The following is a 115,343-nucleotide window of genomic DNA, read 5'->3' as shown; positions in this document are numbered from 1 at the left end:
AGCGTTTATAGCCCTTGTTGCTCATCAATTATAAGGAATAGTATGCAACGTTCTGGATTACACATCTTAGTAGTAGAAGATCAGGATGCTATTGCCAGCAATATTGGTGAGTACTTTGAACCTAAAGGTCATGTATTAGATTATGCAACCAATGGCGAACAAGCCATTTCTTTGGTGGCACTTAATTATTACGATGTGATCATTTTAGACATCATGTTACCGAAACTGGATGGTTTAGCGGTTTGTGAGCGAATTCGACAGCGTCATCCCCGCCATATTCCTATTATTATGTTAACTGCGCGAGACTCGCTAGAAGACAAAGTCGTTGGCTTTGAAAAAGGTGCCGACGACTATTTAACTAAGCCGTTTGCATTAGCAGAGTTAGAAATGCGCTGTTTGGCATTATCTCGTCGTCATCAATTACAAACTGACACTTGTATCGTAATAGGTGAGCTGAATATTGATAGAAAAAAGCAAACTGTTACTAGAAAGCAGCAAATATTGAATTTGAGTAGTATGAATTACCATATTTTACTGGTGTTGGCAGAAGCTTTTCCGCGAGTAGTCTCTCGTACAGAACTGTGTGCGCGGTTATGGGGAAATGATCAAACAGAGTCTGACTCGCTTCGATCTCATATTTATCAGTTACGCAAAATATTAGATAAACCGTTCGAATTTCCAATGTTGAAAACCGTGCATGGTGCAGGTTTTTCTTTAGTTGAAAGTAAAGATTAGATTGAGTGTTGTATGCTTAAAAAGTTAACTGATTTATCTCAGCATAACCAAGCTGAAAAAGACAAGCGTGAAAGCCATCAGCTTTCTTTAGTAAAGAAAAAATATACCAGTTTAAGCCGTAAAATTATTTTACGTTTTTGTTTGTTTGCCTTGATGATCGCTGTGCTTTTTTCAGCTATCAACATGCTCTCATTGTATACCCTTGAAGATTCATTTATTTGGCGTGATGTTAGTAAAGAAGCAGAGTATTTGCAGCAGCAATATGAAGATACTGGTTATTGGCCAACGCCGCGGCCTCAAAATATGTCACTACACCATTCTATTGAAACATTACCCTATGATATTAAGACGATTTTGATTGAAGAGCCGAATCGCGGTGAGTTTTTTGGTGAAAATGGTAAGCATTACCACATGTATCGTCTTTTACCAGCGCAAGATATCTTCTTATTAGCAGAAGTTAGTGAACAATTAATCGTTCGTGGTATGAGCAGCGGAATGTATGTAATGCTAACCTGTATTGCGGTGTTAATGATGCTGTTCGCTTGCGTGGTAGCATACCGAATAGCTAAGGCGACGATATCGCCGTTAACTGAATTAGCAGAACTAGTTGATGGCGTTGACCCTAAGCATTTGCCCAAACAATTTGCAGCACAATTTCCTAATAACGAAATTGGCATATTAGCGGCTAATATTGAGCAATCCATGCAGCGTATAAATCAATTTATTGAGCGTGAAAAACAATTTACTCGCGATTGCAGTCATGAACTTCGTACGCCTATCACCATCATTAAAAACGCCACAGAAATTTTACAACAACAGCCGTGTTTACCTGATGACGTAGCCGCCCCAATAGCGCGCATAGACAATGCATGTAACGAGATGCAGCAAACTGTAACAACATTGCTTACCTTAGCACGTGAAGAAGCGCAACTAGCCGATAAAAGCATGGTTAAATTATTGCCTTTAGTGGAAGATGTGGTCATTGAGTGTGCTGCAATAATAGAGCATAAAGACATTTTGGTTGATATTAATATTAATGATCAGGCCAGCGTGTTATCACATGCAACGGTGTTAAAAATCATACTGACTAACCTTGTTTCTAACGCGTTTCGTTACACTGAACAAGGTAATGTTAGTCTTACTTGGGATGAAAAAACAACACAGTTAACGGTAAGTGACACAGGACAAGGCATTGAACAGAAATTGGCGCCACATATTTGTGAAAGCATGGTAAAAGGTGAGCAAAGCCAAGGGTTTGGAATTGGTTTGTCAATTGTAAAGCGGTTGTGCGAGCGCTTTGATTATCAGTTAAATATAACCAGCAATAGTCATGGTACGGCGATAACAATTACGTTTTAAATGATGAACTTAGGCAGTAGGTGTCAGATATTGCTGTCGGATGCGCTAAGTGTCATCCGACAGATTAAGAACATAATAAGCAACATCACGCAGTTAGATTCAACTACGCGAGCTTTTCACTTAAAGGTTTTTCACTTGTAGAAAGTTGAGCTGGTTGAGACGTTTTTAGCATGATTATACCCAACCAAGCAAACCAAATAAGTTGGCTAATACCAAAGGTTGCGGTCAGGATATCAGACGGGTAAACAGTAAGTATGCCCGCAATGCCAACGAATAGTCCTAAATAATTTAACGGTTTAGAGAGTAGGTTGTGTTTAAGTGCACATAGACTCAGTATTAATGTCCATAATCCACCGACAATTTCATTACCGCCACCGATACCATCTACTACTATGTTGATTGTTTTCCACATTGCCATTGCTTGAGTTGGCTCTGTTTTGGCCAGTTCTAATGCCTGATTCAGTCCAATATTTGTGATCATGCCGCTGGCAATCACTAGCCCAACCCAAAGGTAACCAAATACGGCAGCATATTGTGAAAGGTGAGGTGTCTTAACTTTTAAGCGTTCATGCAAAGCCTGTACTAGCACAGCGAGTACAATGCCAAATAATACATAGCTAATAAAATACGCAGCTGAGATGATGACTTGATTTTCACTTAAATAGGCGAACTTTTCGGTGGTGCCGCTATTGGGAGGAAAGCTTAAGAATGCTCCAAAATAAATAAATGCTGCTAGATAAAGGGTTGCGGCTATTAAAGCAGCCATGCCTCCCAGCTTTTGTAGTTTTTCCATAATATGCTCTCTTCGATTGCGATACTTTATAAATTAGACGACAAGCTGATGCTGTACAGTGTTTGATTGTAACAAAAGTTATTTATAAACAGAGCATACAGGCATGATCATAGGGTGAAATTATGTATCGTTATCATCTTCGTCAACGTGCGTTGAAGGCGCATTTTCATGGGTTGCATGACCAGCTAAATCGGTTGCATTAATATCTTGTGCCGTTGCGTGTGGCTCTGCCAAGTAATAACCTTGCGCAATAGTGACGCCGTATTTTTCTAGTGCCTCTAGCGATTGCTTATCTTCAACATATTCTGCAATGAGCATAATGCCTAATTTATCCGCAAATTCGGCAATATGGCGAATGTATAACTGAACATTTTTATCGGTTCTGATGTTTTTACACAGTGAACCGTCTAACTTAATGCCGTCTACGCGTAACTTAAGTACGTTTGAAATGTTCGAGTAACCCACACCAAAGTCGTCAATGACCACACGTGCATCAAAGGCTTTTACCATTTTGATAAAGTTGGCGACTTCGGCAAAGTTATCAATTGCTTCTGTTTCTAATAACTCAAAGGTAATGCGGTCGGATTGTGGGTAAACAGATAAGTACTCTTGAAAAAAGCCGTTAAGGTGTGGATCGAGCATATCTTGCGCAGTAACATTAATACTCCAGGCTTTAGACGTATTTTTAAAATATTCAGCGGCTTTAGTAAACATCACACGCGTTAATTCACCATCCATTCGCGAGCGATTAACGACATGAATAAATTCTTGCGCATTAAGCACGGTGCCGTCTTCTCTGACTATTCTGGCTAAGCATTCATAATGCAAAATTTGACCACTGGATAAGTCGATAACTGGCTGAAAATAGGGTTGAATAAGGTCGTTTTGAAACGCTTCTCTCACTTCTCGGGCAAGGCTGATGTTATTTTGATATTGCGTTTTCACTTCTTGTAATGCATCAGAGAAAGTAACAATAGATTCACGGCGGTGTTTAGCTTGTGCGGCTGCTATATTCGCATTTTCAAGGACTAAGTTTTTGTTTGCTTCGGCTATGCCAATTGCCGTTGTAACGTATATAAGCGGATCAGTTAATAATGGAGTGTTGTTTGGTAGGCGCTTAAGCCGTTGCGGCAAAATGTCAGGTTCAATCGGGCTAGTGCGTAAGATAGCAATTCGATTAAATGAAAGACGATATTGCGTATATTCGTTATTTAATAATGTTTCTACTTGCTCCATAAAGGTAAGAATGGCTTGATCGGCAATTGAAGCACCATAGAAGCTACTAATCTCTTCTAAATCATTCAGTACGATCACGGCGATTTGATGATAAATTAACGTAGAGCGACGTAAATCTTCCTCCAAGGCAATGTGATTTTTAAAACCCGTATTCGCGTCTGTAGTAAGGTTCCGCCTCATGGCATAGGTATATAAACTGGAAACGAGCACAGCAATAAAAAAGAAAAATGAACCAATTGCGATGGCTTCGCTAACGCTATATTGCAGCTGTTCATTTAGATTGGTGATTGTAATGTCTGCACCTGTCAAATAAATCGTACCATCTGACGCGGTATGTGGAATAAATATGCTGCGAAAGTGCCCCCATTTATCCTGAGACTCTTCAAACACCGGAGAAGCAGAGTTGAAGGCTACTTTATTGGCTTCGGTGGCTTCTGGGTACACATCGTAAAAATAAGATAACTTGCGGTTTTTGATATCGTTATCAGTGTAACTAGAAGCCGTAAACCGCACCGATGTACCATCTTTAATCATGGCATATACGTATTCAACACCCATTTGCTCGGCAAAGTAGCTTAATTTTTTTGCTTGCGCTAAGTACTTTTGAGACGAGATATGCTCAGGCCCTGTGATCCCTACATGGTAGTCTTCGTCTAATATACTGACTACACCATGTGCTGCTTGCCTGAGTGTATTATCAACTTGGCTGATGATGTTGTTATAGGTTTTGAAATACACATGAATAATATAGGCGGCTAGACAGATTAAAAACACCAACATGCCAATAATCAGTGGTTTGTGTTGTCGAAAGCGAATCATCTTAATGCCTTATTATATTTTTTATTCAAACATTAGCGCATTGAGCATGCCAGAGAACTCGCCATTCGACAACCTAGAAAGCCGCTGCACGTTATTCATAAATCATTGGTCAAAAAGACAAAAATAGTGGTTAAAAATACTAACTTCCAGTTTCTCTGCGTCATAATACTAATACTAAATATAAAAATTTCAATATAAACAATGATATAGGTTTTGGCATTGTATGTGCTTTATTGTCACCAGTCTGAATGCGTCAGGCCAAAAATAAGATTATGAATAGGTGAAAGGAACCATCATGAAATCAATTAGCCAAGTTAAAGTGTTTGTTGTCTCTACCGGTTTGTCGGTTGTCGCTATTTTACAGGCGATATTAATGTATGTAGCCTCAACCATGTAATGCTAATGAACGATCAATATTCGTTATATGCATGCCGTCTATGCTGGCATAAATTTGCAGGCAACCACTTCTTCAAGTAAAGTGTGCTACCTTTGTATTTTAGTCACTTTTTGGCTGATTTTTAATCGAAATCAGTATTATTTGTAACCAGTATGTCTGATCATAAACGTTTAGCGGTTGCTTCTGATGAAGCACTATTAAGAATTTTTACTATTCCTGAAGCGCCTGATTCAACTTTGGGCCGCATAGAGCAGGAAATCTCGCAAAACCTTGATGGGTTTTTGCGAGAAAATATCGTAGCTGTTGAAAAGCCGCTTAGCGAAATTGAAAAAGACTTTAGTGACTCGCAAATTCCTCAATCTCCAGCCTTTGTTTCGGATCATGCTCATGATCTGATGAAAAAGCTGGTGGCTCACTCGGTTCATACTTCCTCACCTAGTTTTATTGGGCACATGACATCGGCCTTGCCTTATTTCTTATTACCGCTTTCTAAAATGATGGTGGGACTCAATCAAAACTTGGTAAAAATAGAAACCTCTAAAGCATTCACACCGCTAGAGCGCCAAGTGGTAGGTATGATGCATCGGTTAGTGTTTAACAACGATGATAGCTTTTACACCCAATGGATGCACAGTGCTAATCATACTCTTGGTGCCTTTTGTTCTGGTGGAACTGTAGCCAACATTACTGCGTTATGGATTGCACGAAACCGCTTATTAAAAGCACAAGGTGCGTTTAAAGGTGTGGCAAAAGAAGGGATTTTCAGAGCCATGAAGCATTATGGTTATGAAGGCTTAGCAATACTGGTATCAGAACGCGGTCACTACTCCCTAGGCAAAGCGGCAGATCTGCTAGGAATAGGACGAGATTCGGTGATTGCGATACCTACCGATGAAAACAATAAAGTTCGTGTTGACTTAATGGCACAACAAATTGAGTACCTTGAGTCACAAAATATTAAAGTGCTTTCTATTATTGGTGTGGCGGGCACAACTGAAACAGGTAATATTGATCCACTGCATGAATTAGCTGATTTGGCGGAGCAACATCAATGTCATTTTCATGTTGACGCTGCATGGGGCGGTGCCACGCTATTTTCAGAAAAATACCGTTCGTTATTAGCGGGTATTGAGCGTGCCGACTCCATTACGATAGATGCGCATAAGCAAATGTATGTACCAATGGGCGCAGGCATTGTGGTATTTAAAAGTCCAGGGTCGGCTGATGCGATAGAGCATCATGCGGAATATATTCTTCGTAAAGGCTCAAAAGATTTAGGTAGTCATACATTGGAAGGTAGTCGTCCAGGTATGGCTATGTTGGTTAATTCTTGCCTTCAAATTATTGGCCGTGATGGCTATGACATGCTAATCAATATTAGTATTGAAAAGGCGCATTATTTTGCCAAGTTAATTACTCATCACTCACATTTTGAATTAATCACGAAGCCTGAACTTTGTTTGTTAACGTATCGATACGTGCCACAAGACGTGCAAGCGTATCTTGCGCAATGTGGTGATAAAGATAGACATCAAATCAATGAGTGGCTCAACGGGTTAACTAAGTTTATTCAAAAGAAGCAGCGTGAAAGTGGTAAGTCGTTTGTATCTCGTACTCGTTTAACGCCAGAAACATACGACCGCCAGAAATTAATCGTGTTTCGCGTTGTATTGGCCAACCCGTTAACAAGCGAAGCGATTTTACAAAGCGTACTTGCTGAGCAAGTAGAGTTGGCGCAACAGGACACGCGTTTCCTACCTAAAATTTTAAAGCGCATTAAAGTGTCACAAACGTCTGCTAACCATTAAGTTTTAATGATAAATGCACGTCACGTTGCATGAATCTGCCAACTAGAGGTGAGTTTGAGCTGGCTACTGCATTAGCGTTATTGCTCCTCAACCTTATATCAAGGTTGAGGGTTTTTTATCTATCTTCAAATATATCACTATACTTACCTATATAAGTTGTGCCTAAGTAGGCAATAATTTCATTATTAAATTATGAGCTAATCCAATGAAATACTTAACCTTCCTCGGTGTTTTGATGATTGCGATACTCTCACTTTCTGTACAAGGCGAAAGCAAGAGGGTGATTTTGGCATACGGTAATTATGCTCCGTACTACGGTAAAGAAATGGAAGATAAAGGGCCATTGAGTGAAATCGTTGTAAAAGCGTTTGCCGAGTCTGGTTATCAAACGAAGCTAGTTAATATACCCGTATGGAAGCGGCAGTTAACAGAGGTTGAAAAGGGCAATTATGATGGCTTATTTAGCCTGTGGTACAGAAAAGAAAGAGAGCAATGGTTTTTATTTTCTGACACTCTGCCCATTCCCCCAAGTACACTAGGCTTTTATAAACACAAAGATTCTGACTATTCATTTGAATCGTACGGCGACTTAATTGGGTTAAGAATTGGTGTTGTACGAGGTTATTCTTATCCACATGAGTTTAATGAAAAACATTTCATTTTAGATGAAGCGGTAAGAGTTGAGCACAATATTGCCAAGTTGTTAAAGAAGAGAATTGATCTTGCACTTATTGACAAAAATGTAGGTATGGAAATACTGACAAAGGAGCATCCAGATCACGTTAACGAACTTGAATGGATAGAGCCACCAGTGGGCTTTATTAATCAACATTTGGCGATTTCAAAGAAAACAAAACACGCACAACAAAAAGTAGATGCATTTAATGCAGGGCTAAAATCACTGTATGAGAAGGGCGAAGTAAGTAAAATTTTAAAGAAGTTTGGCTTATCTGACAACTAAGGCTCAGTCACGCTGATATCCGCCATTATTCTTCTTGCTTCATTACGGATACGCTCAGAAGGGTCATTTAAAAAAGGCGTCAGTTGAGCTTTTAATGTACTTATATCATCAACCGCAGAATCTAACACTATTAAGGCATTATATCGCACCGCTTCGTCATCACTGGTTTTTAGCGTAGCGATACCATTTACGGTAGCATCGAGCATTTGCTGATTGCCTGTTTCAACATTTTGTGTGGAGTAGCCGCTCAACACTCGCAGTAGCTTTGCTTGATTCTCAGGTGATTTCATTTCCGCTTCAAACAGTAAATCTGCAACAAAATCTGCAGTCACGTGTTCGCCTAATTTATCGAAGTATTCAATGATTAATGATAAACGCGCTTCATCAGTTGCGTTCAAATAGCGAAGGTTATCTTCAATTTGCAGTGCTAATTGCCCGCTTTCTAACTGTTCAGATAAATCGTTCTTATCTAGCTCAATATTCAGCGCTGCCACTAATGACAAAATATCGGACATGCGTTCGTTAGCTTCCAGTGCTATTTCGGCATGTTCACTTACTTGGTCGTTATTGATGGTTAAATTGCTAGAAAGTGGTTGCTGCGCTGTGTTTATGACTTCAGAGGAGGTATAAGGCGTGGGTTGCTTATGCGTATAAGTACGATTGGCATTGGCGTTGTTTTGTGAATGTAATATTGGGGTGACTGACTCAGCGGGAGAGGGCGCGTTTAAATGTATAGCCTTTGATAGAAACCAACCACCTGCAAAAAAGCTGATCGCGATAATTACATTGATCAAAATTGCATTGTTTTTCATCTTCAACAGCGTCCTAAGTTAATATAGCTAATGTCAGTAAATCATGGGCGATGCCTGCAATATATAAATTATTAATAAAATAAGCCAGTAGTGAATGAGTTAATCGCTACTGGCTTAATAGCAAAAACCTACTGTTAGCTTTCGAACTTAATTGTTCTACATTTGTTGTATTTGGTTGTTGTACCAGTACTAAATGCTTGCCACAACATGCCGCTTTGCGCACTATCTACAAATTTCGTACAGGTTTTCTTTTCACCTGAAGCAATTTTGTAAGTTAGCTTGATTTTGTACTCTTCATTTTTTTGGAACAACATGCCGCTCCAGTATAATCCTTTATCGTTGTTCACATTTCCAGTAACACGCTTGTTGTAAATTTTATTCCACCAGCCGTCACCGTTTGCTTTACCGTCTTTTCTCCAAATTTCTAACCTAGTGTGGTCCACTGAGTAAGCACCTGCATTACAGTAAGCAATCACAGCAGGTTGATGAGTAGAGACATTTTGTCGGTTGTCATAGTATTTTTTAGATTGATTTCTGATTTTGGTACAGCTTTCAATTTTATCGTTTAATTGTATTGTACCGTACAACTCTGCTTGAGTAGTTGGCGCGTGTAAAAGGGTAAGGCCAAGTAGGCTACCTGCTACGTATTTCAACATTACTACACCTCAATGTTATTTTTGTAGGATCCGACTTGAGGGAAAGCGCCAATAGTACTACCGGCACTTAAATAAGAAGGATATTTATTATTATTGCTCAGAAACAAGCCGCACAATTTTATTTTTCTTGTGCATACCTGTCAATGTCATCACTCGTTCGACCACCTGTATTCATAAGCTGTACAGACTAATGACGGTGGTCTGAAATGGCTTGTCCATCGGCACGATAAAAACCTGATGCACCTGCTTCAATAAAGCCTAAATTAACCATGTTGGTTAGAAACGGATCGGTATGATCGTCACCGATGTCTGCGTAGTCGGTGGTTTGGTAGTGATCTAACTGATTGAAAAAGGCGCTAATCGTTTTTTTCTCACTTGATACACTAACAAGTTGCCATTCTTCACGATAATGAGGGGTAGACACTTTATAGCCGACTAATAATTTAAGTGCAGGCTGCCAAACCAGTGTAATGGAATGATGAGGTTGAGTGAGTGTATAAGTTTGCTGTAAATCGCAGCCTATTCCCGCCGATTTAACCAGCGTCATTTGTTGTAGTAATGAAGGCGAAACGAGTTGTTGCCGATAGTGCCAGTTTTTTTCTTTTTTGCCATGCAAGGTTTCACCAGGCTGGTATTCAATGGCGCGCTCGTGCTGATCAAAATATCGTACCGGCTTAACCAGTTGCGTGTTTGCAGATGTGTGTTTAAGTAGCTGCCACGATTCAGTGATAGCCGTTTCAGGGTATTGATGTGCGACAACATTATTATGTCGCCACAAAACTAACGTGCGATTAGTGTTGGATTTAGCTGGTTTATGGTGGTGCGTTGATGTTGATTGAATAGTATACGTTGCAGTTAATTGCGCAGGATTAATGGCACAGTTAAGCGCTGTTTCGTTATCCAATGCGGCAAAGCTGTAACTGCTTAGCATGCTCGCACATGCAATGATTAACACTAACACTTGGGTTGGTTTATTTTTTTTAGAGGTTGTAAGCATAGTAATACGCCGCGTATAAGAACGTTAAACTAAAAAATTGCAGCTAAACGAGTCAGTTAGCTGCAACGGGGGATATTTTTGGTGCTACCCATATGCACAGGGCTATAGGCGTTAAATTGCGTTTAATTTAACTGGCTATTTGCCTGCTGCACTAAGTTTGCGGCTTTATCCATCACATGAAAGATAATGCTTTGCTCGTTGGTGCCATTCACTAGGAATGCTCCGGGGCCTTTAGCAAAAATCCCTACATCTTCACCAGAGTGAGTTTCTGAGCTTTTTGGGATCAGTGCCTCTTGGTGAAATCCGGTTGCGGTGGTATCCACGTTGGTTAAATCTTTACGTCCGGTGTTAATATCGTGGTCGTAACTGGCGTCTGCATTTGTTTCATCACCTAAGTCCATAAAGCCACGGCCGTTTGTATACCCTAACGTGGTATATGGCATGCCGTCTTCAGCAAGCGCAGGTTCATCTTTACCAACATTTACAACCTTGCCTAAGATGGGATTACCACGTTTTGGGTAACCAGCAATAGTAAATACATGGCCATGATCAGCTGTTACTACAATTAACGTGTCGTCATCGTCGGTCATGCTATCTGCTTTGGCAACGGCGTTGGCAAATTCTATGGTATCCGTTAAAGCGCCATATGCACTGCCAGCATGATGTGAATGGTCGATACGGCCTGACTCCACCATTAAGAAAAAGCCTTGGTCGTTATTATCCAGTATCTTAATTGCTTTTTCTGTCATCGCGGTAAGTGATGGCTCACCTGCAATATCGTTTTTGCGGTCTGCCGCGTATTGCATGTGCGACTCGTTGAATAAACCGAATAGTTTATTGGTGCTGTCAGGGTTGATGGCGTTGAAACCCGCTTCGTCGTATACGTAATGACCTTGAGGGTAAGCTGTTTGCCATTCGGTAATTAAGTTACGGTTATCGGTTCTGTCTCCTTCGGTCGCGCTATTGGCATCTGGGCTATTAAACGCAGGATCTTTTGGTAAAAAGTGACGACGACCACCCCCCATAACAACGTCAATACCGTCAACATCGATATCGCTATAACGTGACTCTAAGTGCTGTTCAAATTCAATTAATTGAGTAGCAATGTCAGTACAGCCGGCATCAATTGCACTTTGCGGCATGTCGGATACGTCTTCCCAATTGCGATCGGGAGATTTGGCATACGTTGCAGCTGGAGTTGCATGCGTAATGCGGGCCGTTGAAATAATTCCGGTTGATTTACCTGCAATTTCAGCAAGTTCGAGTGCCGTAACTAATTCGTTGCCTGACTGTGTGGCGCAATTGCCACGTTCAATATTTTCATTAATGCCAATTACGCCAACATCTGTTTTTACTCCACTCATCATTGCTGTCATTGTGCCTGCTGAGTCTGGTGTTTGTGCGTCGACATTATAGGTTTTAGCTAAGCCTGCAAAGGGAAATTGTTCGAAGCTGAGCTGATGCTCTTCACCCATTTTACCTTTATTTTGTCCGTCAAGAATGCGCGCTGCTGTTACTGTTGAAATACCCATACCATCACCAACAAATAAGATAATATTTTTGGCTTGTTGTTTCAGTTCAGTAAGTTGTGCCGCTTGCGCATTAGCATCACCACTTAGCGTTACAATACGTGCATTATTATTGCTCATTGCTTTTGCACCAGCAGCGGCACTCACGGCATTTTGCCACGTGCTTTTCGCGTGGGTTATCGTTTGTTGGCCTGCTTTAAACCAATCGTTATTCAAACTGGTTGCAATTTGAGTGTTGGTTACCTCGGTAACGCCAGCTTCACATACATAGTTAGTAGCTTGAATTTCAGTCTCATCCAGTTGGCCATTTGCATTGCTGTCTAATCCAGAGTCCACCTTTACGCCAGAGTTAGGGCAATGTGCGTTACCTTGTTGTAAAACCGTTTGCGTAACAATACTGTTTTTACCGTCGCTGCCATCTACGCCATTGGCACCAGTTTGGCCGTCGTCGCCGTCGCTACCGCACGCGCTTAATCCCATTACAGCTAATGCAATCGCACTTAATCTAATTTTGTTCATCGCTTTTTTCCTTCTTATTCTTTAATCAGCTCAAGTGCTTGGTTAATCATGTGAAACACAACATTTTGCTCTATTACGCCTTGCGCAAGCTGCGCACCAGGGCCTGTGGCATGTAAGCTAATATCTTCGCCAGAGTGAGTTTCAGAACTTTTAGGGATAAGTGCTTCTTGGTGGAAGCCAGAGTCTGTTGTGATAATGGCGGTTAGGTCTTTACGACCTGCATTGACCGGACTATCGTAACCGTCATCAGCATTTGTGGTGCTTAATGACATCATGCCGCGGCCATTCGCATAGCCTAATGTAGTATAAGGTTTACCGTCTGATGCAAGACTGGCTTCGGTGGAACCGACCCCCACCACTTTGCCCAGAATAGGGTTACCGCGCTTTGGGTAGCCTGCAATTGTAAACACATGTCCGTGATCAGCCGTGACAATAATGAGCGTTTCTTCAGGGTTGGTCATGCTATATGCTTTTTCTACGGCTTTTGCGAGTTCAATGGTATCGGTTAATGCGTTATATGCGCTACCAGCATGGTGACCATGGTCAATACGACCTGACTCCACCATAAGAAAGAAGCCTTTATTGTTATTGTCTAATATCTCAATCGCTTTTTCCGTCATCATGGTTAACGAGGGTTCGCCAGCAATGTCATTGGTGCGGTCTGCTTCGTACTGCATGTGTGACTCGTTAAATAAACCAAATACATGCTTAGTAGTGTTGGTATCTATTGCGTTAAAGCTGGTTTGGTCGGTTACATATTTACCACTCGGGTATTGTTGTTGCCACTCGGCGGTTAAGTCGCGACCATCAGTTCTGTCACCTTCAACGCTACTGCTGGCATCAGCACTATTGAAGGTTTCGTCTTTTGGTAAAAAGTGACGACGCCCTCCACCAAGAACCACTTCTATACCGTTTACATCTGTACCTGCGTAACGCTTTTCTAAATTACGTTCAAAATTCACAAGCTGGTCGGCTATATCTTTACAACCTGCATTTACGGCGTCTTCTGGCATGTCAGAGACATCTTCCCAGTTTCTATCTGCTGATTTTGCATAAGTAGCCGCAGGAGTGGCATGAGTAATACGAGCGGTAGAAATAATCCCCGTTGAAAGGCCTTTTATTTCTGCAAGCTCAAGTGCGGTAACTACCTCATTGCCAGCCACAGTAGCGCAATTGCCGCGTTCAATATCTTCGTCAACCCCAATAACGCCAACGTCGGTTTTAATACCAGACATCATGGCGGTCATTGTGCCTGCTGAGTCAGGTGTTTGCGCATCCACGTTATAGGTTTTAACAAGTGCAGTATGGTTAAACTTTTCAAAGCTTAAATATCCTTCTTCACCCGACTGACCGTTTTGTTGTCCTTGCAAAATACGTGAAGAGGTTAACGTTGAAATGCCCATGCCATCGCCCACGAACAAGATCACGTTTTTTGCTTTTAATTGATTATTTAACGTTAACTTTTCGCTGATATTGGCTTGTGCGTCAGTAAACCACTGGCTTTTAGTTTGATGTTCTGGCAATACACTGGCGTGAAGGCTAGCAGAAACGGCGAGTGCCAATATGCTGCTTTTTGCTGCCCACTTATTAGTAGCACGAGATGCTTTCATTATTCTTTCCTCAGTTAACCTTGTACTGGCTGTTTTTTGCTGAATTAAAATCAGGGGCAAAGATAGAGTATTATTGTGAAAGAAATGTTACTGATTGATTAAGGTGTGATGACGGTTTAATGATTTGCTATACCAACAGTTTGATTCATTAAACCATCATTAAACTGTAACCGGGAATTCATGTTCCGATAATAAGCTGCCGCGCCAATGTACTTGTGTTCTGGTTTATGCGGTTAGATATGTGCACAAGCTTAAGGCTATTTTATTTTTTGGAGTTACCACTCATGTCTCATTCCAGCTTAAAGTCGTCTCGTATTCGTCGTTCTTATGGACAGCAAAAAGTCTACATCCCGGCTAATCATCGTGAAAATCAGTATATGAGTATAAGCCTAGAACTTACGCCTGCTATACAACAGCAGCTTAATTGTGTTGATACAACTGCTAAATCGTCAAGCACTGCAATTGAGGCGAATACGCTGATAAATACGACACAAATATTAAATACCATTACCCGGACTTTTAGAGAAGTGTGTGAAGAGTATAGGTTGCGTAATAGTTTACTTATTGCCAAAGACAAGGCGGTCATCGTTCGTTATGGCGAGGAGCCATATATTATTGAAACGGAAACGCAAATATTTGTGTTTTACGACCCTAAAAAACACTGCCAATATAAGACGATTGCTAAAGAGGCTCATTTACCTAAACGCATTACTTTTGTGTTGTTAGCAACCGGTGACACTATAAGGCAGCGAGCAGCCCAGTTTCATCAACAAGTAATAGCATGTATTAGTGCATTAGCAGAGCAGTTATCCATCGCAACAACCCATTTTACTTTCATAGATAGGCAGCATATTACTTACGACTTGTTTGATGCAGAAAAAGGCAATAAAGAAACTATTACTCATAGTTTTAGGCAAATAGCTGAGCGTTACCAACATCAAGGCTTTTTAGTGCCGCATAACAGCCAAAGTGAACGGTATATTGTTGCTACCATACCAATACAGCAGCAAATGATAGCAATGATGCAGCGATATCATCAAAATGAACACGTAAAAAATCATCAAGTAGTGAGTAAAGGAAAAATAGGTGAGATAAAAGATGATGTTACAAAGCTACAGCAGGTGATGGAAAATGTAGTTTACAACGCATTAGAGCAAACAAATTTAGCGCAAGTAGCAATTGTCGGCAACGGCCACATTCCACGCATTTATAAGGCAAATAAAACCACAGAAGCGGTGATTAATAATAATAACGTTACGCGTATCGAACAAGTAAAGGATATTGCGTTGCCTCAACTACAAACTTATTGGCAATACAACCAATTAGAAGACGTTATCTATCTGGTTTTTTACGGTAATGAACAAGATGCCCATAAAAAGCGCTACGCCAAGTTTGTCACTAAAGTTCACACCGCACTGAAGCAAATAGCAGAAGAGCTAAGCTTTGACAAAGCAACACATTTAATGACGGTAAGGTTTTATCAGAATTTGAGTTATCAGTTGAAGTGAGTATTGTATTTTAAGTTGAAAGTGAACTACGACAAAAATTATTCATTGGTTATTATTTGAACATTTCTTTTGAGTGTGTATAATGCGCGTCCCCAAAAGTGACAAGTTATTTTCACATTGCCACTTTAGATATACACAGTAGTAACAAGGAATATTCATGCGTAGTCATATTCTATTAATTAGCTCAATCTTAGCGATAACAGCTTGTGATGATATAGATTTAGGTAAACCTGATTCAGGAGAAACAGTGCCTAATACTCTTACAATTCAGGGTAAAGCTGGTACCACCCCTCTTGCTGGAGCGTCGGTAACACTAACAGTGGGTGACAAAAGTTATAATACGGCGACTGATCAGGCTGGTGTTTATTCCATTGAGATAGAAACGAGTACAAGTAATGCAAATGAGGCAGTAATTGTATCAGTTCAAGGAACTGAAGAAGGTGACGAGCATATTGTATTAAAGTCCCAACTCGGTAGCGTTTCAACGCTAAATGAATACGCTGGTGATGATGAAACGTTAACAAATGACGAGTATGGATTAGTAGATGTAACGCCATTTACGACAGCGGCTTATATTTTGTTGGATAAAATAGATGTAAACCAAAAGCCTATATTACAGGCCAAATGGACTGATATAGTACATTCTTCTGAGTTGGCGGATCTAGCGACAGCTATTGACTTTGCAGTTGAGCGACCTCGACATTTGAATCAACACTCAATTTACTCTGGCATAGACAATACGTTTGAGTTAGCAAGTAATAGCGCGTTAGTGTCAGAGTACTTAAAGGCGATTAGTTACAATAGAAAAGACTTTTACGTACACTATGGCTTAAGCTGGTATGACTCTCTTCCTACAATTTCAGTCAGTGATGTTGTAGGTACTTATTACATATCAAACGTGTTTTCTCAGTCTTCGATTAGCTCAGCAGTCTTAGTTCTAGAAAATGGAAATACAGGGAGTTACGTTGATCAAAATCGAGAGTATGAAATTACTTGGGCAGTAGATAATAATAAAGTTACTATAGTTCCCACACAAGATAACTTTTCTAATACCAGCGAACACTGTTTATCAACTACATTAAGTAACTTTTTGAATTGCGATATTTATTTGTCACAATTTACACTTTCATTTCTCGCACCTTTAGGGCTTGGCACAGATTCTGTTTTAGTCAATCAGGCAAGCCGTTTAGATTTTGCACCCTATGGAGAGTCAATTGAAGAATCACGAACGTACTACTCAATAGGTTCGCTTTACAGAGAAAGTCAGGCTGAGCTACCGCAAAATCATGTTGATCTTGAAAAGACCTACAGTATTTTCGTCCCGCAAATTAACTCAGTGAGTACTGATGAAGAGTGGGTGATTAGAGAAACTAAAGAAGCATTGAAGTTTACGCTGTCAGGTGAGTCTACAGCAAGTGGTACCGTTTCAATCCAATTCCCAATATATAGTCAGGCTGAGCCATTTTCATATAAAAATATGACGGGGACATGGACGGTAGAAAGTGATAATACTTTAGCGATAAATGTCGAGGCAGTTGACGAATTATCCTATTTAAAAATTGCTTTTTTTACTGATAAAAATCAAGAGGTAACGGTAAGTACATTGTTTAAAAATGTTGAAGTAGAGCAGGTGGGTTATGGCTCTATTGTTGAGCAACAGGTTACTACTTTTGATTCAGATTCAATGGCGGGCATATTGTCATATGCACGAAACAGCACTGATCCTTTAGATCATTTCTGGTTTGAATTCGATGCAGATGGCACATACTTATCAATTAGTACGGACGATATGAATAAGGATGGGATACTTACCGCAGATGAAGTATTGGAAACACAAGGCAAATGGCAAGTAAGTAATGATGGTAAGTTACTTCTTCGTCGCTATAAGGAAAGTGATACAGGTGAAATTTGCCTTCCAGATACTTTTGATGTGCTGGATGGCGAGTTATGTCAATTGTACCTCGATCGTGAAGTGGAGCTGTTACAGTCTTCTAGTAGTGATCAAGTCTCTAGCTATACATCATTCATAAGAAACTACATTATTTACCATGACTTTATGGAAAAATACTTTTTTAGCTTTGTAACTACATGGTACGTTCTTGAAGAACGCCCTATAGCATTGCCTGAAGATTAATTTATTTTGTTAACACTCAAGCCGCCTAATCTTAGGCGGCATTTTACTTTTAACCTTCATACATCATATAAGTCAACTGCTTACGAAAAGTGCCCAAGTAATAAAGTGAATAAACTTTAAGCGGTGAGCTGCACCATGTATAATCCGCGGCCTCCATGGAAGGTGGCACTATAAAAGTTGCTGCACTCCTCACTTTAACTAAAATCAAAAAAATGGTCTTACTCAAGGAATATAAATGCGTAGTCATATTCTTTTGTTCAGCCTCATCTTGATGCTTAGCGCTTGTGGCGGTGGCTCGGATAATGCTAATACATCCTCAAACACTTCAAGCTCGTCAAACAACTCAGGCTCAACAGCGACAGTAGCTAATCAGGCACCAACGGACTCCTCTACAGCTTTAGTCGGTGAAGTAGTTAGCTTATTAGTACAAAAGCCAAACAGTGATAGTAGCGCTATAAGTTACACTTGGGAGCAAATATCTGGCCCCGAAGTTTTAGATTTGGTTGAAGATAGTAATACGCTTACTTTCACTACTCCTAAAGTAAGTGAAGATACAGAAGCTCAATTTAAAGTGACGGTGACAGATGGTTCTGGCGGTGTTACAGAAAAATTGTTTATCGTAATAATCGAAAAGCCTTTTTACTCATTTGTTATTAATGGAGTTATTGGAGCAGAACCTTTAGCGAATGCTACGGTAACTCTAAAAGTAAATGGAAAAGCATACACAACAACCTCAGAAGAGGGAGGAGCTTTTGCTTTTAGTTTAACACTAGGTCACTCATCAAAAGATAAAGTTATTACTCTTGAATCTAAAGGACTAGCACCTAATGAGCATATTGCATTAAGTACCGTACTGGGAAGTGTAGAAAATGTCAGTACAGCTTCTGGTGACGATAATATTGTTAGCATGGAAGAACTACCAGTTTTAAAGTTAAATTCCTACAGTACAGCATTGCATGTTTTACTAGAAGGTATTGATAGTGAAAGTAATATTGATAACCAAGTTGAATTAGAGCATGCTTTTAGTAGGGTTTCATCATCAAATATATCGGCCTTGACTAAAGTTATTAGAGCGGCCGTGTTATATGGCGGATCTTCTTCACTACTGGCTTTACCTGCTGGTTTTTCAGATACCATAGCGTTAGCTAGAAACCTGAGGGCTGCGGCAAAATACTTGAATAATATACAAGAAGTAGATCCCGACACATATAAGCAAATAAGTGAGAGTTGGCATCACACTATACCCAAGTGGAATATTGATAGCACTTCATCTTTAGTCGGGAATTATTACGGTATTCGTCAAGGAGATGAGGAGAGAGGCTCTAATCCATCAAGGTTAACATTCCATGATGATGGTACTGGCCATTTGGTAGATAGCTCAGGAGACTTTACGTTTGATTGGTGGTTTGAAGGTAACTCTTTAATCACAACTTTAAAAAATGAGCAGTCTCTAAGTCGTTATAGAACTTGTAGAGATGGAAGTAACATTAGAAGGTGTAGTAAATATTTATCACAATTATCTATTAGCTCTCGTGTTATTTTTCCAGGTGTTAATGCGTTTGTAATAAATAAAACAATTAGAGAATATGTTGTGTTGTACGATGGTACTTCTTACGACAGATTTAAAACTGAGCATCATGTAACACCTTTTTATGAAGAAAAAGATGTACTTGAAGTTAGTGATGCAATTGAGTTTGATAAAAAGTATGTAGTTGCGCTACCTAACCTGCACATCACATCAGATATTGATGGTTTACGTTTATCTGAATCATATAATGTGGCGAAAATGGTATTCAGTAATGAAACGGAGCAGCAAGGAAAAGTTAGTATTGAGCTGCCTTCGTTTACTTTATCTGGTGATAAAAATAGCATAGTATCAGGAACGTGGAATATAGCTGACAACAAAGGCTTGAACATATTGTTTGAAGAAAATGATGCTATAAAATCCATGAATATAGCTTTTTTTCATAATAAAAATAGTAAATTGATCGTTCATATATTATCCGAATATGATTCCATCCCTCGTATTGCATCTGGCCCTGTTCTTGTGGAGGCTGATAAGAACAATATTTCGGCTAATGCTAGCTGGAGTGGTATTTATCAATGGCGTAAACCTCAAATTGAACTTTTATCGCACAGTTGGCTGGAGTTAAATGATGATGGCACAGTAAGCCAATTTTATGTGTATGACAAAAATAAAAATGCTGAAATAGAAGAAGGTGAGGTAGAACAATACTCAGGTTATTGGCGTATTAGTGATAACCATACACTTTTCATTCGCACCTATAAAAGTAGTTTAAATGAAGACGCATGCTTGCCTGCTGAGTTTGATGTGTCAGCCACAAGTGAATGTGAACTTTATAGAGAGTGGGAATGGGAAGTTTTTGATATGACCAGTGTTGCTAATCTGACTGAAATTTCAGCTATACAACGCTCAACGAGTCGTTATAGGTTATCAGCGGATAATAATGATGTTCTTCCCACGCTTATCTCGTTTTGGCAGGTAGGGCTCTTAAAAACATCAGAACGCCCTATAGCACTGCCTGAAGGTTAATTTATTTCGTTAACACTCAAGCCGCCTAACCTTAGGCGGCTTTTTTTGCTTTTCTCCCTCATACATCATATAAGTCAACTGCTTACGAAAAATGCCCAAATATATAGTGAATAAACTTTAAGCGATGAGTTGTACCATGTATAATCCGCGGCCTCCATGGAAGGTGGCACTATAAAAGTCGCTGCACTCCTCACTTTAAATAAAATCAAAAAATGGTCTCACTCAAGGAATATTAATGCGTAGTCATATTCTTTTGTTCAGCCTCATCTTGATGCTTAGCGCTTGTGGCGGTGGCTCGGATAATGCTAACTCATCCTCAAACACTTCAAGCTCGTCAAGCAACTCAGGCTCAACGGCGACAGTAGCTAATCAGGCACCAACTATCTCAACAACGAATCGCACAGTGACAGCGGGTGAAACAGTAACGTTATCAGCGCAAGTGTCAGACAGCGATGGTACCATCAGCGAATACTCATGGCAGCAAAGCTCGGGAACAGCAGTTACGCTTAGTAACGAAAGCGAAACGAGTGTTTCGTTTATAGCGCCTATTGTTACGGATACAGAGCAATTAGCAATCATGTTGACGGTAAAAGATGATGACGGCGCAGAGAGCTCTGCAACGATAATTGTAACAGTGAAAGTAAATACGCCGCCGTTAGTTACTGTTGAAGATATGATTGTTGAAGAACAAAGCAGTGTTGAGGTGGTTGCAGCTGCATCAGACATTGATGGTGGTATCGCAAGCTATGTGTGGGAGCAGATATCAGGCCCTGAAGTTTTAGACTTGGTTCCAAATGGTAATACATTGACTTTTACCACTCCAGATGTGCATGAAGATGTTACGGCAAAATTTAAAGTGATAGTAACGGATGGTTTTGGAGGCGTTACTGAAAAAGTTGTAGATATTATGATAAAGGCTGTTAGCTACACTTTTTCTATTGATGGTAAGGTGGGTGATAGCGTTATAGGGGAGGCCGATCTGATATTTACAGTTAATGATGCTGAATATACAGTCGAAGCAGATGAAAACGGTCGATATCTAATAACGTTTGAATTTGATAAAGCTCACGGTAAAAAAATATTAACAGCGACAGCTACAATCAAATCAGATACTCGTTTAGTGTTAAGTACTATATTTGGTAGTGTTGAGGAGTTGGTGCTTTTATCCGGGGAAGATCGAATTCTTACGGTAGATGAGCTACTCATGGTAAACATTAATTCATTTAGTACAGCATTGCATGCGTTGATCAATAGTTCGAGTTCTACTAATCATACAATTGACACTCAAGATAAGTTAAATGAAAAACTTACCAGCATTGATGATTCAGAGTTGAACCAGTTATCAGCTCTGCTGCATCTTACAGTGTCTCATACTTATACAAATCAAGAGCTTGCACTTGCTCCGTCAATTGAGACTACTCTTAAGTTAGCCAATGACCCTATTAACTTAGTTTCTGTAAAGAAAAAACTGCATGAAGAGCAAAACTTTTCGTTACTTGAGGAACATGAAAACAGTGTGTATCAAGGTTTGCAGCGTAAGATAGTTAATAAGCAGGAGCTCAAAAATACAACGCTTTATTTAAATACATTAAGTAGTGATAATGATGATAAAGCTGGAGCAAGACTGTTATTAGAGGAAGGCAACACAGGTTTTTATATTGACCAAGGTGGACAACATGCAATTACATGGGATGTGGCTGAGGGTGTTTTAGATGTTAAGTTAGTTAACACTGATGGGGTTGTTAAGGATGACTTTTGCCCTCTTAACAATACATATTTAAGTTGTAGCCATGTGCTGTTATCTTTAAAAATAGAATGGTTTGCACCCTTATCAGGCTTGATGGAGCCAATGAGGATTACTCAATACATAAATAAGGTCTTTGAAGAATCTGAAAATGGCACTGATGAAGAAACCAATGATAGCTGGGTTGTAATGAATGAAAGTAAAAATATTCGTTCAGCGACAGAGCTCTTTGCATTAGGGCAGACTTATACTATTCCAATAGCAAAAATTGAGATTGAAGATGACAGCTTCTCAAGTATTCCATCAGTTACTCAGTTGGAAAGATTGCAGGTAACATTACATGGAAATGAAAGTGATGGTGGCACCGCGTCAGTGGAATACCCTATTGCCGAGTACTCAGGTACAGTTAGCTATGAACTAATATCTTCTGATTGGGTATCTAATGAAGACGGTACTATTACCCTTACTGCTGAAAGTGAAGCGTTAATTAAGTCAGTTAATATAGCAATATTCGGAGCCTCTCCACTTTCCTCTAGAGTTAATGTTTTAGTTGAGACTAGCGAAAAAACGAGAGTAGATTCAGGAACATTCATACTCAATCAGAGTACTAATAGCTCAATACAAGTAACTGATGTTATAGGTAGCTATTGCTCTGATACTTATTTGTTATTCCCTTTATTTCAATACTGTTTCATATTGAATGCAGATAGTTCGTATCAGTACTTTTATGTGAATGATGCTAATTATAACGGTTCACTAGAAGACACTGAAATTTATAGTTATCAAGGAGCGTGGTTAATTAACGATGAAGATAAAGTCGTTTTAAGCCGTCATAGATTATTAGATGAAACTGGTTACCCGCTTGGTGATGATTGCTCTCCAGTGAATATTGAGGTGGCTGATGGAGCAGATTGCATACTTTACTCTCGGGATGAGTGGACGCTAACTCATATAGAGCAAAATGAATCTGGTAAAGAACCGGTGCTAATAACAACTGTGTTTCGCTATTTTCAAAGTATTGATTACAATAACACCCCAACTTTTGGCACCCATTATGGCGTTAGTCATGCGTATATTTTTGAACATATCCTGTATATAAACCAACCTTTACTATTTGATTTACCATAATATTTGTTCAGGAAAATTAATGAGCGCGTATTTTTAATACGCAACTGAAATTAACACTCAAGCCGCCTAGTTCTAAGCGGCTTATTCTATTCTCACTATTCTAGATTTCATCATTTACCGTAATTGACTGTAATTCTCCGCATCACCATTGTCATCACCCTGCCGTAACTCTTTCATATATCTGAAATAAAACTATCATGGCAGTGAAATATTAACGCCACGTCACTGTCACATTTCACATGCAGAATCCACCCAGCTTAAAAACTACAACATTATTTAGGTGTAACGATGAAACTGGGTGTACAACTTTCCGCAGTGGCGTTTGCCATTGCCGTTTTTGCAGGGGATGTGTCGGCTGATGCAAATACGCAAGATCTTAAGCCAGCGCTGAAGGTAAGCGAAAAAATTAACGAGTCGGCGATTAACTCTCAGAAAAAGATTGATCAAATCAGTGAAAGCATCAACGCAAAAGTGCAACGCTTTAAGGCGATCAATAAAGAAACTGACGGGCTAAATATTTACAACAAGCAGCTTCAAAAACAGATCGACAACCAGTTGGCCGAGCTATCTCAGCTTGATGTTTCGATAGATCAGGTATCAGTAATCGAGCGCCAAATTACTCCGTTAATGTTGCGTATGGTGGATGGACTTCAGCAGTTTGTCGCTTTGGATGTTCCTTTCTTACTGGCTGAGCGTGAAGATCGCGTTGCTAACTTACAACAGTTACTTGAGCGTGCAGATGTGGAAGTGTCTGAAAAGTTTCGTCGCGTGTTAGAAGCTTACCAAGTAGAGATGGACTATGGGCGCACGATTGAAGCCTATACCGGATTATTAACTGTTGATGGAAAAGAACGAGACGTAGAATTTTTGCGTTTAGGTCGTGTTGCGCTTATTTACCAAACTCGAGATGGTGCTGAATCGGGACGTTGGGATCAGTCCACTAAATCATGGAGCAAACTGTCATCTGAGCATCGCATTCAGATTGCAAAAGGGTTGCGCATGGCTCGCAAACAGTTAGCACCAGACATGTTAATGCTTCCAATTAACGCAGCATTATAGACGTTGTAGACAAGGACAATAAAGATGAAAAGTTTTACCCACTCCCTATTCACAACGCCAGCATTACTATCTGCAATGGCGCTAGTAGCAATTACTTCAGTACCTGTGTTCGGACAAGAAAAAGCAGTAAATTTAGACCAACTATTAAATTTGCTAGAACAAGGAAAAAATCAACAAACAGCACAAAATGTTGAGCGCGAAAATGCTTTCATACAACGTGAAAGTGAGCAAGATAAGCTGCTAAAGCAAGCAGAAGGCAACAGACAAGCAGTACTGAATCATTCTCAAGTATTAGAGGGAAAATTTGAAGCAAATGAAATAAAGCTTGCTGATAAAACTGAAGTATTAACTAAGCGATTAGGTTCGTTAAAAGAATTGTTTGGTGTATTACAGCAAGTGGCGGGTGACACAAAAAGTAAGTTTCAAACATCTGTGGTGTCAGCACAATTTCAAGGTCGCGATATATTTCTTGAGCAAATGGCAAAAGACATGGGGGCCAGCTCTAAACTTGCATCAATAGCAGATATAGAAAAAGTATGGTTCGAAATGCAGCGCGAAATGACCGAGCAAGGCAAGGTGGCCAAGTTTCAAACCGATGTCATCGTAGCGGGTGGTGATAAAGTTAATAAAAACGTCGTCCGTGTGGGAGCTTTTAATCTGGTGTCTGATGGAAAGTATCTCACGTTTAATCCTTCTACAAATACAGTGGCTGAATTACTGCGTCAACCTAATGACCGCTACTTAGACTCTGCTCTTGCAATTCAACATAATCAAAATGACCTTGTTTCTTTTGCGGTTGACCCAACTGGCGGTTCAATTTTAGGTTTATTGGTGCAAGCGCCAACGCTGTCAGAGCGTATTGAGCAAGGTGCAGTGGTGGGTTACATCATTTTAGCGGTAGGTGCTTTGGGATTATTACTGGCACTAGAGCGCATTATTTCTCTTACACTGGTTAATGCAAAAGTGAAGCGTCAGTTGAAGCAGTCAGAAGCAAAAAGCGACAACCCGCTTGGCCGAGTACTACAAGTGAAAGATCAATACCCGCATGCAGATACCGAAACGTTAGAGCTTAAGCTGTCGGAAGCGATTTTGGCAGAAGTGCCAAAACTTGGCCGCAATATGACATTTATTAAAATCATTTCAGTAGTGGCTCCATTAATGGGCTTGTTAGGCACAGTAACAGGCATGATTAATACATTCCAAGCAATCACGCTATTTGGTACTGGTGATCCTAAATTAATGGCTGGTGGTATCTCGCAAGCGTTAGTTACAACAGTACTTGGCTTGGTTGTTGCGATTCCAATGACGCTGCTCTATGCCTACCTAAGTACTCGTCATAAAAACGTTGTGTATATTTTACAAGAACAAGCATCTGGCATTATGGCGGAACGCAGTGAAAAGCAATCTGCTCCGTTAAAACAAGCAGCATAACCACGTGTATTTAAGGGTAAATCAAGATGTTCTTGTTTGAATTTGTCGAAACAATACGCGAATTTTTAGACACTGGTGGACAAGTGTTGGTGGTGATTGGTGCACTAATACTCGTGATGTGGTTACTCATTTTAGAGCGTGTGATGTTTATTTTTGGTCAGCACCGTCTTGCTGTGGCACACACTGTTAGTCGTTGGCACGCCCGTTCTGATCAAGCGTCATGGCATGCTGAGCAAATTCGCCAAGCAATGATCTCGCGTATTTCGCTGTCGCTAGACAGTACCTTACCCATTATTCAGGCATTGGTCGCGTTGTGTCCATTGTTAGGTTTAATGGGCACAGTGACGGGCATGATAGAAGTGTTCGACGTGATGGCCATTTCAGGTAGTGGTAATGCGCGCTCCATGGCATCAGGTGTATCAAAAGCGACCATTCCAACAATGGCTGGCATGGTGGGGGCATTATCAGGTGTTTTCGCAGCTACATGGTTAACGCGAAAATCGAAACGCGAAAAAGCCAAGCTTGAGCAGCAGCTTGAGCTTGCGCATTAAAGGTATAAACGGCACCTGTGCGATAAGTGCTTGTAAATAACAAATTACAGAGAAAATCATGAAACAACATTTTGCAAATTTAGTAGATGAAGAAGAGTCGAATATTGACCTAACCCCAATGCTAGACGTGGTATTCATTATGCTGATCTTCTTTATTGTAACCGCATCGTTTGTAAAAGAAGCAGGTATTGATGTAAATCGGCCAGAGGCTGCTACGGCGGTTAAAAAAGAACGCGCCAATATTTTGGTGGCGATTAATGATAAAGGTGAAATTTGGATTAATAAACGTCGTATTGATGTGCGAGCGGTTCAAGCCAATATTGAGCGTTTGTATGCCGAAAATCCGCAAGGCACTGTGGTTATTCAAGCAGATAAAAAAGCCACCACAGATGTATTGATTAAAGTGATGGATTCAGCGCGAGCAGCAGGCATTTATGATGTGTCAATTGCTGCGGAAGACGCATAAAAAGCGCAAAGTTATTAGGAATTAATATGTTACGCATTTTATTAGCATTAACCGCTGCTGCTGGCATTACATTATTTTTGTTTTATTTAATGCAATCGCTTATTCAAAGTGGAAATGGTGCATTAAGCGATCCGCCGCAAGGAAATGTACTCGACTTTGTTCGGTTAAAAAAAGAAGAAGCAGTAGAAAAAAAGCAACGAAAGCCTAATAAACCACCTAAACCTGACACGCCGCCGCCGTCATTAGTGCCACCTAGTATTAGTAACGACAGTTTATCGGGTGAAGGATCAACTATGAGCTTTGCGGCAGACGTTGCAACAGAGATGGCGATTGGCAGTGGATTGTCTTTAGATTCGGGCGATGGCGAATACCTACCAATTGTAAAAGTTGCGCCGGTGTATCCCCGGCGAGCCTTATCTCGCGGCATAGAAGGGTATGTGATTGTAGAATTTACGGTGAATAAGCAAGGCGCGGTTACAGATCCGCTTGTGGTTAAAGCAAATCCTGAAAGTATTTTTGACCGTGCGGCAATGGATGCAGCATTAAAATTCAAATATAAACCACGTGTTGTTAATGGCGAAGCGGTAGAAGTGCAAGGTGTCCAAAATCGCATTACGTTTGAAATTAAAGGCTAACAAGCTTCGTTTAGAAGCATATTAAACAGCAAAGAATAGAGTAAATATGATGAAACAATCGACCCTTAGTTTTGCATTATATATGGCGTTTTCGGTAGTGACAGTATCTTCAACGTTAGTAACTTCAATATTGCTAACTTCACCAGTGGCTCAAGCAGCGCAAACGAATCAGCAAATTGAAACTATAGAAAAGAAAACCAGAAAAACCCCTGCACTACGAGAGCGTGTATATGCTCAGTTGGCAAGAGCACAGAAACTAGCGGATGAAGGCGATGTTGCGAAAGGGTTGGCGGTATTGGATTCAGTTCGTAACAAAGCCGATACGATGAATAGCTACGAGCGCGCCATGATGTGGAACTTCTATGGTTTTATTTATTATAACCAGCAGGATTATAAAAGCGCGGTGGATTACTTCGATAAGTTAGTGAATGAGAATAATATCCCAGAGTCGTTGGAGGTAAATACGCTATTTAGCTTAGCGCAACTTGAGATGATGCAAGGTCACTTTGCTAAAACGATCGCCTATATAGAGAGGTGGGAAGCGCTACAAACGGACGAAGCAAATTCAAAAGGGCTGATATTAAAAGCGCAAGCTTATTATCAGGCAAAAGATTATCAAGCGGCGCTTCCCAATATCAATAAGGTGATAGCATTGGAGGAACAAAGTGGTAATACAGCAAAAGAAAATTGGTTGGTTCTACAGCGCGCACTCTATTATTCACTGCAACAACCCTTGCAAGTGACAAACGTGCTCGAGAAAATGGTAAAGCTTTATAATAAGCCTGAGTACTGGACGCAATTGGCCGCTATGTACGGTGAAACTGAGCAACCTAAAAAACAGTTGGCGGTTATGGAAGCGGCTTATCAGCAAGGCTTTGTGACAAAGGCTACGGATATAAAAAGTTTGGCTCAGCTTTATTTTTACTCAGGCGCACCAGCAAAGGCAGCAAAGGTGTTAACTTATGCTATTGACAGCTTGGCAGTGCAACCAGACTTAAAAACATTACAGTTTTTAGCACAAGCTTGGTCATCGGCAAAAGAACATGAAAAAGCCTTGCCAGTATTACAACAAGCGGCAATATTGTCTGATGCGGGCAATATTGAACAGCGCATGGGCGAGATATATTTTGAAATGGACGATTACCATCACGCTATCAAAATGATTAATCAGGCGTTAGCAAAAGGCAAGCTAGATAATCCAGGTAATGCATACTTGGTATTGGGGATGGCGCATTTTAACTTAGGTCATTACGACAATGCGATTGCGCAGTTTGAAGATGCAAAAGATGAGCAAGAGGTTGCGTCGTCTGCGGTCCAGTGGCTTCAGTATACATTGAAAGAAAAGGCAAGGACTGCACAGCTTTAATGCTGTGCAGAATAGGAAAGGCTGTGAATTAAAAGAAACCTCTTGAAAGTAACAATTCTATCTTCGGTCGGTAGTGTTTAGTACCAAGTTTAAGTTATTGCTTTTCAATGTTTATCATGTTTTCTATGTCTAGTCGTCTGTCATCTTTCCATTTAGCAAGCTGTTGAACAAAAACTTTCTCGTATATTTTTTCAGCTTCATTCAATGCTACTAATTTTTGTGGGAGTAACTGGTCGTCTTGACTATATTCTACCCTCAACATTTTCTTATTAAGAAAGTTAAATACATAAGCCTCATCTTGAACTCTATTTAAGCAATGCTCCTCCGAGAAGTTTTTTAAATCACAAAACTGAATACCTCGCTTGGATATTGTGGTATTCAGTTTGAGAAGCTCATCATACAAGTAGCCTTTATCATTGGGCACATGGCTTAACAAAATATTATCATCTAAAACTTTAACTGCAGCGTGGATGTTCGTACTAATGGCACTTATAAATAATAACATTATTACTTTTATCTTCATGTTAAATATCCTTTTTAAATAGTGAATATTCACCTTTACGTTAACAGATGTTGTTTTTATTCTAAGGTGTTTATTTTTCTTTGTAGGCCATCAAAATCGCTTTCAGAAATAATGTTGTGAAGATACAGATAATGATTCCGATAATAATGCCAATAAAATTTAACGCACCAATTGCTTCAGCACCTTTATATTGCATATAAAAATAATCAAAAATTAGAATGAGTACAACGGGTGATGTGATCATTATTAATAACCGTAAAAGAGGATTTTTGGTTGTGCACTCCATCAAAAATAGAGTGGCAGCAGAAATGATAAATAGCACAAAGTAAACCATACTTATATTCCTTAAAATCGTCCCTTAAAAGCATCCAAATTAACGCTATTTTTTTCATTATTTTTTCTATTATTAGCTGAAACGATGTTTTTTGTACAATTTTTGACAGATAAACATTCATTGCGGTTAAAGTTTGAGCGGTTTTGGGTTTGGTGATGTATTAAAAGGGCTTCTGAAGTGTTTTATGAATCAATAATTAGAAAGTGATTGCGTATTCATTCACTAGTTATGCAAGTTTACCCGAAAAGCACGCCATTTAAGGTCTGATATTGATTTTATAGAGACTTTTTATGCTTTTTCTGGAATAATAACGCACAATTTTTGGCTCTATATGAGTAATTAGTTGGTCAATAATAAATACTAACTAAGGTGATTTTTCTTACCAGTTGAAACTGAAAGTTTTGTAAGAAAGGTTTGCACATACTCGGACGCATGCGTGCCAGCATGCAACTTATGATGAGGAACAATTATGTCTGAACAAATTAATGCAACACGCGAGTTATTTGATGAAGTAATGGTACCAAACTACGCTCCTTCAAGCGTGGTGCCAGTACGTGGCGTTGGCTCACGTGTGTGGGATCAAGAAAATCGTGAATTCATCGACTTTGCTGGTGGCATTGCAGTTAACTGTTTAGGGCATTGTCATCCTAACCTTGTAGCTGCGTTAAAAGAGCAAGGTGAAAAGTTATGGCACCTTAGTAACGTAATGACTAACGAACCTGCATTACGTTTAGCAAAAAAATTAACCGATGCAACGTTTGCAGAGCGTGTTTACTTTGCAAACTCTGGCGCAGAGTCAAACGAAGCTGCACTTAAATTAGCGCGTCGTTGGGCGATTGATAATCACGGCGAAGAGAAAAACGAAATTATTGCTTTCTCTAAAGGTTTCCACGGCCGTACTTTCTTTACTGTAACGGTAGGCGGTCAGCCAGCTTACTCTGATGGTTTTGGTCCTAAGCCAGGCGCAGTAGATCATGCTGAATACAACGACTTAGCATCGTTAGAAGCGCTAATGTCTGATAAAACTTGTGCGGTAATGCTTGAGCCACTACAAGGTGAAGGCGGTATTATCTCGCCAACTCAAGAATTTATTGAAGGTGTACGTGCATTATGTGACAAGCATAACGCGTTGATGATCTTTGACGAAGTTCAAACTGGCGTAGGTCGTACTGGTGATTTATACGCATACATGGGCCTAGGTGTAACACCAGATATCTTAACATCTGCTAAGGCGTTAGGTGGCGGTTTTCCAATTGGTGCAATGTTAACAACAGCTGAAATTGCGAAGCACTTAAAACCAGGTACTCATGGTAGTACTTACGGCGGTAACCCACTAGCGTGTGCGGTTGCTGAAGCTGCACTTGATACTGTGAACACTCCTGTAGTTTTAGATGGCGTGAAGCAGCGCGAACAAATGTTCCGCGAAGGCTTAAATGCAATTAATGAAAAATACAATGTATTTGCAGAAGTTCGCGGCAAAGGTTTATTAATTGGTGCAGTATTAAACGATACTTACAAAGGTCGTGCTCGTGACTTTTTAGTTGCTTCTGCAAACAATGGCTTAATGGCATTAGTAGCTGGTGCAGACGTAGTAAGATTTACACCTTCTTTAGTTATTCCTGAAGAAGATATTAAAGAAGGGTTAGCGCGCTTTGAAAAAGCGGTAGCCGACGTAGTAAACGGTTAATTTCATTACCCGAATATCATTGAACGATGCACTTCACCCTGTTGAAGTGCATTTTTATATTAGATAGCAGCATATATTGGAGCAAGCGAACATGATGATCATTCGCCCAATCCGTCAAGATGATTACGCAGTACTGTTTAAAATTGCGGAAGAATCTGGTCATGGATTTACATCTTTACCAGTGAACGAAGAGTTAATCCAAAAGAAACTTTCACGTTCAGAAGCGTCATTCAAGAAAGCCGTATCACAACCGGGTGATGAAGGTTACTTATTTGTAATGGAAGATTCTGAAACAGGTGAAGTAGTTGGTACAAGTGGCATTGAAGCGGCAGTTGGCTTAGATGATGCTTTTTACCATTATCATCTAGGCAAAGTGGTACATTCGTCACGTTCGTTGAATGTATACAATACAGTTGAAACACTAACTCTGTGTAACGACTATACAGGTGCAACTGAAATTTGTACGTTGTTTTTACGTGAAGCGTACCGCAAAGATAATAACGGTAAATTGTTATCTAAATTCCGTTTCTTGTTCCTACAAGAGCAGCAACATCGCTTTTCTGATACGGTGATTGCAGAAATGCGCGGCGTGTCTGACGCGAATGGCGACTCTCCATTCTGGCAATGGCTAGAAGAACACTTTTTCTCGATGGATTTTCCAACCGCAGATTACCTAACAGGTATTGGCCAGAAAGTGTTTGTTGCGGAATTAATGCCAAAATATCCTATCTACGTGAATTTACTTAGTAAAGAAGCACAAGATGTGATTGGCCATGTGCATGATAATACGCGTCCTGCCATTCAGTTATTAAAATCTGAAGGCTTTAATTTTGCTGGATACGTTGATATTTTTGATGGTGGCCCAACAGTAGAAGCAAACATCAAAAATATTCGTTCAGCTAGTCAAAGTAAAAACTACACTATAGTGATTGGTGAGAGTGCCTCTGATGATGCGGTGTCACACCTAATTAGCAATACCGAAGTTGAAGACTTCCGCGCTACGCTAACGCCATTAAATGTGGATGTTACGTCAGACAGTGTAACGCTTAGCCAAAAGCTGGCTGATTTATTACTTGTAAAAGCAGGTGACTCAGTAAGACTAGTTGCACTTTAATCAGGAGAAAATAGCATGACAAACGCAGTTCAATATATTAATGGCCACTGGCTTGCTGGTAAGGGTGATTCTTTTAGCTCGGTAAACCCTGCAAAGAACGAAGTGATTTGGCAAGGTAACGCGGCTACATCACAGCAAGTAGATGAAGCTATGGATGCCGCGCGTAACGCGTTTTATTCGTGGGCAGATTTATCTTTTGAAGCACGCTTAAATATCGTTAAAGCATTTGGCGAGCAATTAAATGCTCATAAAGAAGAGTTAGCGGTTGCGATTGCACAGGAAACGGGTAAACCTTTATGGGAAACGCGTACTGAAGCGGGTGCAATGGTTGGTAAAATTGCTATTTCTGAAAAAGCCTACCAAGAGCGTACGGGTGAAACGGAAAATGGCATGCCTGTAGGGCGTGCATTTATTCGTCACAAGCCGCACGGTGTGGTTGCCGTTTTTGGACCATATAACTTCCCAGGTCACCTGCCAAATGGTCACATTGTTCCTGCATTATTGGCGGGTAATACTGTTATTTTCAAGCCGAGTGAATTAACACCTATGGTGGCACAATTGACGGTTGAACTGTGGGAAAAAGCAGGATTGCCTAAAGGTGTGTTGAATTTACTGCAAGGTGAAGTTGAAACGGGTAAAGCGATTGCAGGCCACAAAGAAATTGATGGCTTATTCTTTACGGGCAGTTCTCGCACTGGTCACTTCTTGCATCAGCAGTTTGCAGGCGACCCAGGTAAGATCTTAGCGCTTGAAATGGGTGGCAATAACCCGTTAATCGTTAATCAAGTGTCAAACATTGACGCTGCTGTACACGATATCATTCAATCAGCATTTATCTCTACTGGTCAGCGTTGTACATGTGCACGTAAACTATTTTTGCCAGTTGGCTCTGAAGGTGATGCGATTTTAGAAAAGCTCATTTCTGCGACTAGAGCAATTAAAGTGGGTTTTTATGATGATGAAGATCAGCCGTTTATCGGTAGTATGATTTCAAGTGCGGCTGCAAAAGGCATGGTTAAAGCACAGGCTGAGTTGGTTGAAATGGGTGGTAAATCAATTATCGAATTAGTTCATACTGATTTCGATACAGGCTTCGTTACACCTGGAATCATAGATTGTACTGATATATCGGACTTCCCTGATGAAGAGCATTTCGGTCCATTATTGAAAATCTTCCGTTTTAGTGATTTCGATCAAGCTATTGCAAAGGCAAATGATACAAGCTATGGCTTAAGCGCAGGCTTATTAAGTGATAGCGATGACCTATATCGTCATTTCTTCCGTCGTATTCGTGCTGGTATCGTGAATTGGAACCGTCCAATCACGGGGGCGAGCAGTGCGGCACCGTTTGGTGGTATAGGCGCTTCTGGTAACCACAGAGCAAGTGCTTATTATGCTGCGGATTATTGCGCATACCCAGTGGCATCAGTGGAACTAGAGCGAGTAACACTACCTGGTCAGTTAAGCCCTGGTTTAACGCTGTAATTTTATTTGCACCGAAAAAGAAGCGTCATTGGCGCTTCTTTTTTTGTTAAGCGCGCTTAATTTCTGCTTATATATTAACGTTATGCCGTGTATCTAATGATTTAATGCTCTATTAATACATGTTGCGCATACGAAAATAATATAATTTTTACTTGATTAAAAAATAAACAAATGTACAATGCCCGCGAATCATTCGTGAGCAGTTAAGAGGTAGATCCATATGCACACCAACGTACACCATCTTTTCGATAATTTATGGGCTGATTATATTTCGTTAACCCCATCAGCGAAAAAAGTTCATGAAGTACTTGCTCAAAATAATGAAGATAAAATTCTAAATGACCATGTAGCATTTCGTACTTTTAATATAGCAAAAGTAAACCTTGAAAAACTTGCTGCGCACTTTTTAGCGCTTGGTTATACAGAAGGTGGCGAATATCATTTCGAACAGAAAAAGCTATATGCAAAACACTTTGAACATGAAGACAAGCGTTTACCTAAAGTGTTTATTTCAGAGTTATTAGTTGAAGAATTTAGTGAAGAGCTGCAAGCAATCGTTAAGCAAATGGTTGATGGTATTGATGCAGAATTAGTAACAGCAGAAAACTTTTTATATTCTGGTACGCACTGGAGTGTGACGTTTGAACAGTATAAGCAGTTACTTCAAGAAAGCGAATATGCTGCGTGGATGGCTGCATATGGCTTTAGAGCAAACCACTTTACGGTAAATATTAATGCATTAGATTCATTTGATTGTATTAATGAAGTCAACCATTCACTTAAAGCCGCTGGTTTTCAATTAAATACCAGTGGTGGCGAAGTTAAAGGTTCACCAGAAGTATTGCTTGAGCAATCATCTACCATGGCAGATGTTGCGGAAGTAAAGTTTGCAGACAAAACGGCAAAAATTCCAAGCTGTTTTTACGAGTTTGCAAAGCGTTACAACGATAAAGAAGGCGAATTATATTCGGGCTTTGTTGCAGCGTCGGCAGATAAGATTTTTGAAAGTACAAACGCCAAGTAACGGTTAATATTCGTTTTGTGTGATAGCCGCTGTGAATTTATTTACAGTGGCTAGATTCAATTTCCAATATTTTAATAGGTAATTACACTTTTTTCTTGTCGGTATAGGGTGGCCAGCCTAGTGGTTTACCTGCAAGAAAATGCAAATGAATATGGTATACCGTTTGACCACCATATTCGTTACAGTTCATCACAACCCGGTAACCGTCTTCGGCTAGTCCTTTCTGTTTAGCAATTTTACTCGCGACATAAAGTAAATGGCCGGCAACTTCTCTGTCTTCTTCGGTTATATCGTTAATAGTTGCGATCGGTTTTTTGGGAATTATCAAAAGATGGGTAGGGGCTTGAGGGTTAATATCTTCAAATGCCAGACTAATGTCATCTTCGTAGACGATACTTGCTGGGATTTCTCGGTTAATAATTTTAGTAAAAATGGTACTCATGGGCTGTGTTAATCCTTTTAAGCAGTCAATAACTAATATTATCATATAGATATTTCGATTCAGGTCGATAGTTATATGATAGTTATATTAAGAAAAGCCAACCTAAACAAAAATGGTCGATAAATGTGTTTGCTAATAGTGTGATAAATACGTGTCAATATATTTGTAATATGATTGGCTTATAATTTGCTTGTATCTCAGGCGTTTATCCACAGATTAAGAGATGAAGCGTTATATTTAATAGAAACTGATTTAAAAATAACCGGGATTTAGTTACATTGCATAGTTAAGCTCTAATGTGCTTAATTCATACTTTACATCGTTTTTTATCATTATTGGGAAGATAGCGTAAAGTGATAGCGTTTACTGAGTAAATAACTCTTCGCTTGATGAAGTGGTACTTTTTATTAAGATGTATTTTGAATAGTATTTTTACACTGGAAGTATTCAATACTTGTACTGTTGCAGTTTACTGCAGTAATAAGCGCCTACCTTAAGGTAAGTTGTGGTAATTATTTTGTATTTGATGAATTTATTGGTGTGTAAATCGTAGTGAATGTAGTGAAGTTTTATTGTGTTGTAGCAGTGTGTTGTAGTCTCTTACTTATTTCAGTAGTTACTCCTAACGTTAATGCCACTCCCCATGCTTTTTGGGCGTTGCAAGATGACGAACCTAACTTTAATGTTACGTTAGGGTCAATCTATAACTCCAATATTAATCCTACGTTGCTTCAAGAGCAGTCTGATTTTGGCTTTCAATTTAATGCCGATTTAAATTTAGTGCACCTTAGTGAGGGATATGCGTGGCAAGCACTTTACAAAGGTAATATCGCACGTTATCAAGATCGCGCGGATACACAGTATCAGTCACATCATTTGAAGCTTGGTTCTGCATTTTTTGTTAATGACAAATTTCATTTCATCCTTTCAGGTGAGCTCACTCAACGTGATGAGTTACTTGGACAAGGGATCTCCAAGCAGAAAAAGCAGGTGATTAAACCAGATCAATATGTAATGCCAACACTTACACTCTCGGGTGTTTACGGTTCAATTAATGATAAACAGTACCTCACTGTTAATAGTCTTATACAAAGTAAGCGTTATGAGGAGCATAACCTTTATGCGTCACAGTTTGACCATGACCGTGCTTCTATCGACGTCGAACTAGGTATTGCTGTCAGTGATGCGACTCATATTGTGGGCTTTTCAGAGTTGAGCCATACCAATTATATTGACGACACACGCGATGACTCGGATATGAAGCGAGTATTACTGGGGGCTCGTTGGCAAGCAACAGGTGTTACATCGGTTAAAGCGTTATTGGGTGCCTATCAGCGAGATTTTTCACGGCAAGCAACTCAAAAGGGAACAAGCTGGCTAGCTGCGCTAAATTGGCAGCCTTATGATTACATGAGTATTGAGTTTCACAGTGAACAAACCTCTTTGTTATCAGAACTGGAGCAAGCAGGTAATAACCAAAGCCATGAATTGGGTGTAACAGTCACATATGTACCAAACGATGATTGGACATTAGTAGGGCAGCACGTTAAAAGAACAGAGCAAGTAGAAGGTGAGACTGTACAATTTAATACTGATTATCAGTTAACAAGGTTCTCCATGTTTAAAAAGGTAATGCAACATAGCCAGCTTTCATTACAGTTTTCGGCGGTAGATGAGCAAGATAATCGAGGATTATTTCACTACCAGCAAGATCAAGTTAAGTTAAATTACCATTTAAGTTTTTAGTATGTTCATTAGTAACGGGGTTACGTTGATCCAAATGTTAAAGCAGGTTTGCGGTGTTGTACTGATCAGCTTTTTACTCAGTGTAAGTACATTATCATATGCTGATGCGTCTAATACTGAGCAGTTTAATAGTGTCGAGCAAGAATACACGATTGGCATTGGCGATCGTATTCAGATATCGGTGTATAACGAGCCCGACCTTGCATATAACAACAAGATTGGGAAATCAGGATATATAGACTACCCCCTCATTGGTATGATTCAAGTAACGGGTGAAACACCGAAAAGCTTGAGCGAAAGTTTAGAACATAAGCTCAAAGATGGTTATTTAGTGTCCCCTAATGTCATGGTGGTCATTCAGGAATTTCGTCCATTTTTCATTCACGGTGCAGTAAAGCGCCCTGGTCGTTATGACTTTCAGAGTGAACTAACCATCGAGCAGGCAATTGCCATCGCAGGGGGGTTGAAAGATCGTGCGTCTAAAACAAATTGGTCGATAAAACGAGAAAATAATAAAGAAGCAGCCCTTGCTGAAAAAGGAACTCGCGTACGCCCTGGTGATGTCATAACGATTGAGCAAAGCTTCTTCTAATATGTCTTATTCTACGCTTATACCCAATGCTGCTAACCAGTCTGATGAAATTGCATTAGACGAGTTATTGGTGTTTTTGTGGGAGCGAAAATTTAGAATAATCTTACTTAGTTTATTAATGACTCTATTAGGCGCAGCTGTCATTCTGAAAATGCCGAAGGTTTATCAAGCCTCAGCTACTATCATGTTAGGGTCTTCAGGGGATAATTTATCAGTCGTTGAAAATGTATTATCACTGAAGTCTAATAAATCGGATGAAATGGATACGACTCTTGCTTTTTTACGCTCTCGTTCATTTATTGAGACACTTGTTGTGGGGCAAGAACTTCACTACATAGATGAATATAAAGAATCGATTAAGTCGAACAATGGACTCAAGAAAGTAGTCGATATTCAACATAGTATTGATGTGTTTTTGAAAAACCTTTCTGTTACCCAAGTCGCTGATACCAATTTATTGAAATTAAACTTCAACTCTCATGATCCACAATTGGCTCAACAAGTGGTTAATGCGATTACGCCCGCATTTTTAGCGCACCAAAAGCAGTTCAAGCAAGGTAATGTAGATAAAACATCTGAGTGGCTTAGTAACCAGCTTAACGAATTAAAAACAAATTTAGAGCAGTCGGAAGCAACGTTAGAGTCTTATTTGAAAGAAAAGAAGTTAATAGATGTAGACAGTCAAATTAACTTGTCACAGCGTGAAATAAGTCGACTTTTATCGGAAAAATATAAGAATGAAAAAGAACTGGCTGAAATTGACGCAATTTTGGTTCAGGTTGACCGACGTCGAGATAAATTAGATAAATTGTTAGAGTTACCATGGCTATTAAAAAATAGTTTGATTACCGATATTAGGCGTCAAATATTTTTACAGCAAAAGGTTCTTGATCAAATATCCCAGCGTTACTTACATAAGCATCCAAAGTTTATTGCAGAAAAAACACGACTAGATTCTTTAAATAGTGAATTGCAGCAGACGATTCACCAACTTATAGAGTCATTAAAAAACGATCAGCAAAATATTGCACAGCGTTTAATTGCTATCGATAATCAAATAGATTCCGCTAAAGAAGAGCATAGCAATTTAGGTCGTAATCAGATGGATCTCGCTCGTTATTATCGTGAAATTGAAGCGAATCAAAAAATCTATGAAGCCTTGCTAACGAAAGTCAAAGAAAATGAAATTTTAAAAAATGCCTCACACATTGCTGACATTGCATTAATTGATGCCGCGGTTTTACCAAAGCAGCCGATTAAGCCCAAAGTTAGTTTGTCGATTATTGTTATTTTTATTGTTTCATTGATTGGCAGTGTGATTTTACAAGTAGTTTTGCAACTATTGTTCGACAAGCTAACCAAACTAAAAAATACGGTGCGTGGATTAGACCTCTCAATTTTATCTTACATTCCGAAATTAAATGGCGAGAAAAGAAAAGTACCAGTTCATTCGCCAATTAGTATTCATAAAGAAAAAACAGATGTGCAGTTTGTTGAAAGTATTCGCACCCTAAGAACCACATTACTTACCCAGTCACAATTTAAGCATAAAAAAGTAGTGGCTATAACGTCGGCAATGCCTGATGAAGGGAAATCGAGTGTTGCAGTTAACTTATCGCTCTCGTTTGCCGAGCTCGAAAATGTATTGCTGATTGATGCCGATTTACGCTTACCGTCCATAGGTGAAGTGTTCAACTTGGATGAAGAGCATCCAGGTTTAACGAATTTGATTGCACAACGGGCTAAATTTAGTGAGTGTGTGCATACCGATCAATTGTCGGATTTAAATGTATTAAGTGCAGGTACGCCTGCAAGAAACCCACTGGTATTTCTTTCTAAAAAGCGTTTTGGTCACGTGATCCGTAACCTAGGCAAAGCTTATGACCGAGTCTTCATTGAAACGCCCCCAGTCAATACGGTAAGTGACGCACTCGTTATTGCAAAAGCTGTAGATAGCGTGATTGTGGTTGTAAATAGCGAAGAAGCCGACCATCATTATTTTATTGATGCAATTGAACGCTTGCAGCAAACGGGCGTTGAAATTGAAGGTGTTGTGTTAAACAAGGTTAAAATGAAAGGCTCACCATATGGCTATGGTAAACGTGTTAGAAGAAGAGGTATGATCAACCGAATGTTATTGCGCACATAAGTGCTTAATTTTTGCTGTGCTACAGCATGCATTTAATAAGGCCTCTTCTTGATTAGTTTAAAGCACCTTCATACATTTGCATTAAATCACCATGCACTGGCTGTGCATCAAATTAGCCATACTTCCGATTTATCTCAACTTACGAAAAAGCTCTCAAGTAATGAGCCCTATTGGTTATTGGGGCAGGGAAGTAATTGCCTGTTTATTGATGACTTTATGGGCGCAGTTGTCGCGATGAAAACTCATGCTATTGAGATAGAAGAATATAGTAATCATTATGCGGTTTGCTGTGAAGCAGGTGTTAATTGGCATCAATTAGTGACTGAGTTATTACGTAAGGGAATAAATGGCTTAGAAAATTTAGCATTAATTCCTGGAACGGTTGGTGCTGCGCCTATGCAGAACATCGGCGCGTATGGGGCAGAGCTGAGTGAGTTTGTAGATTGGGTCGAGTATTTTGACTTATCAACTCAATCGTTTATCCGTATTTCGAACCAAGAATGTCAATTTTCATATCGTGACAGTGTTTTCAAGCATGAGTTACGACATGATGTCATTATCTCTCGTGTTATGCTGAAATTAAGCAAACAATGGCAACCGAAAAAGTATTATGGTGAGTTAAAGCTATTACCAGAAAATTGTAGTGCTGAGCAAGTGTACAACAAAGTCATTGAGATAAGGCAAAAAAAAATACCTGATCCGACAGCAATACCCAATGCGGGCAGCTTTTTTAAAAACCCTATTGTGACTAAGCAATATGCACAAGAGTTAGCTAAAAGCTTCCCTACCATGCCATGCTATCCCGTTGATGAAAGTCACACTAAACTTGCCGCAGGCTGGCTAATTGATCAAGCGGGGTTGAAAGGCATGTTCATTGGTGGGGCGATGGTACACCAGAATCAAGCACTGGTATTAATTAATCATCAACATGCAAGTGGGAAGGATGTTATAAACTTAGCTATGTCGATTCGAGAGCAGGTACTTCATAAATTTGGCGTGTTATTGGAGCCTGAGGTGAGATTAGTTGGACAATCTGGCGAGGTTAAATTAGCGGCAGTGTCATCTTCACATAGTCTGACAGCTAATGCTAAATGCGAAGGTGAATAAGAGGCAATGATTATGTTAGACAATCGACATTATATTTTAAAACAGCTTGCTCAAGGGGAATTTTGCTCCGGAGAGCAACTGGGTAAACAATTAAATATATCTCGGGCGGCCGTTGCTAAACACATTAAAGTATTAAATGAAATGGGGTTAGATATATATCGGGTAACGGGAAAAGGCTATAAGTTATCAACACCATTATCATTAATTGATCCAGACACGATAAAAACGTATTTATCAAACAGTGATTCACATTTAAGCCAAGTACCTGAAGTTCAACTGATCCCAATTATCGAATCCACAAATACTTACCTGATTAACCAACTTCGCGATGGTACGACGTTAAGTAATGGTCATACTGTTATAAGTGAATTTCAATCTCAAGGCCGAGGACGCCGAGGGCGCAACTGGCACTCGCCTTTAGGCACGAATTTGTATATGTCGTTGGCGTGGAAGTTTGATAATGGCTTTCAAAGTGTAATGGGGTTAAGTTCGGTTGTTGCACTTGCACTTATTGATACGCTCCAGCAAATGCACATTGCTGATGCTAAAGTGAAATGGCCTAATGATATTCTTATTCATGACCACAAAGTCGCGGGAGTGTTAGTGGAGTTAGAGGGGCAAGTAAACGATAGCTTTACTGCAATAATAGGAGTCGGTGTGAACGTTGCTATGGAACAGCAGAGCATAGCTCACATTGAACAGCCTTGGTGTTCGTTAAATGACTTTTCAGCTCAGCCTATTGATAAAACACAGTTTGCCAGTCTTTTGATTAATAATTTGTGTAATAAAATCCACCAGTTTGCCAATACTGGCTTAGTCAACATGTTACCAGAGTGGCAAAGCGTGGATCGTTACTATAATCAAAAAGTCGCACTCATCATGGGAGACACCAAAAGAATAGGTACTGCAAAAGGTATCGATCAACAAGGTGGGCTACGTTTACAAATGGGACAAGAAGAAAAAGTATTCTATGGGGGCGAAATTAGTCTCAGACCACTAAGTAATAATGCCGATTAGTACACCAACTAATATACCAACTAATTTCCATTATTAAGTTATGTTAAATTCAGCAGCACAGCGTTCATACCCGAGGTGATATGTCGAAACAGCAGTCAGTGCAGTTACTCATAGATATTGGTAACACAGCCAGTAAAAGCTTCTTATATTATGCAGATAAGAAAAATAGTGCAGAGAAATTTATAAGAGTTCCCTGCGAATATGCGCATATTCCATTTAACGATATTCAGCATATTTATATTGCAAGTGTGAGTCACTGTGACAGTGTTTCAGATATTGTTGCAGAAGCAGCAAATAGAGGGGTAGGTACTACTCATATAGTTACTGAAAAAAAAGCGTTTGGGGTTGAATGCGCATATAAAAATTATCAAACGTTAGGTATCGATCGCTGGTTAGCGATTTTAGGGTCGGTAGAAAAGTACCCTGAAACTAATTTAATTATCGTTGATGCGGGTACAGCAACGACCGTTGATATTGTTAGTTATCATCATGCAACAGTTGCGTTACCTGCTCGCACTATTCACTTGGGCGGTTGGATAGCACCGGGTATTGATTTAATGCTAAATTCAATTACCCAAAATACTAAAAAAGTATTTTCCGATAGTGAAACAGAATTTAAGCATGAGTTTGGTAAAAATACACCTCAAGCGCTGAAGAGTGGTGTGCTTGCGAGTCAATGTGGATTAATTCGTCATGCAATTAGCTTAGCAGGTAATGAATATAAGATATTGATTACAGGCGGCAATGCTTCGCTTATCGTTAATGGAATTGACGATATTGAGACTACTATTGAGCCATTACTGGTTTTTGAAGGATTAGCCCGTTTTTCAAACAAACAGTAATTATTACGCCTTATAGCGTTGCTATTCGGTGCTCACTCAGCTGTTGTGTGTATAAAAAGTGGTCATTTAAGCGATAAATATAAAAAAAGTTGTTTTTTACTGTTGCGCTCACAAAATCTATGCTCTAGAATGCGCCTCACTTAATGCAGTGCCGGCTTAGCTCAGTTGGTAGAGCAACTGACTTGTAATCAGTAGGTCGCCAGTTCGACTCCGGCAGCCGGCACCATTAATAAAAAATTCTCGGAGGGGTTCCCGAGTGGCCAAAGGGATCAGACTGTAAATCTGACGGCTCCGCCTTCGCAGGTTCGAATCCTGCCCCCTCCACCATTATTTCATTGTGAAATGAGTTTATACGAAGATAGATGCGGGCATCGTATAATGGCTATTACCTCAGCCTTCCAAGCTGATGATGCGGGTTCGATTCCCGCTGCCCGCTCCAATTCTCTTGGAGAACGCTGATATAGCTCAGTTGGTAGAGCGCACCCTTGGTAAGGGTGAGGTCGGCAGTTCGAATCTGCCTATCAGCACCACGTCTACTTCCTTCTCTCATGTCAATGATATTGCTTAAATGCGAATTTTAAGCTAAACCACTATAAACTTGTTATTTGAACTGAAAAAAGGCTCTCAAAATGGCTAAAGAAAAGTTTGAACGTACGAAACCGCACGTTAACGTTGGCACAATCGGTCACGTTGACCACGGTAAAACTACTTTAACTGCAGCAATCACTAACGTACTTGCAAAAGTATATGGTGGTGAAGCAAAAGACTTCGCATCAATCGATAACGCTCCAGAAGAGCGTGAGCGTGGTATCACAATCGCAACGTCACACGTAGAATATGACACTCCATCACGTCACTACGCGCACGTTGACTGTCCAGGACACGCTGACTACGTTAAAAACATGATCACTGGTGCTGCACAAATGGACGGCGCTATCTTAGTAGTAGCGGCGACAGACGGCCCAATGCCACAAACACGTGAGCACATCCTACTTTCACGTCAGGTTGGTGTACCTTACATCATCGTATTCATGAACAAATGTGACATGGTAGACGACGAAGAGTTACTAGAATTAGTAGAAATGGAAGTACGTGAACTACTTTCAGAATACGAATTCCCAGGTGATGACTTACCAGTAATTCAAGGTTCAGCTCTTAAAGCGCTTGAAGGCGAAAAAGAGTGGGAAGACAAGATTGTTGAGCTAGCTGGTCACTTAGATACTTATATCCCAGAGCCAGAGCGTGACATCGATAAGCCATTCATCATGCCTATCGAAGACGTATTCTCAATCCAAGGCCGTGGTACAGTAGTAACAGGTCGTGTAGAGCGCGGTATCATCAACACAGGTGACGAAGTAGAAATCGTAGGTATTAAAGAAACTACAACAACTACTTGTACTGGTGTAGAAATGTTCCGTAAGTTACTAGACGAAGGTCGTGCGGGTGAGAACATCGGTGCACTACTACGTGGTACTAAGCGTGAAGACGTAGAACGTGGTCAAGTACTAGCGAAGCCAGGTACAATTCAACCACACACAAAATTCACTTCAGAAGTATACGTACTTTCGAAAGATGAAGGTGGTCGTCATACACCATTCTTCAAAGGCTACCGTCCACAGTTCTACTTCCGTACAACTGACGTAACAGGTAACATCGAGTTACCAGAAGGCGTAGAAATGGTAATGCCAGGCGACAACATCAAGATGACAGTAGAGCTAATCTGCCCAATCGCGATGGACGAAGGTTTACGCTTCGCAATCCGTGAAGGTGGTCGTACTGTTGGTGCTGGTGTTGTAGCAACAATCGTAGAATAATTAGTTAGTAATAACTAAATGCAAAAGGCTCCTTCGGGAGCCTTTTTTGTGTCTAAAATTAAGAAGGGCTAACCAAAATCAAACACAAGCAGTTTAGTATTCGTACTTTGATGGTTTTTAAAGTGAATACTACTCTCGTCAATTAGCATAACGCCATCCCCTTGATTTAATTCAGTAGCATTTATTACGGCATTGCCTCTAATGACATGTATATATGCTTGTTTATTGTTGTTAAGGGGGAGACTGGTAGCTTGGCCTTTATTTAAAACTAATTGATATAACTTTATATTTTGTTTTATTTTCAAGCTTTCTTTTTCTCCGGTAGGAGAAGCGACTAAAGTAAAACCTGAATTTTCCCCAAAGTGACGTTGTTGGTAGCTAGGAGCGCCATTAAGGGTGTCAGGTGTTATCCAGATTTGAAGAAAACTGAGTGCGTGTGTTTTACTCTTATTATATTCACTATGACTAATGCCACTACCGGCTGACATTAACTGAAACTCACCTGCGGCAAGCGTGTGCTGATTACCTTCACTGTCTTTATGGATCATTTCGCCGTTAATCACGTAGCTAATGATCTCCATGTTACGGTGTGTATGAACATCGAACCCTGCGTTTGGCGCAACCCAATCATCATTGAGTACCCGCAAAGATGAAAAACCTGTGTAGTTAGGATCGTAATAATTCGCAAATGAAAAGGTATGAGCGCTTTTTAACCAACCAAAGTTGGTTGTGCCTCGCTCGTTAGCTTTTCTTACTTTGATCATGTTGAACCTCTATTTCTAGTTAAGTAATCATATAATTATATTGCTACTGAGTTGGATTAAAATGGCAATTAATCGTAGTTATACTGCTAAAAAATAGAAAGGTTTAGGCGCAGTCGTTCATAGAGGGTTTGAATTGTGTGAATAAGCTTGGTACGTTTACCAACACATTAATTTAGAGATATAAAATAGGTATCGCGTAGTGAGTCAATCAAAAAATGCAACTGCACATGATGAGCTTGAAGTGCGCATTGATAAGTGGTTATGGGCGGCTCGTTTTTTTAAAACGCGCTCGATTGCGCGCGAAATGGTGCAAGGGGGTAAAGTGCACTATAACGGTCAGCGAGTTAAGCCAAGTAAGGTAGTTGATGTTGGCGCAACCATTAAAATAACGACTGGCTTTGAAGAAAAAACCGTGGTGATTGATGTGATTACCGACAAGCGGCGCAATTTTACGTTTGCACAAACCATGTACACTGAAACGGAAGAAAGTATCGAACAACGTGAAAAGCGTGCAATTGCGCGTAAAAATAATACGTTATATTCTCCTCGACCAGAAACTAAACCAGACAAAAAGCAGCGTCGTGAGTTATTAAAAATAAAGCATCATGACTAATCGACATAGGCACATTAAAAAGTGCAGTTGGCTGAATTGTATTTGTGCAAACTGTAAAGTGATTTGGTAAAATGCGCCACGACTCAATATATGTAACATTCTACGCTAGAAATACTAGCGTGCAGCTATAGGTATCTATCATGCAAAACCCTGATTTACTTCATCGTTATATTTTTGACGACTTACACGTTCGTGGTGAGTTGGTTCAATTACATCAAAGTCTTGCAGATATCTTAGCCGGGCATGACTACCCAGACGCGATTAAAGTGCTATTAGCAGAGTTAATGGCGGCTACGTCACTGCTAACGGCCACTTTAAAATTTGAAGGTGATATTGCGGTACAGTTGCAAGGTGATGGGCCAGTAAAATACGCTGTTATAAATGGTAATCATCTGCAGCAAATGCGTGGTGTGGCAAGGTTAAATGAAAACGCTCAACTTCAGGGCGCAACTGCACACATTCCTTCGTTACTTGGTAATGGGCATATGGTCATTACCATCACACCGAAAAATGGCGAACGTTATCAAGGGGTGGTAGAGCTAACGGCGGATACCTTGGCGGAATGTTTAGAAAATTATTTTAAACAGTCTGAACAATTGGAAACCCGTTTATGGTTAGAAAGTGATACTGCGGCGAGTTCACCACGTGCAGGCGGGATGTTACTGCAAGTATTACCAGTAGAAAAACAACAATCTATTGAAGACTTTAGACACCTTGAAGCGCTAACGGAAACGATTACAAAAGACGAGCTACTGACATTAGAGCCTAATCAATTATTGACTCGTTTATATCACCAAGATAATCCGAAAGTATTTGAACCACAAAAAGTAAGCTTTGTGTGTGGCTGTTCACGCGAGAAATCCGAAGCTGCGATTATTAATTTAGGCCCTGCTGAAATTAATCAGTTGATTGAAGAGCAAGGCGCAATAGCCATTACTTGCGAATACTGTAATACCGCTTATCAGTTTAGTGAAGCGCAATTAAAAGCACTGTCTCAGCTACAATAAAAGTGTGGGTATTTGGCGCTATTCACTTTGGTTAATTTGTTCATGCAACCAATGTTTAGCGTCAGCTTTATTTTCAAAAAACGCGTACTGATCTCCTGCACGTTCATAAATATCGGCTAGATGTAGCTTGGCAAAATCAACGTGCTCACAATTTTCTAAAATGATGGCAATACCTTTGCGTCCGTGAAGAATATCATCTTTAACAAACTCAACTAATAATGCAGTGGCCTCAGGGGTATGAATTGGCGTACCGTGAAGAATGGCTAATACACCCCAAGGCTTATCTTTTAATTGCTTCGCTAACGGTGTTACGGCAGTACCTGAGGCTTGCAATGCTTCAGTATTCCATGGCCCAGTACCCTCTACGATTAAAATATTACCTTCAATCTCAAGTTTTAACTCACCATGCTCTTTAAATTCTGTCATATTACTTATGTTGAAAATTAATAAAAATTTGCGTTATATCTGCGTCCTAATCACAGTGTAGTATAGTAAAATTTATGAATTACAATGATTTTTAATTGAGCTTTAAAAAATTTCGTTTAGGCTAAATTTAAGGTGCAGTTGTGAGATTACATTATGGAGATGAGTCTTACGTTTTATGCATGGCGGTAAGTGATAGTGCGCTTAATTTACATGAGGGAATAATAAGATTTAATGAAAAAAGCTCAAATTTTAAGCTGGAAAGCCTTACTTTTGTTTTTGATTGTTGCCTTATCCAGTCATACAGCAGCACATATAGAAGCTAATAATGCAGTCACTAAGGCTACTAAGGTAACAGTATTTACCATAGGTGTGGAAGATGTCCCGTATTTTCCGTTATATGACTTCAACACTAATAAAGATACCTATGCACGCGAGTTATTAGATGCATTCGCGCAAGCTTATAACTATCAATTTAAGTATGTGGCGATGCCAATTAAGCGTTTTGATAAATGGTTATTAGATACCGATATCGATTTTAAATACCCTGACAATATTCGTTGGTTTAGTGACGCATCATTGCGTGATAAATTTACCATGAGCGACTCTACCATTGAGCTTCTAGCGGGCACCTTCACATCAAAAGAAGGGTTAGCGAAGCCTGTAAAGGAAAAGCATGTTTTTGGTACGTTATTTGGTTTTCACCCAACGTTGTGGATTGATGGTATCAAGAGAGGCCAAATTGAGCTGCATGAAGACACGTCTCCGAGAATTTTGGTGCAAAAAACACTGCACGGTCATATCCATGGTATCAATTTAGTGCCCGAGGTGATTAATTATCATTTGAATGCAATAAAGAATGGCGGGGAAATAAAGTTAGATAAGCGGTATCGTTATGAAGTGTATAGCTATCACTTATCAACTATTAAGCATCCTGATGTAATTAGGCAGTTTAATACATTTTTGAAGCAGAACGGCGTATTAATTGAACGGCTAAAAGCAAAGTATAATATTTTAAACCCGCACGAGCTGATAAATTCACATGAAGCACCATGATAATTCCACAGATTGAGCGCACATTTAATAAACAGCTTCCCTAATAGGGTAACTTACTGTATACTCCGCCACGAATTTAGATGGTAGTAGAATTTTTAACTGTACTGAGTATGTTTGGGCCAGCCATTCTAACGCGCACTTTCGTGAATAATTAAATAGAAATATTATTCACTCCACACTGACAAGCTTTGAAATTTATTCAAGTATCAGATTTTAGCGCAAAGACGGGACTCTCTTTTTAGTAGTGAATGCAAAGCTCATTATTCCTCTAGTCAAGTTATACAGCAGCCGAATGCTGACTGTCGCGGTGTAATTTCCATCTATTACACCACCCATTAATCCACAATTTAGAAAGTTGCACTATGCTTACCTTTGCATCCTGACTCTTCAGTATGGCGAAGTTAATTTTGTGCGCTTAAAACATAATCATGTCGAAATGTTTGTGAATACAGAAACACTGTAATGCACCATTCGAGATGTACAGATAAGGTATTATATACATGACTTCAGAACAGCCGACTCTATCCTTCCAAGATCTAGATTTGCCTGATTTTTTATTAAAAGCACTAGAAAAAGTTGGCTATGAAACACCGTCGCCTATTCAAGCTAAAAGTATTCCTGTTTTAATGGAAGGCCGCGATATTCTTGGTCAGGCACAAACAGGTACTGGTAAAACAGCAGCATTTGCTTTGCCATTACTTGCAAAAATTAATGTTAAAGATGCATTTCCACAATTACTGGTATTAGCGCCTACTCGTGAATTAGCGATTCAGGTTGCAGAAGCATTCCAAACATACTCTTCATTTATCAAAGGTTTTCATGTACTACCTATTTATGGTGGTCAGTCTTACGATACCCAAATTCGTGCATTAAAGCGCGGCGTTCACGTTGTAGTGGGTACGCCAGGACGTGTAATGGACCATATTCGTAAAGGTACGCTTAAGTTAGATCGCCTTCAGTCGTTAGTATTAGACGAAGCTGACGAAATGTTACGCATGGGCTTTATTGACGATGTTGACTGGATCCTTGAACACACACCAGCAGAGCGTCAAACGGCACTTTTCTCGGCAACGATGCCACAGCAAATCAAGAAAATTGCAACAAACCACTTGAATAATCCAACTGAAATTAAAATTGCAGCGAAAACGAGTACTGCAACTACAATTCGTCAACGTGTTTGGCAAATCGGTGGCATTCATAAATTAGACGCGCTAACACGTATTTTAGAAACGGAAGACTTTGATGGTGTGATCATTTTCGTTCGTACCAAAACAGCAACCGTTGAATTAAGCGAAAAATTAGAAGCGCGTGGATATGCAAGTGAGCCGTTAAATGGCGATATTGCACAAAAATCACGTGAGCGTACTGTTGAAAAATTAAAAGCGGGCAAACTAGATATTATCGTTGCAACTGACGTTGTTGCTCGTGGTCTTGATGTTGAGCGTATCAGTCACGTTATCAACTATGACATTCCATACGATGTTGAATCGTATGTTCACCGTATTGGTCGTACAGGTCGTGCAGGCCGTAAAGGTGACGCGATATTGTTTGCAGCTCCGCGTGAAAGACGTTTGCTTAAAGCAATTGAGCGTTCAACAAAGCAAACGATTGAAACAATGCAAATGCCTTCAGTAAGTGATATTAACTTACACCGCGTAAGCAAGTTTAAGCAACGTATTGTTGACTCAATTGGTGATGATGATTTAGCAACTTATAAGCAAGTTGTTGAAGAAGTATTGCACGACAACGAAGTAGACCCAGTGCACCTTGCAGCAGCAATTGCAAAATTAGTGCAGGGTAAAGAGCCACTATTTTTAAGTGAAAGTGCACGTGAGAAGAATTTCTCAAGTGAACGTCAAGACGATGATCGTGGCCGTCGTGGTCGTGATAGAGATCGCGGTGACCGTCCAGAGCGTGGCGAGCACAGAAGACAAGGTGTACCTTCAGCAACACCTAAGCCATTAAAAGACAACCCAGACATTCCAATGGAACGTTTCCGCGTAGAAGTGGGTCATAAAGATGGTGTTAAGCCTGGCAACCTTGTAGGTGCAATTGCTAATGAAGGAAACTTAGACAGTAAATTCATTGGTAACATTGAAATTTATGAAGGTTTCACATTAGTTGATTTACCAAAAGGTATGGACAAAGAAACGGCTCAAACGATAAAAGCGGCACGTGTATGTGGTCGTCGTTTGGAGTTACGTCCTTATACCGATAATGCGCCTTCATCGCCACGTCGTGAAGGTGGCAAGCGTAATGATAGCGGTAAACGTAGTGGCCCACGTGACGGAAATCGTCAAGGTGGTAACAAGCGTAAGCCTCGTAGTAATTCATAACTCAATTTAAGTTATAAATTACTGCTACACTCAGTATGACAATATTGCCATACTGAGTGTACTAACCCATAAAAAATGAATATAAATCAACTCTATCAACAGCTAACCCCTAATTCATCTCACCCCCCTGTAGAACAGTGGAACCCATCATTTTGTGGCGACATTGATATGCAAATTAAACACGATGGTACGTGGTACTATATGGGCACACCCATCACACGGCTTAACATGGTGTCGTTATTTGCTTCGGTGTTGATATGTGATGAGACGCACACGCCAGAAAAGTATTACCTCATTACACCTGTGGAAAAAGTGGGCATTCAAGTTGAAGATGTGCCTTTTGTGGTTACTGATTGGCAATTACTCTCTACTAAAAATGGTCAGGTGATTGAATACACAACCAATTTAGGGGATAAGGGAATAATCAATAAGGACAACCCGTTAACTACTGCTTTTTCAAGTTACTTTAACGAGAGCAAAAGTTACGTAACGGTGAGACGAAATCTAAGAGCAGTGCTTCATAGGAATGTGTTTTATCAGATGATAGAGCAAGGCCATGAAAAGCAAATTAATGGTCAGAAACATTGGGTCATTACCAGTGATGATGAAGACTTTTCGCTTGGCTTGATGGATTAATCTTTATAACGTGCCAATAACTACAGTGAAAGCTGAGCGAATAAAAACAACAGACTCCATTTTAAAAGTATCTAATATGCGAAGGTTTGTTACAATTTAAACTAAATAGAAAGAAAAAATAAGAATACATGCCTAACCAGGATCCATATCATAACCGCGAAAAAGAAAAATACGACAATCCCGTGCCAAGTCGCGAGTTTATTATTTCCCTCCTTGAACAACACGATAAGCCATTAGGTTTTGATGACATCGCCGTTGTGCTAAAAGTGTTCGACGACGAACGATTATTTGCCTTGAAGAAACGCCTTCGCGCAATGGAGCGTGACGGACAAGTTGTGTATGCAAAAAACAACCGATACGGTTTGCCCGATAAAATGGACCTAGTAAAAGGTCGGGTTATCGGCCACCGCGATGGCTTTGGTTTTTTAAATGTAGAAGGTGAAAGCAAAGACTGGTTTTTACCAGCTCATCAAATGGAACAAGTTATCCACGGGGATTATGTGCTTGCCAAAGCGGGGAAGCGCCAAGGAAATAAAACAGAAGCCCGCATTGTACGGATTCTTGAGCAGCGTGATGAAGTGATCGTAGGGCGTCTTGTAGTCGAGCATGGTGTTGCATACGTAAGACCAGAAGACAGCAGAATAACCCATGACATTATTATTCGTCCTGGTGGCGAGAAAGAAGCTGCACATGGCCAAGTGGTTTCCGTCGAAATTACTCAGCGGCCAACGCGTAGAATGCATCCTGTTGGCAAAATAGTTGATGTGATTGGGCAACATATGGCACCAGGCCTTGAAATTGAGGTGGCGTTACGCAATCACGATATTCCCCATGAATGGCCAGAGGCAGTTGATAAACAAGTTAATGCGCTTGATGATGAAGTGCCTGAAAGTGCAAAGCAAGCCCGTATCGATTTACGCCATTTGCCCTTAGTCACTATTGATGGTGAAGATGCCAGAGACTTTGATGATGCAGTCTATTGCGAACCGAAAACATCGGGTGGTTGGCGCCTATGGGTAGCGATTGCTGATGTATCCTCGTATGTCACTTATCAATCGGCACTAGATAAAGAAGCAATTTCACGCGGTACTTCGGTCTACTTTCCTGAGAAAGTGATCCCCATGTTGCCTGAAAAACTGTCGAATGGATTATGCTCACTCAATCCTTTGGTAGATCGGTTATGTATGGTGTGTGAAATGACAGTGAGTGCTAATGGTAAGCTATCAGGCTATAAATTCTATGAAGCCACCATGCAATCTAAAGCGCGATTCACTTACACCAAAGTTGGAGCAATCTTGGAAGGTGATGAAGCGTTACGCCAAGAATATGCCGATTTTGTGCCTCATTTAACGCACCTCCATGAAATGTACCAAGCACTTAAATCTACACGTACTGAACGCGGTGCAATCGAATTTGAAACCGTTGAAACACGCTTTGTATTTAATGAACAGCGAAAAATAGCGCGTATTGAGCCAGTACACCGAAATGATGCACATAAGCTGATTGAAGAGTGCATGATCTTAGCAAATGTGTCAGCAGCCAGATTTTTAGAAAAGCATGAAGCGTATGGCTTATTCCGTGTTCACGATAAACCCGACGAAGAAAAATTATCCAATTTCCGTGGGTTCTTAGGCGAGCTTGGTATTGAAACGCGGCTGTCATTGACTCCTGAGCCTAAAGAGCTGACTGAAGAGTTACAACGCGTCTCTGAGCGGGATGAAATCGACTTAATTCAAGTCATGTTATTGCGCTCCATGAAGCAAGCTGTATATCAAAGTGACAACATTGGGCACTTTGGTTTAGCGCTTCCTGCCTATGCTCATTTTACTTCGCCGATTCGTCGTTATCCTGATCTCGTTGTTCATCGAGCCATTAAGGGTATTTTAAAACACCAAGGCCAACAAACAACGGGTGCCCATGCATATAGTGAAGAAGAGGTATTGCAATTAGGTGAGTCATGCTCAATGGCAGAGCGCCGAGCTGATGATGCCACCCGTGAAGTGTCTGATTGGCTAAAGTGCGAGTTCATGCAAGATCATATTGGTGATGAGTTTGATGGGGTTGTTGCGTCAGTCACCAATTTTGGTTTATTCGTTCGAATCAATGATCTGATGATAGATGGCTTAGTGCATGTGACATCATTAAAAAATGATTACTATCATTTTGATGGTGCGAAACAAATGTTGATTGGCGAAGCCTCTCGGGTTGTTTACAAGTTAGGGGATAAAGTATCTATTCGTGTTGCTTCCGTAAATCTAGATGATCGTAAAATAGATTTTGTATTAACCGGTGATTCTGCTCCACAGCGCACTAAGTCTAAAATAAGAAGTAGAAAAAGCTTATCTGATGATGAAAGTAAGTCTACGAGCAATAAAGATAAAAAGCGAAAAGGCAGAAGAAAAGGCAAGGGAAGCGGGCAGGCTCGCACCAGTGCAAACGAGCAAACAAGTAAAAGCACCAAGAAGAAAAGCCCGCGTAAAAAAAGTAGCGTAAAAACAGGTGTAAAAAAGTCATCTGCAGGTAAGGCAAAAAAGCGTCCTGGTAAAAATGCTCGAAAGCGCACAGCTGATTAAATTTAAGTATAAATTTGTAATTGAAAACGTTGTAAACACCAAAAGATAGAGAACCGTATGAGTAACCAAGAATTAATTTATGGATTCCACGCCGTTGAAGCAATTTTAGCTAGAGAGCCAGAGCGCTTTATTGAAATATATGCGTTAAAAGGACGTAGTGATGACAGGCTGAATCCGTTAATCAGTAAACTTAGAAAATTTGGTGTGTCGGTACAGTTTATGACGCGTAAAACAATGGATGATAAATCTAAAGGTGAGCAGCACCAAGGTATTATTGCTCGTGTAAAACAAGGAAAGCAATTTAACGAAAGCGACTTAGATCATATTTTAGAAACGAAAAAGTCTCCTTTCCTTCTGATTTTAGACGGCGTTACCGATCCACATAATTTAGGTGCTTGTTTGCGTAGTGCCGACGCAGCTGGAGTAGACGCTGTGATTGTGCCTAAAGACAAGTCGGCAAAAATAACTGCAACAACGCGTAAAGTGGCGTGCGGAGCTGCAGAAACGATCCCATTAATACAAGTTACCAATTTAGCGCGTTCTATGCGTACGATACAAGAAGCGGGTGTATGGATTACAGGCACGGCGGGTGAAACCGATCAACACTTGTTTGATGTTGATTTAAAAGGACCAACCGCAATTGTCATGGGCGCAGAAGGTGATGGCATGCGTCGTTTAACACGAGAACATTGTGATCAGTTAGTTAAAATTCCAATGCAAGGTACGGTTTCTAGCTTGAATGTGTCGGTTGCAACGGGTATTTGTTTATTTGAAGTATTACGCCAGCGCTTGGGGTAGACAATTATTCGCACCATATTCCAAGGAAGTATATGCATACTTCCTTTTCATTTAGCTTATTGACGTTGTGTGCCTTTAGTTGAAGCCAGTCGTACACCATCAACGACACTAAAAATATCAAATGGGCGTTGTAGAGCTTTACAATTGATAAGTTTTTCCTGATCTTTAGCAGCCAAACTATCGAACATCAACTTTGCTTCAAATGTTTGGGGGGTGGTGATGGGGAGCATCGTTTGCCATACATCAAAAAACTTTAAAGTATGCTCGTCTACACCTTCAATATTTTGCTCTAGTACTTTATATTCATGCCGCATATTTCTTTCTGTTGTCAGCAGTTGTAATACTTCTAGTTGCAACGACTTAGAGCACTTTAACTCATGAAGGTTGTTTATATGCATTAGTCCATCAATTGTGCTTTCAGTTAGTTCGCACTTTGATATTTCATTAGTGGTAATAGTGGCACGCTGATGTTTAGCTTCACATTGCTCTATTGCGGTAGTTAACTCACCAAGTTTAATAATCAGGTTCTGTGCAAGGGCAACGTAAATATCTTTATTCGTTTGTTCGAGTGCAGATGATGAACTAGCGAACATTAGCGTAAATAATACAATCAAGCTTTTGTGCGGAAACATATTGCTAACTTCCTCAAAATTGGCTTTCACTTCCATTAGTGCGTAGTGAGGCGGATGAGGCTATTGGTATAATTTTTTTTCTAGCAACTTTATCAAGTCCTTCTATACTTTTGCTAATATTGCTCCAATCTGTAGAGCCCTTCGCGGCTAAAAAGCGTTTACTTGCAGAACGGCTAAATAAAGATAAGATATTTCCAAAGATTATAGCGCCTTTACCTATCAAAGCGGTTTGAAGAACCTCTTTGATAATGCTTAACTGCTCTTTACTGTAGTCACTTAAATCTACTTGTGATTCTAAGGTGCATCCTGACATTGCTTCCTCATTAACTTTTTAATCGAAATATAGAAACAAATATATAAACATTATTTTAAATTTGTGTAAATGTCATTTTCTACGCTACAAAAAACATATCTGTTTAATCATCTATTAGTATTGCCTCACTTGGCGGAATAACGTACAATGCGCGCCCTTATCAGCCAATTAATTGTTTCCTTGCCTTAGCGATAGTTTGGCTGAGCTATCTAAAGAGGCTACTTAAACCGAAAGGATCCAAAATGCGTCATTACGAAATCGTATTTATGGTTCACCCTGATCAGAGTGAGCAAGTATCTGGTATGATCGAGCGTTATACTGGTACTATCAAAGAAGCTGGTGGTACTATCCATCGTTTAGAAGACTGGGGTCGCCGTCAACTAGCTTATCCTATCCTTAAGCTTCACAAAGCACACTACGTTTGCATGAACGTAGAAGCTAATGCTGAAACTATCGACGAGCTTGAAACTACTTTCCGTTACAACGATGCGGTACTACGTAACATGGTTATGCGTACTAAATCAGCTGTAACTGAAGCGTCTCCTTTTGCTAAAGAAAAAGACGCGCGTGATTCTCGTGATACTCGTGATACTCGCGAAGTGAAAAAAGACGTTGTTGCTGAAACTAAAGAAGAGACAGCAGCAGAATAATTTGTGATGGACAATTGGTATGTGTTAACCGGAACGGTTTGCAAAACACCCATGCGTTCAACAAGCCCGGCGGGTATTCCTCATTGCAAATTTGTATTGGAACACCAGTCGCAACAACTTGAAGCAGGTATGCAACGAAAAGCGTACTTAAGAATGCAAGTGGTTGTTAGTGGCGAAGCATCACAACATTATACTCAAGCATTAGATGTTGGCAGTGTACTAAGAGTGGCTGGATTTTTAAACAGACACGAATCCAAACAAGGTAACCCACTGCTGGTATTACATGCACAACAGATAGAAAGATTAAGTTAGGAGAGTGTTTCATGGCACGTTACTTCCGTCGTCGTAAATTCTGCCGTTTTAAAGCAGAAGGCGTACAAGAAATTGATTATAAAGATCTAGCTACTTTAAGAAACTATGTAACTGAAAGTGGTAAAATCGTACCTAGCCGTATTACAGGTACTTCAGCTAAATACCAACGTCAACTTGCTCGCGCAATCAAACGTGCACGTTATTTAGCACTATTACCATACACTGATTTACATAATCAGTAATAGTTAACCCATATTACTAGAGGTAGCAAGATGGAAATCATTCTACTAGACAAAATCGCTAACTTAGGCGGTTTGGGTGATCAGGTAGCAGTAAAAGCGGGTTACGCACGTAACTTTCTTTTCCCACAAGGTAAAGCTGTACCTGCCACTAAAGCAAATGTTGAAAAATTTGAAGCACGTCGTGCAGAACTAGAAGCTAAGTTAGCTGAAGAGTTAACAGCTGCTGAAGGCCGCGCTGAAAAACTTCAGTCACTAAATGATGTGACTATCGTTTCTAAAGCAGGTGATGAAGGCAAGCTATTCGGTTCTATCGGTACTCGTGACATCGCTGATGCGATCACTGAAGCGGGTGTTGAAGTAACTAAAGCTGAAGTTAAACTTCCTTTAGGTGCTATTCGTGAAACTGGCGAATACGACATTGCTATTCAGCTACACGCTGACGTAACTACTAACGTTAAAGTTGCAGTAATTGCTGAAGCTTAATTAGTTGTTATGTAATGAGCTATATCGCGCAGGTATAGCTCATTAAAAAAGCCGTATTTATTCATTTAAATACGGCTTTTTTGTATTTAGCGTTTGTACTTAGTACATGAAAAGTTACAGCTTCGACTCTACAAAGGCGCACAGGCTACCAAAGCTTTCAAATGTTTCTGCGCTAATTTCATCGTCTTCTACATAAATATCGAATGTTTCTTCAATAGAGGTAATCACGGTGACTACTGCCATTGAATCGAATTCAGGAATAGAACCGAGTAATAAGTCATCCTCATTGAAAGTTGTAGATTCATCTAATTGCAGTGTTTCAATTAGGATTTTTTGAACATGGGTATTTACTGACATCGCGCTTTCCATGAAGTAAGCGGCCAACATTTAGTCGACCAAATTAAGAAACAGGTTAAGATATTAGGGCGTGCCCTAGTTTATTTTTTAAATAAGCTAATGAAAACCATTATGCTTATTTTCTAAACGCGTTATTATACGTAATTGGTAAATTAAGTGAATCATAAATAATTAGCTTAAATACAAGACTTGGTTTTGGCGCTTCAAGCAGCGTCACAATACAATTTTTTGTTGTTTAAGTGATCTCTACAGCACCCTAATTGGTGGCCACAAATATATCGAATGGACGTTAAACGGAATGATTACATTTGTACATGATCTTATTTTAGCTGGCGCGACACAATTTAAAGATAATATTGCATTAAAACATAAAGATACTGATGTGAGTTATCAGGCGTTATCCCAAAACATTCAACGCTTTGCTCAAGGTATTTCAGCACTTGGCTTGCAGCCACAAGAGCGAGTAGCAGTATTTCTTCCTAAACTCCCACAAACGATATACGCATTTTTTGGGACTTCCCTAGCGGGCGGGGTATTTGTGCCAGTGAACCCTGTCTTAAAAGCCGAGCAAGTTAAGCATATTTTAAATGACTGTAATGTTCGAGTGCTGGTCACCAGCAAAGATAGATTGAAAGCCCTTTCTAGCATTTTAAGCGAGTGCCAAGACTTAAAAGAAATTATCTTAATTGATGATGAAGCCAGTGAATTTGCAGGTCATATTCGCGTGTCTCACTTTGATAATTTACCGCTATCGAACGTTTCCCACAGCCCAGTAACTGATAATCAAATGGCGGCTATTTTATATACCTCAGGTAGTACAGGTAAACCAAAAGGTGTGGTGATCTCGCACCGTAATATGGTGGTAGGCGCCCAAAGTGTTTCCACGTATTTAGAAAATACAGCAGAAGATAATATTTTAGCGATTTTGCCACTGAGCTTTGACTATGGGTTGAGTCAGTTAACGTCTGCCTTCAACGTGGGAGCTACGGCAGTATTACTGGATTACTTTTTAGCTAACGACGTTGTTAAGGCGGTAGAAAAATACAGTATTACTGGTATCGCAGCCGTACCGCCTTTATGGATGCAACTCACTAAGTTAAATTGGCCAAAAGAAGTAGCAGGTTCAGTTCGATATTTTACAAATAGCGGTGGCGCTATGCCAGAACCCTTGCTAGCCAGTTTACGAGATATTTTTCATCAAGCCAGCCCTTACCTGATGTACGGTTTAACGGAAGCATTCCGTTCTACATATTTACCACCACAAGATGTAGACAGTAAGCCAGGTTCGATGGGCAAAGCTATTCCTAATGCAAAAGTGATTGTGGTAAATGATGATGGCGACGAGTGTGTAGCGAATGAGCCGGGCGAATTAGTTCATTTAGGTCCACTGGTTAGTTTAGGTTATTGGAACGCCCCCGAAAAAACTGCTGAACGGTTTAAGTTAGCACCAACGAAGTTACCAGAATTATGCTTGCCTGAGTACGCTGTTTGGAGTGGCGATAGGGTGAAAAAAGATGAAGATGGCTATTTATATTTTGTTGGTAGAAAAGACGAAATGATAAAGACATCAGGCTATCGTGTTAGCCCAAATGAAATAGAAGAAGAAATTTACCAATTAGATGCCAATATTCATGAAGTGGCTGCGTTTGGTGTGACTCATCCAACATTAGGGCAAGCCATAGTTGTTACATTAACGGCAGGGGCCGAGGTAACAGAAGGCGTCATTATGAAAGCATGTAAAAAGCAATTACCAAACTTTATGGTGCCTCATAAAATTGTGTTTATGGACAAGCTTCCACGCAACGCCAATGGTAAAATAGACCGCACATTATTGTCTCAACAACATAAGGAAGCTTTCGTTAATGGTTAACTTAGCAGCAGGCAGCCAAACAACTACAAAAAAAGTGGCGCCTATACATCAGCAAATGGATCAGTTTGCAGTACAAGATCAGCAGCTTTTAATCGCTGGATTTAAGTTAGACGAAATTGCCCGCTTGATTAACCAAGACGTATTTTATGCCTACGATCTTAATGTTATAGAAAAACAGATTGAGAACTTTAAACAACACATCCCCCAATCTATTAAGTTGCATTACGCTATTAAAGCAAATCCATACCCTGCGTTAGTCAATGCGATGGTGACCAAGGTGGATGGCTTTGATGTTGCCTCGCACAAAGAAATGTTATTAGCATTACAAAGTGGTATGCCAGCAAGTGAAATTAGCTTTGCAGGGCCTGCCAAGCAAGAAGTAGAGATCACTGCTGCAATTGAGGCTGGTATTACATTGCATGTAGAGTCGTTAACAGAGCTTGAACGTGCGATCAGTTTAAGCAAGTGCACCAATAAACAAGCTAAAATAGCATTTCGGGTCAATCCTGCGTTTGAGCTAAAGGGTGCAGGAATGAAAATGGGTGGTGGCCCTAAACAGTTTGGTATTGATGAAGAGATCCTGCTCGATAAATTACCCAAGATGGATTTTAGCCAGTTTGAATTTGTTGGTTTTCATATTTTTTGGGGTTCGCAGAATTTAAAACCTGACGCCATCATGAATGCGCACAATTGCACGTTCGAATTAGCTGATCGGTTGTGCGCTGTCACACCTGTTAAAGTGAAAACCATTAATATTGGTGGCGGTTTCGGTGTTCCTTACTTTGCCGGAGAGACACGTCTTAATTTAGCGCCAATAGGCGAGAACCTGAGCTCACTACTTACCCAATATTCGCAATTAACAGAGCTTGAGCTTGTAATTGAACTGGGTCGATATTTAGTGGCTGAAGCGGGGATATATGCGTGTAAAGTGACAGACATTAAAACGTCTCGCGGCCATACTTATATTATGACGAACGGTGGTTTACATCATCATTTGTCTAACTCAGGTAACTTTGGCCAAGTTATTCGCAAAAACTACCCAGTAGCAATTGCTAATAAAATGAATGAAGCAGTGATTCAAGAACCTGTATCTGTGGTAGGGCCATTGTGTACCCCGTTAGACACACTTGCGGATAAGTTCAAACTTCCGCAGGCAGAAATAGGCGATTGGTTTGTGGTATATCAATCAGGAGCTTATGGTGCAACAGCCAGTCCGCAAGACTTTTTGGGGCATCCACACGTCACAGAGATCTTATTGTAGTAACTTGCGCAATACTCACTTGTGCGTGATATTGCAACAACGAAATGTCCTCATTAATGAAAACAGCCCCATTGGGGCTGTTTTGCTAATACAAACAAAAAAGTAACGCGAAGCAAATCACGCACAAATTCATTGCTAACCCACTATGATTCAGAAGTTTCAATATCTGGGATCGGTAAACCGCGTTGCGTTAAAATTTCTCTAACACTTTCAGGTACCTGTTCTGGATTGTCTTTCATCAAATCATTATCGTTGGGTAACGGTTGCCCAGTAAATGCGTGAAGAAATGCTTCGCATAGCAACTCACTATTGGTTGCATGACGCAGGTTTTTAACTTGGCGTCGTGTACGTTCATCAGTTAATACTTTTAATACGGTAAGTGGAATTGAAACCGTAATTTTTTTAACTTGCTCTGATTTTTTACCGTGTTCAGCGTACGGGTGAATATACTCACCATTCCATTCTGCCATTACTTAAGCCTTGATTAATAGTCTAATACTGAGAGTGACTTTGGTTAAAATTAATAGCTTTGTGCCAGTGCACCTTTCGCGCCATTCAATTCTAAAAACTGCGTAAATTCTAACTGTTTTACTGTATGAGTCAACACGCCTTACAACGCTTGTTTAATAGGTATTTATTAATACGCTAAAAATTTGGTTGACAGCAATTAAATTTAAATCTAGATTTATAGACGTCTAAACATCCAAATAATAAATTGCATTGAGAAATAACTATGAGCCACTCCACAAATTACTCGAACAAATCGGTCAGTTTGAATACCGTTGCTGTACGTGCTGGTATTGATCAAGACCAGCATCATGGCGCAGTTGTGCCGCCACTCCATTTAAGCAGTAACTTTTCTTTTGCCGATATTGAACAACCACGTCAGTACGACTACACACGTTCTGGCAATCCTACGAGAGACATTTTAGGAGCTACCTTGGCCGAATTAGAAAAAGGGTCAACAGGCATTGTAACCAGCAGCGGAATGTCAGCCATACACTTAGTAACACAGCTCCTACAAGCTGAAGATGTATTAGTTGTACCGCATGATTGTTATGGTGGTAGCTTTCGGTTATTTACGCACCTTGCTAAACGTAATCAATTTCAATTGCAAACCATAGATTTTACGGCACCAGATTTGGAACAAACGTTAGAAGCCATCAAACCCAAATTAATATGGATAGAAACCCCAAGTAACCCATTACTGCGCCTAACTGATGTAAAAGCGGTTTGTTTACAGGCAGCAAAATTAAATGCATTAGTTGCAGTTGATAATACGTTTCTTTCACCCGTACTACAGCAGCCGCTACAGTTGGGGGCAGATATCGCAGTGCACTCCACCACCAAATACATTAATGGCCATAGTGATGTGGTGGGCGGCGCGGTGATCACAAAGTCTCAAGAGCTAGGTGAGCAACTAACCTGGTGGGCAAATTGTATTGGTATTACTGGTGCACCGTTTGATAGCTTTTTAACATTGCGTGGTTTAAGAACATTAACCCCCAGAATACGCCAGCATCAAGCCAATGCAATTGCAATAGCAGACTTTCTAGCCGCGCAACCCGCAGTTAAAAAAGTATATTACCCAGGATTAAATACCCATCCGCAGCATGAACTTGCCAAACAACAGCAATATGGTTTTGGCGCGATGCTCAGTTTTGAGCTTGAGGGTGATAGCCACACTATCAAAGAGGTGGTTAAAACGTTTATTGCCCAACTTAACCAGTTTACTTTGGCCGAATCGCTGGGAGGAGTAGAAAGCTTAATTTGTCATCCTGCCACAATGACACACGCAGCAATGACAGCGGATGCAAGGGCGCACGCTGGAATCGGCGAGTCGTTAATACGTATTAGCGTGGGCATTGAAGATGTTCAAGATTTAATAGCAGATTTACAACAAGGCTTTGATACTATTTCGCGTTTGAAATTGCCCATTAATACTCACTCTCAAGCGGATAACACAAGCAATGAAACATGGGATTTAGAGTACGCTACATGCCGCTTAAGCACACAGTTTGCTGCGCAGTGGTAACGCCTGTTTTTATTCAAATCATTTATTCATAAGAGGATAGAAATAATGGCAAGTCATGCACAACACATTGCAGCGATAAATCGTAATTTAGTAGATGTTGCAGGAAAGGTAGATATTTCATTTGAATTTTTTCCACCTTCAACCCCTAAAATGGAGCAAACATTACGTAGCTCTATTGCGCGTTTAGCACCACTAAATCCAAAATTTGTTTCGGTGACATACGGCGCGTGTTCAGGCACCCGTGAACGCACGCATGATGTTATTAAGCATATACAGCATAATACGCAGTTAGCTGCAGCACCTCACTTAACCTGCATTGATGCAACTGAGGCAGAGTTAATTGATTTAGCGAACACCTATTGGCATTCAGGTGTTCGCCATATCGTTGCCCTTCGTGGCGATAAACCGCTAACAAACAGTTTGAATGGGGCAAGTAATAATAGTGAATTAATGTATGCTTCTGAGCTGGTTAGGTTATTAAAAAAAGTAGCAGACTTTGACATTACCGTTGCAGCATATCCAGAAGTACACCCTGAAGCGAAAAGCGCTCAGTCTGATTTAATTAATTTAAAACGCAAAGTCGATGAAGGGGCGAGCCGAGCTATTACTCAATTCTTTTTTGATATTGAAACCTATTTGCGCTTTCGCGACAGGTGCGCCGCCGCAGCAATAGATGTAGAAATTATCCCGGGTATTCTGCCAGTAACCAATTACCAGCAACTCGTTAAGTTTGCAGGGATCACTAATGTCAGCATTCCAAGCTGGCTACACCAAAGCTATCAAGGGTTAGAAAATGACGCCACAACCCGTAACCTTGTTGGTGCCAATATTGCGATGGAAATGGTAAAAGTACTAAGTAAAGAAGGGGTGAACGACTTTCATTTCTATACACTTAATCGCAGCGAATTAACCTACGCGATTTGCCATATGTTGGGGATTCGGGAACAGGAGAGTGTACTCAATATAAATAGCGCAACCGAAATACCTGCAGATTTAGTTATAAATCAAAAAGCTACATATCAAGGCATTAAGCTTTAAAATTAATGTAAATATTTATTAGAGAAATTGAAGAAAAAAAACAATTAAAATATTAATAATGCTCGTCGATGGAATTGACTTTTAGGTTAATAAGTATACAATGTCGCGCTTTTCGGGAATTAGTGGCTAAAGCCATTTACATATATCTCACGAGATTTGTTAAATCGTATATTTCCAGAAAAATCATTTCAAATAGTATTATGAGGTTACTAGGACAGTAATGAAGTATCATCAATTCAAATTAGCGACACTTACCGTGTTATTATCAAGCTTTCTTACAGCGTGTGGTGGAGGTTCTGATAATAAAGAAGCTCCCGCAGCAAAGAAAAATAATCAATTGCCAACCATTAATGCAATAGAAGATGTTTCAATCAAGGAGCGCGAACCTGTTGCAATAAATGCGAGTGCATCAGACATTGACGGTTCAATTGTTACATATAGTTGGAGTCAGGTTAGCGGAACAGTTGTTGAGTTAGAAGAGGAAAGTACTTCTAAGCTTGCTTTTTTCGCTCCATCTATCGCAGTTGACGAAGTATTAACGTTCTCACTGACAGTAACAGACAATAATGGTGGCAAGGCAACTCAAAGCGTAACAATTAATGTTGAAGCATATGCTGATATTGATGAAACTATTACTAGTGATGCAGGGCTACTAGCATGCGCTCAAAAACAAAATGCAGATATAGGTATTACAACACTAAGTTGTGACGGATATAAAATTGCTGATTTGAGTGGTTTAGATGACGTTGAAGGGTTAACTAAACTTTCGTTAACCAATGCTGAGTTAGACAATTTAACGGGGCTGAATACACTTACCGAATTAGTGTATTTAGACTTGTCTAACAATATGCTTAATAATGATGCAGTAAGTGACTTAAGCGAGTTAACTAAACTTGAAAAGCTGAATTTAAGTTATAACAATATTACAGTGCTTCCATCTATTTTTTCTAATATGGTGAATCTTAAAGAGCTGACACTATATGAGATTTATCACATGGACTATTATTGGGGCGCTGAAATAGATTTGAGTGCTTTCTCTGAAAATACTCAGTTAGAAGCCTTACTAATAAAAAAAGCTGATTCATATAATGCTCAATCGTTATCAAAGAATGTTAAGCTGTCGAACCTTGAGTTAATCCAGGCTGATATTTCTTCAGTATCATTCCTACTTGATTTAATCAACTTAGAAAAATTGAATCTAGCAAGGAACTTTTCATTAAAAGACATTTCTGCAGTTTTAGGTTTAGTTAATTTAAAGTCGCTAGATCTTTCATATACAGATGTAGACTCATTAGCTGCGCTTAAGGCGTTATCAAACTTAGAATCATTACGTTTAGCTGATGACTCATATCAACCTTTAGATCTAAGCACAATTGCACATCTTGTAAATCTAAAAACGTTAGACTTAGCAGGAGGAGAAAATTATACGAACCATTCTGCTCTTAGTGTCTTAGAAAATTTAGAATACTTAAATGTATCTGAATCTAACTTAAGTAACCTTGCGTTTATCAGTGACTATAAACAAATTAAGCAACTTGTTGTTGCTGGTAACTCCCGTATAAGTGACTTGAGTCCGCTTAAAGATCTTACTGACTTAATCTTTTTAGACATATCGAACTCTCAGAATTTAAGTGACTTAACGCCATTAAGTAGTTTAACCAATCTGAAGGAGTTAAAAATCAATAATCTGTATAGAAATTCATCAATTGATATAACGCCTCTGAGCTCACTTGTTAACCTTGAAAAGATGGATCTTAGTTATAATGAATATGATTCTCTTGATTCAATCACTAATTTGACTAACTTATCATCGCTTACTTTAAATAATGTCTACTATGATGAATTTGCCACATTACCTGCTCTTGAAGGCCTAGAAAGGCTCAGTTATTTTGAAGCTAGTTACTTGAAATCAAACGCACTTAGCAATTTAGCAAGTGCGAAAAGCTTAACGCATATCAAAGTAAAGTTTGCGAGTGATGTAACGGATTTAGCTGCTTTAGATACTCTAATAAACTTAAAAAAGATAGAGATCCTTGACGCGCCAGCACTAACTGATATCTCTGCTTTATCTTCTATGCAAGCATTGGAAGAATTGGTGCTGAAAAAAAGTAAGGTTGAGTCTCTTGGCGCATTACTGGAGCTAGGTTCAATCAAAAAAATAATGTTACAGTCTAATAATTATTTAACTTGTTCTACACTTGATGCACTTAGCACGGCACAGCCGACAACTGTTATTACATATTTTGGCGACTGTGTTGAGCTGCCAGTGTCTGAGTTGCAAATTGCTGATGAGAATTTGAAGCAGTGTGTAGCAGATAAACGCGTTCGCGATGCGCTAAAACTAACGAGCTTGTACTGTTATTCGAGCTACGAAATATCAAACTTCTCTGGTATAGAAGGTTTTGAGAATTTAAGCCGATTAGAGGTAACAATTTCAGAGAATACTGATTTATCTCCATTATCAAGTTTAGATAAATTAACGCAACTTGAAATACATCGTAGTAATAATGTTGATTTATCAAGTTTAACTGCAACTAGCTTAACGTCCTTATCTGTAAACTACAGTTCTATTAAGAGTTTAGGTGATGATACTGCAAAATTGGTAAATTTAAAGTCACTAAACCTGTCGAATAATAATTTATCGATACTGCCGTCATTAACTCGCTTTAGTTCAGTAGAAAGTTTAAATCTAAGATGGAATGATTTGACACATTTAACTAATGTAGATGTGTTGCAGGGCTTAACAAATATAGATTTAGACTATAATGACTTAACAAATATTGATGCATTACATTTGTTACCAATAATTAGTCGTGTAGACTTGTATGGTAATGATGACTTGCCGTGCGATGATGTTGAGCGCTTAAAGGATAAAACAAGTATTAATTATGTTTCGGCTTCACAATGTAATTAATTAATTAATTGATTTGAGATATAAAAAATTAATGTAGGTTATATGGCTTGGTGATGAGTTTTCTTCACCAAGCTTTTTTATTTTTTGTACATTATGATCGAAAAGTGTACAAAATATCTGCATAAAATAGCTACTGCATAATAATCAGTGCATTCGCTGAGTATAAGCTTAGCTTGCCTGGCGAATTTACATTACACTTCTAAGCTGAATAGCGACTCTACGGGCACATTAAAGTGACGAGCGAGTTTCAATGCTATTACCACTGAAGGGGTAAACCTGCCAGTTTCTACGGTGCTAATTGTTTTTCTAGAGACGCCAATTGCATCGGCTAATTCTTGTTGAGACAGTTTTTGCTTAGCCCGATATTTCGCAATGTTGTTATCTACTTCACTATTCATCTTCAGCCCTTAATAAGTACAGGACTCTAAGCGAGTAGCTTAAGAAAATAATAGCGAGCAGGGCATGCACCATTAATAGGGTATTTATCTGAAATGTTAATGAGAACCCTAGTATGGCTGTTAGCCATGTAATAAGTAATGCGCTGATTGCAATGTTAAAGGCGTATTTGTACCCCTGAAGGTTGACGAAGTTAAGATACTCGTCGCTAAACTGGCCGTACCAGAAAGCTTGCTTGTGTTCTTTGCTTAGTCCTTTTATTGATTTTAAGCCAAATGTTAATGCGGTAATGATTATTGCAAGTAGCCCTAGGCTCATCAATATATAGATAGCGCCGGGTATTGCTTGTCTGTCAATAAAGGGCCATGCAGCGCTAACTATAAAAAAGATTGAAAGAAAGAACATGTTTAGAGCATTGTTCTTTAAATAATTTGTTTCAATGTCGGGGTGGTTCATCGTTTCGTTCCTTGTTAGTAATCAATTAGAATTATTGATACCTAGGGGTATCAATGAGGCTAGTATATTGATGATACCTTAGGGTGTCAATAGTAACCTTGGGGTATCATTGATTTTTTATTGAGCATACATGCTCATGCTTTGTTCTCTTCTCTTCTCTTCTCTTATCTCTTTTCTCATTGTGGAAGCGCGGGCCGGTAATTTTTACTGTAAGTTCTCGGTGCTACATAATTCATTAAGGTTGTGGTTTAGCTGCGGGTGAATGAAATCGTGCTTTACTTATGCGCATTTATTTAGCACTTGTTAAATAAATGTGATGAATAATTTTACTTTTACAATTCAGCTTCTAGAATTTATGTACTCATTTTAGGAGCATGCACTATGAAACTAATTGCTTGTAGCCCCATCCTGTTAAGTATTGTTTTCTTACTGAATATGTTATTTACAAACACCGCTTACGCAGGGCTTATCTCTGATATTAGCCCTGAAAAAATTTCTGAGCGTTTTACTTCTGGTCGTTATGGCTGGAATAGTAATTATGACATCTCATTTATTAATCAAGATCTTATTGTTGATGTCGATGTTTATTTGGCAGGTGCTAATGCGAGCACGGCGCTACTAAATACTTGGAAGACCGGCATTAAATCAATATGGGGAGACTCATTTGATATTTTTGATGGCACCTATTTTTACGATATTGTGTTTAATATTGATTGGGTTACCCAATACAGTTCGAATGACTTTGATTATGTGCTAAACGTGCATGAAGGCAGTGGTAGGGCGAATATGACAAATTGGTATAACAATTCAAATTGGACTGAGTGGTATCACCGACGCGTTGCTGCCCATGAATTTGGTCATATGGTTGGCATATATGACGAGTATGCTGGTGGAGCCGTTGATCCTCAAACAGGGTTGACGCGCAATGACAGTATAATGGGAGGAGGCACCAAGCCTTATGTTGATCATTATGATCGCTTTGTAAGTTGGTTGGGAGTAAACACGGGTATAGCTACACTTTCCGTTGTGGCAGGTGTGGGCGATAACCATTATTTTATTTCGGCAATACCTGAGCCATCGTCCATCCCCATGTTTGTATTGGGTATTATAATGGTGGTAGTGTATGCTGGCTTTTCAAGGTTGTATGTTACTCGATCTAAACCGCTTATGGGCTTAACACTTAGAATAAGAATTTAGCTAAACCTAATAAGCAACTTTGTTTATTTTCGATGTGGCTTTTTATTTTAGATACTGTATGAACATGAAAAATTACACATTACATGCTGTTACTTGGGTGGCTAATAAACAAGTTTTTGCCAAAACGTCCTTGAAAAGTGAAGGTGTGTTTAACTATCGGTTTGTTAATCAATTTTGTGTTGCTCTGCTTCAAAAAAGGTAAAAGTAGTATAGGGTTATGGAGAAAATTATTGAAGAAGCACCTTGGAGCTATGTCTGCTTTGAAAAAGATAGTGAAATATTTTTAACATATGTTGTGCAACATGGCTTTGTGACAACCGACTATACAGTTAAGTTAAACCGTTCGGAAGCGGCGTTTGTTCGTTCTGGTGCATTAACTGCTAAGCTACTGGTTAGTAAGTTTGCGGGTAACAGCGCAATTCAATCAAGGCTAGTGTTACCAGCCATTTGGCCTAAAAAATAACCTCGAAAGGTCAACACGCCCTAAATACTTCTGCTTATTTTACAAACTTGCCAATCATATCGTCATCCTACCCATCGCATATTAATTTTGCGCTGCTATTTATATCTTTACGGCTGCTGTCTTAGAAAAACGCACTTTCGGTTTTGTATTCACTGTTAACTTTTCTACACTTTGGGTACAAATATAGTTATAGAGTATTGATATGCTCAATTACCATAAAAACTCATGTCGAATTAGCGTGTTTTGTGCGCTGACGGCGCTAGCGTATAACACAGGTGCTGAGGCTAAACAGCCACAAGACGTATTCTCCCTATCGTTAGATGAATTATTGAATGTTGATGTGAATGTGAGCTCTACGACGGAGTCAAGACAGCAATTCTTACCTGCTTCAGTAACTGTCATTCATCGTTCAGAAATACAATACTCAGGTGGTCGCACACTTAATGATGTACTTAATTTATATGTTCCCGGATATTTTAAGGCGGAAGATAAAGACGATACGATTGGAGCCTTTAGAGGCGTCGCGCCAGATAATAACAGTAAGGTTTTACTGTTAATAGATGGAATAAAAGTAAATGCAGATTGGTTTTGGGGGCCTGCTGACAGCGTGTTAAATGGTATTGGCCTTGATTACATTGAGCGAATAGAGGTTGTGCGTGGCCCAGGTAGCGTAATGCAGGGGCAAGGCGCGCAGTTAGGTGTTATTAATATTATTACTCGCAACATTGAGGAACCGTTGATAGCAACTGCTAGTGCTGGTGAGTATGGATGGCACAAAGCAAGTGTGATGGGGGGAGGAACTTGGAACGATTTGAGGTGGCAATGGTACTTGTCACGACAATTGTTTGATGGCATTGAGCTGCCACAAAAGGGGTGGGCAATTGAGATTCAAGAAAGTGACTCGTCGCACCCTAATCCGCCCGCCTTAAGAGGAAATAAGTTAAACCACGCAAGGGCAACCCGATTTTTTTCCAAGCTGACAGGCCAAAGTTGGAAGGTGCAATTACAGCACCATCAGCAAATTCGTGACTTATATAATTGGACAAAAGACAGAGATCAAGTTGAGCAACGATTAACATTTATCGCCGCCGAATATCATCATAATTTTAATGAAGAGTACCACCTTACCTATACGGGCAACTGGCAAGTAGATGATTACGGCCTTTACGATTTGACTACAGGGGAAACGACCGGAGGCGCAAGAGAGCAGCGTGGCTTCTTAAAATTACAGCTTGGATCAAATCAACCAATACCTCGTATCGGGGCTGAAAACGATACCGTTGTGACAAGCGAACGTAATGCAAGAAAAGGCATTAATTGGGTGGTGGCTGCTGAGCTAGAATATATAAAAACAGGAGATAGTAACTGGCAAGGTGATAATTTTATTGTTAATCGTACCGCTCAACTCACTGAACAAGTAAATCAAACCCATACATGGTTATTTGAAGAAACATTTTTGAACAAAGCACTGATAGCCGAGATAACCAGCGATATAACCCCAGAGTGGCATATCAACTTGGGTGCACGATACGATCACCATGAACATTGGGGTAATGAATTCACCCCGCGTTTAAGTGTTAGTTTTGCGCCAGCGGAAAGTGAAACAGTTTATCGGCTTAGCTATCAGAAAGGGTTTAGAGGGCCACCGGGTGTGCATTACACGGGAGGATTTTTACGAGATGGTTTATTGTCTGAAGATAATCTAGATCAACTAGAAGGTTCAGGGATGACGTCTTCAAGTGATGGCAGCCCTGCAATGAACGCCCCATCGCCTAAAACAGAAACACTCAAAAACTATGAGTTTGCGATTAAAGGCAAGTTATCCGATTTTTGGCAATTTGATGCAGTGTTTTTTTATAATGAAATTGAAGATTTTATCTTAACGTTATCAACCCGCAACGGTACACCTGAAGCTGCAATAGGAACCGATACCATTGGGAGTTGGGGAGGCGTTTTTTATTATGCTAATCAGCCCGGTAAAATTAAATTGCGTGGCGTAGAACTCTCCAGTATTTGGCAATCAGCTCGCTGGAAGCATCAAATCTCCTACAGCACTCATGATGTAATCAGTGCCGACGGCTTTGCCCTAGGCATGAAGTCACCAGTTGCAGGAACATCCGATGATATTAACGCGAATGGCATGCCAGAATCGATTTGGCGATATAGTTCACAGTGGAAATTTTATAAAGGCTGGACACTTGCCTATCAGCACATTAGTTTGGCAGATTGGTGGGCGCCATGGACTAATTCGAAAGAGACGGGTATTAATTGGGGGAATGTGAGTATAGCTTGGGATATTAATCGTGCAATGAGCCTACGTTTAGTCGTACATAATGTTTGGGATGAGCGAGGGTTGTATCCGATAAGGGCAAGAGGAAAGCTCAATGAAGACCCCGGTACACCAGCAGTTGAACCTAGAAATGCGGCACTGTCTTTTACTTATACATTTTAATTAGCAGCGATTAAGTACCCTTTAATTGAGCATTAAAAAAGCCCTGATAGTCAGACTATCAGGGCTTTTTGCAAATAAGTAATTAAGCGTTAATTACTTAGCTGCTTTTTTCTCTTTCTCAGCTGCAATTACTTCGTCAGCAACGTTTTGCGGACAAGGCATGTAGTGTGAGAATTCCATTGAGAATTGACCACGACCAGAAGTCATTGTACGTAGACTTCCGATGTAACCGAACATTTCTGAAAGAGGTACGTCACCTTTGATGCGAACACCAGTTGTACCCGCTTCTTGGTCTTTGATCATACCACGACGACGGTTAAGGTCACCGATTACGTCACCAACGTGATCATCTGGCGTGAATACGTCAACTTTCATGATAGGTTCAAGAAGTTGTGCACCTGCTTTTGGAATTGATTGACGGAATGCGCCTTTTGCTGCGATTTCGAACGCGATTGCTGATGAGTCAACTGCGTGGAAGCCACCGTCGTATAGCTCGATATCAACGTCTAGTACTGGGAAGCCAGCTAGAACACCGTTTTCCATCATGCTAGCAAAACCTTTTTCGATAGCAGGGAAGAACTCTTTAGGTACGTTACCACCAACAACAGTTGATTTGAACACGAAACCTGAACCTGGTTCACCTGGCTTGATACGGTAATCGATTTTACCAAATTGACCAGAACCACCAGACTGTTTCTTATGAGTGTAGCTATCTTCAACTTCACGCGTGATAGTTTCACGGTAAGCAACCTGAGGCTGACCCACTTCAAGGTCAACACCGTAAGTACGCTTAAGGATATCAACTTTGATATCTAAGTGAAGTTCACCCATACCTTTAAGGATGGTTTCACCTGAGTCTTCGTCAGTTTCAACAACGAAAGATGGATCTTCAGCAACCATTTTACCAATTGCGATACCCATTTTCTCAGTTGAACCTTTATCTTTAGGTGCTACAGAGATAGAGATTACAGGCTCTGGGAAGATCATTGGTTCAAGGGTACATTCATGCTTAGGATCACAAAGAGTGTGACCAGTTTGAACGTTCTTCATACCAACGATAGCAATAATGTCGCCCGCTTGTGCTGAATCTAGTTCAGTACGGTCGTCTGCGTGCATTTCTACCATGCGACCAACACGTTCAGTTTTACCTGTGAATGAGTTAAGGATTGTGTCACCTTTCTTCACAGTACCTGAGTAGATACGTACGAAAGTAAGTGCACCGAAACGGTCATCCATAATTTTGAACGCTAACGCGCGGAATGGTTCTTCAACGGCTACAGTTGCTACTTCGCCAGTTGCTTCACCAGTGTCTTTGTCTGTAAGAGGCTGAGCGTCAACTTCTGTAGGAGAAGGTAGGTAATCAACAACAGCGTCTAGTACTAACTGAACACCTTTGTTTTTGAACGCTGAACCACAGTAAGTTGGGAAGAACGCTAGCTCGCGAGTACCTTTACGGATACAACGCTTAATGTCTTCTAAAGAAGGTTCTTCACCTTCCATGTAAGCCATCATTAGCTCGTCGTCTTGCTCTACAGCTGTTTCGATAAGCTGTTCACGGTATGCTTGCGCATCGTCTACCATGTCAGCTGGAATGTCTACAACTTCGTAGTTTTCAGGAAGACCTGTGTCGTCCCAAACGTACGCTTTTTGAGAAAGTACGTCTACAACACCAACGAAGTCATCTTCAGTACCAATTGGTAACGTCATTACTAGTGGGTTAGCACCAAGTACGTTTTCTACTTGGTCTACAACGCGGTAGAAGTCTGCACCTAAACGGTCTAATTTGTTTACGAAAATTAAACGTGCAACTTCAGATTCGTTAGCGTAACGCCAGTTAGTTTCTGATTGAGGTTCAACACCACCTGAACCACAGAATACACCTACACCACCGTCAAGTACTTTTAATGAACGGTATACTTCAACAGTGAAGTCAACGTGTCCTGGAGTATCGATGATGTTCATGCGATGGTCTTTCCAGAAACAAGTTGTTGCAGCTGACTGGATTGTAATACCACGCTCAGCTTCTTGTTCCATGAAGTCAGTTGTTGCTGCACCGTCATGTACTTCACCAGTTTTATGGATCTTACCAGTAAGTTTCAAAATACGCTCAGTCGTTGTGGTTTTACCCGCGTCAACGTGTGCGAATATGCCTATATTTCTGTATTTGGACAAATCTGCCATCGTCTTACTCTATTTAAATCTATTGAATTGGTTAAAAAAGCCGCGGGATTTTATCATTTTTATACACAAACAACCAACTTAATTTAGTTCTGCTTGCGCTTTTTTTATTACTTTATCGTATGACGGTTTAAATTTACTGTATTTATAAGTATTTAATTGAGTTTTATCCAAGAATTATCGTGACGTTATAGTGAAGTTAATTATAATTGTTTAGATACTGTAATTGTCGACTTGGAACTACCATGACCAGCAAACGCTTTATCACTTCGCAAGAACTACTAGAAGATTCTTTTCGCTTAGCACATCAAGTATACCAATCAGGTTTCAAGCCTGATTTCATTATTGGTATTTGGCGCGGTGGTGCGCCAATAGGCATCGCAGTACAAGAGTTTTTTGATTTTAAAAATATTAAAACGGACCATATTGCTGTTCGTACTTCTTCTTATTACGGAATTAATCAACAATCGCGCGAAATTAAAGTGCATGGGTTGCATTATTTAATTGAAAATGCGAATGCCAGTGATTCTTTATTAATTGTTGACGATGTATTTGATTCAGGTCGAAGTATTGATGCATTGCTCAAGCAAATTAATAAACTTTCTCGTTTAAATACGCCAAGTGATATTCGCATTGCGTGTCCGTGGTATAAACCGAAGAATAATAAGGTAGATATTGAACCTGATTATTATGTTCAGCAAAGTGAAGAGTGGTTGGTTTTCCCGCATGAGTTGTCTGGGTTAACCCCGGATGAAATTACATCAGGTAAAACTGAATTAAGTAATATTCACGAGCTATTCCTATAATTTATTTTTGCTTTTATCTTTAGCCTTTAACTGGTCATGTGCTGCATTCATACGATGGCAGCACTTTCTGATGGTTGGGCTTTGCTTTTCAGTTAGCCCCTAAAATTATTAATATTTTCTCATTGTTACTTGTATAATTTTTATCGGCGAGTATTGTTAAACATCGTATTCTTACCTTCTAGATAGTAGTAACACGTCATGCTTTCTTTGTTTTCAAATAAACTGCATCCTAATGTATATATTTTGATGTTGGCTCAAGCGCTGATGGGATCTATTGGTCCATTAGTTGTGTTTGTTGGTGGCTTTGTAGGTATTCAACTTGCGCCAAATCAATCGCTTGCCACATTACCTGTTGCGCTTATGGTAGTGGGGATTGCGGTATTTATGTTACCTGTCGTCAGAGTGATCGCGAAAGTTGGCCGCAAGCGTGGATTTCAGTTAGCGATGTTAATAGGTTTACTAAATACCCTGTTTGCATGCATGAGCATTATGTTGAACAGCTTTACGTTATTTTGTATCAGTATTACGTTATTTGGCATCACCATGGCCGCGTCACAGCAATTCAGGTTTGCCGCAATCGAATCGGTTGACACCAAGCAAGCAAGTCAGGCTGTTTCAGTTTTATTACTTGCGGGGTTGCTTGCCGCATTTTTGGGGCCAGAGACTGCGTTGCTAGGTAAAGACTTATTGGATGTTGAATTTGCGGGTTCTTTTTTATTATTAACAGTATTGCTAGGCGCAGCGTTGACCGTGATTTATTTCTTTAACCCAGTCGAGGTTGATGAGCAAACAATTAATGAGGTAGCTAGACCACTAAAAGCAATTATAGTGCACCCACTATTTATCTCTTCTTTATTATCGGCTGCTGTCGCATTTAGTGTGATGAGTTTTATTATGACGGCAACGCCGATTAGTATGCATATTCATAGTGGTTTTGATATCGCTGATACTAAATGGGTGATCCAGAGTCATATTATAGCGATGTACTTACCGTCCTTTTTTACGGGTAAATTAATACAACGATTAGGTCATTCTGCTGTTCTTTATATTGGCATTGCCACTTTATTAGCGTGCATCGTTATTGGCTTGTTTGGTCAGCACTATATGCATTATTGGTGGGCGTTAATTTTATTAGGTATTGGCTGGAATTTTATGTTTGTTACAGCTACGACGCTATTACCGTTAAGCTACAATCATGCTGAAAAATTTAAAGTGCAAGGGTTTAACGATTTGGTGATTTTCTCTTCGCAAGCGACAGCATCACTATTAGCTGGCTGGGTAGTTGCAGGGTTAGGGTGGAATGGGTTATTGATGATTTGTATTCCGCTGCTCGTAGTCACAGCAATTATTATCTGGCTGTGGCGGCATGCTAGGGTAGTTGCTTTATCTCCCGAATAGTAAACATAGTTCAAGCATATCAACCATAAAAATGTAGAAGAGTGTTTTAAAACAACTCTTCTATTGCTGTTTGCTTTAAGTCCTTAATACGCCATCAGTATTGGGTATTTTAAGTGCTGATTATCGTAATACTTTGAGTGCTTATATAGCCACTTCATCTTTTCGTCTGACTCTCCCGAAAATAACTCTGAAAGGGAGCCAGCATTTTTGTTATTTTCTACGGTTGTTTCTGGTTGTGTTTGTTTGCCGAACTTTTCGTAAAAAGCGGCTTTTAATGTTGCATCTTGCTGCAATAACTTGTGTGCTAGCGGCACCATTGCATAACTTTCAATATATTCTGTTTGCTGAAAAATTTGATTGAAAAAGCCCCAGCTAAAAAGAGAATCTGGACCTCTTGGGTCGAGCAACGCAACGGCTAATAGTCCTAGTTTTTGTGATGTTGGGACTCTTACCGTGCCAGCGGGTAGCAGGGTAGTTAATTGATTTGCGTTGAATTCAGCATTCACCGTTAAACGCCCTTCAAAAGGTACTTTGCCAAAGGAGTAATTGCTAGCCGTTAATTGGGTAACTGCTAGGTTTTTCGCTTCTAATAATCGATCGAATTTTATGCCCTGTACTGTCAAACGGTGTATTACATCCTGATATTGAGGCGGAATATAATAAGCGCTTGGTATCGACACAGTTGTTTTTGGAATACGTGACCAGTAGACGGGTAACTTTTCATAACGTTGCGCTTTTCCGGTCCACTCGACATATTTAATCCCCGTCAGCGGGTCAACAGCATTACGATATTCAATGCCTTGAAAGTCAATATATTCGGGGTTTTGCGTATCGGAAGACCAAGCAAGAGTTAGCGTTTTATGCTTTTGTTTAATGTCTTGGCTAATTGCTGCTTTCAATGTATTAGCGTCGCTTGCAAGCTTATTAATTGTGGCTTCGAGAAATACGTATGTACCTAATACACGTTGGTGATAAGGTTTTAATGAGTGATTTTCAACGAGTATCGTTGGTAGATGCCTAATATCACCCCAGCCATTGCTATAACGTGGCGTAGCAGTCCAGCCGAATAATCCTTTGGTAAAATTATATTTATCCATCCCGAATACCAGTGGTCCACCAAGGTGGCCATGCTCTTTTAAGCGCTGATTAATAGCAGGTGACAATGCTGTTGAAAGCCAACGACTAATATTTGGTGAGTAACCATGTTCTCCGTTAAAGCCATAAGTAATATCGTATTGGTAATCTTCGCCATCTGTTACATGAATATCTAAATATAACGTTGGCTGCCATTGGTTGATGGCTTTAAATAAAGCCTGCATTTCAGGTGCGTCGGCTTTGGCATAATCTCTGTTTAAATTTAAGTTTTGCGCAGTGGTGCGCCAACCCATATTGCTAGGGCCACGTTGGTTAACACGGTTATATGGGCTAGAACGTTCATGACCGTCGGTATTTAAAATAGGAATAAATAACAGGTTTACTTGGTTCAATAAATGCGCTTTGTTGTTTTTACTAATATCACGTAGCAACATTAAACCTGCATCTTTGCCATCTATCTCTCCTGCGTGTATGCCTGCTTGAATGAGTACCGTTGGTTTTTTATTGGCTTTAAGTGCGTTGGGTGTTTTTACACCTTCTTGTGAGGCGATCAGCATCCATATATCTCTGCCTTGTGCACTTTTACCAATTGACGTTATGTGATAGCGCGGCTCTGAGCTGGCGAGTTTGGTGAGAAAATTAATTGATTCGTCATAATTAGGCGTGTGCGTTAAGTTAGCTTTTTCAAAAGGGGTTTGCCATTTACTATCTCGTTTTTCGATGAGCGCTAGGCTTTTACCAGACCATTTTTCAATGGGAGGCAACAGCGTTTCGTCGGCTTGTGTGTGCGGCACAACAAGGAAATTAAGACAGAATGATGCAGCTAAAAATGTGTTGATGATGTGATTTTTCATTGAGGTAACATTCCAGTTCAGTTCATATACCCGTTGTATGTTAGGTGCGTTGCATAAAGCCTTGCTTTAATTCAAGCATTGGCAAAGCAGCTGGTTTAAGGATATATGGAAAGTAACTTGATTAATATGGAAATTTTATGGTGAGTGTATTGATGACAGCTCAGCGGTTTGCCACTCTAATAGCAATCCTAGAGTAAGCAAACACGAGAGCAAGTGATAATAACCTTGTCGAGGATTTTGCGTATTTTAGTTATACACAGAAGGTTGGAACCGTTGGCTCCACGTTAATAGTTCTACACGATTTCTAGATTGAGTTTTTCTAAAAATACTATAGATATGGGTTTTAACCGTATTGGCACTAATATTTAATTGATCGGCTATTTCTTTATTTTTAGCGCCACTAGAGATCAGTTTAATGATCATAGACTCTCGCTTCGTTAAGTTAGACTCAACAATGGAGCGCCCTGGCGGTTGTTCAGGCGAGGTACGTGGCACAGTTAGTAACTTATTAATCACTGAATTCATGGTTTCGCGCTTGTACCATCGGTCATGTCGCTTCAGGCACTCAATGCCTCTCATTAGCATATCTGGCTTATCTTTTTGATAAAATACGCCACGAATACCATGGACAACGCACATGCATTCATCAATATCTTTTTCTTTAGCATTCACTAACACTACATTAGCCGCAGCTGCTAGCTCTTTGATTTCTGTAATTAGCCGACGTGATAAGTCATAATCAGCCACATCAATAAAGTACCAATGTGATGACTCAGCCTCAGACGAATTTGGAAATGTTTCTTGTTGTTTAAGATTAATATTCGACGTTTGTAGTAGTTTTAGAAAAAAACTTAGTCGCTCATTAGCCTGTAGATTAAGTTCTCTAGTAGTAACCAAGAACCCATTAGTGGTGTTTATATCCGTTAAACTCATAACTTCACCAACCTTTAAGTTTGTTGCGCGATCGTGCATATATCACTCAATGTGATAGAAGTCATCGTCGCTATTTTTATTATTATTTTTAACTTACGTTTCACATACTAAAAAAATGTAGGGTATATGTCTACGCCTTTGATGAATTTTTAAACATATAAATAAGCATAAAGGATGAGTGAAGTGAAATAAAGTCGGTTTATGTAACGGAAAGTGTTAATAAGAATGGCGGATTAAATTAATTGAAAACTTGATTTAAATAGTGGAAGTTGGCGCATAACATTAAACTTATACGCCAAAAAGTGAGAATGAACGCTTATTTATTGACCCGTATAATATTTGCACCAAGAGGCTGTAGTTTGTTTTCTATTTTTTCATAACCACGGTCGATATGATAAATACGGTCAACGATCGTGGTGCCTTCAGCAACTAAACCTGCCAACACTAAACTCGCTGATGCGCGCAAATCGGTTGCCATCACTTGAGCACCAGTTAAGCGCTCAGTATCACCACATATAGCGGTATTACCTTCTAGGCGAATATTGGCACCCATACGTTGCAGCTCAGGGACATGCATAAATCGGTTTTCAAATATGGTTTCAGTAATGGTGCCTGTGCCTGCGGCAACAGCATTGAGTGCGGTGAACTGAGCTTGCATATCAGTGGCAAAGCCTGGGTGCGGTGAAGTTTTAATATTCACAGCGGTTAAGCGATTGCTCTGCATTGAAATGCGTATAAAGTCGTTACCCGTTGTGATCACTGCATTAGCTTGCTGAAGCTTTTCGATCACGGCATCGAGTAGATAAGGTGCCGTATGGTTGCAAACAACGTCGCCCCCTGTCATTGCAGCGGCTACTAGAAATGTGCCGGTTTCAATACGGTCTGGTAAAATGCTGTGCTCACACCCGTGCAATTCGGCAACACCTTCAACCACAATAGTGTCGCTACCCGCACCTTTAATTTTGGCGCCCATTTTGATTAGGAAGTTAGCCAGATCGATAATCTCTGGTTCACGGGCGGCATTTTCAATGATTGTTTCGCCATCAGCTAAAACTGCAGCACTTAATAAGTTTTCTGTAGCACCAACGCTCACCATGTCCATTACAATGCGAGCGCCTTTTAATCGTCCTGCAACAGACGCATTAATGTAACCACCTTCCAGCTCTATTTGTGCCCCCATTTTTCGCAGGCCATCAATGTGCAAATTTACAGGGCGTGCCCCGATAGCGCAGCCGCCCGGTAACGAGACATGCGCTTTACCAAAACGAGCTAACATAGGGCCTAATACGAGAATAGAAGCACGCATTTTTTTAACTACTTCGTAGGGGGCTTCTAAACTGGTAATGTTTGCAGCACTGATTTCCATATTACCCGCGTTTCGGTTTACTTTTACACCTAGGTGGTCGAGTAACTCAACAGAAGTGTCAATGTCACGTAGTTCTGGCACATTGCTCAATGAAACAGTGTCAGGTGTTAATAGTGTGGCGATAACAATGGGTAATGCCGCATTTTTAGCGCCGGAAATGGTGACTTCACCATTTAATGAATTACCACCTAAAATTTGAAATTGATTCATGAATGAAGGGATTCCTTAAGAAGGCATAACTAGTTTTTTATCTCTTGCCCATTCATCCGGAGTGTAGGCTTTGATGGATACGGCATGAATTGTTCCATCTTTAATATGCGCCATCAATGGTGCATAGATTAGCTGCTGTTTTTTTACGCGGCTTACACCGTCAAAGCAGTGACCAACAGCGATCACTTCGTAGTGGCTGCCTTCTACTTTTACATATACTTCGTCAAGAGACAGTTCAGTAGTAAGCAATGTTTTTATTTGTTCTGGTTCCATGGAAGTACTCATAATAAATTTGGTTTGTCACCATGATATGGCATTACAAAACTTAATAGGAAAGGGTGGAACTATACAGCCTAGCGCTACAATGTGCTAGGCGTTCTGTGTTAAGTTTTAAACAGCAGTATTGTCTAATAAAGGTAATACATCTGTTACAGTAGCAATATCAACTAGCTGTTGTGGCAGGTGCTGAAATGATATGTTGCAGTTGGCAGCATTTGCAGTTTCAATTAAATGCAATAACCAAGCTACGCCAGCAGTATCAACACTCACGGTGTCGTTCATATTAACAGTAAGAGACTGGCCACTAAAGTTAGACTTTTTTATCGGGTAATGAGCTAAAATACTAGTGCGATTTAGCTCACCCGATATATTCAGAAGATTAGAAGCAGGCTCCCAACGTAAATTCATGCTCATTTATTTGGCGTCTTTTTCTTTTATTTCAATCGGGCGCTTTGCTTTTTCTTTCAGTAAACTTGTTACACTGTCTAACCCTTGTTGCATAATCAGACCACCTAATTCAGCGCGTTTACTGTCTAGCAGTGAAATACCTTCTGCTACCATGTCATAAGCTAACCAGCCTTGGGTTTTAGTTCTACGCACTTTGAAATTAATTTTGATATCAGGCTTGCCTTCATCAATCACTTTAGTGGTGATCATAACGATTTTTTTACCGTCTACAGATTGTTCAGGCTCAAAAATCACCGCTTGATTTTTGTAAAGTGTAAGCACACCTGCATAAGTAGAAACTAAATAATCGCGAAATGCGTGCACGAAGTCTTCGCGCTGTTCGGCTGTGAATTTTCGGAAATTTTTACCCAACACTTTATAAGCCGCGTAGCGGTAATCGACATACGGCAACAATTCTTCCGTAACGACTTTTTTCAGGTGTTCTGGTTGATTTTTGATTACTTGCTGTTCGTTAGCGATACGCTTAAACGTTTTATCTGCGACGCGTTCAATCAGCTTATACGGATTTTCTTCGTTGTTTGCGCTCGCTTGAAAAGATAGCGATAAAATAACTGCAATAATAAAAGTGTGTAGGTATTTCAACATAGTGGTTCCTTATTAGTCATCTGTTCCTTGATTAAATAAAAACTGTCCAATGAGCTCTTCAAGCACAAGCGCTGATTTAGTATCTTCGATATAGTCACCGCCTTTAAGTATTTCAACACTTTCGTCTATAAATCCAGGTTCTAATCCTAAATATTGTTCGCCAAGTAGGCCTGATGTAAGTATAGAGATAGAACTGGTTTCAGAAAAATTATTATAAGATTGAGCAATAGACATGGTCACAACCGGAGAATAATCTTCAGGATCTAACTTAATAGCGGTTACACGGCCTACCACTACACCGCCTACTTTTATTGGCGAGCGAGTTTTTAATCCACCAATATTGTCAAATTTAGCGTATAAATTATATGTTTCGCCTGTTCCTACCGCTCCTGCATTGGCAACGCTTAACGCCAGCATAACAAATGCCATCACACCTAATGTGATAAAAATGCCTACCATAATTTCAATTTTGCGGCTTATCATAGTTTTCTCTCGTTTATCCTAAATTATCCAAACATTAACGCGGTTAATACAAAGTCGAAACCCAGTACGGCAAGTGATGCATGTACTACTGTTTCTGTGGTTGCTTTACTGATCCCTTCTGACGTAGGCATGGCATCATAACCTTTAAATAGCGCTACCCAAGTTACAATAAAGGCAAACACAATGCTTTTGATGATACCGTTAAATACGTCATCCACTAAATCTACATTAGCTTGCATGATTGACCAGAAGCTGCCGTTGTCAACACCTAGCCATTCTACGCCAACAATATGACCGCCTAATATACCTACGGCAGAAAATATAAGTGCTAACAATGGCATGCTTATAACGCCAGCCCAAAAACGAGGAGCAATAATGCGTTTTAATGGATCAACTGCCATCATTTCCATGCTGGTTAGCTGTTCGGTTGCTTTCATCAGGCCAATTTCAGCGGTTAGTGCAGAGCCTGCACGCCCGGCAAATAGTAAGGCAGTAACAACTGGGCCAAGCTCACGTAATAGTGACAACGATACCATAGGGCCAAGGCTATCCTCAGCGCCATAATCAACTAAAACAGTATAGCCTTGTAATGACAATACCATGCCGATAAACAAGCCAGCGACAATAATAATCATTAAAGAGCGTACACCCACTACATGAATTTGTTTAATGAGTAGTGGCAGAGCTTTACCTGGTTTTGGCACAGTAAAAATGGCACTTAATAACATAAATGCAGCGCGCCCGAGCCCGGCTAAATACGATAATGTGGTTGCGCCCACTATTTGAAAGAACGACATCATCTTAATGAGTTACCTTTAACAAGTCTTCAGAGTATGGTTTCGCTTTAAAGTGGAATGGTACAGGACCATCCGAGTGCCCATTAAGGAATTGCTGCACGAGCGGAGAGTCTGATTGTCTTATTTGATCAGGAGAGCCGTGGCCAATCACTTGTTGCTCTGCAACTATGTACACATAGTCAGCAATGCTCATCACTTCAGTAACGTCGTGCGAAACAATGATAGAACTTAAGCCAAGTGCGTCATTCAGTGAGCGAATTAATTTAATCAATACACCCATTGAAATAGGATCTTGGCCTACAAAAGGTTCGTCGTACATAATCAACGAAGGATCTAGTGCGATTGAACGCGCTAACGCGGCTCTTCTTGCCATTCCGCCTGATAATTCATTTGGCATTAGTTCAGCAGCACCACGTAGGCCCACCGCTTCAAGCTTCATTAAGACCATTTTTCTGATCAGTGCTTCAGGTAACTTGGTGTGCTCACGAATAGGGAAGGCAACGTTGTCATAAACCGACATTTCAGTAAATAATGCACCGCTTTGAAATAGCATGCTCATATTTTTGCGCACATCATAAAGTGCTTTGCGGCTTAATTCAGGAATATTACTATCGTTGAAATGGATTGAACCTGACTGTGGCTGTAATTGCCCACCAATTAAACGTAGCATCGTTGTCTTACCGATCCCACTAGGCCCCATTATGGCCGTAACTTTACCCCGAGGAAAATTAAGACTGATGTTGTCGTATATTAATCTTTCCCCACGCTTGAAAGTTAAATTTTTAACTTTCACTATGAAATCAGACAATTCACCTTCCTGTGTACTAAATTAAGAGAAACTAAGGCCGCGTATTTTATGCTGTTTTAACTTTAGTTGATAATAATATTTCGTAAATAAATATAAATTTTTTAAAAAATTGTTGCTGAAGGCCGATTTTACTCGATTATTTTGGGGTTTTGCTTTTCTTTTTATTCATTTAACCGCACAATTGCGGCCATTGTTGGGTTCAAAATGACGTTTATACCATGCTTATTTCATTTGCTTTGTTGGTTTTAGGGTTTGCATTATTAGTTTGGAGTGCTGATAAGTTTGTTTATGGCGCGGCGGCATTAGCAAGAAATCTTGGCATATCAACGATGATTATTGGTTTAACCATTGTTGCTATGGGCTCCTCGGCACCCGAGATGATGGTGTCGGCCAGTGCATCAATTGCTGATAAAACTGACACCGCTGTGGGTAATGCAATTGGATCAAATATCACTAATATCCTTCTTGTTCTAGGGTTAACAGCGTTACTTAAACCCATGTCAATCTCTTCCAGTACTGTCTATCGTGAATTACCCATAGTATTGGCGGTTTCTGTATTGGCATGGTGGTTTATTCAAGATAATTATTTTTCTTTCAATGAAGGCGCGGCACTCGCTATTGCATTTGCACTGTTTATTGGTGGCTTGATGATTATTGCAATGCGCAACAGAAATAGTAATCAGAATAAAGGTACAGATTTATTTTTAGACGAGGCAGAAGACGAAATTCCTGAAGGTGTTAGTAATAAAAACGCCATCTTCTGGGTGGTGCTTGGTATTATTCTATTACCGTTAAGTTCAACCATTTTGGTTGATGCGGCTACCGATATCGCAAAATATTTTGGCATGAGTGACTTAGTCATCGGGCTTACCATTATTGCAATTGGCACCAGCCTACCCGAACTCGCGGCAAGTATTGCAGGTGTGATGAAAAATGAAGATGATTTAGCCATTGGTAATATTATTGGCTCAAACATTTTTAATATTTTAGCCGTGTTAAGTATAGCGGGTTTAATCAACCCTTCTGCCATAGATCCAAGTGCAGGTAGCCGAGATGCATTGATAATGATTGGTGCAACCCTAATGTTAGTATTAATGTCATTACGTTTTAGAGGCCGTCGAAGAATAAACCGCTTTGAAGGTGCAGTGATGCTGTCGTGTTTTATTGGGTATCAAGCATTAATTTTTTTAACATTAAGCTAGTTTAAATTTATTGTGTCAGAGAACGTTCACCATGCCAGAAAGTACATTTATTACCTCAGCTAAAAAAGTGATCGAAATAGAAAAAAAGGCAATAGAAAATATTGCTAAGTATATAGATGCTGATTTTGTTCAGGCGTGTGAGTGTATGCTTGCTTGTCAAGGACGAATTATTGTCATTGGTATGGGAAAGTCGGGTCATATTGGTAATAAAATTGCGGCAACCTTAGCCAGTACTGGCACCCCTGCCTTTTCTGTGCACCCAGGTGAAGCGAGCCACGGTGACTTGGGAATGATCACACAGCAAGATGTGATTTTAGCGATTTCTAATTCAGGCGAAACCCAAGAAGTACTGACCATTACCCCTGTTATTAAACGTATTGGTGCTACCTTAATTGCCATGACAGGGGCGCCGCAATCATCATTAGCCAAATTATCTGATATTCACTTATGTATTAAAGTAGAACAGGAAGCGTGCCCTTTAGGTTTAGCACCGACAGCCTCAACTACTGCAACCTTGGTAATGGGTGACGCACTTGCCGTTTCATTACTTGAAGCAAGAGGGTTTACTGAAAATGACTTTGCGCTTTCTCATCCGGGCGGTAGCTTAGGTAAGCGACTATTATTACGTTTAAGCGATGTGATGCATCAAGGTATGCAAGTGCCATTAGTAAAAAGTACTGCCACTGTAAAAGAAGCCCTGATGGAGATCACCCAAAAAGGCTTAGGGATGACTGGTGTATTAGATAAAACTGGCGAGCTGATAGGCTTATTTACAGATGGTGATTTACGTCGCATTTTAGATCAAAAAGTCGACTTCCATAACACGCTGATTGGTGACGTTATGACCCAAGGCTGTGTAACTGCTCAGCCTTCAATGCTTGCCGCAGAAGCACTAAAATTAATGCAAGATAAAAAGATCAACGGTCTGATGATTGTGGATGCCAATAATAAACCTGTAGGTGCAATGAATATGCACGACTTATTAAATGCAGGAGTCATTTAATGAATTTATTCGAAACAATGTATCAGTTAGTAACTGATGACGTTGCTAATGCAGCGAAACAAGTAAAATTAGTAATATGTGACGTAGACGGGGTGTTCTCAGATGGTCGAATTTATTTAGGCAATGATGGGGAAGAGCTAAAAGCCTTTCATACCCGTGATGGGTATGGCGTAAAAGCCCTGCTTAATGAGAATATCGCTGTGGCGGTTATTACTGGGCGTAACTCAAGGATTGTTGAAAAAAGAATGACGGCACTGGGTGTTACAGACATCTATCAAGGCTGTGAAAATAAACAAGTTGCTTATCAAGAGTTGTTACAGAAGTACCAACTGACTGATGCACAAGTGGCCTATATTGGTGATGATTTTCCTGACTTACTGCTAATTAAGCAGGTTGGGTTGGGTGTTGCAGTGCAAGATGCTCATCCCCTCGTTAGCATGGGCGCTAAGTATATTACCAAATTGAATGGTGGCTTTGGCGCGGTCAGAGAGTTGTCAGATTTAATTTTAATTAGCCAAGATAAGTTTAATCGTTACAGTGGTACGAGTGCATGAGTAAACTACGAGTGCTATTAATACTCGTATTTTTAGTGGTGATGGCGCTAATGTGGTTGCCGTACATGAAAACCACGCCGTTAACTAGTCAACCTGAAGTGGAGTCTGATTTTAACCCAGACTATACCGCTGCCTCGTTGGTGCACTCAATGTATGCGCCTGATGGCCGCTTGAGTCATAAAATTCGGTCTGAGCGAATGGCGCACTATCAAGAGCTAGGGTTTACGCGCTTTTATAATGCGTTATTTACCATTTACGACCATAACGAACAAAACCATTGGCAAATTCGCGCCGATGAAGCGGTATTGTTTGATGACAGAATTGAGTTAGACAATAACGTAGTCGCTACTAGTTTAAATCAAGATAGTTATTTAAAAACAATTAATGCCGAATATATAGAAGTATCTTTTGTACAAAAAACGATGTTGTCGGATCAAGATGTTGAAATGTTGGGCGATCAATTTGTCATGAAAGGCAAAGGGTTGCGGGCAAATCTGTATAGCAAATCGTTTAAACTAATTAACCATGTAAGAACTGTATATCATAATGAAAATGAAAAGAATTAGTATCTCACTTATATTGGCTAGCCTAATGTTGTCAAACATGGCCAATGCCACGATTGAAGATTTCAAAAAACCTGTAAATGTGGATGCCGACACACAAAGTGTTGATATTAAAAATGACACCGTGAACTTTGTTGGTAACGTTATTATTAAACAAGGCTCGCTTATTATTCATGCTGACGAACTAAAAGCGAATGCTAAGCAAGGTAAAGGCAAAGAAGTGTTTACTGCGAAGGGAAGCCCTGCAACCTACGAACAAACGTTGGATGACGGCAGAGTAATCACAGCGCAGGCCGATGAAATTATTTATAAGCGTGCAGCGCGCCACCTAGCGTTAAAAGGCGCCGCGCAGCTAAAGCAAAACGACAGCCTAGTTAAGGGCGACGTGATTGAGTATGACTTAGAAGCGCAAAAATTAGATGCAACCAGCCAACAAGAAAACAAATCTTCACGTGTAACCACCATTTTTACTACAGAAGATATTGAGGCTAAAAGCGTTCAAGACAAAAATAAGACAGAAGAAACCAACGCTAAAGATGAAAGCGTGAACAAGGAAGCACCTGAAGAGTCGAAAATTGAAACGCCATAACTTTTGATGAAAATTGAGAAAAGTTTACGAAACAAATAAGTGAATCAATGACAATATTATCAGCACAAAATCTGGCAAAAAGTTACAAAGGTCGTCAAGTTGTTCGCGATGTAAGTATCGATGTTGCAGCTGGCAGCATAGTTGGCTTGTTAGGGCCGAACGGAGCAGGTAAAACAACTACATTTTATATGATTGTGGGGTTGGTACCATCTGATCGGGGGCGCATTGTGCTTGCAGACCAAGATTTAACATTGGAACCAATGCATGCAAGAGCACGAGAAGGCATTGGCTATTTGCCGCAAGAAGCATCTATTTTCAGAAAACTTAGCGTTTATGACAATATCATGGCCATTTTGCAAACTCGCCGCGATTTAACCCGAATAACGCGCGAAGAAGCGCTAGATGGGTTGTTAGAAGAATTCAATATTGGTCACATTCGCGATAGCCTAGGCATGAGCTTGTCTGGCGGAGAGCGTCGTCGTGTAGAAATTGCTCGTGCATTGGCCGCTAATCCCAAATTTATTTTATTGGATGAGCCGTTTGCAGGGGTCGACCCAATTTCAGTATTAGACATCAAAAAGATTATCCAGCATTTAAAGAATAAAGGCATTGGAGTATTAATTACTGATCACAATGTACGAGAAACACTAGACGTGTGTGAGCATGCATACATTGTGAGCCATGGTGAATTAATTGCGAATGGTACACCTGAGCAAGTGTTAGCAAATCAGACCGTAAGAGATGTATACCTAGGTGAGCAATTCACGCTATAGTTAAGTTAATTAGTTAAAGGAATTTATCGGATTTTATGAGGCAGTCTTTACAGTTAAAAATTGGTCAACAGTTGACCATGACCCCACAATTGCAACAGGCTATTCGTCTCTTGCAATTATCGACGTTAGATTTGCAACAAGAAATTCAAGAAGCCTTAGACAGTAATCCACTCCTTGAAGTGGAAGAAGATCATGGCTCATCGCCTGAACAAGTGAGCGACAGCAACGACGGAACCACCAAACAAGATGCCAATGGTGAAGCTGAAGACATGACGTTTTCAGAGGTAAAAGAAATGGATACAACGGAAGCGGTTCAACAAGAGAATATGTCGGACGAGCTGCCTGTTGATAGTTCATGGGATGAGTATATTAGTGCAGCGCCGGTGGCGTCAGTGTCTGGTGCTAGCGACAATGATGATATGGTTTTTCAAGGTGAAACGACCGATAATATTCAAGATCATATTTTATGGCAAGTTAGGCTAACCCGGTTTAGCCCTACAGATGAAACGATCGCCATGGCGATAATTGAAGCGATTGACGATTCAGGCTATTTATCAGTTACTACAGAAGATATTCTGAATAGCTTAGGCGATGACGATGTAGAGCTTGATGAGGTTGAAGTAGTACTAAAGCGTATTCAATTAATGGACCCATTAGGTGTGGGAGCCCGCAGTTTAAAAGAATGTATGCTGATTCAGTTAGGTCAATTTAGCAACGATACGCCTTATTTGTCTGACGCAAAAACCATTGTGAACGAATATATCGATTTATTAGGTAATCGTGACTATCGTACTTTACAAAGAAAGACTAAGCTTAAAGAGCATCAGCTAAAAGAGGTTATGCAACTTATCCATAGCCTTAATCCAAGGCCAGCCAGTGCGGTGATTACTGAACAACCGCAATATGTTATTCCAGACGTATCAGTCGTGAAGAAAAAAGGCCGTTGGATTGTAGAATTAAATCCAGACTCAATGCCGAAAGTTACTATTAACCAGCAATACGCGGCGTTGTCTAAAACCAGTAAGTCATCTACGGATACGCAATTTATTCGTTCTCATTTACAAGATGCAAAATGGTTTATCAAAAGTTTGGAAAGTAGAAACGATACCTTACTCAAAGTTGCGAATTGTATTGTGCAGCAGCAACAGGCATTTTTTGAGTATGGTGACGAGGCCATGAAGCCAATGGTATTGAACGATGTGGCAGAAATGGTAGATATGCATGAATCAACCATTTCACGTGTGACAACGCAGAAATATATGCATACACCACGCGGCATTTTTGAGCTTAAGTACTTTTTTTCAAGCCATGTAAGTACTGAAAACGGCGGCGAGTGTTCATCAACAGCGATCAGAGCGTTGATTAAAAAATTAGTCTCTGCAGAAAATGCGGCGAAGCCATTGAGTGATAGTAAGATTGCAGAAATTATGGCTGATCAAGGTATTAAGGTAGCAAGACGTACGATTGCGAAGTATCGTGAGTCTTTGTCTATCCCTCCATCTAACCAAAGAAAGAGCTTACTGTAAGCTCTTGATGAAAGAAGGAAAGTGCTTATGCAAATCAATTTAACTTGCCGTCACGTTAATGCCACTTCGTCGATAAAAGATTATGTAGATAATAAATTTTCCAAATTAGAGCGACATTTTGATCATATCAATAATGTTCACGTTATTTTGGATTCCGAAAAGTTAATGCAAAAAGCGGAAGCAAAACTCCATGTTAATGGCGGAGAGTTGTTTGCCACAGCCACTCACGACGATATGTATGCGGCGATAGATGGGTTGATTGACAAGCTAGACCGACAAGTCATTAAACATAAGGAAAAACTTTCAAGCCACTAAAAAAGAATAGTTATTGTAATATGTCTTTTAAAACTTTGATGTCTGAGGACTGCACAAAATGTGCAGTCCTTTTTAATAGCAAGAAACGTATTTTAGAGTACATTAGCCAATTGGCACACACTAAACTGCCTGATATTAGCCAACATGAAATTTTGGACAGTTTAATGGCAAGAGAAAAGCTAGGCAGTACCGGGATTGGTAAAGGAATTGCTATTCCCCATGGCCGCTTGAAGAATACGCAAAAAACGGTCGCAATTTTTTTAGTAAGTAAAAATCCGATCCAATACGACTCAATCGATCAAAAGCCAGTTGATGTATTTTTTGCACTGTTAGTACCCGAAGAGCAATGTAAAGAACATTTAAGTACGTTGTCAGCCGTTGCTAGCATGCTTGACGATAAAAGTATGGTGAAAAGATTGCGCAAAGCCGATACTGATCAAGAGTTATTTGAGATTATGACATCCAATTAGCCGTGCTGATACGTATTCAGTTATAGCTATTTTAGAGCGCTGTATTTAAATAGTCATAACCTTAGATTAAAGTAATTCAAAGAAAGAAGGTAAATTAACAATTAAGGTAGCTTAATTTTTATGAAAATTATCATTATTAGCGGTCGTTCTGGTTCAGGGAAAACTGTAGCACTTAGGGTGTTAGAGGACTTGGGCTATTATTGCGTTGATAATATTCCTGTTAATTTACTTCCAGCCTTAGCGCACTCTTTAAATGATCGATATGAAACAGTTGCTGTGAGTGTTGATGTACGTAATTTTCCTGAAGAAGCGGATGAATTAAGCGATATTCTAGATTACTTGCCTACTTCGGTAACCTTAAGTGTTTTATATTTAGATGCTGAAGAAGATATTCTAATTCAACGGTTTAGTGAAACGAGGCGATTACACCCGCTTTCTAAGCAGTCGATGAGTTTAGAAAAAGCCATCAAACAAGAAAAAGTACTGTTAGAGCCATTAGCAGGCAGGGCCGATTTATACATTGATACCACTCAGTTAACGGTTCATCAGTTAGCTGAAACGGTAAAAGAACGGATCCTAGGTAAAAAAAGTAATGACTTAGTTATCATTTTTCAGTCATTTGGCTTTAAATACGGTATTCCTAAAGATGCAGATTATGTGTTTGATGTACGCTTTTTACCTAACCCCCATTGGGAGCCAGATCTGAAACCGCTAACTGGATTAGATCAGCCCGTCATTGACTACTTATCCACGCAACCGCTAGTGACCAAGCTAGTTTGGCAAGTAAATAGCTTTTTGAGTACTTGGCTACCGCACTTAGAACGTAATAATCGTAGTTACCTTACCGTTGCCATTGGCTGTACTGGCGGACAACATCGCTCGGTATTTATTGCAGAAACATTGGCCAATATTTATCGTAAACTAAAATCTGACGTGCAAATTCAACATCGTGAATTAAGCCGTCATGAAACGCCTTCAGAGTAAAAAACATTATGCCTCAGCCTGAGTTATCTAAACGACTATTAATAAAAAACAAACTCGGCTTGCATGCACGGGCGGCTTCTAAAGTCGTTAAGTTGGCTCAGCAATATGACGCAACAATTCTTATCCAACAAGAAGATAAGTCAGCATCGGCCGATAGCATTATGGGCTTATTAATGCTAGAAAGCAGCCAAGGTAAAAACATCGAGGTGAAGTGCTCTGGTCCTGATGCTCGTGAAGCATTAGAAGCATTAGAAGCATTGGTTGACGATAACTTTGACGAATCTGAATAATTCTCTTTTCTTCCAAACAAAATTCACTTTTTTAAATACTGATAAACTATAATCAATACGTTATCATTGCTTATTATAGTTAAATCAACACCTTGCTTGTTCCCATAATAAGAGCTTAATAGATGCCTGAAACGCTAGAACGTGAATATGCCAAACTACAAATAAGAGAAGTAAACGCTGCTCTTAGTAGTGGTATGTTTGTTCATGTGCGCGGCATGCTGCAAGACATGGAGCCTTGCGATATTGCGTTGCTATTAGAGTCTTCTCCACCAAAAGGCCGTACCATTTTATGGCAGTTGGTAGAAGCTGATTTACATGGAGAGGTGCTTGAAGAACTAGCCGAAGATGTACGTAACGGCATTATTCATCAAATGACGCCAGAGCGTGTGGTTGCCGCTACGGAAGGCATGGATGATGATGACTTAGCAGAAGTTCTCCGTGGCTTACCTGATGCACTATATCGCAATGTTATTAATGCGATGGACAGCCAAGACCGGCTGCGCGCTGAAAAGGTCATGTCGTACGACGAGGACACGGCTGGCGCGATAATGAATACCGATACCATCACGCTACGCCCTGATGTATCGATAGATGTGATTTTGCGTTACCTTCGCCTTAAAGGTGAATTGCCAGAAGCTACCGACTATTTATACGTAGTGGATGACAATGACACCTTTGTGGGGGCTATTTCCCTTTCTACCTTGTTAACTTGTAATCCAGATCTTAATGTTAAACGGGTGTTGGAAGACGACATTGAAGTCATTCCTGTTGACATGGAAGAGCGTGACGTTGCCCAATTATTTGAACGTCATAACTGGGTATCAGCGCCAGTTGTCGACGAAGAGGGTCGGTTACTAGGTCGTATCACCATTGATGATGTGGTTGATGTGATTCGTGAAGAAGCCGAGCACTCGATGATGAGTATGGCAGGTCTAGATGATGAAGAAGATACCTTCGCTCCCGTAATTAAAAGTACACAACGACGCTCGCTGTGGCTAGGTATTAATTTATTTACCGCATTATTAGCCGCCTTTGTCTCAGACTTGTTTGAGTCGACACTTGATCAACTTGCTGTACTTGCAGTATTGAATACTATTGTACCAAGCATGGGCGGAGTGGCAGGTAGCCAAACCCTTACGCTTGTTATTCGTGGTATGGCATTAGGTCATATCAGTAAAGCCAACTCGCGTTGGTTAATGGGCAAAGAGTTAGCAATTGGCTTATTAAATGGCGCTATGTGGGCGATTTTGATTGCGTCGGTAGTTGCTATATGGAAACAAAGCTTTATGTTAGGCGTGGTGATAGCATTTGCGATGTTGATGAATATGATTGCTGCTGGGGTGTCTGGAGTATTTATTCCACTGATGCTGAAACGCTTTAACATTGATCCAGCGTTAGCTGGCGGGGTTATTTTAACTACAGTGACTGATATTATTGGCATCTTCACCTTTTTAGGCACAGCCACTTGGCTGTTGCTGTAGAACCCAAAATAATAAACTAATTACCACTAGGGCGTGCACTAGTTCACTTGTAAGTGGAAGGTTACCGGCCCATCGTTCACTAGTGACACTTGCATATCTGCACCGTATTCGCCAGTTTGAACCGCTATGCCTTGTTGCTGGCAGTATGCTACAAATTCTTGATAAAGCGCTAAGCCAAGCTCAGGTGGCGCCCCTCTTGAGAAGCTTGGGCGGCTGCCTTTTTTGGTGTCGGCCACTAAAGTAAATTGCGATACAACCAATAACTGCCCAGAGACTTGTTGTAAATTTAAATTCATTTTTCCATCAGCATCTTCAAATACGCGATAGTTAATAATCTTGTTCGCTAATTTTTTTACTTGTTCAGTCGTATCTAGCTTTTCAACACCGAGTAACACCAATAGTCCGCCATCTATAGCGCCTACCGTGTTTCCGCTTACATCAACTTTTGCGCTGCTGACACGCTGTATAAGTGCAATCATAAATTTTTACTAACTTAATGGTTATAACGATTTCTCTATGAAGTATTTGGCCATTGCATCGCTAGCCAAACACAATGCTTTTGCAATACTAGGATCGGTCGCAGAGTGCCCAGCTGCGGGTATTATTTGCAGTTGTGCTTCAGGCCAATGCTTGGCTAATTGCCACGCATTATCTAATTTACATACCGTATCATAACGGCCATGCACAATATATCCTGGAATATGAGCAAAGGCAGCTGCATGATTAATAATGAAGTTCTCTTCAATGAAAAAGTGATGATAAAAGTAGTGGCATTCAAGCAATGCTAAACTAAGCGCGCTATGCGGATCTTCAGCATCCCCTTCGTTAAATTTAGCGTGATTAACGGTTGCAATTTTACCTTCCCAACTAGCCCAATGTTTAGCTGCTTTTATTCTAACGACCTCATCCTCGCCCGTTAGCAATGTGTAGTAATTGTCGATAATGCTGGTGGCACTGCTGTGGTTATGTGCATTCAGTGAAGTAAGTGGCTGAAGCAGCTTTTCGTGATAGTCAGGAAATAATTGGCTAGCTCCTTCGGTTGGGCTGAACATCCATTCTGTATCTTCTTTACGCGCTAAAAATACGCCTCGTAAAATGAGCCCTTTAACACGGTTCGCGTGTTCGATAGCATACAAGAGGGCTAAGGTACTGCCCCAAGAACCGCCACAAACCAACCACATATCTATGTTTAAAAACTTGCGAATAGCTTCAATATCTTCAATCTGTTGTTGAGAGTTATTACCTGCTAAGCCAAGGTACGGCGTCGATTGACCGCAACCTCGCTGGTCAAATAATATAATGCGATAGAACTCAGGGTTATAAAAACTACGGTGAACAGGATGGCAACCACCACCAGGCCCGCCATGCAGAAAAATAACGGGTACACCTTTACTGTTGCCAGACTCCTCTACATACAAAGTATGGCCATCAGAAACATTCACTTGGTAGGTATTATTTGCCTTTATGAGTGGGTAAATATTGCTCACCGTTTCGCTCCTTATCGGCTTTTTCTGATTGGTATTCCTCTATCATCACAGTAAGTTCAGCGCCCATTAGCACTAATATCCATGACAAATATACCCACAAAAATAAAATCGGAATGGCGGCTAGCGCCCCATAAATAACTTGATAGGAAGGAAAACTCGTGACGTAAAATGCGAACACTCGTTTAGACACTTCAAATAACACACCGGCAAAAATAGCACCATAAAATGCCGCTTTCCAATTAACCAGTTTATTGGGTACCAGCATGTAGAGCACAAAAAAGCCAAAGGTAGAAAGTACAAATGGCAGTAAGCGAATAAAAAAATCACTAATACCGGGCGAGTAATTTTCAGCAAAGGCGGCTAGTGACACTAAGTAAGAGCTGACACCTAAGCTGGCTCCCGCAATCAGAGGGCCCAACGTGAGCACCATCCAATAGATAGAAAACTTGATGACCAATGGTCGTTTTTGTTTCACTGCGAAAATACGATTGATTGATGCATCAATTGATGAAATAAGCATTAACGCCACCACAATCAGCGCTAGAATCCCGATAGTTCCCATTTTAGAAACATTGGTGACAAAACCCAACATATGGCTTTGAATTTGAGCGCTCGACGTAGGCACAAAATTAGTAAAGATGAATAGTTCAACAGATTTACGAAAAGTTTCGAATACGGGAAAAGCAGAGATCACAGAAAAAGAAACAGCAAGCAGTGGTACAAGTGACAGTAATGTAACGTAAGAAAGGTAACCTGCGGCCATTTTAATGTTGTCTTTTTTACAACGCAGGGCAAAGCGGTGGATGCGTTGATGCCACTGGTTAAAAAAATTAGTTACACTTGTAATTACTCTTTTATTCATAATTTCAATATACTGTTGAACAACTTATCTCATAAAGGATGTATTATATGCTTTATCTTATCGCGCTGTTATTCCCATTTGTATCAATTTTACTTTGTGGCAAACCTTTTCAGGCAATTTTCAATTTTATTTTATTTGTCCTAGGCTTAGTGTTATTCACAATAACCTTAGGCGCAACTTCAATTTTAAATATTATCTGCATCGTGCATGCATTTTTTGTTATTCATAGCCGTAATCAAGATAAGCGCACAGAGCGCATTATCCAATCAATGAAGAAGTAGTACACCGTTACTCAATCAATGTTAAGAGGTTCAATTTACAATGAAACAATGGGCAAAAATTACGTTATGTGCTGTGGGGTTGAGTTTAGCTGGTTGTCAGTCAGCTTATTATTCTGCTATGGAAAAAGTAGGTATACATAAGCGTGAAATTTTAGTTGATCGCGTAGAAGACGCGCGTGACGCACAGGCTGAAAGCCAAGAAGAGTTCAAAAGTGCGTACGAACGTTTGGTTGAGTTAACTAATTTCGATGGCGGTGAGCTTGCGAGCGTGTATCAAGCACTTAACGATGACTACTTAGATAGCAAAGCATCGGCAGACAACGTATCGAAAAAGATTGATGATGTGGAAGATGTTGCTGAAGCGCTATTTGATGAGTGGGAAGATGAATTAGAGCAATACCAAAATGCTAATTTACGCGCAGACAGTGAAAGAAAATTAAAACAAACTCAGCGCCACTTTAAAAAATTACTCAAAAGCATGCGTAAAGCAGAAAGTAAAATGGCACCGATATTAGCTACCCTGAACGACAACGTACTTTATTTAAAACATAATTTAAACGCAGCCGCTATTTCTGCCATTCAAAATGAATTTAATGCACTTAAATCGGAAATATCAGGATTAATAAAAGAAATGGGTAACGCCATAGAAGAGTCGAATCAGTTTATTGTTACGTTAAGTCGTTCTTAAGTAGAGGCACTTTTGGGTAAATAATAGAATACTTTTTATTAAATCGAATAGGTAAATATGAGGGTGAAATGTTAGCTCGCTTACTAGTAAAGCCGTTTGGCTCAGTATGGTCGTTGAAATGTAGATGCGCTATAAGTAATAGCTATTTTGCAAAAGTTTTGAAATTGATTTATGGGTTATATCAATATGAAAATAATAGTTCTATTGCGTGGAATTCAACATTTAAATCTGAACCTTGCTTCCCACACGGAATGAAAAGCATCTTCGTATCAGGTTCTGCTAAAATCGGACATAACTGCATTATTTTTCAACAAGTTACCATTGGTAGTGTGACTTTGTCAGACGCGAAAAGTGTAGGGGCTCCGATAATTGGAGACAATGTATATATAGGTAGTGGGGCTAAAATTATTGGGGCTGTAAAGGTAGGGAATAATGTGCGTATAGGTGCCAATACAGTTGTTTATAAAGATGTACCTGATAATAGTGTTGTTGTTTCGGGGGAGCAGAGAACAATAGTAAAAGATAAACCTTTAGACAACCGATACTATTCATACCAAAGAGGTTGGGTTTATTACGATAAGGGAAGTTTTCTTGAAGTGCGTGATCATAGTATCTGCGATTATTTAACTAACTCCTTAAATGTTAAGGGCTAAAGTTATAATAGTATGATTTTAACTAGAGACTTCGTTAGAGGTAAAATAACATTAGCTAACGAGGTTAGAATTCAAAGAAAAATTTAACAGCAGAATTTACACGTAAGTGTGCAGAGCTAGTCATTATTCACGGTTGAAAATATAAAGATGTAGCCGCAGCAATGAGTGTTGAATTTTCATCGAGTCAACGCTGAGTTAGCCAGTACCGAAAAGAGCGGCAAGATGTTACACCTAAAGCTAGTGCACTAGCGCCAGAAAAAGTGCGCATTAGAAATGATCAACGGCAGCAAATTGCGGTAAGGTTAACGGATGGGTTATAACGTTACCCAAGTATGTCGTTGTTTATCCATTGCGGTTAGCTCGTTTTATTATTAAGCGAAACCAAAGTCTACTTGCCCTAAAAGAGTAAAATTTGATATTGCTCTTCATCGTGTTCGAACATCAATGACAGGCTAGGTTGGTCGCTAAGCGACCTAAACGACATAAATATCCTGTAGGTGCTAAACCTTAGGCGATTGCACCTAATTACTTAAATCATCATTTTAATCCTCTGAGGTTAAACAAGCTGTGGTTTGGTGTATTGCGTATGAGCGCACTCAACAGGACTGGCTGTATCTAGTGGTTATTATAGACTTGTGTTCTCGTAAGGTCGTTATTTGAAAACGGCAACCAACTTATGGTGTGTTATTCCATTTTGATCAAAGTGTGCAATATACATACGAAGCTTTTCAGTGTTCATTTAGAGAACATGGATTAGTTTCAAGTATTAGTTGGGCTGAAAATTGTTTAGATAATGCCGTTACCGATCGGTTTTCCGTAGCTTAAAGCCGGAGCGAATTAACTATCGTTACTATCAACCAAGGCGTGAAGCGATGGCGGATATAAACGAATATATCCAACCATTTTATAATCAGAAACCACGACATTATAAATTAGGGAACATCTCACCAGCAGAATATGAGATGAAATTAAGAAAAACTGCTTAAAGAAGCCTCCAAGCTCGTTTGACCGTTACAAGAGAAACGGGTTTACTTAAACGAGACAAAAGTCCAACTTAATTGAGAGCCCACAAAAATTTTCTACAGAGACTTTGATATAGATCAATTTGATGCTAAAGTTTCAGAAATTACTGAAACTTTAAAAAGGTGATGCATGAACATGACACCCATGATTGAAACATTTGTGTTTCACTGTGGAGAAATGGGCAGCCGATGGGGCTTTAATCGTACGGTAGGGCAAATGTATGGTTTGCTGGTGATCAACGAATCTCCACTAAGCGCAGTACAAATTTCGGAGGCACTTAATATTTCGCGCGGTAATGTAAGTATGGGAATTAAAGAGTTACAGTCGTGGCGCTTAATTCAGGTGCATCATATTGCTGGAGATAGAAAAGATTACTTCACAACGGCCGGTTCTATTTGGGATATGGCAAATAGGGTATTTGAAGAGCGACGTAAACGAGAGATGGATCCAACATTATCGTTACTGCGTGACTTGGTGATGGATAAGCCCGGCAATGAGGATGAAGTGTATGCACAGAAACAAATGCAAGATATTCATGATCTATTAGAAACATTAACGCATTGGGCAAGTGAACTACAAAAAATGGATAGGGATAAGCTGGAAACGCTAATGAAATTGGGAGCTGGAGTCGGCAAGGTGCTGGATATTAAAGAGCGATTGTTAGGTAAATCGAAAAATGCCTCAACTTAGGTCGGCATACTGTACTTGTTTCATTTATCGCTATTAGTCAATTTAAGGGAAGACACATGTTAGATACATTCTTACTTTCTCGAATTCAATTTGCTGCAAATATTAGTTTTCATATTTTATTTCCTACCATTACCATCGCACTGTGTTGGTTTTTAGTGTATTTCAAAATTCGTCATGACTTGTCTGATAATCCGGTATGGATGCGGATTTACCGTTTTTGGGTGAAAGTATTCGCATTAACTTTTGCATTGGGTGTCGTAAGCGGTATTACTATGTCGTTCCAATTCGGTACTAATTGGCCGGGCTTTATGGAAACGGTAGGCAATATTGCAGGTCCTTTATTGGGTTATGAAGTACTAACCGCATTTTTCTTAGAAGCTACTTTTTTAGGGATTATGTTATTTGGACAAAGCCGAGTGCCGAGTAAAGTGCATACTTTTTCTACCATTATGGTTGCTGTAGGTACCAGCTTATCAGCGTTTTGGATATTGGCGCTAAATTCGTGGATGCATACGCCAGCAGGTTTTGAAATGCGTGATGGTGTTGCTTTTCCTACTGACTGGTGGGCAATTATATTTAATCCCTCTTTTCCTTATCGTTTAGTACACATGATGTTGGCATCAGGCTTAACCGCCTCTTTCCTGATTGCTGGTATTTCAGCTTATCGTTTGTCTCGTGGTGATAATAAATTAGCGCCGCGTTTAGCCTTAAAAGCAGGATTAACGGTGGCTGCGGTACTCATCCCTATTCAAATTTTTGTTGGCGACTTACATGGGCTTAATACACTTGAACATCAGCCACAAAAAATAGCAGCAATGGAAGGCGTGTGGGAAACCACAGATAACGCACCGCTACTATTATTTGCTATTCCCGACGAAGAAGGTAGGGCCAATAATTGGTCGTTAGGAATACCGGGCTTGGCGAGTTTTATTTTAAAGCATGACATGAATGAAACCATTGAGGGCTTAAACGATTTTGAAAACGAGCACCCGCCTGTGTTGGCCGTGTTTTGGAGTTTTCGAATTATGGTTGCAATGGGGCTGATAATGTTACTAGTGTCTTGGTACGGCGTTGTGCAAATACGTTGTAAACGCACTCCAGCTAATTGGTATGTAAAAACACTGGTCGCCACAACCTTTATTGGCTGGATTGCAACGCTGGCGGGATGGTACGTCACAGAAATTGGGCGTCAGCCATATTTGGTTAGTGGCATATTACGTACCCGCGATGCGGTTACTCAAATACCTGCTGAAAATGTTGCGTTCTCATTTGCTATGTATATGACGGCATACGTTGTGCTGCTAGTGGTTTATATTAGAACGTTATTTTTAATGGCGCGGCGATCAGTAGAAATTGAAGAAAGTGAAGAAATTGCAGATTCAAACTGGGCAAATACCGCAGCTTATTTAGATTTATCAAGAGGACGTAGCTAATGATTGCAGATGAAAATTTACCAATTATTTTTATCGGTTTAATGGGTCTAGCAGTACTAGTGTACGCCATATTAGACGGCTATGATCTTGGTGTTGGCATTTTAATGCCACATGATGAAGAAGCTCATCGAGATAAAATGATAGCGTCTATCGGTCCTTTTTGGGATGCCAATGAAACCTGGTTAGTGCTGGCCGTAGGGATTGCGTTGATTGCTTTTCCACAAGCATACAATATTATTTTGCATGAGTTATATATTCCGGCAACCATTATGTTACTGGGGTTGATACTGCGAGGTGTTGCTTTTGACTTTCGAGCAAAAGTTGCGATGACACATAAAGCCACTTGGGATAAAGTATTTCAAATAGGTTCAATTATTACTGCACTATCGCAAGGCTACATGTTGGGTCAATATGTTATGGGGTTTGAGCAATCGTTAGCTGCAACGGCATTCTCAATATTGAGCGCGTTTGGGGTAGCAGCGGCGTATTGTTATATCGGCGCATGCTGGTTGGTGATGAAAACCGAAGGCGAGTTACAGCAACGGGCCGCTAAGTGGGGAAGGCGTGCAGGTTGGTTGTGTTTGCTCGGTGTTGTGAGTGTGTGTACGGTGAACCCGCTAATTAATCCAAGTGTGTTTGAAAAATGGTTTAGCTTTCCATATGCGCTGTTTGTGCTGTCTATTCCTTTTGTGTGTTTTTCTATGTTCGCAATTGTCGACCAAGTTCTTAAGCGCATTCCCATTGAAGAAGATTTTGGTTGTTGGTTGCCCTTCATTGGTGCCGTTATTGTATTTTTCTTTAGTTTCCAAGGACTAGCGTTTAGCTTTTTTCCTTATGTAATTCCAAATCAATTAACAATTTGGGAGTCGGCCAGTGCGCCAGAATCGTTACAGTTTATTTTAATTGGCGCTATTGTCGTGATTCCCGTTATTTTGATGTATACCGTATTTTCTTATCGGGTATTTTGGGGCAAAGTAGACGACTTAAGATATTATTAACACATTTATTGATAGACTAACTAACTGACTGAAGATAGCTTAAAGCGTAAAATGGAATGAGTTAGTTAGAAACCATCCATCCTATTATAGATACAAATTTTAACGATATTAAGGATTAAGTAATGCTGTATAACAATATTGCTGAGGTTATCGGCAATACACCCATGGTGAAATTGCAACATACAGGTAAAGAACTGGCGTGTAACCTTTACGCTAAATGTGAGTTTATGAATCCGGGCGGTTCAACCAAAGATCGTATTGCCAGACGAATGATTTTAGATGCAGAAGCGTCGGGTAGGATTAAAAAGGGCGATACGTTAATTGAAGCAACCAGTGGTAATACAGGTATTGGTTTAGCAATGGCTGGTGCAGTGTTAGGTTATAAAGTAATCATCACGTTGCCTGAAAAAATGAGCCAAGAAAAACAAGCCATTATTGAGTCGCTTGGAGCGGAAATAGTCAGAACCCCGACAGAAGCTGCTTGGGATGCACCAGAGTCTCACATTGGCGTAGCTAAAAAGTTACAACAAGAATTGCCTAATGCCCATATACTGGACCAATACGGTAATACCAGCAACCCAGATGCCCACTTTAATGAAACGGCTGAAGAGATTTTGAATGACCTTAACGGTAAGGTTGATATGGTGGTGATGGGCGTTGGTACAGGTGGCACGTTAACCGGTGTTGCTAAGCGTATTAAACAAGCCAACCCGGATGCAATCATTGTAGGTGCTGATCCTGAAGGTTCCATTTTAGCTGGGCCAGAAGACATTAAGCCTTACCATGTTGAAGGTATTGGCTACGACTTTATTCCTGATGTATTAGACCGCGATATTGTGGATCATTGGGTGAAAACAAATGACAAAGACTCTTTTCGTTTAGCTAGGCAACTAATGCGAGATGAAGGACTGTTGGTAGGTGGTTCATCTGGTTCTGCGCTATTTGCGGCACTAGCACACGCTAACACACTTAAAGCTGGTCAAAACTGTGTGGTGCTATTACCAGATGGCATACGCAACTATTTAACTAAATTCGTTAATAAAGCATGGCGAATTGAAAATGGTTTTGAAGCAGAGTAATTGATTGTTATAACCAGATAGGCGTAAAGAAAGTGGTGAGCGCTAGCTACACTGACGTTTACGCCTAATTATTGTTCATTGATATTAAACGCCCAAGTAACCCATATTTTTCCCTATTTTTATTAGCCGCTAAAACCTGCTTTTATTTCATCTTCAATAAACAAACTTAAACTGTAACTAACATTACAAAATCTCATTAAATTACATCTTTTAATTTAACATCTTACTTCTGGAAATTAACCTTTTAGAAAATAGTTTGAAATATAATCACTGGTATATCTGTTACGGATTTAGGTAACTGGCTGAGTTATATTAGAAATTCGATATGCTAAAAAGATATATGTTATATCTTATATTTTGACTAAATAGCCTCCTGCCCCTATAAATAGTACGGTTTGTCAGAAACTCAAGGTTATTGATATAAAAAAAACTAACTTTTCGCATTATTTATTCTAATGTTATGATTTGCCTTTTTTGATCGAAAAGTAACCAGTTTAAGCCTGTTGTAACGGGGGTTCACATATCTAATAAGTAGAAAAGTTTTGTTACAGTTTGATGACGTGTTATTTAGTTTCACTAATGTTGCTGTTTTTTCATAGTTCACATGGGGTAAAAAAGTAGTTAGTGTTTGGGTCCTGCATTTTGAACAAGTGATGTTGTCAGTAGTGAATGCAGACCCAGTCAATGGAGTGCATCTGAAGGAAGTCAGGTTCGGCGAGAAGCCAGCCTAGAGTAAAATCATATATAACTACAAGAGATACAAGATGACACATAGTAAACATTCAAATATGCCAGCACTAAGCAAAGCGGCACTAGCAATAGTTGCAACATTATCGGTAGGTGCTGTTCAAGCAGGTCCTCTTCAAGAATTAAAAAGTCAAGAAGTTAAAGGTGTAAATGCAGACTTTGCAAAATGGCGTAAAGCGCAGCGCGAAGCAAGATTACAAGAACAAACCGATCAGTTTATTGTTGAATATGTAAGCAATAAGCAAGATGTAAGAAGCATCAATTCAAGTTTTGAAAAAACAGCATTCAAAAATGAAAAAATTCAGCATGTACGCAAATTAAAAGGTAACAAGCACGTATATAAGCTGAGCAAAAATTTAAAAAATGCAGACAAAAAAGCATTTCTAAACGCGTTAAAAAATAACAAAAATGTACGTTCAGTAGAAATGGATCCGAAGCGTTACCTAATGTCAGAAACGGTACCTTGGGGCATTCCAAATATTCAAGCAGACCAAGTTTCAGACTCTGCTGCCAGCAATATGAAAGTATGTATCATTGATTCTGGCTACGAGCGCTCAAACCCAGATCTAAACGCTAATAATGCGTCTGGTACAAACGACTCAGGTACTGGTAACTGGTATCAAGCGGGTGGTTCTCATGGTACTCACGTAGCGGGTACAATTGCAGGCGTAAACAACTCTGAAGGTGTTGTAGGTGTGTTACCTAACACCAATGTAAATCTTCACATTATTAAAGTATTTAACGCTGAGGGGTGGGCATACAGTTCAGACTTAGTAACAGCGGTAAATAATTGTGTAAGCGCTGGCTCGAAAGTTATCAACATGAGCTTAGGTGGTCCTTCACAAAACGCGACTGAAAGAGCAGGTTTAGAAGCAGCTACAGCACAAGGCGTATTATTAATTGCTGCATCAGGTAATGACGGTGACTCTTCGCTTTCTTATCCAGCATCTTACGATACAGTTATGGCAGTTGGTGCGGTTGATGAAACAGGCAAACACGCTGAGTTCTCTCAATACACGCCACAAGTTGAAATTGCTGGCCCAGGTGAAGCCATTCTTTCAACCGTTGCTGGTGATGGCCGTTTAGGTTCAATTACTGTTGGTGGCACAACTTACGCGAATGACCGCGTAGCACCGCAAACTCACTTCGTAAATAACGGCACTGATTACGTAGTACAAAATGTAAATGGCTCTGTTTCAGGTTACTTAGGTTCATGTAGTGTATCTGGCTCAAGCTATTCTTGTTCAAACGTTTCAGGCAACATTTGTGTAGCTGAACGTAACGATAATCAAAAAGGCAGCAACTACCCAGAAATTAACCCTGCTAAAGCATGTATGGACGCAGGTGCAACGGGTGTAATTGTTTATAGTAACTCTGACCGTCCAGGTCTTCAAAACCCATTCTTAGTAGACGCGAATAACGATGTAAATGTTCCAGCTGTATCGGTAAACCGTGCACTTGGTCAAACATTAATGGGCAAACTTGGTCAGTACACAACGTTAAACGTTACAGCTAATCAAGATTATGCATATTACAACGGTACTTCAATGGCGACACCACATGTTGCGGCTGCTGCTGCACTGGCATGGAGTAACAACATTGACTGTACAGCTTCTGAAGTACGTAATGCACTTAAGCAAACTGCGGTTGACCTTGAAACGTCGGGCCGGGATGACAAAACGGGTTACGGTTTAGTGCAAGTTAAAGCGGCATCTGATTACATGGCTGCAAACTGTGGTGGTACACCACCATCGGGCGAGTTAGTAAATGGTCAGTCTCAGTCAATCTCAGGCTCAGCAGGCCAAGAGCTTGAATTCACAATGACGGTACCTTCAGGCGCAACTAACTTGAAGTTTGAAATGGCTGGTGGTTCTGGCGATGCAGACTTATATGTTCGCTTTGGTGCTAAGCCAACTGACTCAACTTGGGATTGTCGTCCATATAAAAATGGTAACAACGAAAGCTGTCCAATTAGCTCTGCGCAAGCTGGTACTTATCATGTACGTATCGTAGGCTACACCACGTTTAGCGGTGCAACAATTACAGGTAGCTACACTTCTGGTACAACGCCAAGTGGTTACAGCACAACAGTAAATGATATTGATGTATCTGCAGGTGCTTGGAAGCGTTACACAATTGACGTTCCAGCAGGCATGTCTACGTTCACTGTTAAAACGTACAACGGTACAGGTGATGCAGATTTATACCTAAGACTAGGTGCACAACCTACTACATCTAGCTGGGATTGTCGTCCATACGAAAATGGTAACAACGAAATCTGTACCATTAACAACCCTACAGCAGGTACGTGGCACATTGGTATCAACGCTTACTCTACAGTAAATAATGTTGATATGGATGTATCTTACCAGCCATAAGCGCCATGCTAGATAATCAATAAATTCCTTTCTCGGAATACAAAAAACCGCTCAAGATTGAGCGGTTTTTTTATGTTTCATTAATTAAAACGGTATCAAGGTTTAATCGATGCATTATTGCTAACGCGTCATTATTTATAACATTGGCTTAATCGTTTCAAAGATGGCATTTATATGATCATCGCGGTCATTTAAAGCTGGAATATATTGATAGCGCGTTCCGCCTGCTTCCATAAACGTTTCACGGTTTTCTTGCTCTAATTCTTCCAGTGTTTCCAAGCAATCTGCACTAAAAGCGGGGCTAATAATTGCTACGTCCGTAATACCTTCGCTTGGTAACGCTGCTAAGGTTTTATCAGTATAAGGTTTAAGCCATTCAGCTTTACCCAATCGGCTTTGGAAGCACGTAATATAGTCAGCTTCATCTAAGCCTAATTGCTCTATAACTAAACGAGTTGTTTGCATACAAAAGCAATAGTAAGGGTCGCCTTGATCTAAAAAGCGACGAGGAATGCCATGATAAGAAAATAGCAACTTTTGCGGTTTACCATGTTGTCCAAAGTGCTCTTTAATACTGCTAACTAATGCATTAACAAAGGCTGGCTGTTGATGATAGCCATTGACGAAGTGTAACTCTGGCACCCAGCGCCAAGTACTTAATTCTTTTGCGACCGCATCAAACGTTGAGCCTGTTGTGGTACCGCTATATTGTGGATACATGGGCATGATAATGATGCGTGTTAACCCTTTTTCTCTTAGCGCCTTTAGTCCGCTAGCAATCGACGGGTTGCCATAACGCATCGCCATTACCACTTCAACATCGTGATAGCCCTGCGCTTGAAGCTTTGTTGATAACTTATCAGCTTGCTGGCGGGTAATATGTACTAACGGGCTGCCATTTTCCGTCCAAATTTCTTTGTATAATTTGGCTGAACGAGCAGGGCGAGTACGTAAAATAACGCCGTGAAGAATGCTTAACCAAACCACTCTGGGTATTTCAACAATACGGCGATCAGACAAAAACTCACGCAAATAAGTGCGAACAGCACTGGTTGTAGGGGCATCAGGACTGCCTAAGTTTGTTAATAATACGCCTGTTTTATGATTAAAACGTTTATGTGGATTATCTGTAACAGCAGAAAATTTTGACAAAACAATACCCTACAATTCATTCTTATTGTGTGAGCGAAGCATATTAAGCAATATGTTGCTAATTAAGTGATTAATTTTACGCAGATCATAACGTATCTGATCAAACTTGAAGACTTTTTTCTGGGGCTAGATGAAAAATAATTTAATGATGCCGATGGCTTTGATTTAAAAAATATATTAAGAGCATAGCAGCCCTTAATATACTTATTAGCTAGACTCGGCTGGTAGCTCATTCTTATCCTTATCAATGAAATCCTGACAATATCTAAGTAGTGGCGCAAAAAATATGCAGGCTAGAATGTAGGCGATATTAATATGTATTAACATCTCATTGAAGGTATAACCTCCTGCTGAGAACTCATAGTAGTAGACTAGGATAGTCGCGATAATTTGACTAATAAGGGTTATTTGCCAAAGTAACAAGTTACCAATCAGTATTCGGGTTGCAGCACCGAAACTAGCTATTAGCGTCAATATCTCAAGCAATATAATTATTATAGAAAGTGCTACTGGATGAGTAGGCTGTAGATTAGCTGGTAGGTTGAAGCCAGAAAAAAAATCATATCCAGTGATGATAAGAGACAGAATAAATATTAGCTTCCATACTGGTCTATCGAGTAATTTTTTGGACATTGTTTAGTGCCAAAAGCCAAAAGGGATATCATTAGGGTCTTTTGGTAGTTTCTTCCAACCATCCCTAGGCGTTATATATCTGCGAACAAAATTTCTTCTTTTTGCTCCTGTTGGTGGGAGATTGGCTAGTGTTTGTAACACTCCTTGAGACTGTTCTGCATCCCACCCATAGTTTTGTAAGGTTGATCTCATAACAGGATATAGTTTGATATAGACGGCATTGGCATCTTTTTTATTACCAATAAATTGTTTGTAAATAAAGCTGCCACCTGAAAGTACTTTTCCTAGCACTCCTAGTTTTTTAAGAATTTTATCACTATCCATATTAAATTAAGTATTGTAAATTTATGGTGAATTATATGTTTTTTTTTGTTTTCATGCAATCTTTAAAGTTAATAAAAACGATGAAGACTTTATGTATTGTTTAAGGGCCACTCCTCGGATTAATTTCTTGTCGGGTGGCGCTTCGCTTAACCGACTTACACAAAAAAGTATCATGGCGTCGAATTAATTGGCGGGCACACCGAAACTGAAGATTCACCATTTTAATTTAATAGTGTTTTTATAAGCGCCTCAATATATTTCCAAGCTTATAGTGGCAACCTAGGTACTACACATCCAGTTAAGATCGGTAAAGTAGCTAAGATAATGATTAGTCGGATGATGCGAGTTATCCTCGCGTTATATAAACAAGTCTTTTTTTTCGGCTGATTTTGCATGAAGCTCTCTCTAACTTTTTAAAGTGAGCAAGCATTTTATATAGATTTTCTCTTTTTCAAAAAAAAAGCCCTTAAAAGCGTTGAGGGGTTTTTTATTTATGTATATCAAGACCATATCTGGATTAGTTTTTGTCGGGTGGCGCTTCGCTTAACCGACCTACGTTTAGCTGTTTATGAGGGATACAAAATTGAAAAACGTGGGCGTCTTCCGACTCTATTTTTATAACCTTTCATAACCCCATATTCCTTCATATTTAGTCATAAACACGTCCTAATAACTTACGCAATATAATTCCCATTTAGCTTAAAGGTACATCGCCAATTGCTTTAGGCACGGCCAATGCTTAAGCGCTGGCTAGGTAATGCTCTGGTTAACTCTGCGGGCCTAACTATGCCTGTACGCTACATTTGTACTATGCTTAGGGTACAGCTGTACTGGGGTTAACATACAATTGTGATTAATACTTAACACATAACATCTTTTACGGTGACAATTACAAGGATGTCTTAGTGAAATCAGAAAGAAAGAAACATGGTGGTTTATTTCTTATCTTATTTTTTATTTTGCTTGCCATTGTGGTCGGCGCGATTTTTTATTATCTCCAAATTAAGCGTAATGAAGAAAGCCAAAATCAGCTTCATTTTCGTGCGCTTAGCCAAATAAGCATTGATATAGATAACACCTTTGCACAAATTCGCTCGCTTGCTGTGCAATTTAGTAAGCAATACCGCACTGAAATTATTAAGCAACATGAAGAGCTGATTAGCGCGGCCTGGCAGCAATCAACTTACCATCCTAACCAGCAAAATGGTGCTGAATATATCCCAAGTGCGTCGTCTATGTTAGGTAAAGAGCGGTGGGCTGAGACTTGCGAAGAAATTAAAAATAATGAGCAATTTTTAAATGAAATCTTAGATAAAAATTATAAGAGTGAGCTATTTGAAAAGGCAAAATTTGAGTTAAATCCCAGCTTTATTTACACCTGCGGCAGTGAACAAGAAATGAAAGAGGAGATTAGCGCTACTGTTTCAATCACCGCTAACTCTTCAGGAAAAAATACTAATACCGAATATATATTGCAGGCAGAAACCGCTTTTTTAAAGGTGAGCATTCCAATAAATTCAATTATTCAACTGAAAAGTGATTGGTCGTTTTTTCCAAAAGTTATATTTGCTGATAAATTTGGACGAGTGTTAATTAATGCGGAAAACAACAATTACCATAATAAGGTTGTTTTTAATAACATTTCTGAATTGCTCAGTAATCAACTAGAAAACGGGACACTCAATAAACAACAAGCCTCACCAGAGGCGATAGCGAATAATGATAAAGCGGGCCAGCTGCTTTCATCAGAGATCAATCTGGGCATTTCAACCATGATAGAGCAGTCGATAGGTGGGACGCTTTATCGCATGTACGTCAGTCCGCATAAGCTAAAAGTGCCAACCAATATAGAATATGCCAGTAGCAGCATTAACAAGCAGGACGCGTTCTACATAATTGGCCTTAGGCCCAGTAGTGATGTAGCAATAGGGCGCTTATATATTTCGCCAAGTTTGGCGGTCATTCTGATTGTGTCGTTTTTAATTCTGGTTAGTTTAGTGCCAATTATTAAAATTCGCTTTGTATCTCATGATTATGCATTCAGTAAAGGGGATATTTGGTTTGCCAGTGTTGGGCTGATTATTTTTGTTGGCGTCGCAACAATTTCTATGGCTGATTATGTACTATATAAGCAAGTTAAACGGCAGTTTAACAGCGAAGCATACTATAACTTTCATAATTTACAGGCTGCATTTGATCGTGAAGTAAAAGAAATCGTTGCAACAATGCAGCGTTATAGCAAGGTGCAGCTAGAAAAAGAAGAGGCGGGAACCAATCTAGCCCGCTGTGGTGCAGCCGAGTATGCCTCTTTTCCCACCAACGAACTGCTAAACAAACAGTCCGAAACATTGTCGTTGGTCGAGCTGGCCTTTTTTATCAATCGCCAAGGACAAACTTGTCAGGCACCGTGGTACTGGAGTGCTGCTAGCCAATTAAAAAATGCTCGGCCTAAATTGGCGTTCCGTCAATATTTTAAAGATGCAGTAAGCTGTAATGGCTTTAACTTAAGCCCACAAGAAGGTGAGGATAAGCAAACAGTAAACGCAGTGGATAATCGTCACACTAACACCTGTAAAAATAAAGTCAGTATTGAGCGTATTTTCAATGTTGGTGACGGACGTTTAACCAGCCAGTTTGCGATACCCATGCTAAAAACAGCAACAGATATTAAGGCGGCAGAACTGTCGCGAAGCGTTATTATTTCTGCTGGCACGGTTTTGCAGTCATTGCGCGATACTATTTTACCGCGCAACTTTTCTTTCACCATTTTTGAAGGGCAAAGCGGTACGGTGCTATATCACACTGAAACCAAGATGAGCCTAGTGGAAAACTTTTATGTGTCGACGAATAACGCAGCAGAAATACAAAGTGCAGTATGGACAAAAAGCAATCACCCTATTAGCTTAAGCAGCATGTATCGCGGTGTTTCGCACCAGATGGTTATTGGTAAATTGCACAATGAAATGCCATGGATGCTTGCTATTATGTATAAAAAACAAGATATCCGGCTGTATAATTTATTGTTAATTATGTCAGCCATTAGCTTGTTTTTAATGGTTATATTTTTGTTGATTGTAGCTGTACGAGCCACAATCAGCATATTACCTTGGGGTTCGGTATTACTTTATTTACGTAATAATCAGCATGAACTTTCGCGCATTAATCATCGCCTCATTTTACTTATCTGCATACAAATACTAGTAACTTTTTTTGTCGACAACTTGTTATTAAGGTTGTTTATTTGGTTAGCGGGGTTGTTCATATATTTATGGATGGCAGGAAGCTTATTGGTCAAAGGCAAGCGTTTGCGGCATGTGGGCATGTACGGCTTTGCTGTGGTGAGTTTAACCGCACTGATTGTTGAGCGGTCTGTCACCTCAAGTACTACGGTGCTGATTAGTACCATACTGGCCATTGTATTGTCGTTAACTGTGCTTGTTGGCTTACAGCCAGAAAATCAAAAGCGTGGCGCAAGCACAAGAGAAGTACTGAAGCATAGTTATTTTAATATTTATACCCGCTATGTAGGACTCGTACTCATTATAAGCAGTGCAGTACCTGCATTTTATCTAACGCACTCTGCTTTTGGGTTTTACATAAAAAATGCAGCATTAATCGAGTCAATTCGCTTAACACAAGATATAGGCACAACATTAGCGCGACGAAATAATTACTATAGTGCGCTTGGTGTCACCAAGTCAGATGCACAAAAAATCTTAATGTATTCATCATATTTTTGTCGTGCGAAAGGAGATGAAAAAGCCAACTATAAACTACATACACCACCTTTGTGGGATGTAACCTTTGCAAAAGGCAGCGTGAATTTTTGCGAAAAATATCGACAAGATGCCGATGATGGCAAATATCAAGTCGGCTGGGTTGTGCAGCTGCCGTTATTGTGGCAAACAGCCCAAAATGATAACCATAACGAGGTGTCATTAGAGGACAGTTACACAAAAAACTATCCTGTTTACAGCATGTTATTAAAGGCAATTCGAGTAGACTTACCTATACCTGCTTTGCTAAATGTGCTGTTACAACAGCCCCACTTAAATCAAACCTTAAATATAAAGGTAACGAGTTATCCCGCATTAATCTTTCTAGAAGCTGTATTTAGCAATTTACTGCTCATCGTTATTGTAGGTTTATTGGTGCTGGTATTTTTATGGTATGTCATTCGCAGAATATTTGTTAGCCGCTTTATGGGGCAAGAGGTACTTGAACATGTATTGCCTAACTTTGATGACGCTATTCATTTTAATCAGCTGAAAAAAGAAAGTGCCAAGCAGTTACTTATTTTACGTCCGCAACGAGCGCATATTGATTGGTTGCTAGCGCATAACAAGCATCATTTAGTTTTTCCCTATCCATTGGATTTGCAGTCTGAGCTAAGAAACAAGCAAGTAATAAGTGGCAGCGAGATTAAGCAAGGGTCATTAGTTTTAACAGAGCCTGTCGATATGACAATTGATTACACGTTAAATAACGCTGAGCCGCAAGTGGAGCATTCAGAAGAGGATGTGTTGCTGCGCCTAAAAACGCATATTCTTAATCAGTTGGCGTTAATTACGGCAGGGGGGAAAAGTAAAAATGAAAAAGTACTGATTATGAAAAACTTAGGGGCAATTGCTTTTGATGCACAGTTTAGAGTAAAAGCCTTAGAGTTTATCGAATTTGCACTGAAGCAAGAAAATTTACGAGTGATAATTTTAGCTGATGTGTCGCCTCTATTTCGTTTAACCCATCAAGATGCTTACCCTAATAATGCTCAGTCAGAGTTTGCAAGTGCAAGTGAGGTAATGCGTTGGTCTAATTTATTTACCCGTTTTACAAAGTTTTATGACTGGTATCCAGCACATCCAGAAACGGAAGAGTTTCCCGTTAACTTATATTCAGTGATTAAAAGAGAGTGTATTAGCTGGCCAGAATTAAAACGTTATGAACGAGAATTTATACACTTTCATTTGTGCTTTAAGTTATCCGCCACTGAACGTAATGCGTACTTTTCAGACTATGTGGATAAAGAAGAAATGTGTTTTGCTGACATTGAACAGTCGCCTTCTCATCTTGCAGAGTTTAAGCGATTGCTAGATAAATATTGGACAATTGATGAAGTGGTGGAGTTTTTTACTGAAAAAGCAGGGGCTGTGTATCGTTATCGTTGGGAGATTTGCACTAAAGATGAGCGTTTACTGCTTTATCAATTAGCGAATCAGCATATGGCGAATCCGCTTAATCATGAAGCATTAGAGCATTTAATTCGCCGTGGTTATATTGTTAATCGTGGGCATTGGAGCATTGGTAGTCGAGGATTTAAAAACTTTATTTATTCAGCAGAACGGTATGAAGAAGTACAAGAATGGATTGAGTTAGCGAAAAACAGTTCTTGGAAATACATTCGCATTCCAATCTTTATGACTATTTTTATACTGTTTGCCTTTATCTTATATTCAGCCACTGAAGCGTACGAAACCATTATTGGATTGATGACCGCAGTACTGGGGTTAATTCCACTCTTAATGCGCAATATTTCTATCATTAAGGGGTCACCACCACCTTAAATAAAGTGGTAGTTCAGCCTTCATAAAAGCGACATCTGTTTGCCACTTTACTGTCATACCGCATTTCTACACTGCTATAAAACTTTGGTGATGTTCTAGCCTGTTACTGATATCACAGCTCGATAACTTAGGGGGATGAAATGAACATGATCAGTGATCTGTATCGCTTTGATCTAAATGTAACCCGTAAATGTTATAAATTAAGGTTATACCCTAGCTTAATGCGGTTTACCTGTGCCATATCCCGAAGTGGAGACGGTTATTTGCAAGTGGTGATACCTCTATTATGCTGGTTAATATGGCCCGCTGACGCTTACCTTTACATGCTAACTGTAGGCTTTGCATTTGTATTTGAGCGCTGTTTGTATGTTGCGCTAAAAAATACGTTAAAGCGCCGCCGTCCCGCAGATGTGATCCCATATTTTAATAGCATTATTTGCGCTTCCGATCATTTTAGCTTTCCCTCTGGGCATACGATGGCAGCATTCCTGTTTGCCGGTATTTCAAGTTACTTTTTTCCTCATGCCAGTATTTTTCTATATTTGTGGGCTGGTGGGGTAGGTGTGTCTAGAGTGGTGTTGGGGGTTCATTTCATCACAGATATTATCGCTGGCGCCATACTAGGCAGTGTGATTGCGTTAAGTGCGTTAATGTTGATTTAGTGTATAGGCCAAAATAGCGGGGAGTTAGCGTAATGAATTACATGAAAATTTTATACGGAGTGCAAGCAACAGGCAATGGCCATATTTCACGGAGTAGAGTCATGGCGCAAGAGCTTGCCAATCAAGGGATTGAAGTAACATTCTTGTTTTCAGGACGTGAGCCAGAAAAGCTGTTCGATATGCAGGTATTTGGTGACTATATGTATCGAAAAGGATTAACATTTACGGTTGAAGAAGGCCAAGTTCGCTATTTTAAAACATGGTGGAACAATAGTCTGACTCAGTTTTTTCATGATGTTCGCACGCTAGATGTGAGTCAGTATGATCTTATAATTACGGATTTTGAGCCGGTGACGGCGTGGGCAGGAAAGCTGAACAACAAGCGTGTGCTTGGGTTGGGGCATCAATACGCATTTGGAAGCCAAACGCCCAGAGCCGGAAGCAATTTGTTAGCTGAAACGATTTTAAAGTACTTTGCACCTGCTGATATTCCAATGGGGTTACACTGGCACCGCTTTGCTAACAACATTTTACCACCTATTATCGATACCACATTGTCTAGCACCGCAGCGAATAGGTGTAATAACCACGAAACAATATATAAGCAATCACCAGAAGATGAACCTTTTTATCTTGTATATTTGCCATTTGAAGATCAGAAATGGGTTACACAACAACTTAATCAATTACCTGAGTATCAATTTCGGCAATATAGTTCGGAG

Annotated in this window: 102 protein-coding genes, 4 tRNA genes and 1 pseudogene (2 of these 107 cut by a window edge); 74 read left to right on the top strand and 33 right to left on the bottom strand. The window is 39.9% G+C overall.

Translation table 11 applies throughout. The annotated features are described in order from the left end of the window. The 3 genes in view from HUU81_RS15630 to HUU81_RS15620 are tightly spaced (at most 31 nt apart) and all read left to right on the top strand, a layout consistent with a single transcriptional unit that may run on beyond the window. Positions 1 to 11, top strand: partial view of a DJ-1/PfpI family protein gene (locus HUU81_RS15630; protein ID WP_233520527.1) — the end only. It extends 1,150 nt beyond the left edge of the window; only the last 11 of its 1,161 coding nucleotides appear in the window; its start codon lies beyond the left edge, outside the window; its stop codon occupies positions 9 to 11. 31 nt (positions 12 to 42) lie between these two features. Next, the gene (locus HUU81_RS15625) at positions 43 to 735 is read left to right on the top strand and encodes a response regulator transcription factor (RefSeq protein ID WP_199609832.1); all 693 of its coding nucleotides are present in this window, start codon (positions 43 to 45) and stop codon (positions 733 to 735) included. 12 nt (positions 736 to 747) lie between these two features. Then, positions 748 to 2,094: a sensor histidine kinase gene (locus HUU81_RS15620; RefSeq protein ID WP_199609831.1), complete on the top strand. Its 1,347-nt coding sequence runs from the start codon at positions 748 to 750 to the stop codon at positions 2,092 to 2,094. A 103-nt stretch (positions 2,095 to 2,197) separates the two neighbouring features. Here the strand turns inward: HUU81_RS15620 and HUU81_RS15615 are convergent, their stop codons facing one another. Further along, complete coding sequence (locus tag HUU81_RS15615; RefSeq protein WP_199609830.1) at positions 2,198 to 2,887, bottom strand: DUF4386 family protein; 690 nt, start codon at positions 2,885 to 2,887, stop codon at positions 2,198 to 2,200. 120 nt (positions 2,888 to 3,007) lie between these two features. Beyond that, entirely contained in the window at positions 3,008 to 4,942 is a 1,935-nt protein-coding gene (locus tag HUU81_RS15610) for an EAL domain-containing protein (protein WP_199609829.1), read from the bottom strand. Positions 4,943 to 5,491: 549 nt separating this feature from the next. Here HUU81_RS15610 and panP point away from each other — a divergent pair. Then, the gene (panP, locus tag HUU81_RS15605; protein ID WP_199609828.1) at positions 5,492 to 7,147 is read left to right on the top strand and encodes a pyridoxal-dependent aspartate 1-decarboxylase PanP; all 1,656 of its coding nucleotides are present in this window, start codon (positions 5,492 to 5,494) and stop codon (positions 7,145 to 7,147) included. Between the two features lie 235 nt (positions 7,148 to 7,382). Next, positions 7,383 to 8,108 (top strand): substrate-binding periplasmic protein, encoded by a 726-nt coding sequence (locus HUU81_RS15600; RefSeq protein ID WP_199609827.1) that lies wholly within the window; start codon positions 7,383 to 7,385, stop codon positions 8,106 to 8,108. Here HUU81_RS15600 and HUU81_RS15595 read toward each other — a convergent pair. From HUU81_RS15595 to HUU81_RS15575, 5 genes are all read right to left on the bottom strand, one after another. Next, positions 8,105 to 8,920, bottom strand: coding sequence for a hypothetical protein (locus tag HUU81_RS15595; RefSeq protein ID WP_199609826.1), 816 nt, complete (start codon positions 8,918 to 8,920; stop codon positions 8,105 to 8,107). The genes HUU81_RS15600 and HUU81_RS15595 overlap by 4 nt on opposite strands. Positions 8,921 to 9,054: 134 nt before the next feature. Further along, positions 9,055 to 9,576 carry a hypothetical protein gene (locus HUU81_RS15590; RefSeq protein ID WP_199609825.1) on the bottom strand — a complete coding sequence of 174 codons (522 nt, stop codon included), beginning with the start codon at positions 9,574 to 9,576 and terminating at the stop codon, positions 9,055 to 9,057. A gap of 187 nt (positions 9,577 to 9,763) precedes the next feature. Next, positions 9,764 to 10,573, bottom strand: a complete 810-nt coding sequence (locus tag HUU81_RS15585) for a hypothetical protein (RefSeq protein ID WP_233520526.1) — start codon at positions 10,571 to 10,573, stop codon at positions 9,764 to 9,766. A gap of 122 nt (positions 10,574 to 10,695) precedes the next feature. Beyond that, positions 10,696 to 12,621: an alkaline phosphatase gene (locus HUU81_RS15580; protein WP_199609824.1), complete on the bottom strand. Its 1,926-nt coding sequence runs from the start codon at positions 12,619 to 12,621 to the stop codon at positions 10,696 to 10,698. A 14-nt stretch (positions 12,622 to 12,635) separates the two neighbouring features. Continuing rightward, positions 12,636 to 14,231, bottom strand: a complete 1,596-nt coding sequence (locus HUU81_RS15575) for an alkaline phosphatase (RefSeq protein WP_199609823.1) — start codon at positions 14,229 to 14,231, stop codon at positions 12,636 to 12,638. A gap of 284 nt (positions 14,232 to 14,515) precedes the next feature. Between HUU81_RS15575 and HUU81_RS15570 the strand changes: the two genes are divergently transcribed. The 10 genes from HUU81_RS15570 to HUU81_RS15525 all read left to right on the top strand — a co-directional run bounded on the left by HUU81_RS15570 (position 14,516) and on the right by HUU81_RS15525 (position 28,807). Next, on the top strand, positions 14,516 to 15,739 hold the full coding sequence (locus HUU81_RS15570) for a DUF3083 family protein (protein ID WP_199609822.1): 1,224 nt from the start codon (positions 14,516 to 14,518) through the stop codon (positions 15,737 to 15,739). A 157-nt stretch (positions 15,740 to 15,896) separates the two neighbouring features. Continuing rightward, positions 15,897 to 17,873, top strand: coding sequence for a hypothetical protein (locus tag HUU81_RS15565; protein WP_199609821.1), 1,977 nt, complete (start codon positions 15,897 to 15,899; stop codon positions 17,871 to 17,873). Between the two features lie 235 nt (positions 17,874 to 18,108). After that, positions 18,109 to 20,427 (top strand): PKD domain-containing protein, encoded by a 2,319-nt coding sequence (locus tag HUU81_RS15560; protein ID WP_199609820.1) that lies wholly within the window; start codon positions 18,109 to 18,111, stop codon positions 20,425 to 20,427. 235 nt (positions 20,428 to 20,662) lie between these two features. After that, entirely contained in the window at positions 20,663 to 23,299 is a 2,637-nt protein-coding gene (locus tag HUU81_RS15555) for a PKD domain-containing protein (protein ID WP_199609819.1), read from the top strand. Between the two features lie 288 nt (positions 23,300 to 23,587). After that, the gene (locus tag HUU81_RS15550) at positions 23,588 to 24,358 is read left to right on the top strand and encodes a DUF3450 domain-containing protein (protein ID WP_199609818.1); all 771 of its coding nucleotides are present in this window, start codon (positions 23,588 to 23,590) and stop codon (positions 24,356 to 24,358) included. Positions 24,359 to 24,382: 24 nt separating this feature from the next. Further along, entirely contained in the window at positions 24,383 to 25,789 is a 1,407-nt protein-coding gene (locus HUU81_RS15545) for a MotA/TolQ/ExbB proton channel family protein (RefSeq protein ID WP_199609817.1), read from the top strand. A gap of 32 nt (positions 25,790 to 25,821) precedes the next feature. After that, complete coding sequence (locus HUU81_RS15540) at positions 25,822 to 26,340, top strand: MotA/TolQ/ExbB proton channel family protein (RefSeq protein ID WP_199612105.1); 519 nt, start codon at positions 25,822 to 25,824, stop codon at positions 26,338 to 26,340. Positions 26,341 to 26,398: 58 nt separating this feature from the next. Next, a complete protein-coding gene (locus tag HUU81_RS15535; RefSeq protein WP_199609816.1) occupies positions 26,399 to 26,806 on the top strand; it encodes an ExbD/TolR family protein in 408 nt (135 codons plus the stop codon). Between the two features lie 26 nt (positions 26,807 to 26,832). Then, positions 26,833 to 27,441: an energy transducer TonB gene (locus HUU81_RS15530; RefSeq protein ID WP_199609815.1), complete on the top strand. Its 609-nt coding sequence runs from the start codon at positions 26,833 to 26,835 to the stop codon at positions 27,439 to 27,441. Between the two features lie 46 nt (positions 27,442 to 27,487). Then, entirely contained in the window at positions 27,488 to 28,807 is a 1,320-nt protein-coding gene (locus tag HUU81_RS15525) for a tetratricopeptide repeat protein (RefSeq protein WP_199609814.1), read from the top strand. Between the two features lie 94 nt (positions 28,808 to 28,901). Here HUU81_RS15525 and HUU81_RS15520 read toward each other — a convergent pair whose 3' ends face one another. Continuing rightward, on the bottom strand, positions 28,902 to 29,330 hold the full coding sequence (locus tag HUU81_RS15520) for a hypothetical protein (RefSeq protein ID WP_199609813.1): 429 nt from the start codon (positions 29,328 to 29,330) through the stop codon (positions 28,902 to 28,904). 70 nt (positions 29,331 to 29,400) lie between these two features. After that, positions 29,401 to 29,664, bottom strand: a complete 264-nt coding sequence (locus HUU81_RS15515; RefSeq protein WP_199609812.1) for a hypothetical protein — start codon at positions 29,662 to 29,664, stop codon at positions 29,401 to 29,403. A 481-nt stretch (positions 29,665 to 30,145) separates the two neighbouring features. On the opposite strand from HUU81_RS15515, the gene HUU81_RS15510 reads away from it, so the two are divergent. The 4 genes from HUU81_RS15510 (at position 30,146) to HUU81_RS15495 (ending at position 34,974) form a co-directional block, all read left to right on the top strand. Beyond that, a complete protein-coding gene (locus HUU81_RS15510) occupies positions 30,146 to 31,351 on the top strand; it encodes an aspartate aminotransferase family protein (RefSeq protein WP_325071803.1) in 1,206 nt (401 codons plus the stop codon). Between the two features lie 91 nt (positions 31,352 to 31,442). Next, entirely contained in the window at positions 31,443 to 32,465 is a 1,023-nt protein-coding gene (gene astA, locus HUU81_RS15505; protein ID WP_199609810.1) for an arginine N-succinyltransferase, read from the top strand. 15 nt (positions 32,466 to 32,480) lie between these two features. After that, positions 32,481 to 33,950 (top strand): succinylglutamate-semialdehyde dehydrogenase, encoded by a 1,470-nt coding sequence (astD, locus tag HUU81_RS15500; RefSeq protein ID WP_199609809.1) that lies wholly within the window; start codon positions 32,481 to 32,483, stop codon positions 33,948 to 33,950. Between the two features lie 220 nt (positions 33,951 to 34,170). Next, positions 34,171 to 34,974 carry a DUF1338 domain-containing protein gene (locus HUU81_RS15495; protein ID WP_199609808.1) on the top strand — a complete coding sequence of 268 codons (804 nt, stop codon included), beginning with the start codon at positions 34,171 to 34,173 and terminating at the stop codon, positions 34,972 to 34,974. 82 nt (positions 34,975 to 35,056) lie between these two features. Here HUU81_RS15495 and HUU81_RS15490 read toward each other — a convergent pair whose 3' ends face one another. Then, positions 35,057 to 35,416, bottom strand: a complete 360-nt coding sequence (locus HUU81_RS15490) for a histidine triad nucleotide-binding protein (RefSeq protein WP_199609807.1) — start codon at positions 35,414 to 35,416, stop codon at positions 35,057 to 35,059. Between the two features lie 561 nt (positions 35,417 to 35,977). On the opposite strand from HUU81_RS15490, the gene HUU81_RS15485 reads away from it, so the two are divergent. The 11 genes from HUU81_RS15485 to tuf all read left to right on the top strand — a co-directional run bounded on the left by HUU81_RS15485 (position 35,978) and on the right by tuf (position 44,683). Then, positions 35,978 to 37,162: a hypothetical protein gene (locus tag HUU81_RS15485; protein WP_199609806.1), complete on the top strand. Its 1,185-nt coding sequence runs from the start codon at positions 35,978 to 35,980 to the stop codon at positions 37,160 to 37,162. A gap of 1 nt (position 37,163) precedes the next feature. Next, the gene (locus HUU81_RS15480) at positions 37,164 to 37,754 is read left to right on the top strand and encodes a polysaccharide biosynthesis/export family protein (RefSeq protein WP_233520525.1); all 591 of its coding nucleotides are present in this window, start codon (positions 37,164 to 37,166) and stop codon (positions 37,752 to 37,754) included. A gap of 1 nt (position 37,755) precedes the next feature. Beyond that, entirely contained in the window at positions 37,756 to 39,903 is a 2,148-nt protein-coding gene (locus tag HUU81_RS15475) for a GumC family protein (protein WP_199609805.1), read from the top strand. A gap of 48 nt (positions 39,904 to 39,951) precedes the next feature. Beyond that, on the top strand, positions 39,952 to 41,010 hold the full coding sequence (gene murB, locus HUU81_RS15470; protein WP_199609804.1) for a UDP-N-acetylmuramate dehydrogenase: 1,059 nt from the start codon (positions 39,952 to 39,954) through the stop codon (positions 41,008 to 41,010). A 12-nt stretch (positions 41,011 to 41,022) separates the two neighbouring features. Next, positions 41,023 to 42,027: a bifunctional biotin--[acetyl-CoA-carboxylase] ligase/biotin operon repressor BirA gene (gene birA / locus HUU81_RS15465; protein WP_199609803.1), complete on the top strand. Its 1,005-nt coding sequence runs from the start codon at positions 41,023 to 41,025 to the stop codon at positions 42,025 to 42,027. Positions 42,028 to 42,107: 80 nt separating this feature from the next. Next, positions 42,108 to 42,869, top strand: coding sequence for a type III pantothenate kinase (locus tag HUU81_RS15460; RefSeq protein WP_199609802.1), 762 nt, complete (start codon positions 42,108 to 42,110; stop codon positions 42,867 to 42,869). A gap of 150 nt (positions 42,870 to 43,019) precedes the next feature. Beyond that, a tRNA-Thr gene (locus HUU81_RS15455) sits at positions 43,020 to 43,095 on the top strand. Positions 43,096 to 43,111: 16 nt separating this feature from the next. After that, positions 43,112 to 43,196: transfer RNA gene (locus tag HUU81_RS15450), tRNA-Tyr, on the top strand. Positions 43,197 to 43,233: 37 nt separating this feature from the next. After that, positions 43,234 to 43,308 (top strand) — tRNA-Gly (locus HUU81_RS15445). A gap of 15 nt (positions 43,309 to 43,323) precedes the next feature. Next, positions 43,324 to 43,399 (top strand) — tRNA-Thr (locus HUU81_RS15440). 99 nt (positions 43,400 to 43,498) lie between these two features. Then, a complete protein-coding gene (tuf, locus tag HUU81_RS15435; RefSeq protein WP_199609801.1) occupies positions 43,499 to 44,683 on the top strand; it encodes an elongation factor Tu in 1,185 nt (394 codons plus the stop codon). Positions 44,684 to 44,751: 68 nt separating this feature from the next. Here tuf and HUU81_RS15430 read toward each other — a convergent pair whose 3' ends face one another. Further along, the gene (locus HUU81_RS15430) at positions 44,752 to 45,447 is read right to left on the bottom strand and encodes a pirin family protein (RefSeq protein WP_199609800.1); all 696 of its coding nucleotides are present in this window, start codon (positions 45,445 to 45,447) and stop codon (positions 44,752 to 44,754) included. A 199-nt stretch (positions 45,448 to 45,646) separates the two neighbouring features. Between HUU81_RS15430 and hslR the strand changes: the two genes are divergently transcribed. Then, the gene (hslR, locus tag HUU81_RS15425) at positions 45,647 to 46,060 is read left to right on the top strand and encodes a ribosome-associated heat shock protein Hsp15 (RefSeq protein ID WP_199609799.1); all 414 of its coding nucleotides are present in this window, start codon (positions 45,647 to 45,649) and stop codon (positions 46,058 to 46,060) included. Positions 46,061 to 46,200: 140 nt separating this feature from the next. Beyond that, the gene (gene hslO, locus HUU81_RS15420) at positions 46,201 to 47,067 is read left to right on the top strand and encodes an Hsp33 family molecular chaperone HslO (protein ID WP_199609798.1); all 867 of its coding nucleotides are present in this window, start codon (positions 46,201 to 46,203) and stop codon (positions 47,065 to 47,067) included. Between the two features lie 18 nt (positions 47,068 to 47,085). Here hslO and HUU81_RS15415 read toward each other — a convergent pair whose 3' ends face one another. Beyond that, positions 47,086 to 47,493 (bottom strand): hypothetical protein, encoded by a 408-nt coding sequence (locus HUU81_RS15415; protein WP_199609797.1) that lies wholly within the window; start codon positions 47,491 to 47,493, stop codon positions 47,086 to 47,088. A gap of 231 nt (positions 47,494 to 47,724) precedes the next feature. Here HUU81_RS15415 and HUU81_RS15410 point away from each other — a divergent pair, with 231 nt between their 5' ends. The 5 genes from HUU81_RS15410 to rlmB all read left to right on the top strand — a co-directional run bounded on the left by HUU81_RS15410 (position 47,725) and on the right by rlmB (position 54,889). Continuing rightward, positions 47,725 to 48,546, top strand: a complete 822-nt coding sequence (locus HUU81_RS15410; RefSeq protein ID WP_199609796.1) for a hypothetical protein — start codon at positions 47,725 to 47,727, stop codon at positions 48,544 to 48,546. Between the two features lie 500 nt (positions 48,547 to 49,046). Further along, entirely contained in the window at positions 49,047 to 50,882 is a 1,836-nt protein-coding gene (locus HUU81_RS15405; protein WP_199609795.1) for a DEAD/DEAH box helicase, read from the top strand. Between the two features lie 75 nt (positions 50,883 to 50,957). Continuing rightward, complete coding sequence (locus tag HUU81_RS15400) at positions 50,958 to 51,518, top strand: DUF1285 domain-containing protein (RefSeq protein WP_199609794.1); 561 nt, start codon at positions 50,958 to 50,960, stop codon at positions 51,516 to 51,518. A 128-nt stretch (positions 51,519 to 51,646) separates the two neighbouring features. Then, positions 51,647 to 54,091, top strand: a complete 2,445-nt coding sequence (rnr, locus tag HUU81_RS15395; RefSeq protein ID WP_199609793.1) for a ribonuclease R — start codon at positions 51,647 to 51,649, stop codon at positions 54,089 to 54,091. Between the two features lie 57 nt (positions 54,092 to 54,148). Further along, positions 54,149 to 54,889, top strand: a complete 741-nt coding sequence (gene rlmB / locus HUU81_RS15390) for a 23S rRNA (guanosine(2251)-2'-O)-methyltransferase RlmB (protein ID WP_199609792.1) — start codon at positions 54,149 to 54,151, stop codon at positions 54,887 to 54,889. Between the two features lie 56 nt (positions 54,890 to 54,945). Here rlmB and HUU81_RS15385 read toward each other — a convergent pair whose 3' ends face one another. Further along, positions 54,946 to 55,521 carry a hypothetical protein gene (locus HUU81_RS15385; RefSeq protein ID WP_199609791.1) on the bottom strand — a complete coding sequence of 192 codons (576 nt, stop codon included), beginning with the start codon at positions 55,519 to 55,521 and terminating at the stop codon, positions 54,946 to 54,948. A 13-nt stretch (positions 55,522 to 55,534) separates the two neighbouring features. Continuing rightward, on the bottom strand, positions 55,535 to 55,834 hold the full coding sequence (locus HUU81_RS15380; protein WP_199609790.1) for a hypothetical protein: 300 nt from the start codon (positions 55,832 to 55,834) through the stop codon (positions 55,535 to 55,537). A gap of 242 nt (positions 55,835 to 56,076) precedes the next feature. On the opposite strand from HUU81_RS15380, the gene rpsF reads away from it, so the two are divergent. From rpsF to rplI, 4 genes are read left to right on the top strand one after another with little or no spacing between them, the layout of a single operon-like run. Then, on the top strand, positions 56,077 to 56,484 hold the full coding sequence (gene rpsF / locus HUU81_RS15375; protein WP_199609789.1) for a 30S ribosomal protein S6: 408 nt from the start codon (positions 56,077 to 56,079) through the stop codon (positions 56,482 to 56,484). Between the two features lie 6 nt (positions 56,485 to 56,490). Continuing rightward, the gene (priB, locus tag HUU81_RS15370) at positions 56,491 to 56,796 is read left to right on the top strand and encodes a primosomal replication protein N (RefSeq protein ID WP_199612103.1); all 306 of its coding nucleotides are present in this window, start codon (positions 56,491 to 56,493) and stop codon (positions 56,794 to 56,796) included. Positions 56,797 to 56,807: 11 nt separating this feature from the next. Next, complete coding sequence (gene rpsR, locus HUU81_RS15365; protein ID WP_199609788.1) at positions 56,808 to 57,038, top strand: 30S ribosomal protein S18; 231 nt, start codon at positions 56,808 to 56,810, stop codon at positions 57,036 to 57,038. 30 nt (positions 57,039 to 57,068) lie between these two features. Beyond that, positions 57,069 to 57,521 (top strand): 50S ribosomal protein L9, encoded by a 453-nt coding sequence (gene rplI, locus HUU81_RS15360; protein ID WP_199609787.1) that lies wholly within the window; start codon positions 57,069 to 57,071, stop codon positions 57,519 to 57,521. A 114-nt stretch (positions 57,522 to 57,635) separates the two neighbouring features. Here the strand turns inward: rplI and HUU81_RS15355 are convergent, their stop codons facing one another. Beyond that, positions 57,636 to 57,878, bottom strand: a complete 243-nt coding sequence (locus HUU81_RS15355) for an acyl carrier protein (protein WP_199609786.1) — start codon at positions 57,876 to 57,878, stop codon at positions 57,636 to 57,638. Positions 57,879 to 58,176: 298 nt separating this feature from the next. Here HUU81_RS15355 and HUU81_RS15350 point away from each other — a divergent pair, with 298 nt between their 5' ends. Together HUU81_RS15350 and HUU81_RS15345 are read left to right on the top strand one after the other, a co-directional pair. Continuing rightward, entirely contained in the window at positions 58,177 to 59,748 is a 1,572-nt protein-coding gene (locus tag HUU81_RS15350; RefSeq protein WP_199609785.1) for an acyl-CoA ligase (AMP-forming), exosortase A system-associated, read from the top strand. After that, on the top strand, positions 59,741 to 61,009 hold the full coding sequence (locus HUU81_RS15345) for a pyridoxal-dependent decarboxylase, exosortase A system-associated (RefSeq protein WP_199609784.1): 1,269 nt from the start codon (positions 59,741 to 59,743) through the stop codon (positions 61,007 to 61,009). The genes HUU81_RS15350 and HUU81_RS15345 overlap by 8 nt, the downstream gene beginning before the upstream one ends. 143 nt (positions 61,010 to 61,152) lie before the next feature. On the opposite strand, the gene metJ is transcribed toward HUU81_RS15345, so the two are convergent. Next, the gene (gene metJ / locus HUU81_RS15340) at positions 61,153 to 61,479 is read right to left on the bottom strand and encodes a met regulon transcriptional regulator MetJ (RefSeq protein WP_199609783.1); all 327 of its coding nucleotides are present in this window, start codon (positions 61,477 to 61,479) and stop codon (positions 61,153 to 61,155) included. A 263-nt stretch (positions 61,480 to 61,742) separates the two neighbouring features. Between metJ and metB the strand changes: the two genes are divergently transcribed. The 3 genes from metB (at position 61,743) to HUU81_RS15325 (ending at position 66,996) form a co-directional block, all read left to right on the top strand. Then, on the top strand, positions 61,743 to 63,044 hold the full coding sequence (gene metB, locus HUU81_RS15335) for a cystathionine gamma-synthase (RefSeq protein ID WP_199609782.1): 1,302 nt from the start codon (positions 61,743 to 61,745) through the stop codon (positions 63,042 to 63,044). 45 nt (positions 63,045 to 63,089) lie between these two features. Next, positions 63,090 to 64,082, top strand: coding sequence for a methylenetetrahydrofolate reductase (gene metF, locus HUU81_RS15330; RefSeq protein WP_407644827.1), 993 nt, complete (start codon positions 63,090 to 63,092; stop codon positions 64,080 to 64,082). Between the two features lie 220 nt (positions 64,083 to 64,302). Further along, positions 64,303 to 66,996, top strand: a complete 2,694-nt coding sequence (locus HUU81_RS15325) for a leucine-rich repeat domain-containing protein (protein ID WP_199609781.1) — start codon at positions 64,303 to 64,305, stop codon at positions 66,994 to 66,996. Positions 66,997 to 67,187: 191 nt separating this feature from the next. Here HUU81_RS15325 and HUU81_RS15320 read toward each other — a convergent pair whose 3' ends face one another. Together HUU81_RS15320 and HUU81_RS15315 are read right to left on the bottom strand one after the other, a co-directional pair. Then, positions 67,188 to 67,394, bottom strand: a complete 207-nt coding sequence (locus HUU81_RS15320; RefSeq protein WP_199609780.1) for a helix-turn-helix transcriptional regulator — start codon at positions 67,392 to 67,394, stop codon at positions 67,188 to 67,190. Next, positions 67,387 to 67,848: a hypothetical protein gene (locus HUU81_RS15315; RefSeq protein WP_199609779.1), complete on the bottom strand. Its 462-nt coding sequence runs from the start codon at positions 67,846 to 67,848 to the stop codon at positions 67,387 to 67,389. Before HUU81_RS15315 ends, HUU81_RS15320 begins: the two co-directional genes overlap by 8 nt. A gap of 381 nt (positions 67,849 to 68,229) precedes the next feature. On the opposite strand from HUU81_RS15315, the gene HUU81_RS15310 reads away from it, so the two are divergent. From HUU81_RS15310 to HUU81_RS15300, 3 genes are all read left to right on the top strand, one after another. Next, a complete protein-coding gene (locus HUU81_RS15310) occupies positions 68,230 to 69,045 on the top strand; it encodes a hypothetical protein (RefSeq protein WP_199609778.1) in 816 nt (271 codons plus the stop codon). A gap of 217 nt (positions 69,046 to 69,262) precedes the next feature. Further along, positions 69,263 to 69,508 (top strand): hypothetical protein, encoded by a 246-nt coding sequence (locus HUU81_RS15305; protein WP_199609777.1) that lies wholly within the window; start codon positions 69,263 to 69,265, stop codon positions 69,506 to 69,508. Between the two features lie 202 nt (positions 69,509 to 69,710). Continuing rightward, positions 69,711 to 71,960: a TonB-dependent receptor plug domain-containing protein gene (locus HUU81_RS15300; protein ID WP_199609776.1), complete on the top strand. Its 2,250-nt coding sequence runs from the start codon at positions 69,711 to 69,713 to the stop codon at positions 71,958 to 71,960. Positions 71,961 to 72,053: 93 nt separating this feature from the next. Here HUU81_RS15300 and fusA read toward each other — a convergent pair whose 3' ends face one another. Beyond that, positions 72,054 to 74,141 (bottom strand): elongation factor G, encoded by a 2,088-nt coding sequence (gene fusA / locus HUU81_RS15295; RefSeq protein WP_199609775.1) that lies wholly within the window; start codon positions 74,139 to 74,141, stop codon positions 72,054 to 72,056. 242 nt (positions 74,142 to 74,383) lie between these two features. On the opposite strand from fusA, the gene HUU81_RS15290 reads away from it, so the two are divergent. Both HUU81_RS15290 and HUU81_RS15285 read left to right on the top strand, forming a co-directional pair. Next, positions 74,384 to 74,944, top strand: a complete 561-nt coding sequence (locus HUU81_RS15290; protein ID WP_199609774.1) for a phosphoribosyltransferase — start codon at positions 74,384 to 74,386, stop codon at positions 74,942 to 74,944. Between the two features lie 198 nt (positions 74,945 to 75,142). Next, positions 75,143 to 76,342, top strand: a complete 1,200-nt coding sequence (locus HUU81_RS15285; RefSeq protein ID WP_199609773.1) for an MFS transporter — start codon at positions 75,143 to 75,145, stop codon at positions 76,340 to 76,342. A gap of 83 nt (positions 76,343 to 76,425) precedes the next feature. Here HUU81_RS15285 and HUU81_RS15280 read toward each other — a convergent pair whose 3' ends face one another. From HUU81_RS15280 to mlaF, 9 genes are all read right to left on the bottom strand, one after another. Further along, the gene (locus HUU81_RS15280; protein ID WP_199609772.1) at positions 76,426 to 78,291 is read right to left on the bottom strand and encodes a M14 family metallopeptidase; all 1,866 of its coding nucleotides are present in this window, start codon (positions 78,289 to 78,291) and stop codon (positions 76,426 to 76,428) included. Between the two features lie 246 nt (positions 78,292 to 78,537). Continuing rightward, entirely contained in the window at positions 78,538 to 79,263 is a 726-nt protein-coding gene (locus tag HUU81_RS15275) for a helix-turn-helix transcriptional regulator (RefSeq protein WP_199609771.1), read from the bottom strand. A 277-nt stretch (positions 79,264 to 79,540) separates the two neighbouring features. Next, positions 79,541 to 80,800 carry a UDP-N-acetylglucosamine 1-carboxyvinyltransferase gene (murA, locus tag HUU81_RS15270; protein ID WP_199609770.1) on the bottom strand — a complete coding sequence of 420 codons (1,260 nt, stop codon included), beginning with the start codon at positions 80,798 to 80,800 and terminating at the stop codon, positions 79,541 to 79,543. Positions 80,801 to 80,815: 15 nt separating this feature from the next. Beyond that, on the bottom strand, positions 80,816 to 81,073 hold the full coding sequence (locus HUU81_RS15265; protein WP_199609769.1) for a BolA family protein: 258 nt from the start codon (positions 81,071 to 81,073) through the stop codon (positions 80,816 to 80,818). A gap of 117 nt (positions 81,074 to 81,190) precedes the next feature. Next, positions 81,191 to 81,493, bottom strand: a complete 303-nt coding sequence (locus HUU81_RS15260) for an STAS domain-containing protein (protein ID WP_199609768.1) — start codon at positions 81,491 to 81,493, stop codon at positions 81,191 to 81,193. Then, positions 81,494 to 82,132, bottom strand: a complete 639-nt coding sequence (locus HUU81_RS15255; protein WP_199609767.1) for an MlaC/ttg2D family ABC transporter substrate-binding protein — start codon at positions 82,130 to 82,132, stop codon at positions 81,494 to 81,496. It lies immediately after the preceding gene. A gap of 12 nt (positions 82,133 to 82,144) precedes the next feature. Next, positions 82,145 to 82,615 (bottom strand): outer membrane lipid asymmetry maintenance protein MlaD, encoded by a 471-nt coding sequence (mlaD, locus tag HUU81_RS15250; RefSeq protein ID WP_199609766.1) that lies wholly within the window; start codon positions 82,613 to 82,615, stop codon positions 82,145 to 82,147. Between the two features lie 23 nt (positions 82,616 to 82,638). Continuing rightward, positions 82,639 to 83,412 carry a lipid asymmetry maintenance ABC transporter permease subunit MlaE gene (gene mlaE, locus HUU81_RS15245; RefSeq protein ID WP_199612101.1) on the bottom strand — a complete coding sequence of 258 codons (774 nt, stop codon included), beginning with the start codon at positions 83,410 to 83,412 and terminating at the stop codon, positions 82,639 to 82,641. Between the two features lie 4 nt (positions 83,413 to 83,416). Continuing rightward, on the bottom strand, positions 83,417 to 84,220 hold the full coding sequence (mlaF, locus tag HUU81_RS15240; RefSeq protein WP_199609765.1) for a phospholipid ABC transporter ATP-binding protein MlaF: 804 nt from the start codon (positions 84,218 to 84,220) through the stop codon (positions 83,417 to 83,419). A 218-nt stretch (positions 84,221 to 84,438) separates the two neighbouring features. Here mlaF and HUU81_RS15235 point away from each other — a divergent pair, with 218 nt between their 5' ends. The 12 genes from HUU81_RS15235 to mgtE all read left to right on the top strand — a co-directional run bounded on the left by HUU81_RS15235 (position 84,439) and on the right by mgtE (position 93,970). Then, positions 84,439 to 85,422 (top strand): calcium/sodium antiporter, encoded by a 984-nt coding sequence (locus HUU81_RS15235; protein ID WP_199609764.1) that lies wholly within the window; start codon positions 84,439 to 84,441, stop codon positions 85,420 to 85,422. A 31-nt stretch (positions 85,423 to 85,453) separates the two neighbouring features. Further along, on the top strand, positions 85,454 to 86,425 hold the full coding sequence (locus HUU81_RS15230) for a KpsF/GutQ family sugar-phosphate isomerase (protein WP_199609763.1): 972 nt from the start codon (positions 85,454 to 85,456) through the stop codon (positions 86,423 to 86,425). Continuing rightward, the gene (kdsC, locus tag HUU81_RS15225; protein ID WP_199609762.1) at positions 86,425 to 86,979 is read left to right on the top strand and encodes a 3-deoxy-manno-octulosonate-8-phosphatase KdsC; all 555 of its coding nucleotides are present in this window, start codon (positions 86,425 to 86,427) and stop codon (positions 86,977 to 86,979) included. Before HUU81_RS15230 ends, kdsC begins: the two co-directional genes overlap by 1 nt. After that, positions 86,976 to 87,545: an LPS export ABC transporter periplasmic protein LptC gene (gene lptC / locus HUU81_RS15220; protein ID WP_199609761.1), complete on the top strand. Its 570-nt coding sequence runs from the start codon at positions 86,976 to 86,978 to the stop codon at positions 87,543 to 87,545. The genes kdsC and lptC overlap by 4 nt, the downstream gene beginning before the upstream one ends. A gap of 25 nt (positions 87,546 to 87,570) precedes the next feature. Further along, entirely contained in the window at positions 87,571 to 88,131 is a 561-nt protein-coding gene (lptA, locus tag HUU81_RS15215) for a lipopolysaccharide transport periplasmic protein LptA (protein ID WP_199609760.1), read from the top strand. A gap of 47 nt (positions 88,132 to 88,178) precedes the next feature. Then, entirely contained in the window at positions 88,179 to 88,904 is a 726-nt protein-coding gene (gene lptB / locus HUU81_RS15210) for an LPS export ABC transporter ATP-binding protein (RefSeq protein ID WP_199609759.1), read from the top strand. Positions 88,905 to 88,939: 35 nt separating this feature from the next. Further along, the gene (locus tag HUU81_RS15205) at positions 88,940 to 90,430 is read left to right on the top strand and encodes an RNA polymerase factor sigma-54 (protein WP_199609758.1); all 1,491 of its coding nucleotides are present in this window, start codon (positions 88,940 to 88,942) and stop codon (positions 90,428 to 90,430) included. Positions 90,431 to 90,457: 27 nt separating this feature from the next. Next, positions 90,458 to 90,745 (top strand): ribosome hibernation promoting factor, encoded by a 288-nt coding sequence (gene hpf / locus HUU81_RS15200; protein ID WP_199609757.1) that lies wholly within the window; start codon positions 90,458 to 90,460, stop codon positions 90,743 to 90,745. Positions 90,746 to 90,765: 20 nt separating this feature from the next. Continuing rightward, positions 90,766 to 91,215: a PTS IIA-like nitrogen regulatory protein PtsN gene (gene ptsN, locus HUU81_RS15195; RefSeq protein ID WP_199609756.1), complete on the top strand. Its 450-nt coding sequence runs from the start codon at positions 90,766 to 90,768 to the stop codon at positions 91,213 to 91,215. 120 nt (positions 91,216 to 91,335) lie between these two features. Beyond that, the gene (rapZ, locus tag HUU81_RS15190) at positions 91,336 to 92,199 is read left to right on the top strand and encodes an RNase adapter RapZ (RefSeq protein WP_199609755.1); all 864 of its coding nucleotides are present in this window, start codon (positions 91,336 to 91,338) and stop codon (positions 92,197 to 92,199) included. Between the two features lie 8 nt (positions 92,200 to 92,207). Continuing rightward, complete coding sequence (locus tag HUU81_RS15185; protein WP_199609754.1) at positions 92,208 to 92,489, top strand: HPr family phosphocarrier protein; 282 nt, start codon at positions 92,208 to 92,210, stop codon at positions 92,487 to 92,489. Positions 92,490 to 92,611: 122 nt separating this feature from the next. Beyond that, positions 92,612 to 93,970: a magnesium transporter gene (gene mgtE / locus HUU81_RS15180; protein WP_199609753.1), complete on the top strand. Its 1,359-nt coding sequence runs from the start codon at positions 92,612 to 92,614 to the stop codon at positions 93,968 to 93,970. A 38-nt stretch (positions 93,971 to 94,008) separates the two neighbouring features. On the opposite strand, the gene dtd is transcribed toward mgtE, so the two are convergent. Genes dtd through HUU81_RS15165 form a run of 3 tightly spaced genes read right to left on the bottom strand, consistent with a single transcriptional unit; the run spans position 94,009 to position 96,319 of the window. Next, positions 94,009 to 94,449 (bottom strand): D-aminoacyl-tRNA deacylase, encoded by a 441-nt coding sequence (dtd, locus tag HUU81_RS15175; protein ID WP_199609752.1) that lies wholly within the window; start codon positions 94,447 to 94,449, stop codon positions 94,009 to 94,011. A 21-nt stretch (positions 94,450 to 94,470) separates the two neighbouring features. Beyond that, on the bottom strand, positions 94,471 to 95,457 hold the full coding sequence (gene pip, locus HUU81_RS15170) for a prolyl aminopeptidase (protein WP_199609751.1): 987 nt from the start codon (positions 95,455 to 95,457) through the stop codon (positions 94,471 to 94,473). Next, on the bottom strand, positions 95,423 to 96,319 hold the full coding sequence (locus tag HUU81_RS15165; protein ID WP_199609750.1) for a virulence factor BrkB family protein: 897 nt from the start codon (positions 96,317 to 96,319) through the stop codon (positions 95,423 to 95,425). Before HUU81_RS15165 ends, pip begins: the two co-directional genes overlap by 35 nt. 321 nt (positions 96,320 to 96,640) lie before the next feature. Here HUU81_RS15165 and HUU81_RS15160 point away from each other — a divergent pair, with 321 nt between their 5' ends. The 8 genes and pseudogenes from HUU81_RS15160 (at position 96,641) to HUU81_RS17500 (ending at position 106,289) form a co-directional block, all read left to right on the top strand. Beyond that, a complete protein-coding gene (locus HUU81_RS15160; RefSeq protein ID WP_199609749.1) occupies positions 96,641 to 97,288 on the top strand; it encodes a DUF2959 domain-containing protein in 648 nt (215 codons plus the stop codon). Positions 97,289 to 97,356: 68 nt separating this feature from the next. Continuing rightward, positions 97,357 to 97,941: a serine acetyltransferase gene (locus HUU81_RS15155; protein WP_233520524.1), complete on the top strand. Its 585-nt coding sequence runs from the start codon at positions 97,357 to 97,359 to the stop codon at positions 97,939 to 97,941. An 818-nt stretch (positions 97,942 to 98,759) separates the two neighbouring features. After that, positions 98,760 to 98,927, top strand: a pseudogene (locus tag HUU81_RS17625) (IS3 family transposase); the annotation flags it as partial. A gap of 166 nt (positions 98,928 to 99,093) precedes the next feature. Beyond that, a complete protein-coding gene (locus HUU81_RS15145) occupies positions 99,094 to 99,654 on the top strand; it encodes a GbsR/MarR family transcriptional regulator (RefSeq protein ID WP_199609748.1) in 561 nt (186 codons plus the stop codon). A gap of 56 nt (positions 99,655 to 99,710) precedes the next feature. After that, positions 99,711 to 101,087 (top strand): cytochrome ubiquinol oxidase subunit I, encoded by a 1,377-nt coding sequence (locus HUU81_RS15140; RefSeq protein ID WP_199609747.1) that lies wholly within the window; start codon positions 99,711 to 99,713, stop codon positions 101,085 to 101,087. Continuing rightward, positions 101,087 to 102,085, top strand: a complete 999-nt coding sequence (cydB, locus tag HUU81_RS15135) for a cytochrome d ubiquinol oxidase subunit II (RefSeq protein WP_199609746.1) — start codon at positions 101,087 to 101,089, stop codon at positions 102,083 to 102,085. Before HUU81_RS15140 ends, cydB begins: the two co-directional genes overlap by 1 nt. 122 nt (positions 102,086 to 102,207) lie before the next feature. After that, positions 102,208 to 103,164, top strand: a complete 957-nt coding sequence (locus HUU81_RS15130; protein ID WP_199609745.1) for a pyridoxal-phosphate dependent enzyme — start codon at positions 102,208 to 102,210, stop codon at positions 103,162 to 103,164. A 764-nt stretch (positions 103,165 to 103,928) separates the two neighbouring features. Further along, positions 103,929 to 106,289 carry a S8 family serine peptidase gene (locus HUU81_RS17500; protein ID WP_325071746.1) on the top strand — a complete coding sequence of 787 codons (2,361 nt, stop codon included), beginning with the start codon at positions 103,929 to 103,931 and terminating at the stop codon, positions 106,287 to 106,289. Positions 106,290 to 106,424: 135 nt separating this feature from the next. On the opposite strand, the gene hemH is transcribed toward HUU81_RS17500, so the two are convergent. Together hemH and HUU81_RS15115 are read right to left on the bottom strand one after the other, a co-directional pair. After that, on the bottom strand, positions 106,425 to 107,441 hold the full coding sequence (gene hemH, locus HUU81_RS15120) for a ferrochelatase (protein WP_199609744.1): 1,017 nt from the start codon (positions 107,439 to 107,441) through the stop codon (positions 106,425 to 106,427). 636 nt (positions 107,442 to 108,077) lie between these two features. Beyond that, on the bottom strand, positions 108,078 to 108,398 hold the full coding sequence (locus HUU81_RS15115; protein WP_199609743.1) for a hypothetical protein: 321 nt from the start codon (positions 108,396 to 108,398) through the stop codon (positions 108,078 to 108,080). 905 nt (positions 108,399 to 109,303) lie between these two features. On the opposite strand from HUU81_RS15115, the gene HUU81_RS15110 reads away from it, so the two are divergent. The 3 genes from HUU81_RS15110 to HUU81_RS15100 all read left to right on the top strand — a co-directional run. Next, positions 109,304 to 113,959, top strand: coding sequence for a hypothetical protein (locus tag HUU81_RS15110; protein WP_199609742.1), 4,656 nt, complete (start codon positions 109,304 to 109,306; stop codon positions 113,957 to 113,959). A 140-nt stretch (positions 113,960 to 114,099) separates the two neighbouring features. Next, complete coding sequence (locus tag HUU81_RS15105; RefSeq protein ID WP_233520523.1) at positions 114,100 to 114,621, top strand: phosphatase PAP2 family protein; 522 nt, start codon at positions 114,100 to 114,102, stop codon at positions 114,619 to 114,621. Positions 114,622 to 114,653: 32 nt separating this feature from the next. Continuing rightward, a protein-coding gene (locus HUU81_RS15100; RefSeq protein WP_233520522.1) for an MJ1255/VC2487 family glycosyltransferase crosses the window boundary here: on the top strand, positions 114,654 to 115,343 show its 5' portion. 537 nt of this gene lie beyond the right edge of the window; only the first 690 of its 1,227 coding nucleotides appear in the window; the start codon lies at positions 114,654 to 114,656; its stop codon lies beyond the right edge, outside the window.

Origin of the sequence: Flocculibacter collagenilyticus (assembly GCF_016469335.1) — a bacterium.
Taxonomy (GTDB): Bacteria; Pseudomonadota; Gammaproteobacteria; order Enterobacterales; family Alteromonadaceae; genus Flocculibacter; species Flocculibacter collagenilyticus.
This window is presented reverse-complemented; position numbering and strand designations above follow the sequence as displayed.

Bases quoted from the DNA above. Each gene is read 5' to 3' on its own strand.
- HUU81_RS15350 (WP_199609785.1), top strand. From the start codon at position 58,177: ATGATTACATTTGTACATGATCTTATTTTAGCTGGCGCGACACAATTT.
- cydB (WP_199609746.1), top strand. From the start codon at position 101,087: ATGATTGCAGATGAAAATTTACCAATTATTTTTATCGGTTTAATGGGT.
- HUU81_RS15155 (WP_233520524.1), top strand. From the start codon at position 97,357: ATGTTAGCTCGCTTACTAGTAAAGCCGTTTGGCTCAGTATGGTCGTTG.
- HUU81_RS15560 (WP_199609820.1), top strand. From the start codon at position 18,109: ATGCGTAGTCATATTCTTTTGTTCAGCCTCATCTTGATGCTTAGCGCT.
- HUU81_RS17500 (WP_325071746.1), top strand. From the start codon at position 103,929: ATGACACATAGTAAACATTCAAATATGCCAGCACTAAGCAAAGCGGCA.
- HUU81_RS15315 (WP_199609779.1), bottom strand. From the start codon at position 67,848: ATGAACCACCCCGACATTGAAACAAATTATTTAAAGAACAATGCTCTA.
- HUU81_RS15230 (WP_199609763.1), top strand. From the start codon at position 85,454: ATGCCAGAAAGTACATTTATTACCTCAGCTAAAAAAGTGATCGAAATA.
- HUU81_RS15555 (WP_199609819.1), top strand. From the start codon at position 20,663: ATGCGTAGTCATATTCTTTTGTTCAGCCTCATCTTGATGCTTAGCGCT.
- HUU81_RS15525 (WP_199609814.1), top strand. From the start codon at position 27,488: ATGATGAAACAATCGACCCTTAGTTTTGCATTATATATGGCGTTTTCG.
- HUU81_RS15280 (WP_199609772.1), bottom strand. From the start codon at position 78,291: ATGAAAAATCACATCATCAACACATTTTTAGCTGCATCATTCTGTCTT.
- HUU81_RS15165 (WP_199609750.1), bottom strand. From the start codon at position 96,319: ATGAATAAAAGAGTAATTACAAGTGTAACTAATTTTTTTAACCAGTGG.
- astA (WP_199609810.1), top strand. From the start codon at position 31,443: ATGATGATCATTCGCCCAATCCGTCAAGATGATTACGCAGTACTGTTT.
- rplI (WP_199609787.1), top strand. From the start codon at position 57,069: ATGGAAATCATTCTACTAGACAAAATCGCTAACTTAGGCGGTTTGGGT.
- HUU81_RS15585 (WP_233520526.1), bottom strand. From the start codon at position 10,573: ATGCTTACAACCTCTAAAAAAAATAAACCAACCCAAGTGTTAGTGTTA.
- HUU81_RS15490 (WP_199609807.1), bottom strand. From the start codon at position 35,416: ATGAGTACCATTTTTACTAAAATTATTAACCGAGAAATCCCAGCAAGT.
- metJ (WP_199609783.1), bottom strand. From the start codon at position 61,479: ATGGCAGAATGGAATGGTGAGTATATTCACCCGTACGCTGAACACGGT.
- HUU81_RS15520 (WP_199609813.1), bottom strand. From the start codon at position 29,330: ATGAAGATAAAAGTAATAATGTTATTATTTATAAGTGCCATTAGTACG.
- lptB (WP_199609759.1), top strand. From the start codon at position 88,179: ATGACAATATTATCAGCACAAAATCTGGCAAAAAGTTACAAAGGTCGT.
- HUU81_RS15325 (WP_199609781.1), top strand. From the start codon at position 64,303: ATGAAGTATCATCAATTCAAATTAGCGACACTTACCGTGTTATTATCA.
- HUU81_RS15145 (WP_199609748.1), top strand. From the start codon at position 99,094: ATGAACATGACACCCATGATTGAAACATTTGTGTTTCACTGTGGAGAA.
- HUU81_RS15105 (WP_233520523.1), top strand. From the start codon at position 114,100: ATGAACATGATCAGTGATCTGTATCGCTTTGATCTAAATGTAACCCGT.
- HUU81_RS15600 (WP_199609827.1), top strand. From the start codon at position 7,383: ATGATTGCGATACTCTCACTTTCTGTACAAGGCGAAAGCAAGAGGGTG.
- metF (WP_407644827.1), top strand. From the start codon at position 63,090: ATGGCAAGTCATGCACAACACATTGCAGCGATAAATCGTAATTTAGTA.
- HUU81_RS15265 (WP_199609769.1), bottom strand. From the start codon at position 81,073: ATGGAACCAGAACAAATAAAAACATTGCTTACTACTGAACTGTCTCTT.
- HUU81_RS15625 (WP_199609832.1), top strand. From the start codon at position 43: ATGCAACGTTCTGGATTACACATCTTAGTAGTAGAAGATCAGGATGCT.
- HUU81_RS15545 (WP_199609817.1), top strand. From the start codon at position 24,383: ATGAAAAGTTTTACCCACTCCCTATTCACAACGCCAGCATTACTATCT.
- lptA (WP_199609760.1), top strand. From the start codon at position 87,571: ATGTTGTCAAACATGGCCAATGCCACGATTGAAGATTTCAAAAAACCT.
- HUU81_RS15130 (WP_199609745.1), top strand. From the start codon at position 102,208: ATGCTGTATAACAATATTGCTGAGGTTATCGGCAATACACCCATGGTG.
- HUU81_RS15305 (WP_199609777.1), top strand. From the start codon at position 69,263: ATGGAGAAAATTATTGAAGAAGCACCTTGGAGCTATGTCTGCTTTGAA.
- HUU81_RS15595 (WP_199609826.1), bottom strand. From the start codon at position 8,920: ATGAAAAACAATGCAATTTTGATCAATGTAATTATCGCGATCAGCTTT.
- mgtE (WP_199609753.1), top strand. From the start codon at position 92,612: ATGCCTGAAACGCTAGAACGTGAATATGCCAAACTACAAATAAGAGAA.
- HUU81_RS15140 (WP_199609747.1), top strand. From the start codon at position 99,711: ATGTTAGATACATTCTTACTTTCTCGAATTCAATTTGCTGCAAATATT.
- HUU81_RS15590 (WP_199609825.1), bottom strand. From the start codon at position 9,576: ATGTTGAAATACGTAGCAGGTAGCCTACTTGGCCTTACCCTTTTACAC.
- rpsR (WP_199609788.1), top strand. From the start codon at position 56,808: ATGGCACGTTACTTCCGTCGTCGTAAATTCTGCCGTTTTAAAGCAGAA.
- HUU81_RS15615 (WP_199609830.1), bottom strand. From the start codon at position 2,887: ATGGAAAAACTACAAAAGCTGGGAGGCATGGCTGCTTTAATAGCCGCA.
- HUU81_RS15495 (WP_199609808.1), top strand. From the start codon at position 34,171: ATGCACACCAACGTACACCATCTTTTCGATAATTTATGGGCTGATTAT.
- HUU81_RS15610 (WP_199609829.1), bottom strand. From the start codon at position 4,942: ATGATTCGCTTTCGACAACACAAACCACTGATTATTGGCATGTTGGTG.
- tuf (WP_199609801.1), top strand. From the start codon at position 43,499: ATGGCTAAAGAAAAGTTTGAACGTACGAAACCGCACGTTAACGTTGGC.
- HUU81_RS15405 (WP_199609795.1), top strand. From the start codon at position 49,047: ATGACTTCAGAACAGCCGACTCTATCCTTCCAAGATCTAGATTTGCCT.
- rapZ (WP_199609755.1), top strand. From the start codon at position 91,336: ATGAAAATTATCATTATTAGCGGTCGTTCTGGTTCAGGGAAAACTGTA.
- HUU81_RS15205 (WP_199609758.1), top strand. From the start codon at position 88,940: ATGAGGCAGTCTTTACAGTTAAAAATTGGTCAACAGTTGACCATGACC.
- HUU81_RS15255 (WP_199609767.1), bottom strand. From the start codon at position 82,132: ATGTTGAAATACCTACACACTTTTATTATTGCAGTTATTTTATCGCTA.
- mlaD (WP_199609766.1), bottom strand. From the start codon at position 82,615: ATGATAAGCCGCAAAATTGAAATTATGGTAGGCATTTTTATCACATTA.
- lptC (WP_199609761.1), top strand. From the start codon at position 86,976: ATGAGTAAACTACGAGTGCTATTAATACTCGTATTTTTAGTGGTGATG.
- HUU81_RS15380 (WP_199609790.1), bottom strand. From the start codon at position 55,834: ATGTCAGGATGCACCTTAGAATCACAAGTAGATTTAAGTGACTACAGT.
- HUU81_RS15285 (WP_199609773.1), top strand. From the start codon at position 75,143: ATGCTTTCTTTGTTTTCAAATAAACTGCATCCTAATGTATATATTTTG.
- HUU81_RS15400 (WP_199609794.1), top strand. From the start codon at position 50,958: ATGAATATAAATCAACTCTATCAACAGCTAACCCCTAATTCATCTCAC.
- ptsN (WP_199609756.1), top strand. From the start codon at position 90,766: ATGTCTTTTAAAACTTTGATGTCTGAGGACTGCACAAAATGTGCAGTC.
- HUU81_RS15185 (WP_199609754.1), top strand. From the start codon at position 92,208: ATGCCTCAGCCTGAGTTATCTAAACGACTATTAATAAAAAACAAACTC.
- mlaE (WP_199612101.1), bottom strand. From the start codon at position 83,412: ATGTCGTTCTTTCAAATAGTGGGCGCAACCACATTATCGTATTTAGCC.
- priB (WP_199612103.1), top strand. From the start codon at position 56,491: ATGGACAATTGGTATGTGTTAACCGGAACGGTTTGCAAAACACCCATG.
- birA (WP_199609803.1), top strand. From the start codon at position 41,023: ATGTTAGACAATCGACATTATATTTTAAAACAGCTTGCTCAAGGGGAA.
- HUU81_RS15345 (WP_199609784.1), top strand. From the start codon at position 59,741: ATGGTTAACTTAGCAGCAGGCAGCCAAACAACTACAAAAAAAGTGGCG.
- hslO (WP_199609798.1), top strand. From the start codon at position 46,201: ATGCAAAACCCTGATTTACTTCATCGTTATATTTTTGACGACTTACAC.
- HUU81_RS15565 (WP_199609821.1), top strand. From the start codon at position 15,897: ATGCGTAGTCATATTCTATTAATTAGCTCAATCTTAGCGATAACAGCT.
- HUU81_RS15260 (WP_199609768.1), bottom strand. From the start codon at position 81,493: ATGAGCATGAATTTACGTTGGGAGCCTGCTTCTAATCTTCTGAATATA.
- HUU81_RS15300 (WP_199609776.1), top strand. From the start codon at position 69,711: ATGCTCAATTACCATAAAAACTCATGTCGAATTAGCGTGTTTTGTGCG.
- HUU81_RS15535 (WP_199609816.1), top strand. From the start codon at position 26,399: ATGAAACAACATTTTGCAAATTTAGTAGATGAAGAAGAGTCGAATATT.
- rlmB (WP_199609792.1), top strand. From the start codon at position 54,149: ATGAGTAACCAAGAATTAATTTATGGATTCCACGCCGTTGAAGCAATT.
- HUU81_RS15410 (WP_199609796.1), top strand. From the start codon at position 47,725: ATGAAAAAAGCTCAAATTTTAAGCTGGAAAGCCTTACTTTTGTTTTTG.
- HUU81_RS15290 (WP_199609774.1), top strand. From the start codon at position 74,384: ATGACCAGCAAACGCTTTATCACTTCGCAAGAACTACTAGAAGATTCT.
- dtd (WP_199609752.1), bottom strand. From the start codon at position 94,449: ATGATTGCACTTATACAGCGTGTCAGCAGCGCAAAAGTTGATGTAAGC.
- astD (WP_199609809.1), top strand. From the start codon at position 32,481: ATGACAAACGCAGTTCAATATATTAATGGCCACTGGCTTGCTGGTAAG.
- HUU81_RS15320 (WP_199609780.1), bottom strand. From the start codon at position 67,394: ATGAATAGTGAAGTAGATAACAACATTGCGAAATATCGGGCTAAGCAA.
- kdsC (WP_199609762.1), top strand. From the start codon at position 86,425: ATGAATTTATTCGAAACAATGTATCAGTTAGTAACTGATGACGTTGCT.
- panP (WP_199609828.1), top strand. From the start codon at position 5,492: ATGTCTGATCATAAACGTTTAGCGGTTGCTTCTGATGAAGCACTATTA.
- HUU81_RS15235 (WP_199609764.1), top strand. From the start codon at position 84,439: ATGCTTATTTCATTTGCTTTGTTGGTTTTAGGGTTTGCATTATTAGTT.
- HUU81_RS15620 (WP_199609831.1), top strand. From the start codon at position 748: ATGCTTAAAAAGTTAACTGATTTATCTCAGCATAACCAAGCTGAAAAA.
- fusA (WP_199609775.1), bottom strand. From the start codon at position 74,141: ATGGCAGATTTGTCCAAATACAGAAATATAGGCATATTCGCACACGTT.
- HUU81_RS15460 (WP_199609802.1), top strand. From the start codon at position 42,108: ATGTCGAAACAGCAGTCAGTGCAGTTACTCATAGATATTGGTAACACA.
- HUU81_RS15480 (WP_233520525.1), top strand. From the start codon at position 37,164: ATGTTCATTAGTAACGGGGTTACGTTGATCCAAATGTTAAAGCAGGTT.
- hpf (WP_199609757.1), top strand. From the start codon at position 90,458: ATGCAAATCAATTTAACTTGCCGTCACGTTAATGCCACTTCGTCGATA.
- HUU81_RS15275 (WP_199609771.1), bottom strand. From the start codon at position 79,263: ATGCACGATCGCGCAACAAACTTAAAGGTTGGTGAAGTTATGAGTTTA.
- HUU81_RS15355 (WP_199609786.1), bottom strand. From the start codon at position 57,878: ATGTCAGTAAATACCCATGTTCAAAAAATCCTAATTGAAACACTGCAA.
- HUU81_RS15530 (WP_199609815.1), top strand. From the start codon at position 26,833: ATGTTACGCATTTTATTAGCATTAACCGCTGCTGCTGGCATTACATTA.
- rpsF (WP_199609789.1), top strand. From the start codon at position 56,077: ATGCGTCATTACGAAATCGTATTTATGGTTCACCCTGATCAGAGTGAG.
- HUU81_RS15580 (WP_199609824.1), bottom strand. From the start codon at position 12,621: ATGAACAAAATTAGATTAAGTGCGATTGCATTAGCTGTAATGGGATTA.
- HUU81_RS15160 (WP_199609749.1), top strand. From the start codon at position 96,641: ATGAAACAATGGGCAAAAATTACGTTATGTGCTGTGGGGTTGAGTTTA.
- HUU81_RS15115 (WP_199609743.1), bottom strand. From the start codon at position 108,398: ATGGATAGTGATAAAATTCTTAAAAAACTAGGAGTGCTAGGAAAAGTA.
- HUU81_RS15415 (WP_199609797.1), bottom strand. From the start codon at position 47,493: ATGACAGAATTTAAAGAGCATGGTGAGTTAAAACTTGAGATTGAAGGT.
- HUU81_RS15430 (WP_199609800.1), bottom strand. From the start codon at position 45,447: ATGATCAAAGTAAGAAAAGCTAACGAGCGAGGCACAACCAACTTTGGT.
- HUU81_RS15475 (WP_199609805.1), top strand. From the start codon at position 37,756: ATGTCTTATTCTACGCTTATACCCAATGCTGCTAACCAGTCTGATGAA.
- HUU81_RS15575 (WP_199609823.1), bottom strand. From the start codon at position 14,231: ATGAAAGCATCTCGTGCTACTAATAAGTGGGCAGCAAAAAGCAGCATA.
- rnr (WP_199609793.1), top strand. From the start codon at position 51,647: ATGCCTAACCAGGATCCATATCATAACCGCGAAAAAGAAAAATACGAC.
- metB (WP_199609782.1), top strand. From the start codon at position 61,743: ATGAGCCACTCCACAAATTACTCGAACAAATCGGTCAGTTTGAATACC.
- HUU81_RS15570 (WP_199609822.1), top strand. From the start codon at position 14,516: ATGTCTCATTCCAGCTTAAAGTCGTCTCGTATTCGTCGTTCTTATGGA.
- murA (WP_199609770.1), bottom strand. From the start codon at position 80,800: ATGAATCAATTTCAAATTTTAGGTGGTAATTCATTAAATGGTGAAGTC.
- HUU81_RS15550 (WP_199609818.1), top strand. From the start codon at position 23,588: ATGAAACTGGGTGTACAACTTTCCGCAGTGGCGTTTGCCATTGCCGTT.
- HUU81_RS15310 (WP_199609778.1), top strand. From the start codon at position 68,230: ATGAAACTAATTGCTTGTAGCCCCATCCTGTTAAGTATTGTTTTCTTA.
- HUU81_RS15385 (WP_199609791.1), bottom strand. From the start codon at position 55,521: ATGTTTCCGCACAAAAGCTTGATTGTATTATTTACGCTAATGTTCGCT.
- HUU81_RS15515 (WP_199609812.1), bottom strand. From the start codon at position 29,664: ATGGTTTACTTTGTGCTATTTATCATTTCTGCTGCCACTCTATTTTTG.